Source organism: Eudoraea algarum, assembly GCF_050589645.1.
Classification (GTDB): domain Bacteria; phylum Bacteroidota; class Bacteroidia; order Flavobacteriales; family Flavobacteriaceae; genus JBNGOQ01.
Map to the genome: position 1 here is coordinate 55,903 of NZ_JBNGOQ010000002.1, position 115,343 is coordinate 171,245.

General features: G+C 45.7%; 107 protein-coding genes and 1 other RNA gene (2 of these 108 only partly in view). 53 read left to right on the top strand and 55 right to left on the bottom strand.

Annotated elements, in window-relative coordinates; all coding sequences use genetic code 11:
* A protein-coding gene (gene smpB / locus ACRD67_RS06525; RefSeq protein ID WP_430966251.1) for an SsrA-binding protein SmpB crosses the window boundary here: on the bottom strand, window positions 1-446 show its 5' portion. It extends 16 nt beyond the left edge of the window; 446 of the gene's 462 nt are visible here — the first part of the coding sequence; its start codon is at window positions 444-446; its stop codon lies beyond the left edge, outside the window.
* A 93-nt stretch (window positions 447-539) separates the two neighbouring features.
* Between smpB and ACRD67_RS06530 the strand changes: the two genes are divergently transcribed.
* The gene (locus ACRD67_RS06530; RefSeq protein ID WP_430966252.1) at window positions 540-1,298 is read left to right on the top strand and encodes a DUF6503 family protein; all 759 of its coding nucleotides are present in this window, start codon (window positions 540-542) and stop codon (window positions 1,296-1,298) included.
* On the opposite strand, the gene ACRD67_RS06535 is transcribed toward ACRD67_RS06530, so the two are convergent.
* Window positions 1,288-1,833: a SixA phosphatase family protein gene (locus ACRD67_RS06535; protein ID WP_430966253.1), complete on the bottom strand. Its 546-nt coding sequence runs from the start codon at window positions 1,831-1,833 to the stop codon at window positions 1,288-1,290. The genes ACRD67_RS06530 and ACRD67_RS06535 overlap by 11 nt on opposite strands.
* A 118-nt stretch (window positions 1,834-1,951) precedes the next feature.
* On the opposite strand from ACRD67_RS06535, the gene ACRD67_RS06540 reads away from it, so the two are divergent.
* Complete coding sequence (locus ACRD67_RS06540; RefSeq protein WP_430966254.1) at window positions 1,952-3,436, top strand: PorP/SprF family type IX secretion system membrane protein; 1,485 nt, start codon at window positions 1,952-1,954, stop codon at window positions 3,434-3,436.
* Between the two features lies 1 nt (window position 3,437).
* On the opposite strand, the gene ACRD67_RS06545 is transcribed toward ACRD67_RS06540, so the two are convergent.
* Together ACRD67_RS06545 and clpB are read right to left on the bottom strand one after the other, a co-directional pair.
* Window positions 3,438-4,034, bottom strand: a complete 597-nt coding sequence (locus ACRD67_RS06545; protein ID WP_430966255.1) for a TetR/AcrR family transcriptional regulator — start codon at window positions 4,032-4,034, stop codon at window positions 3,438-3,440.
* Window positions 4,035-4,156: 122 nt separating this feature from the next.
* Window positions 4,157-6,757: an ATP-dependent chaperone ClpB gene (clpB, locus tag ACRD67_RS06550; protein WP_430966256.1), complete on the bottom strand. Its 2,601-nt coding sequence runs from the start codon at window positions 6,755-6,757 to the stop codon at window positions 4,157-4,159.
* A gap of 165 nt (window positions 6,758-6,922) precedes the next feature.
* On the opposite strand from clpB, the gene ytxJ reads away from it, so the two are divergent.
* On the top strand, window positions 6,923-7,318 hold the full coding sequence (ytxJ, locus tag ACRD67_RS06555) for a bacillithiol system redox-active protein YtxJ (protein WP_430966257.1): 396 nt from the start codon (window positions 6,923-6,925) through the stop codon (window positions 7,316-7,318).
* A 31-nt stretch (window positions 7,319-7,349) separates the two neighbouring features.
* Here ytxJ and ACRD67_RS06560 read toward each other — a convergent pair whose 3' ends face one another.
* Both ACRD67_RS06560 and fahA read right to left on the bottom strand, forming a co-directional pair.
* A complete protein-coding gene (locus tag ACRD67_RS06560) occupies window positions 7,350-8,537 on the bottom strand; it encodes a hypothetical protein (protein ID WP_430966258.1) in 1,188 nt (395 codons plus the stop codon).
* Between the two features lie 122 nt (window positions 8,538-8,659).
* On the bottom strand, window positions 8,660-9,949 hold the full coding sequence (gene fahA, locus ACRD67_RS06565) for a fumarylacetoacetase (RefSeq protein ID WP_430966259.1): 1,290 nt from the start codon (window positions 9,947-9,949) through the stop codon (window positions 8,660-8,662).
* Window positions 9,950-10,064: 115 nt separating this feature from the next.
* Here fahA and glyA point away from each other — a divergent pair, with 115 nt between their 5' ends.
* Window positions 10,065-11,339 carry a serine hydroxymethyltransferase gene (glyA, locus tag ACRD67_RS06570; protein WP_430966260.1) on the top strand — a complete coding sequence of 425 codons (1,275 nt, stop codon included), beginning with the start codon at window positions 10,065-10,067 and terminating at the stop codon, window positions 11,337-11,339.
* A gap of 59 nt (window positions 11,340-11,398) precedes the next feature.
* On the opposite strand, the gene ACRD67_RS06575 is transcribed toward glyA, so the two are convergent.
* The 8 genes from ACRD67_RS06575 to ACRD67_RS06610 all read right to left on the bottom strand — a co-directional run bounded on the left by ACRD67_RS06575 (window position 11,399) and on the right by ACRD67_RS06610 (window position 19,313).
* Window positions 11,399-12,070, bottom strand: coding sequence for a hypothetical protein (locus tag ACRD67_RS06575; protein ID WP_430966261.1), 672 nt, complete (start codon window positions 12,068-12,070; stop codon window positions 11,399-11,401).
* A gap of 173 nt (window positions 12,071-12,243) precedes the next feature.
* Entirely contained in the window at window positions 12,244-12,912 is a 669-nt protein-coding gene (locus ACRD67_RS06580; protein ID WP_430966262.1) for a response regulator, read from the bottom strand.
* Window positions 12,913-12,930: 18 nt separating this feature from the next.
* A complete protein-coding gene (locus tag ACRD67_RS06585; protein ID WP_430966263.1) occupies window positions 12,931-14,982 on the bottom strand; it encodes a tetratricopeptide repeat-containing sensor histidine kinase in 2,052 nt (683 codons plus the stop codon).
* Window positions 14,983-15,127: 145 nt separating this feature from the next.
* Window positions 15,128-15,286, bottom strand: a complete 159-nt coding sequence (locus ACRD67_RS06590; protein ID WP_430966264.1) for a hypothetical protein — start codon at window positions 15,284-15,286, stop codon at window positions 15,128-15,130.
* A gap of 144 nt (window positions 15,287-15,430) precedes the next feature.
* Window positions 15,431-16,162 (bottom strand): LytR/AlgR family response regulator transcription factor, encoded by a 732-nt coding sequence (locus ACRD67_RS06595; protein ID WP_430966265.1) that lies wholly within the window; start codon window positions 16,160-16,162, stop codon window positions 15,431-15,433.
* 160 nt (window positions 16,163-16,322) lie between these two features.
* Window positions 16,323-17,843, bottom strand: coding sequence for a hypothetical protein (locus tag ACRD67_RS06600; protein ID WP_430966266.1), 1,521 nt, complete (start codon window positions 17,841-17,843; stop codon window positions 16,323-16,325).
* A gap of 16 nt (window positions 17,844-17,859) precedes the next feature.
* Window positions 17,860-18,270, bottom strand: a complete 411-nt coding sequence (locus ACRD67_RS06605; protein WP_430966267.1) for an acyl-CoA thioesterase — start codon at window positions 18,268-18,270, stop codon at window positions 17,860-17,862.
* The gene (locus ACRD67_RS06610) at window positions 18,270-19,313 is read right to left on the bottom strand and encodes a glutaminyl-peptide cyclotransferase (RefSeq protein ID WP_430966268.1); all 1,044 of its coding nucleotides are present in this window, start codon (window positions 19,311-19,313) and stop codon (window positions 18,270-18,272) included. Before ACRD67_RS06610 ends, ACRD67_RS06605 begins: the two co-directional genes overlap by 1 nt.
* Window positions 19,314-19,510: 197 nt before the next feature.
* Between ACRD67_RS06610 and ffs the strand changes: the two genes are divergently transcribed.
* The 3 genes from ffs to fsa all read left to right on the top strand — a co-directional run bounded on the left by ffs (window position 19,511) and on the right by fsa (window position 21,261).
* Window positions 19,511-19,609: signal recognition particle sRNA small type (gene ffs / locus ACRD67_RS06615), an RNA gene on the top strand.
* 114 nt (window positions 19,610-19,723) lie between these two features.
* Window positions 19,724-20,533 (top strand): SDR family oxidoreductase, encoded by an 810-nt coding sequence (locus ACRD67_RS06620; protein ID WP_430966269.1) that lies wholly within the window; start codon window positions 19,724-19,726, stop codon window positions 20,531-20,533.
* 74 nt (window positions 20,534-20,607) lie between these two features.
* Complete coding sequence (fsa, locus tag ACRD67_RS06625) at window positions 20,608-21,261, top strand: fructose-6-phosphate aldolase (RefSeq protein WP_430966270.1); 654 nt, start codon at window positions 20,608-20,610, stop codon at window positions 21,259-21,261.
* A gap of 69 nt (window positions 21,262-21,330) precedes the next feature.
* On the opposite strand, the gene ACRD67_RS06630 is transcribed toward fsa, so the two are convergent.
* Complete coding sequence (locus ACRD67_RS06630) at window positions 21,331-22,734, bottom strand: TlpA family protein disulfide reductase (protein WP_430966271.1); 1,404 nt, start codon at window positions 22,732-22,734, stop codon at window positions 21,331-21,333.
* Window positions 22,735-22,912: 178 nt separating this feature from the next.
* On the opposite strand from ACRD67_RS06630, the gene ACRD67_RS06635 reads away from it, so the two are divergent.
* Window positions 22,913-24,541: an ABC-F family ATP-binding cassette domain-containing protein gene (locus ACRD67_RS06635; RefSeq protein ID WP_430966272.1), complete on the top strand. Its 1,629-nt coding sequence runs from the start codon at window positions 22,913-22,915 to the stop codon at window positions 24,539-24,541.
* 27 nt (window positions 24,542-24,568) lie between these two features.
* Window positions 24,569-25,708 (top strand): hypothetical protein, encoded by a 1,140-nt coding sequence (locus ACRD67_RS06640; RefSeq protein WP_430966273.1) that lies wholly within the window; start codon window positions 24,569-24,571, stop codon window positions 25,706-25,708.
* 69 nt (window positions 25,709-25,777) lie between these two features.
* On the opposite strand, the gene ACRD67_RS06645 is transcribed toward ACRD67_RS06640, so the two are convergent.
* Entirely contained in the window at window positions 25,778-26,497 is a 720-nt protein-coding gene (locus ACRD67_RS06645) for a hypothetical protein (RefSeq protein ID WP_430966274.1), read from the bottom strand.
* Window positions 26,498-26,704: 207 nt separating this feature from the next.
* On the opposite strand from ACRD67_RS06645, the gene ACRD67_RS06650 reads away from it, so the two are divergent.
* Window positions 26,705-27,256: a fasciclin domain-containing protein gene (locus ACRD67_RS06650; RefSeq protein ID WP_430966275.1), complete on the top strand. Its 552-nt coding sequence runs from the start codon at window positions 26,705-26,707 to the stop codon at window positions 27,254-27,256.
* Between the two features lie 3 nt (window positions 27,257-27,259).
* Here ACRD67_RS06650 and pheT read toward each other — a convergent pair whose 3' ends face one another.
* Window positions 27,260-29,686: a phenylalanine--tRNA ligase subunit beta gene (gene pheT, locus ACRD67_RS06655; protein WP_430966276.1), complete on the bottom strand. Its 2,427-nt coding sequence runs from the start codon at window positions 29,684-29,686 to the stop codon at window positions 27,260-27,262.
* Window positions 29,687-29,816: 130 nt separating this feature from the next.
* Between pheT and ACRD67_RS06660 the strand changes: the two genes are divergently transcribed.
* Window positions 29,817-31,040: a peroxiredoxin family protein gene (locus ACRD67_RS06660; RefSeq protein WP_430967152.1), complete on the top strand. Its 1,224-nt coding sequence runs from the start codon at window positions 29,817-29,819 to the stop codon at window positions 31,038-31,040.
* Window positions 31,041-31,050: 10 nt separating this feature from the next.
* Here the strand turns inward: ACRD67_RS06660 and leuB are convergent, their stop codons facing one another.
* Window positions 31,051-32,169: a 3-isopropylmalate dehydrogenase gene (leuB, locus tag ACRD67_RS06665; RefSeq protein ID WP_430966277.1), complete on the bottom strand. Its 1,119-nt coding sequence runs from the start codon at window positions 32,167-32,169 to the stop codon at window positions 31,051-31,053.
* On the bottom strand, window positions 32,169-33,341 hold the full coding sequence (locus ACRD67_RS06670; protein ID WP_430966278.1) for a 2-isopropylmalate synthase: 1,173 nt from the start codon (window positions 33,339-33,341) through the stop codon (window positions 32,169-32,171). Before ACRD67_RS06670 ends, leuB begins: the two co-directional genes overlap by 1 nt.
* A gap of 146 nt (window positions 33,342-33,487) precedes the next feature.
* Between ACRD67_RS06670 and ACRD67_RS06675 the strand changes: the two genes are divergently transcribed.
* Entirely contained in the window at window positions 33,488-35,032 is a 1,545-nt protein-coding gene (locus tag ACRD67_RS06675) for a hypothetical protein (protein WP_430966279.1), read from the top strand.
* A gap of 12 nt (window positions 35,033-35,044) precedes the next feature.
* On the opposite strand, the gene ACRD67_RS06680 is transcribed toward ACRD67_RS06675, so the two are convergent.
* Genes ACRD67_RS06680 through panB form a run of 3 tightly spaced genes read right to left on the bottom strand, consistent with a single transcriptional unit; the run spans window position 35,045 to window position 37,066 of the window.
* Entirely contained in the window at window positions 35,045-35,746 is a 702-nt protein-coding gene (locus ACRD67_RS06680; RefSeq protein ID WP_430966280.1) for an RluA family pseudouridine synthase, read from the bottom strand.
* Window positions 35,746-36,228, bottom strand: coding sequence for a signal peptidase II (gene lspA / locus ACRD67_RS06685; protein WP_430966281.1), 483 nt, complete (start codon window positions 36,226-36,228; stop codon window positions 35,746-35,748). Before lspA ends, ACRD67_RS06680 begins: the two co-directional genes overlap by 1 nt.
* Before the next feature lie 19 nt (window positions 36,229-36,247).
* Window positions 36,248-37,066, bottom strand: coding sequence for a 3-methyl-2-oxobutanoate hydroxymethyltransferase (gene panB / locus ACRD67_RS06690; protein ID WP_430966282.1), 819 nt, complete (start codon window positions 37,064-37,066; stop codon window positions 36,248-36,250).
* A gap of 86 nt (window positions 37,067-37,152) precedes the next feature.
* Between panB and ACRD67_RS06695 the strand changes: the two genes are divergently transcribed.
* Window positions 37,153-37,608, top strand: coding sequence for a nuclear transport factor 2 family protein (locus ACRD67_RS06695; protein WP_430966283.1), 456 nt, complete (start codon window positions 37,153-37,155; stop codon window positions 37,606-37,608).
* Between the two features lie 7 nt (window positions 37,609-37,615).
* Here ACRD67_RS06695 and ACRD67_RS06700 read toward each other — a convergent pair whose 3' ends face one another.
* The gene (locus tag ACRD67_RS06700) at window positions 37,616-38,074 is read right to left on the bottom strand and encodes a hypothetical protein (RefSeq protein ID WP_430966284.1); all 459 of its coding nucleotides are present in this window, start codon (window positions 38,072-38,074) and stop codon (window positions 37,616-37,618) included.
* Between the two features lie 238 nt (window positions 38,075-38,312).
* Here ACRD67_RS06700 and dnaK point away from each other — a divergent pair, with 238 nt between their 5' ends.
* Entirely contained in the window at window positions 38,313-40,220 is a 1,908-nt protein-coding gene (dnaK, locus tag ACRD67_RS06705) for a molecular chaperone DnaK (RefSeq protein WP_430966285.1), read from the top strand.
* A 117-nt stretch (window positions 40,221-40,337) separates the two neighbouring features.
* Entirely contained in the window at window positions 40,338-41,285 is a 948-nt protein-coding gene (locus tag ACRD67_RS06710; protein ID WP_430966286.1) for a hypothetical protein, read from the top strand.
* A gap of 7 nt (window positions 41,286-41,292) precedes the next feature.
* Here ACRD67_RS06710 and ACRD67_RS06715 read toward each other — a convergent pair whose 3' ends face one another.
* The 6 genes from ACRD67_RS06715 to ACRD67_RS06740 are packed head-to-tail and all read right to left on the bottom strand — an operon-like array spanning window position 41,293 to window position 45,013.
* Window positions 41,293-41,685 (bottom strand): VOC family protein, encoded by a 393-nt coding sequence (locus ACRD67_RS06715; protein ID WP_430966287.1) that lies wholly within the window; start codon window positions 41,683-41,685, stop codon window positions 41,293-41,295.
* Between the two features lie 12 nt (window positions 41,686-41,697).
* A complete protein-coding gene (locus ACRD67_RS06720; RefSeq protein WP_430966288.1) occupies window positions 41,698-42,264 on the bottom strand; it encodes a GNAT family N-acetyltransferase in 567 nt (188 codons plus the stop codon).
* Complete coding sequence (locus ACRD67_RS06725; protein ID WP_430966289.1) at window positions 42,264-42,908, bottom strand: alpha/beta hydrolase; 645 nt, start codon at window positions 42,906-42,908, stop codon at window positions 42,264-42,266. The genes ACRD67_RS06720 and ACRD67_RS06725 overlap by 1 nt, the downstream gene beginning before the upstream one ends.
* Before the next feature lie 15 nt (window positions 42,909-42,923).
* A complete protein-coding gene (locus ACRD67_RS06730; RefSeq protein WP_430966290.1) occupies window positions 42,924-43,562 on the bottom strand; it encodes a transglutaminase-like domain-containing protein in 639 nt (212 codons plus the stop codon).
* A complete protein-coding gene (locus ACRD67_RS06735; protein ID WP_430966291.1) occupies window positions 43,559-44,422 on the bottom strand; it encodes an alpha/beta hydrolase family protein in 864 nt (287 codons plus the stop codon). The genes ACRD67_RS06730 and ACRD67_RS06735 overlap by 4 nt, the downstream gene beginning before the upstream one ends.
* 30 nt (window positions 44,423-44,452) lie before the next feature.
* Window positions 44,453-45,013 (bottom strand): TetR/AcrR family transcriptional regulator, encoded by a 561-nt coding sequence (locus tag ACRD67_RS06740; protein ID WP_430966292.1) that lies wholly within the window; start codon window positions 45,011-45,013, stop codon window positions 44,453-44,455.
* 83 nt (window positions 45,014-45,096) lie between these two features.
* Between ACRD67_RS06740 and ACRD67_RS06745 the strand changes: the two genes are divergently transcribed.
* The 9 genes from ACRD67_RS06745 (at window position 45,097) to ACRD67_RS06785 (ending at window position 54,964) form a co-directional block, all read left to right on the top strand.
* The gene (locus ACRD67_RS06745) at window positions 45,097-45,519 is read left to right on the top strand and encodes a PaaI family thioesterase (protein WP_430966293.1); all 423 of its coding nucleotides are present in this window, start codon (window positions 45,097-45,099) and stop codon (window positions 45,517-45,519) included.
* Window position 45,520: 1 nt separating this feature from the next.
* Entirely contained in the window at window positions 45,521-46,636 is a 1,116-nt protein-coding gene (locus ACRD67_RS06750) for a chorismate-binding protein (protein ID WP_430966294.1), read from the top strand.
* Between the two features lie 47 nt (window positions 46,637-46,683).
* Complete coding sequence (menD, locus tag ACRD67_RS06755) at window positions 46,684-48,441, top strand: 2-succinyl-5-enolpyruvyl-6-hydroxy-3-cyclohexene-1-carboxylic-acid synthase (protein ID WP_430966295.1); 1,758 nt, start codon at window positions 46,684-46,686, stop codon at window positions 48,439-48,441.
* A gap of 34 nt (window positions 48,442-48,475) precedes the next feature.
* On the top strand, window positions 48,476-48,820 hold the full coding sequence (locus ACRD67_RS06760) for a DUF2853 family protein (RefSeq protein WP_430966296.1): 345 nt from the start codon (window positions 48,476-48,478) through the stop codon (window positions 48,818-48,820).
* A 77-nt stretch (window positions 48,821-48,897) separates the two neighbouring features.
* Window positions 48,898-49,740 (top strand): CvfB family protein, encoded by an 843-nt coding sequence (locus tag ACRD67_RS06765; RefSeq protein WP_430966297.1) that lies wholly within the window; start codon window positions 48,898-48,900, stop codon window positions 49,738-49,740.
* Between the two features lie 178 nt (window positions 49,741-49,918).
* Complete coding sequence (locus ACRD67_RS06770; protein ID WP_430966298.1) at window positions 49,919-50,518, top strand: SPOR domain-containing protein; 600 nt, start codon at window positions 49,919-49,921, stop codon at window positions 50,516-50,518.
* On the top strand, window positions 50,518-51,426 hold the full coding sequence (menA, locus tag ACRD67_RS06775) for a 1,4-dihydroxy-2-naphthoate octaprenyltransferase (protein ID WP_430966299.1): 909 nt from the start codon (window positions 50,518-50,520) through the stop codon (window positions 51,424-51,426). Before ACRD67_RS06770 ends, menA begins: the two co-directional genes overlap by 1 nt.
* A gap of 34 nt (window positions 51,427-51,460) precedes the next feature.
* Window positions 51,461-52,216, top strand: a complete 756-nt coding sequence (locus tag ACRD67_RS06780) for a LytR/AlgR family response regulator transcription factor (RefSeq protein WP_430966300.1) — start codon at window positions 51,461-51,463, stop codon at window positions 52,214-52,216.
* Between the two features lie 753 nt (window positions 52,217-52,969).
* Complete coding sequence (locus tag ACRD67_RS06785; RefSeq protein WP_430966301.1) at window positions 52,970-54,964, top strand: sensor histidine kinase; 1,995 nt, start codon at window positions 52,970-52,972, stop codon at window positions 54,962-54,964.
* 10 nt (window positions 54,965-54,974) lie between these two features.
* Here the strand turns inward: ACRD67_RS06785 and ACRD67_RS06790 are convergent, their stop codons facing one another.
* A complete protein-coding gene (locus tag ACRD67_RS06790) occupies window positions 54,975-55,769 on the bottom strand; it encodes an SDR family oxidoreductase (RefSeq protein ID WP_430966302.1) in 795 nt (264 codons plus the stop codon).
* 48 nt (window positions 55,770-55,817) lie between these two features.
* Here ACRD67_RS06790 and ACRD67_RS06795 point away from each other — a divergent pair, with 48 nt between their 5' ends.
* The 3 genes from ACRD67_RS06795 to ACRD67_RS06805 are packed head-to-tail and all read left to right on the top strand — an operon-like array spanning window position 55,818 to window position 58,841.
* Window positions 55,818-56,870 (top strand): o-succinylbenzoate synthase, encoded by a 1,053-nt coding sequence (locus tag ACRD67_RS06795; protein WP_430966303.1) that lies wholly within the window; start codon window positions 55,818-55,820, stop codon window positions 56,868-56,870.
* Complete coding sequence (locus ACRD67_RS06800) at window positions 56,861-57,796, top strand: CPBP family intramembrane glutamic endopeptidase (RefSeq protein WP_430966304.1); 936 nt, start codon at window positions 56,861-56,863, stop codon at window positions 57,794-57,796. The genes ACRD67_RS06795 and ACRD67_RS06800 overlap by 10 nt, the downstream gene beginning before the upstream one ends.
* The gene (locus tag ACRD67_RS06805; protein WP_430966305.1) at window positions 57,780-58,841 is read left to right on the top strand and encodes an AMP-binding protein; all 1,062 of its coding nucleotides are present in this window, start codon (window positions 57,780-57,782) and stop codon (window positions 58,839-58,841) included. The genes ACRD67_RS06800 and ACRD67_RS06805 overlap by 17 nt, the downstream gene beginning before the upstream one ends.
* 44 nt (window positions 58,842-58,885) lie before the next feature.
* On the opposite strand, the gene ACRD67_RS06810 is transcribed toward ACRD67_RS06805, so the two are convergent.
* The 3 genes from ACRD67_RS06810 to ACRD67_RS06820 form a co-directional block, all read right to left on the bottom strand.
* Entirely contained in the window at window positions 58,886-59,224 is a 339-nt protein-coding gene (locus ACRD67_RS06810) for a cyclic-phosphate processing receiver domain-containing protein (RefSeq protein WP_430966306.1), read from the bottom strand.
* A gap of 119 nt (window positions 59,225-59,343) precedes the next feature.
* Window positions 59,344-60,078, bottom strand: coding sequence for a hypothetical protein (locus ACRD67_RS06815; protein ID WP_430966307.1), 735 nt, complete (start codon window positions 60,076-60,078; stop codon window positions 59,344-59,346).
* Window positions 60,079-60,106: 28 nt separating this feature from the next.
* The gene (locus tag ACRD67_RS06820; protein ID WP_430966308.1) at window positions 60,107-60,661 is read right to left on the bottom strand and encodes a dihydrofolate reductase family protein; all 555 of its coding nucleotides are present in this window, start codon (window positions 60,659-60,661) and stop codon (window positions 60,107-60,109) included.
* Window positions 60,662-60,897: 236 nt separating this feature from the next.
* On the opposite strand from ACRD67_RS06820, the gene ACRD67_RS06825 reads away from it, so the two are divergent.
* The 4 genes from ACRD67_RS06825 to ACRD67_RS06840 all read left to right on the top strand — a co-directional run bounded on the left by ACRD67_RS06825 (window position 60,898) and on the right by ACRD67_RS06840 (window position 66,653).
* The gene (locus tag ACRD67_RS06825; protein WP_430966309.1) at window positions 60,898-61,395 is read left to right on the top strand and encodes a TonB-dependent receptor; all 498 of its coding nucleotides are present in this window, start codon (window positions 60,898-60,900) and stop codon (window positions 61,393-61,395) included.
* A gap of 7 nt (window positions 61,396-61,402) precedes the next feature.
* Window positions 61,403-63,508 carry a vWA domain-containing protein gene (locus ACRD67_RS06830; protein WP_430966310.1) on the top strand — a complete coding sequence of 702 codons (2,106 nt, stop codon included), beginning with the start codon at window positions 61,403-61,405 and terminating at the stop codon, window positions 63,506-63,508.
* Window positions 63,509-63,631: 123 nt separating this feature from the next.
* Complete coding sequence (locus tag ACRD67_RS06835) at window positions 63,632-64,978, top strand: M24 family metallopeptidase (RefSeq protein ID WP_430966311.1); 1,347 nt, start codon at window positions 63,632-63,634, stop codon at window positions 64,976-64,978.
* Window positions 64,979-65,066: 88 nt separating this feature from the next.
* Window positions 65,067-66,653, top strand: coding sequence for a DUF2135 domain-containing protein (locus ACRD67_RS06840; RefSeq protein WP_430966312.1), 1,587 nt, complete (start codon window positions 65,067-65,069; stop codon window positions 66,651-66,653).
* Between the two features lie 202 nt (window positions 66,654-66,855).
* Here the strand turns inward: ACRD67_RS06840 and ACRD67_RS06845 are convergent, their stop codons facing one another.
* Entirely contained in the window at window positions 66,856-68,484 is a 1,629-nt protein-coding gene (locus ACRD67_RS06845; protein WP_430966313.1) for an acyl-CoA carboxylase subunit beta, read from the bottom strand.
* Window positions 68,485-68,559: 75 nt separating this feature from the next.
* Between ACRD67_RS06845 and ACRD67_RS06850 the strand changes: the two genes are divergently transcribed.
* From ACRD67_RS06850 to ettA, 3 genes are all read left to right on the top strand, one after another.
* Window positions 68,560-69,543 (top strand): Gfo/Idh/MocA family protein, encoded by a 984-nt coding sequence (locus ACRD67_RS06850; protein WP_430966314.1) that lies wholly within the window; start codon window positions 68,560-68,562, stop codon window positions 69,541-69,543.
* 75 nt (window positions 69,544-69,618) lie between these two features.
* A complete protein-coding gene (locus tag ACRD67_RS06855) occupies window positions 69,619-69,801 on the top strand; it encodes a CAL67264 family membrane protein (protein WP_430966315.1) in 183 nt (60 codons plus the stop codon).
* A gap of 37 nt (window positions 69,802-69,838) precedes the next feature.
* Window positions 69,839-71,530 (top strand): energy-dependent translational throttle protein EttA, encoded by a 1,692-nt coding sequence (gene ettA / locus ACRD67_RS06860; RefSeq protein WP_430966316.1) that lies wholly within the window; start codon window positions 69,839-69,841, stop codon window positions 71,528-71,530.
* A 5-nt stretch (window positions 71,531-71,535) separates the two neighbouring features.
* Here the strand turns inward: ettA and ACRD67_RS06865 are convergent, their stop codons facing one another.
* A complete protein-coding gene (locus tag ACRD67_RS06865) occupies window positions 71,536-72,324 on the bottom strand; it encodes an MBL fold metallo-hydrolase (RefSeq protein ID WP_430966317.1) in 789 nt (262 codons plus the stop codon).
* Between the two features lie 195 nt (window positions 72,325-72,519).
* Here ACRD67_RS06865 and ACRD67_RS06870 point away from each other — a divergent pair, with 195 nt between their 5' ends.
* On the top strand, window positions 72,520-73,407 hold the full coding sequence (locus ACRD67_RS06870) for a hypothetical protein (RefSeq protein ID WP_430966318.1): 888 nt from the start codon (window positions 72,520-72,522) through the stop codon (window positions 73,405-73,407).
* A 78-nt stretch (window positions 73,408-73,485) separates the two neighbouring features.
* Here the strand turns inward: ACRD67_RS06870 and fumC are convergent, their stop codons facing one another.
* The gene (gene fumC / locus ACRD67_RS06875; protein ID WP_430966319.1) at window positions 73,486-74,883 is read right to left on the bottom strand and encodes a class II fumarate hydratase; all 1,398 of its coding nucleotides are present in this window, start codon (window positions 74,881-74,883) and stop codon (window positions 73,486-73,488) included.
* A 122-nt stretch (window positions 74,884-75,005) separates the two neighbouring features.
* Here fumC and ACRD67_RS06880 point away from each other — a divergent pair, with 122 nt between their 5' ends.
* Window positions 75,006-75,179, top strand: coding sequence for a hypothetical protein (locus ACRD67_RS06880; RefSeq protein WP_430966320.1), 174 nt, complete (start codon window positions 75,006-75,008; stop codon window positions 75,177-75,179).
* Window positions 75,180-75,221: 42 nt separating this feature from the next.
* On the opposite strand, the gene ACRD67_RS06885 is transcribed toward ACRD67_RS06880, so the two are convergent.
* From ACRD67_RS06885 to prfB, 3 genes are all read right to left on the bottom strand, one after another.
* A complete protein-coding gene (locus ACRD67_RS06885; RefSeq protein WP_430966321.1) occupies window positions 75,222-75,671 on the bottom strand; it encodes a hypothetical protein in 450 nt (149 codons plus the stop codon).
* Window positions 75,672-75,712: 41 nt separating this feature from the next.
* Complete coding sequence (gene arsC / locus ACRD67_RS06890; protein ID WP_430966322.1) at window positions 75,713-76,057, bottom strand: arsenate reductase (glutaredoxin); 345 nt, start codon at window positions 76,055-76,057, stop codon at window positions 75,713-75,715.
* Window positions 76,058-76,144: 87 nt separating this feature from the next.
* Window positions 76,145-77,240, bottom strand: a protein-coding gene (gene prfB / locus ACRD67_RS06895; protein WP_430966323.1) for a peptide chain release factor 2 whose coding sequence is annotated in 2 segments (ribosomal slippage) — window positions 76,145-77,176 and window positions 77,178-77,240 — 1,095 coding nt in all. Because the reading frame shifts where the segments join, the coding sequence is not laid out codon by codon here.
* A gap of 154 nt (window positions 77,241-77,394) precedes the next feature.
* Between prfB and ACRD67_RS06900 the strand changes: the two genes are divergently transcribed.
* A complete protein-coding gene (locus ACRD67_RS06900; RefSeq protein WP_430966324.1) occupies window positions 77,395-79,794 on the top strand; it encodes a zinc-dependent metalloprotease in 2,400 nt (799 codons plus the stop codon).
* Window positions 79,795-79,826: 32 nt separating this feature from the next.
* Window positions 79,827-80,849, top strand: a complete 1,023-nt coding sequence (locus ACRD67_RS06905) for a threonine aldolase family protein (protein WP_430966325.1) — start codon at window positions 79,827-79,829, stop codon at window positions 80,847-80,849.
* Here the strand turns inward: ACRD67_RS06905 and ACRD67_RS06910 are convergent.
* The gene (locus ACRD67_RS06910) at window positions 80,844-81,167 is read right to left on the bottom strand and encodes a YegP family protein (RefSeq protein WP_430966326.1); all 324 of its coding nucleotides are present in this window, start codon (window positions 81,165-81,167) and stop codon (window positions 80,844-80,846) included. The two genes, ACRD67_RS06905 and ACRD67_RS06910, sit on opposite strands and share 6 nt — an antisense overlap.
* Before the next feature lie 314 nt (window positions 81,168-81,481).
* The gene (locus tag ACRD67_RS06915; RefSeq protein WP_430966327.1) at window positions 81,482-81,808 is read right to left on the bottom strand and encodes a YbaB/EbfC family nucleoid-associated protein; all 327 of its coding nucleotides are present in this window, start codon (window positions 81,806-81,808) and stop codon (window positions 81,482-81,484) included.
* Window positions 81,809-81,880: 72 nt separating this feature from the next.
* Here ACRD67_RS06915 and ACRD67_RS06920 point away from each other — a divergent pair, with 72 nt between their 5' ends.
* The 3 genes from ACRD67_RS06920 to capB all read left to right on the top strand — a co-directional run bounded on the left by ACRD67_RS06920 (window position 81,881) and on the right by capB (window position 86,510).
* Window positions 81,881-84,007, top strand: coding sequence for a S9 family peptidase (locus tag ACRD67_RS06920; protein ID WP_430966328.1), 2,127 nt, complete (start codon window positions 81,881-81,883; stop codon window positions 84,005-84,007).
* An 80-nt stretch (window positions 84,008-84,087) separates the two neighbouring features.
* A complete protein-coding gene (gene capA / locus ACRD67_RS06925; RefSeq protein WP_430966329.1) occupies window positions 84,088-85,128 on the top strand; it encodes a cysteate synthase in 1,041 nt (346 codons plus the stop codon).
* A gap of 122 nt (window positions 85,129-85,250) precedes the next feature.
* Window positions 85,251-86,510, top strand: a complete 1,260-nt coding sequence (gene capB, locus ACRD67_RS06930) for a cysteate-C-fatty acyltransferase (RefSeq protein WP_430966330.1) — start codon at window positions 85,251-85,253, stop codon at window positions 86,508-86,510.
* Between the two features lie 801 nt (window positions 86,511-87,311).
* On the opposite strand, the gene ACRD67_RS06935 is transcribed toward capB, so the two are convergent.
* Together ACRD67_RS06935 and ACRD67_RS06940 are read right to left on the bottom strand one after the other, a co-directional pair.
* On the bottom strand, window positions 87,312-88,433 hold the full coding sequence (locus ACRD67_RS06935; RefSeq protein WP_430966331.1) for a GTP cyclohydrolase: 1,122 nt from the start codon (window positions 88,431-88,433) through the stop codon (window positions 87,312-87,314).
* Between the two features lie 87 nt (window positions 88,434-88,520).
* Window positions 88,521-89,597: a transporter gene (locus ACRD67_RS06940; protein ID WP_430966332.1), complete on the bottom strand. Its 1,077-nt coding sequence runs from the start codon at window positions 89,595-89,597 to the stop codon at window positions 88,521-88,523.
* Window positions 89,598-89,683: 86 nt separating this feature from the next.
* Here ACRD67_RS06940 and ACRD67_RS06945 point away from each other — a divergent pair, with 86 nt between their 5' ends.
* From ACRD67_RS06945 to ACRD67_RS06965, 5 genes are read left to right on the top strand one after another with little or no spacing between them, the layout of a single operon-like run.
* Window positions 89,684-89,947, top strand: coding sequence for a DUF4834 family protein (locus tag ACRD67_RS06945; protein WP_430966333.1), 264 nt, complete (start codon window positions 89,684-89,686; stop codon window positions 89,945-89,947).
* Between the two features lie 21 nt (window positions 89,948-89,968).
* Window positions 89,969-92,404, top strand: coding sequence for a hypothetical protein (locus ACRD67_RS06950; RefSeq protein ID WP_430966334.1), 2,436 nt, complete (start codon window positions 89,969-89,971; stop codon window positions 92,402-92,404).
* Window positions 92,404-93,684, top strand: coding sequence for a glycosyltransferase family protein (locus ACRD67_RS06955; protein WP_430966335.1), 1,281 nt, complete (start codon window positions 92,404-92,406; stop codon window positions 93,682-93,684). Before ACRD67_RS06950 ends, ACRD67_RS06955 begins: the two co-directional genes overlap by 1 nt.
* Window positions 93,675-95,129 (top strand): lipopolysaccharide biosynthesis protein, encoded by a 1,455-nt coding sequence (locus tag ACRD67_RS06960; RefSeq protein WP_430966336.1) that lies wholly within the window; start codon window positions 93,675-93,677, stop codon window positions 95,127-95,129. The genes ACRD67_RS06955 and ACRD67_RS06960 overlap by 10 nt, the downstream gene beginning before the upstream one ends.
* Window positions 95,130-95,150: 21 nt before the next feature.
* Complete coding sequence (locus ACRD67_RS06965; RefSeq protein WP_430966337.1) at window positions 95,151-96,077, top strand: AraC family transcriptional regulator; 927 nt, start codon at window positions 95,151-95,153, stop codon at window positions 96,075-96,077.
* An 84-nt stretch (window positions 96,078-96,161) separates the two neighbouring features.
* Here the strand turns inward: ACRD67_RS06965 and ACRD67_RS06970 are convergent, their stop codons facing one another.
* Together ACRD67_RS06970 and uvrA are read right to left on the bottom strand one after the other, a co-directional pair.
* Complete coding sequence (locus ACRD67_RS06970) at window positions 96,162-97,409, bottom strand: hypothetical protein (RefSeq protein WP_430966338.1); 1,248 nt, start codon at window positions 97,407-97,409, stop codon at window positions 96,162-96,164.
* Between the two features lie 163 nt (window positions 97,410-97,572).
* Window positions 97,573-100,350 carry an excinuclease ABC subunit UvrA gene (gene uvrA / locus ACRD67_RS06975; RefSeq protein WP_430966339.1) on the bottom strand — a complete coding sequence of 926 codons (2,778 nt, stop codon included), beginning with the start codon at window positions 100,348-100,350 and terminating at the stop codon, window positions 97,573-97,575.
* Between the two features lie 248 nt (window positions 100,351-100,598).
* Here uvrA and ACRD67_RS06980 point away from each other — a divergent pair, with 248 nt between their 5' ends.
* From ACRD67_RS06980 to ACRD67_RS06995, 4 genes are all read left to right on the top strand, one after another.
* Complete coding sequence (locus tag ACRD67_RS06980) at window positions 100,599-101,180, top strand: RNA polymerase sigma factor (RefSeq protein ID WP_430966340.1); 582 nt, start codon at window positions 100,599-100,601, stop codon at window positions 101,178-101,180.
* Window positions 101,181-101,250: 70 nt separating this feature from the next.
* Window positions 101,251-101,394, top strand: a complete 144-nt coding sequence (locus ACRD67_RS06985; RefSeq protein WP_430966341.1) for a hypothetical protein — start codon at window positions 101,251-101,253, stop codon at window positions 101,392-101,394.
* Window positions 101,395-101,767: 373 nt separating this feature from the next.
* Entirely contained in the window at window positions 101,768-102,349 is a 582-nt protein-coding gene (locus tag ACRD67_RS06990; protein WP_430966342.1) for an RNA polymerase sigma factor, read from the top strand.
* A gap of 70 nt (window positions 102,350-102,419) precedes the next feature.
* The gene (locus tag ACRD67_RS06995) at window positions 102,420-102,563 is read left to right on the top strand and encodes a hypothetical protein (protein ID WP_430966343.1); all 144 of its coding nucleotides are present in this window, start codon (window positions 102,420-102,422) and stop codon (window positions 102,561-102,563) included.
* A 17-nt stretch (window positions 102,564-102,580) separates the two neighbouring features.
* Here ACRD67_RS06995 and ACRD67_RS07000 read toward each other — a convergent pair whose 3' ends face one another.
* Window positions 102,581-103,243, bottom strand: coding sequence for an endonuclease III domain-containing protein (locus ACRD67_RS07000; RefSeq protein ID WP_430966344.1), 663 nt, complete (start codon window positions 103,241-103,243; stop codon window positions 102,581-102,583).
* A 55-nt stretch (window positions 103,244-103,298) separates the two neighbouring features.
* On the opposite strand from ACRD67_RS07000, the gene bcp reads away from it, so the two are divergent.
* On the top strand, window positions 103,299-103,751 hold the full coding sequence (bcp, locus tag ACRD67_RS07005; RefSeq protein ID WP_430966345.1) for a thioredoxin-dependent thiol peroxidase: 453 nt from the start codon (window positions 103,299-103,301) through the stop codon (window positions 103,749-103,751).
* A gap of 118 nt (window positions 103,752-103,869) precedes the next feature.
* Here bcp and ACRD67_RS07010 read toward each other — a convergent pair whose 3' ends face one another.
* Window positions 103,870-105,336 (bottom strand): TonB-dependent receptor, encoded by a 1,467-nt coding sequence (locus ACRD67_RS07010; protein ID WP_430966346.1) that lies wholly within the window; start codon window positions 105,334-105,336, stop codon window positions 103,870-103,872.
* Between the two features lie 88 nt (window positions 105,337-105,424).
* On the opposite strand from ACRD67_RS07010, the gene ACRD67_RS07015 reads away from it, so the two are divergent.
* Together ACRD67_RS07015 and ACRD67_RS07020 are read left to right on the top strand one after the other, a co-directional pair.
* Window positions 105,425-106,189: an MBL fold metallo-hydrolase gene (locus ACRD67_RS07015; protein WP_430966347.1), complete on the top strand. Its 765-nt coding sequence runs from the start codon at window positions 105,425-105,427 to the stop codon at window positions 106,187-106,189.
* A 14-nt stretch (window positions 106,190-106,203) separates the two neighbouring features.
* A complete protein-coding gene (locus tag ACRD67_RS07020; protein ID WP_430966348.1) occupies window positions 106,204-106,698 on the top strand; it encodes a hydrolase in 495 nt (164 codons plus the stop codon).
* Here the strand turns inward: ACRD67_RS07020 and ACRD67_RS07025 are convergent.
* The 8 genes from ACRD67_RS07025 to ACRD67_RS07060 all read right to left on the bottom strand — a co-directional run.
* A complete protein-coding gene (locus tag ACRD67_RS07025) occupies window positions 106,695-107,354 on the bottom strand; it encodes an alpha/beta hydrolase (protein WP_430966349.1) in 660 nt (219 codons plus the stop codon). The genes ACRD67_RS07020 and ACRD67_RS07025 overlap by 4 nt on opposite strands.
* 1 nt (window position 107,355) lies before the next feature.
* Window positions 107,356-107,682 (bottom strand): hypothetical protein, encoded by a 327-nt coding sequence (locus tag ACRD67_RS07030; RefSeq protein ID WP_430966350.1) that lies wholly within the window; start codon window positions 107,680-107,682, stop codon window positions 107,356-107,358.
* Window positions 107,683-107,685: 3 nt separating this feature from the next.
* Window positions 107,686-108,945, bottom strand: coding sequence for a dihydroorotase (locus tag ACRD67_RS07035; RefSeq protein ID WP_430966351.1), 1,260 nt, complete (start codon window positions 108,943-108,945; stop codon window positions 107,686-107,688).
* The gene (locus tag ACRD67_RS07040) at window positions 108,942-110,864 is read right to left on the bottom strand and encodes a BatA domain-containing protein (RefSeq protein ID WP_430966352.1); all 1,923 of its coding nucleotides are present in this window, start codon (window positions 110,862-110,864) and stop codon (window positions 108,942-108,944) included. Before ACRD67_RS07040 ends, ACRD67_RS07035 begins: the two co-directional genes overlap by 4 nt.
* Window positions 110,865-110,975: 111 nt before the next feature.
* Complete coding sequence (locus tag ACRD67_RS07045) at window positions 110,976-111,983, bottom strand: glycosyltransferase (RefSeq protein ID WP_430966353.1); 1,008 nt, start codon at window positions 111,981-111,983, stop codon at window positions 110,976-110,978.
* Window positions 111,984-112,101: 118 nt separating this feature from the next.
* Window positions 112,102-113,034: a phosphate/phosphite/phosphonate ABC transporter substrate-binding protein gene (locus ACRD67_RS07050; RefSeq protein ID WP_430966354.1), complete on the bottom strand. Its 933-nt coding sequence runs from the start codon at window positions 113,032-113,034 to the stop codon at window positions 112,102-112,104.
* 220 nt (window positions 113,035-113,254) lie between these two features.
* On the bottom strand, window positions 113,255-114,202 hold the full coding sequence (locus ACRD67_RS07055) for a hypothetical protein (protein ID WP_430966355.1): 948 nt from the start codon (window positions 114,200-114,202) through the stop codon (window positions 113,255-113,257).
* Window positions 114,203-114,333: 131 nt separating this feature from the next.
* Window positions 114,334-115,343, bottom strand: partial view of a hypothetical protein gene (locus tag ACRD67_RS07060; protein ID WP_430966356.1) — the 3' portion only. 91 nt of this gene lie beyond the right edge of the window; only the last 1,010 of its 1,101 coding nucleotides appear in the window; the start codon falls outside the window, past its right edge; it ends in the stop codon at window positions 114,334-114,336.

Here is a 115,343-nt window from a genome sequence, read left to right on the forward strand (position 1 = left end):
TTCTTGATACGGTCCAGGTTCCTTTTGTTATCTCGGTCCTTTATCGTTTCCCGCTTGTCGTATAGCTTTTTACCCCGGACCAAGGCAATTTTGACCTTCGCAAAACCTCGGTCATTTATAAAAAGGTTTAGTGGAACTATGGTAAGTCCGGCATTTCTGACTTCTTTTTCCAATTTTTTGAGTTCCACCTTGTTCAACAGTAATTTACGCTCGGCCTTGGGCTTATGATTATAATGCGTACCATGGCTGTACTCGTCAATTTGCATATTGATTACGAAAAGCTCACCGCGTTCATTGAATTCGCAAAAACTTTCGGATATGGAGGCCTTACTGGATCGTACGGACTTTATTTCCGTCCCGGAAAGCACAATGCCTGCGACATAGGTATCCAGTAGCTCATACTCAAATTTGGCCTTTTTATTCTTTATGTTGACGTTTTGCTGCATAGGAGGGACAAAAATAGGAACAATTATGGGATAATCAATTGGTGAAAAATAGATTAATTATGGCCATCTTTGTGGGAAGAAACACAGATGAAGATGATGACAAAAAAATTGATAAACCCAGTATTTGTTTTTGCCCTGACACTTTGCACGCTCTCCTGCAAGGAGCAAACGGCTACGCTACCCTCTGCACAACAGATTGTGGACAAGGCCATAGCCGTGAGCGGGGGTGACCTGCACAGGACCAGCAATGTCTCTTTCACCTTTCGGGATAGGACGTATACCTATAGACTACAGGATGGCAAGAAGGTGTTGACCCGTGTTACCCTTACAGATTCTACACGTATCGAGGATATCAAGACCAATACTGGATTTCAGCGTTTCGTAAACGACGCGGAAGTGCAGGTCAGTGATTCCATGGCTGGCAGGTATTCCAATTCCGTGAATTCGGTACACTATTTTGCCAAGCTGCCCTACGGCCTAAACGATGTGGCCGTGAACAAGGAGTTTCTGGGTGAGGTTACGATCAACGAACAGGAGTACTATAAAATAAAGGTCACTTTTGATGAAGTAGGCGGAGGGGACGACTTTGATGATGTTTATGTATACTGGTTCAACAAGGCGACCTTTAAACCCGATTATTTGGCTTATGTGTTCCATGTGGATGGGGGTGGTCTGCGATTTAGAAGGGCCTATAACGAAAGGTACATCCAGGGCATACGCTTTGTGGATTACGAAAATTATAAAGCGGCGGACAAGAACAGTCCTATTTTATCCATGGACAGCCTCTATGTAAAAGGGGAATTGGAGCTATTATCTAAAATAGAACTGGACAGCATTTTGGTCAGTTCTTGACCCAATCTATTTTGAGCCGGATGTCCGTTGTGCTATTGCCAGTAATCTGCACAATGAACATACTGCTGTTATCGGTATCGTCCATCCCATCGTATTTTTCTTCTCCGATCATTTTATTTACAAAATCGGGCGTCGTATTGCTATGGCCTACCACCAAAACATTTTTGCCCAAATTGGCCGCCTTAAATGCTTCCAAATCAACATTACGGGGATCGTAATATTGTACCGTGATATCTTGTTTGACGGCAGCTGGGGCGGCTGTCATCGAAGTTCTTTCGTAGTCGGTGGTATAGATTGCGTCCAAGGCAACATGGTCTAGCACTTCTGCCCACTTCATGGCACGGCCCAGGCCATCCTGCGTCAGTTCCGGATCAATGTTTTCCGGGTCGCTCCGGTCTTTTTCGGCATGCCTAATAAAGTAGAAAGTGGAAGTAAGCGCGTCTACGGGTTCTGCTGGTAGTTTCTGCTCTTCCTTACAGGCCAGGAATAGGGTACAAAGTAAGAATAGCACGACAGGTTTGGCAACTTTCATCATGGGTTTGGATTGTTTTATGTCGATAATATTGTAATATCTAACTAATATAAGCAGAAAATAGTATCTAATAGTTTTGTTTTTTGTTATTTTAGGTATGCGTGGGGCGTACTGTTTTTTTTTGGGCTTGCTATGGATTTCCTTTATTTGGGGACAGGATACTGCGCTGCCCACAGACTTACGCCAGCATAACCTGACCCAATTCAATTCCAACTTGTTCCACCCGGCATTTTCCTTGGAGCAAAATGACCCTAGGTCATTGGCGCTTTGGACCCGATGGCAATGGCAGACCATTGACGCGGACCCCAGCACCTTGTTTCTAAGCTATACCGGGCGTTTGGATGCCCAATCGGTCTACGGCCTTGGATATTTGCAACATAATACGGGAACATTTCTCCACATAGGAGGGCTTTTTAACTATGCTTATACCTTTGCTTTGGGGCGTTCCACCCAACTAGCGGTAGGGACCAACATCTATGCGTTTAAGCGGGAATTGGCCAATGATGATCTCTTGCAAAATCCAAATCCGCAGGGACCATCACTCGAAACGGTAGATAATTTTATCGCACAAGCGGCACTAGGGGTCCGTGTTACCGTGGACAGGTTCAGTGCGGGCATCGCTTCCGAAAATTTGTTCGATTTTAATTTTTCCAACAAGCAGCGGGAAACCCAACCCTCGGACAAAATGTACCTAGGTTTTGTAAACTACGACTTTCCACTGGATCCCGGGACTCCCGACAGTGCTTTTTTACGGCCATTGATATATGTAAAGACCCCTTCTGAGGGGGATACCCAATACGGTCTCACTACCTTGTTCTCGGCCTCGAAGTTTTGGGTACAGGGAGGGTACAATAGTTACTATGGGGTTTCCGGGGGCCTTGGCGGCAAGTTCTTTAAAAAATGGTCTATCGGTGCATTGGTCGAATTTGGGGTGGATACCGAGCTCGAGGACCGGGATCCTACCCTGGAAATTGTCACCGCCTTTGATTTTGGACCCGGGGACCTTCGTAAGAATGTGGTTGGCTTCGAGGAGGAAGAGCAACTGGTATTGATTGAAGAAAAGGAGGAGCTGCCGCAGGAAAAGAACAAGGACTCCCTGGCCGCTGTTGAAAAAGCAAAGGCCCGGGCCCTGGCACAACGTCTGGCCGAACAGCGGAAATTGGATTCCATTAAACAGCGAAGGGCAGCGGAAGCGGCGAGGGAATTACTGGAACAGAAAAGATTGGATTCCTTAAATACGCTTAAATTGGCTGAAGCCGCTGCGGCAAGAAAAAAAGCCGTACAGGACAGTTTGGCCCAACTTCAGAAGGCAGCACCACCGAAAACAAAGGAGCGTTATGAGGAGGTGAAGTCCGAAGACGGATTGGAAGCTGGCTATTATGTGATCGCCAATGTCTTTGGTACCAAAAAATACTTCGATGCCTTTATGGAGACGCTTAGGAAGCGGGGCATGCGCCCTCAGTCCTTTTACCGAAGTCTAAACGGTTACAATTACGTGTATCTGGGAAGGTATAACACGCGCGAGGAAGCACAACAGGCCAGGGATTCCAATTTTGACGGGAACTATTCGGATGAGACCTGGATCTTCAGGGTGCTGGGGGACTAGTTTATTTGGTTATTTCTTTTTTGATGAGTTGGTCCAGGTAGGCCACCGTATTCAGTAGGTATTTCCGATCTCTGGTCAAGGAAGCCATGGAGACCGCACCCTGTAGCATGGTATACAATTGTTTTGCGAATTGCAGAGGGGTAACCGGAAACTTCAGTTCTCCATTGTTCACCCCGTTCTCCAGTACCAAAGCTATCTTACCTTCTATAGTCTTGGCCGTTTCCTTGGCGGCAGCGGCCAGCAAACTATTGTTATGCTGGGCATCCAAACCTACGTTGAGCACTGGACAGCCGCCCATTTCATAGGTAAACTCATCGTAATGGCGATAAAAATCGGTAAGGGAGAAAAGTTTGTCCAAGGCCGTTCCAGGGATATCGAGCTTTTGGTCGATTTCGTTGAGCAACAATTTGCGGTTATGTTCAAAAGCCTTTAACGCCAGGGCCTCCTTGTTTTCAAAATTCCCGTAAAGGGCCCCTTTGGTCAGTCCGGTAGCCTCGGTCAAATCACTCATGCTGGTGCCCACATATCCGTGTTTATTAAAAATAGGAGCTACTGTTTCAATGATGTAGGCTGTGGTGCGTTCGGCTTTGGTAGACATACTCCCGGTTTTTAGTACGAATATAAAAAAACTATATACTGTATGGTATATATTTTTAAATAAAAAAGACAGCCCGGTGAAATACCATTCCCCGAGATGTCTTTTTTGGTTTTTGCAGCCGCTTATTGGACCATTTCGTTCTGGTTTCTGAAGACCAGTTCATCGTCAAAAGAATCGAGCAGGATAATGCTGTCCGCCTTTATGGTTCCGCTGAGCAGCGTCTTTGATAGACTGTTCAACACTTCTTTTTGCATGACCCTTTTAATGGGTCGCGCTCCGTATTGCGGATCATACCCCTTCTTGGCCAGATAGGCAATGGCTTCTTCGGTAGCATCCAATGTAATGTGCTGCTTGGATACCATTTTTTTCAATTGATCCAATTGCAGCGCTACGATTTTGGTGATGTCTTCCATGCTCAAAGGGGTGAACATAATAATATCATCAATTCTGTTCAGAAATTCGGGGCGCATGCTTTTTCGCAAAAGCCCCAGTACCTCGATTTTTGCCATTTCGGCGGCGCTGTCGATATCGCGTGCAGCTTCAAATTTCTCCTGTATGATATGGCTGCCCATATTACTGGTCATAATAATGATGGTGTTTTTGAAATCCGCTATCCTACCCTTGTTATCAGTAAGCCTTCCTTCGTCCAGAACCTGTAGGAGTACATTGAAGGTGTCCGGATGCGCCTTTTCAATTTCATCTAACAGGACCACGGAATAAGGCCTTCTACGCACGGCCTCCGTAAGCTGTCCGCCCTCATCATATCCTACATACCCAGGAGGTGCGCCTACCAGCCTGCTTACGGCATGTCTTTCCTGGTATTCGCTCATATCGATTCTTGTTATGGCATTTTCATCATCGAACAAATAAGCTGCCAAGGTCTTTGCAAGTTCTGTTTTACCCACTCCGGTCGTCCCTAAAAAAAGGAAGGATCCAATGGGACGCTTGGTGTCCTGAAGACCCGCCCTACTTCTTCGTATGGCATCTGATACCGCATTGATGGCTTCTTCCTGGCCAACTACCCTTTTGTGCAATACCTGCTCCAGGCCCAGTAATTTTTCCCGTTCACTTTGCAACATTTTGGTTACCGGGATTCCCGTCCATTTGGCAACCACCTCTGCAATATCCTCGTTGGTGACCTCTTCCTTGATCAAGGTTTCGGATTCTTGTTGGGCCTGCAGTTCCTCCTGCAATTCCTCGAGCTTTTCTTGGGACTCCTTAATCTTGCCATAGCGGATTTCTGCGACCTTTCCGTAATCCCCATTGCGTTCTGCCCGTTCGGCTTCAAGCTTATAGTTCTCAATATCCTGCTTTGTCCTTTGTATCTCGTCTACCACTGTTTTTTCGCTCTCCCATTTTGCAAAAATTTCATTGCGTTCCTCTTTTAAATTGGCAAGATCAACGTTCAAGACCTTTAGCTTGGTAGTGTCGTTCTCTCGTTTGATTGCCTCGATCTCAATTTCCAACTGCATTATTTTTCGGTCAAGAACATCCAGTTCCTCGGGTTTGGAATTGATTTCCATACGGAGTTTTGAGGCGGCCTCGTCCATAAGGTCAATGGCCTTATCCGGCAAAAATCTATTGGTAATATACCGTTGTGACAATTCCACAGCGGCAATGACAGCCTCATCCTTGATGCGGACCTTGTGATGGGCCTCGTATTTTTCCTTAATACCGCGCAATATGGAGATGGCACTGTCCGTATCGGGCTCGGCCACCATTACTTTTTGAAACCGGCGCTCCAACGCCTTGTCCTTTTCAAAGTATTTTTGGTACTCGTCAAGGGTGGTGGCACCAATGGCACGTAATTCGCCCCTTGCCAGAGCGGGTTTAAGTATGTTGGCCGCATCCATGGCCCCTTGTCCGCCCCCTGCGCCCACCAGAGTGTGTATTTCATCAATAAAAAGCACAATATTGCCATCAGAAGTGGTAACCTCCTTAATGACCGCTTTTAGGCGCTCTTCAAACTCACCTTTGTATTTGGCACCAGCGATCAAGGCACCCATGTCCAATGAATAAAGTGTTTTGTCCTTTAGATTTTCGGGGATATCCCCCTGTACGATTCTATGGGCCAAACCTTCCGCTATGGCCGTTTTGCCCACCCCGGGCTCACCAACCAACATAGGGTTGTTCTTGGTTCTTCGCGATAAGATCTGGAGTACACGGCGAATCTCTTCATCACGACCGATGACGGGATCCAAATTGCCGCTATCGGCCAGTTCATTCAGGTTCCTGGCATATTTGCTCAAGGCGTTATAGGTGTCCTCGGCACTTTGGGAATGCACCTTACCGCCCTTGCGAAGCTCTCCAATGGCTGCTTGTAGGTCTTTTTCCGTGGCACCCTGATCCTTAAGAATCTGGGCAATTTTGCTCTTCGATTTAAAAATAGCCAATAGCAGATGCTCAATGGAAACATATTCGTCCTGCATCTTTTTTGCTATGTTGCTGGCTTCGGTCAGGGTTTTGCCCGATTCCCTGGAGAGCAAAAGCTCTCCACCATCTACCTTGGGATAGCTCTCCAATTCCTTCTCCAATACCTGATGAAGCAACGGAATATTAACGTTCAACTTTTTGAGTATGAACGGCAGTACGTTTTCATCCACCTCGGAAATGGCCTTGAAAATATGCTCATTTTCGATTTGTTGATGCCCCAAACCCTGCGCAATTTGCTGCGCCTGTTGTATGGCCTCCTGAGATTTTATAGTAAAATTATTAAGGTTCATATGTCTGTTTTTTTCTAGTGCAATGCTTACTTTTGATAGGGTAGGAGCAACAACCCTACCAACACGATTTAACCGACAAAATGTCGGATAAACTCAATAAAAATAGGACATTTAGGCAGTATGTAAGCATATATATTTTATGCGACTTACTTGTAAAGCAAACGTATGGGATTATTTAAAACCTTATTGGGAAAGGGAAACGACAAACCGAAAAAAGAGGAAAAAGTACTTCCCTGGATTCCTTTGACCTCCCTGGAACAATTGGATGAAATTGAAAAAAGGTCGGCCGTCAAGACCCAGTTTATTTTTAAGCATTCGACAAGCTGTGGGATAAGCAGCATGGTGATAAAGATGTTCTCCGATAGGTATTCCTTTTCGCAGGAGGAGGCAGACCTGTACTATTTGGACCTGCATAAGTATAGGGAAGTGTCCAATGAAACGGGGTACAAGTTTCAGGTAATGCACCAATCGCCCCAATTACTGATTATCCGCAACGGAAGTACGGTGGCCCATGAATCGCATGGGGCCATTATGGAGGTAGATTTGGGAAAACATATATAAAAAAGCCCCGACAGTTGCGTCGGGGCTTTTTTTAGTTGAATTTGTGTCTGGTGATGATTCCCTTGAGGCGGTTTTTTAAATCCTCGCCTGCGTCATAGACCATTTGTTCGTTGGTAGGGAAGGGTACGGCACCTAATTTCAGCAGGGCCACCAAATCATTGTCCAAGGCCCGCTTGTCCCCATTATAATTGGCGTATATGTGTTCAAAAACAAACTCACTCGCCAAGGGATAGGAATTTAGTTGCTGCTTGCTGTGCAAGTCCGTAAAGCTTACATTACCCACCACCTGAGCAGATTTAAACTGGGTGAACTGATAAAAATCACAACGCACCGTTTTAAACTTGTCTATCTTGATTTTGTTTCCCAGGCTGTCCTTTACCACATTGCCATTGGAATCCAATGCATATCTGTAACCATCCTTGATCTGCTTCTCCTTAACAATCTGTTTTTCGTTCACCTGTTCTGGTGAGATAAGGATATCCCTAAAGGCCACCTGCATTTCATAATCGTATTTAACGGTGCTCAGGGGCGTGGTATGGTACTCTGTCCAGAGGTCGTTAAGATCATAGGCGTTGAAGTTCAATAATTCCTCCTCCAGTCTGCTGGGGACAATCTGTTCGGTGTCATTGATCATCTTTACCTTCACATAATCCAGACCTTTTGCATAAGCTTCTTCCATTCTTTTTTTGGTATCCTCAAAACCTGGGTTGATTTCGTTTAGATAACCAAAATCGGCATAGGCCTTTCTAAAGTCCTGTTTGCTGGATGCGTTTTTCACGAGATCCGAAGCATTGTCATACAGATATTCGGAAAGCTGGTCCTTGGCGTCCAGGAGGTCGTCCTCATAGTTGTTGAAGGAAAATTGGGCATCCCTGTTTTCCTCGTACACCCTTAGGGGCAAAAGGGGCTTTATCCTTTCTTGTATGCTTCTGAGTTGTACAAAACTTCTGTAAATGGCCTCATAATGCGCCGGATTTTCATCCTTTTCCAAAAAGCTGATCTGCTGCAGTTCACGTTCGGTGTGCTTGGCAAAGGCCTCTTCGAGCAAGAGGATATAGGGCTGATTGTTTTTTCGGGTCTTGTTGTCCGACAAGTTTTTCATGGCCTTGTTCATCGCGGCAACGTAATTGCCGGTATTTAAGGCCTCTTGGGTTTTCTTTACCCCGCCACAGGAGATAAAAATCACCAATGCTGTACAAAGAAGTAATGCTTTTTTCATGATGTTTTACTTAAGGGTTTTGAGGCACAGGTTTCAATAGCTATGCCAAATTTGCCTTTTTACATAACGCAAAACGGTAAAATATCGTATAAAATCGGTGAAACCCGCTTTTTTTGGGGATGTTACTTTTTCTTGGATTGGAATACAGGAAGCAATTTGGTGCGTACCTCGCCAAAGCCAATGCGTACGTTTTCACTTTGGCAATATCCTCGCAGGGTCACGGTATCATTATCCTGGATAGACGTACGGGTGCTTCCGTCATTAAGGGGTACAGGCTTGGTGCCCTGCCAGGCCAGTTCCAACATAGAACCATAGGAATCTGCTGTGGGGCCGGAGATGGTACCGCTACCCATCATATCCCCGCTATTTACCTTACAACCGTTCACCGTATGGTGGGCCAGTTGCTGGGCCATGGTCCAGTACATATACTTAAAATTGGACCGGGTAACCGTTGTGGGTGGCTGGCCTTCCGGCGTAATATCCACTTCGAGATGGATATCAAAACTCTTGTTCCCCTTCTGCCGCAAGTAGGGCAAAGGTTCGGGATTTTGTTTTGGGCTAGACACCCGAAAAGGTTCAAGTGCATCCATGGTGACAATCCACGGTGAAATGGACGACGCAAAATTTTTGGCCAAAAAGGGTCCTAAGGGAACATACTCCCATTTTTGAATGTCCCGCGCACTCCAATCATTGAACAGCACCATGCCAAAAATATAATCCTCTGCCTCCTCTATGGGAATGGGCTCGCCCAATACGTTCGCATCCGTGGTGATAAATGCGGTCTCCAGTTCAAAATCCACCACTTTGGACGGTCCGTAAACTGGGGTATCCGATCCCTTGGGAAGGGTTTGCCCCATTGGGCGGTGTACTGCGGTACCAGAGGGCACAATAGAGGAACTCCTACCGTGATAGCCCACTGGAATATGTAACCAGTTGGGCATTAGGGCATTTTTGGGATCACGGAACATGGTGCCAATATTGGTGGCGTGCTCTTTGCTGGAGTAGAAGTCGGTATAATCCCCGATCTGCACCGGCAACTGCATCTCAATTTCGTCAAGGGTAAACAGCACGATTTTTTTGTGTTCCTCATTTGTTTTGAGCTCCGGATTGTTGCTATCAAAGATTTCGCTGATCCTATTGCGCACCAACCTCCAGGTCTTTTTTCCGTCGGAGATAAAATCATTTAAGGTATCCTGTAAGAAAATATCGTCCGTAAGGGGGATATCCTTAAAATAGCCCAGTTGGTGCAGGGCCCCCAGGTCAATGGCGTGGTCCCCTATCCGGGTGCCGATGGTAATGATATCGTCCCGTGTCAGAAAGACCCCAAAAGGGATGTTTTGTATGGGAAAGTCAGAATTTTCAGGTACCGAAAGCCATGTTTTTTTGGTCGGATCATTCGTTTTAAAAGGCATGTGGTAGTTGTTAACTTGTGTTTAATAAATTCCATATCAAATATATTCTTTTCTGCTAATTAACGATTGGCAATTTGTATTTTTACGCCTCATTTAACACGATTACTATTTTACTATGCAACGCGACAATCAAATTTTTGAACTTATTGCAGATGAACGGGAACGCCAGACCCTTGGAATAGAGCTTATCGCTTCCGAAAATTTTACAAGCCCCCAAGTGATGGAGGCAGCAGGGTCTGTGCTAACCAACAAATATGCCGAGGGCTATCCCGGGAAACGCTATTACGGGGGATGCGAGATTGTTGACCAAGTAGAACAAATTGCCATTGACAGGGCCAAGGAATTATTTGGAGCGGCCTATGCCAACGTACAGCCACACTCCGGTTCCCAGGCCAATGCGGCCGTATATCATGCCTGTCTGAGTCCTGGCGATACCATATTGGGGTTTGATTTGGCCCATGGAGGACATCTCACCCACGGCTCTCCGGTAAATTTTTCAGGCCGCCTGTATAAGCCTGTTTTTTATGGGGTGGATGAGAAAACCGGCGTATTGAATTACGACAAGATTCAGGAAATAGCCCTGCGTGAAAAGCCAAAGCTGATTATTGCCGGGGCATCTGCCTATTCCAGGGATATGGATTTTAAACGGTTCCGGGAAATTGCCGATAGTGTTGGCGCGCTGTTGCTGGCAGATATTGCACATCCTGCCGGATTAATAGCCAAAGGAATTCTTAACGACCCTATACCGCATTGCCATATCGTGACCACCACCACGCACAAAACCTTGCGGGGACCCAGGGGCGGACTCATATTGATGGGGGCCGATTTTGACAACCCCTTTGGAATACGTTTAAAGAACGGAAAGCTGCGAAAAATGTCGGCCCTTTTAGATCTGGCCGTTTTCCCGGGCAATCAGGGAGGTCCTTTGGAACATATCATTGCGGCCAAGGCCATAGCCTTTGGGGAAGCTTTGACCGATGACTTCCTGCACTATATGCTGCAGGTCAAAAAGAACGCAGCCGCTATGGCCGAAGCCTTTGTGGCCAAGGATTATAAGATCATTTCGAAAGGAACGGACAATCATATGATGCTGATCGACTTGCGTTCCAAGAACATTACGGGAAAGGACGCGGAAAAGGCACTAGTACGTGCCGATATAACCGCCAATAAAAATATGGTGCCTTTTGATGATAAATCCCCCTTTGTTACCTCTGGAATACGTTTTGGCACTTCCGCTATAACCACTAGAGGGCTTAAGGAAAAAGATATGTCACTCATCGTCGATTTTATCGATGAGGTACTGACGCATCCGGAAGATGAAGCGGTTTTGGCAAAAGTGAGGGAGCAGGTAAATGAACTGATGAAAGACAAACCGCTTTTTAGTTCGTAACGAAATAGCGCCGCAAAATGGGAAACCGATAGCCCTATTATTGGCTTCCCATTCTAGTATTAATGATTTAACATATATAGGTCTCCATATACAATGGACCTATTGGCCAAATCATAAATTACGGCATCATCTTCAGAATCAAAATATAATCCCCAAAAGCTAAAATAATCCTTAGCGGTGTTGTTTCCGGTCCGGATGTTAGCTAGGGTAGCATCGTTTTCCAAGAGACTTTCTTCAAACACCGGAATATACATTTCATAAGGTATTTCCGTGAGTTCCTTGGTAAAATAGACGTAATGTTCCGCTATGCTGGTCATGATATTTTCCAACTGATCCGGAATACTTTGTTCGTATACTTTGTTGACAATAATTGCAGTATCCTTTAGGAAAAGGGAGAACTCCTCAATATCTATATGCAACTGGTTCAGCTCCCGAAGTTCGTGGAGCGTTCTTAAAAAAGGAGAGGTGCCATGTTCAACGGCATCTTTTTTGATCATATTCCCCCAAGTCTCATTCTTTAGGTGGTATAGGATTTCGTGTAAGCCAAAATTGCCTTCCAACTCAATGATCAAACCACTTTCAGTATCATTGGTAGCACGATGGCGTATGTTTACCTCGGAAAAAAAGTCTCTCTCCAGGCTTCTTTTGAAGGCATTGAGTCCCTTTAGTTTAAGGTCGCTTTCGAACTTAAAACTAAGGTTACCCTTAAAGTTATCCTGATGTATAGGCATTGGGAGTACGGTTTATACAACAATTGTAGAACAAACATAAAAGGATTGCATAGAATTGAAGTACAGAAAAACCTTAGAATAATTAAGGTTTTTGTGCAAACCGTAAAAAAAGTGGTAAAAAACGGTTGTTGGTCGATGTTTTGGCCCAAAAAAACGGGCGCCCTAGTAAAAAATTAAATAAAGCCCCTGTTCCGGGCCTCTGTGATCAAGGCCTGATCGTTTTGTTTGTCGATTCCAAAAATGGTCTTCAACTGTCTTTTTCTGTTCTCGATTCCTGCCAGGGAAAGGGAAATATGGTGAACCATATCCTTGGTCTTTGTCCCAATGGATAAATGGTACAATATCTTTTTGTCGTTATCATCCAGGGAAATGTCGTTCGACATTTTTTTTCGTATCGCCGCCAACGCCTTTTGGGTATAATAGGGTGGATTGGTGGTGACGGTGTTGACCATGGCTTCGAGCGACAATTGGTCTATTTCGGACTTTACCATATACCCTTCCGGGTCAACAGTCTTTAAAATGCTGTTGATTCTGTAATTGTCGCTAAAGGAGGACATGAACACAATCTTGGATTCGGGTACCATTTTTCTGGCCAGGATGCCCAGGTCCTCGCCCGTATACGGTTGCCCGCTATCTACGGGTGCCAACTGGATGTCCAACAAAATAATATCGTACTTAAAGGAGTGTGCCGATTCCTCGATTTTTTGTTTACCGCTTTCGAAGGTCTTGGCGGTATCTACCCGGACCTTGAAATCTTCAAAACTGGCATCTTCCAAGATATACTTATAACCAATGGTGGTCATCTCGTGGTCATCTATCGCCAAAATACGCAAGGTCTTCATGAATAGCTGTTCATGGTTTTATGCTTTTTCCAAAGCGGGTTGTTGTTCTTCTGGGGCCTCGGGTACAATCTGTTGCCTTTCAAAAGGTACCAATACGGTTACCGTGGTTCCTGCTCCAATTTTGCTTTTTATGTCCCAGGTACCTTGTAATTTGTGCACTCTCGATGTTATATTTTTTAAACCAATGCCACGTTTTCCCTTCCGCATATCAAAGCCGGCACCGTCATCTATAATTTCTACCTTGAGCAGCTTTTCCTCTGCCCCGAACCGTAGGCTCAGGGTTTTGGCCATGGCATGTTTTACACAGTTCTGCAAACTTTCCTGAACGATCCTATAGATGTTGATCTTAAGATCCCCGTTCAGCTCATCCCAATCCAACTCCTCGTCATAATCAAATTCATAGGCCATCTGGGCCGCATCACCGATGGATTTGATCAAATCTTGGATAGAATTGATAAAGTTATGAATTTTTTGATAAGATGCGTAGTTCAATTCGTGCGAAATGCTGCGTACTTCTTCCTGTACGTCCTGCAATTTTCCAATAACCTCCAGGCGCTGGCTTACGGCGGCATCGTCCGTTTTCTTGTTAAGGCCCAGAAGCATCATGCGAATACCGTTCATCTGGCCCAGGATACCATCGTGCAACTCCTCGGAGATCCGTTTCTGTTCCTGTTGTTTGCCCTCTTCCACCTTTTTCTTTTGGCTAAGCATGAGGTCAAAGATTTCCTGGTTGCTCTCCTGCTGTTGTTGATCAAACTTAAGGCGCTGGTTTTTGATGCGCTGGTAGATGATAATAAATATGGAGCCGGCCAGCAGCACCAGGCCCATTGCAATGCCGATCCACAATTGCCGCTGCCGGGCCAACAATTGGTTTTGGGCAATGAATTCGTCTGTCTCAAAACGTATACGGGCAAATTTGTTGCGGGTCTTGCGTTCCTCCATTTGCAGGCTGTCGTTCAGGGCAATATATTCCTGGGTATAAGTGGCCGCATTTTTGGGATCCAAGCTGGGGTATAGTTTTAGCACTTCCAGCAGGCGCTTGTTGTTGTTGATTACCTTGGAAGTTTCCTTCGCCTTTTTCGCATAAGAGAGAGCGGTAAGAGTATCCCCGTAATAGAGATAATAATCTGCTAGGTTGTAATTACTTACCGAGAGCCCTTTGATATCCCCAATACTATCCCGAATGTTTAAAGCGGATTTAAATTGATTCTCAATAACTTTACGGTCGAAAGCACCGTGTTTGAATTTATTGTAGGCCAAATTAGCTAGGGACCTAGCATACAAATCAGGACGTTTTTGCAGTAAACTGTCAGCAGAAAGTACCTCCTCGAAATAAGGGATCGCTTTTTTATGTTCACCCTTTTCCTGATTGACCACACCTAAGTTGTTCAAAGCATTCAACCTTAAGTTGCCGCTCTGAGGTAGTCTGACTAGATACCCCAAAGCGATTTCATAGAATTCAATGGCCTTTTCATACTCTTTTAATTCTTTGGTAATAGAGCCTAAATTGTTATAGCAATTATAGAGTTCTCTGAACTTATCCAAAGGTTTTAATAATTCAATGGCCCTAATGGTGGTTATTTCACTACCCGTATAGTCTTTTACGTCTGCCTGTACGACAGCCATATTGTATAACAAACGGGCCGAAAGGAAATCATCGTTGTTTTTTGAATAAATTTTTTGAGCCTCTTGGTAGTGATAGTATGCGCTATCCTGAATGGAATTTCCGCGAAAAAAGATACCAAGATCCCAATGGGTCTCGGCATGCCCAATGGAATCGCCTATTTTTTTAGCCAGTTCCATAGCCATATCGTTTGTCTTTCTGAAGGCCGCCGAATCTTCCAGTTTAAGATAGGAGAGGGAAATTCTGGAAAAATAACGACTCTTTAAGGAGTCATTCTTGGAGATAAGCGCTGCATCATATGCCTTAGTGAGCCATTTTTCTCTTTCTTCTTTGGAAATTGATGTATTCCTGCTTGTTTTAGCCCATGCCAAGATGCTATCGGTTTCGCTTTCTTTCGTGCTTAGGGATTGATCTTCTTCCCTTGCTCCACAAGCTAATATCAACATTGTGAGTAATATGCCGATGAACCCTTTGTGAGACTTTAGTATGTAGGTGGTATTTTTCATATGAATCTTGTAATAACAAGATAGAAAAAAAGCCTTAAATACGGTTACTTATTTAAGGCTTAAACATTATGAGGGTTTAGAGCTATTATTCCCTTCCGTCATCATCTACTTGGTCGTTGTCCGTTGCATCGGTGTCCAAATTTTCGTAAAGGGATTGCGTTTCTTCCAGGTTGTTGTCTGCCTCACAAGAAAATAAGCCAATACTCATTACCAATACCGCCAAAATACTTACCGTCTTTTTCATCTTTTGTGTGTGTTTGATTTGTTAAATGTGATTTGTTTATGGGACTAAGCTAGGAAAGAGGGGGGGCAGAGGGGGGTTAACAATAAAAACCTTAGTAGATGTACGGATTTTGTGAGTATCTGTACGGTTTTTGTTAGAATTTTGTTAATTCAGTGTAGAAATGGTGTTTTTGGCCAGTACTTTTTTAAGGCTATCGATGTTTTGCCTGTAGGATTTGGAGAACGGTAATTGCAGATCCCCATTCTTTAAGGCACAGATAGACTTGCCGTAATTGATGCGGCTTACAAACTTGGTATTGATGATGTAACTCTGGTGCACCCGGATAAAATGCTTGGGCAAACGGTCCTCAAAACTTTTGAGCGTCTTAAAGGCACTGACCGTGCTCCCGTCTGTCATCATAAAATCGGTTGCATTGTTATCGGCCTTTAAATAGAGGATTTCATCCGTATCCAAATAGTGAAAATCCTTGTACGATTTAAGACATAAGGTATGCGATTGGGTCTCCTTGGGCATTAACTTAACCAGGCGCAAGACCGACTTGCGGATATCGAACTCGTTGTACGGCTGTAACCAATAGTCGAAGAAATTGTTTTTAATGGCCTCATACGCATAGTTCTTGCTTTTGGAAATCCCAATGAAAATTGGAAGGGTGGTCATGTATTGGTGCAGTTCCATAACCATTTGAAAGTACTCCAACGCCTTTTCGTTCAGATTTACAAAAACAATATCGGGTAATTGTTTTAATATGGTATTGAGGCCATCAACGCTACTCTTGGCAAGTCCGGAACACACAAATTCCCCATACGCCTCCAAATGATGCTGCAATTGCAGATTGGAGGTGGCATCGGAGTCTATTATGGTGTAGGTGTATTCCATCGGCCAAGTTCTTATTAGCGAAATTAGGGAGAGAAATTTAGAACCTACTAAAGAAAAACCATAGAAAAACTACGGTTTTTCTACGTAATGCATTGAAAATGAGCTTAATTGAAGGAAACGCCCTTCATTTATGTTAAAATTTTGGGTAAAAAAGAAAGAATCAATTTTCGGGAATCCGTTCATATGCACCAATATCCGGTAAAACGGTACGGTCTACTCCCAAAATATCCAAAGGAACCTGCAGTGCCGTGGCCGGTTCTGCATTGTCCAGGGCCGAAGAACTTTCGGCCAACCTAAAATCATTGCTCCTCGGTTCCCTAAAATCGGTATCCCCGTTGAGGAAAAGATCGGTATACAGGGCATTGTTCCCAAAATCATATAGGGGGTCGTTCGCAAATTGGCCTCCACTGTCCTGAAATTTAAGCAGGCAACGGGTAAAATTAAACACAAAGCTGCCACCCACGTCCTGGGCCAGTAGGATTTCCCTGGATGTATTGCCATCAATTATGCAACTGGTAAAAGTGGCGCCCACAAGATCGGTTCCCATCGTATTATCCAACTGCAGGGCCGGGCCGTTCCTAAAACTGTTCACCCAATAGTTGCCTATAGTAGTATGCGCAAAATGATATCTTCCCCCTTCGTTACCGTAGAGTGATATATTGCCAGCACTTCCCAGAACCAGATTTTCCCCATTGATCCAGGCGGTGCGGCCCCATAGGTTTACGCTGGCGCTGTTGTAGATCTGTGTGTTTCTGATCGATAGGGTGGGGGCGCTGAGCACGCCATCGCCCTCGGCTAAAATACCGACCGTGGCATTTTTGATGGTGAGGTGCACCACTTCATGGTCTAGACTGCCCGGACGCAACCAAACGGTGCCCCATTGCCCAGGGACATCGGAAAAGGAGGGTTCCAAACGATCCCCCTCAAAGATGACCTCATTCTCCAACAATTCCGGATCGGTGCTGAGCGCGCCATTCACTTTTAAGGAAGCTCCGGAACGTACCAAAATCCCGGAATCTTGGTGAAAATGAACCCTGGTGCCAGCCGCCATACTCAAAGTCTTTCCGTCGGCCACCGCCGCATAGCCGTAAATGACATACGGCTTTTCATTGGTGAAACCCAGTTGGGCATCGTTCAGTACAAAGCCCTCTACCCGTATTTCATTGCCCGCTTCATCCAAGCCCAAGAACAGGGTTTCGGTCATCCCGTTTGCCCCTTCTCCCGGGAATAAAAAAATCGCGTCCCTGATCAAGGTCACCAGCGGGACTTCCTGCTGGTTGGCACCCGAATCGAACTGTATGACATCGGTATACAAAAATTCATTGGCATTGGTGGGCGCAATATCAAAGGTGGTCTCAATAAAGATAAAAAGACTGTCCTTGGCCAATAAGGGAATATCCTCAAAGGATTTCCCGGCCACGCCATCTACATTTAAGCGGTAATTGCTAGCATCACCCTGGCCCAGGCGTATACTCGGAATGCTGAGATCGTCCCTACTTCTGTTGTACACCTTTAAGGTATACGTGCTGCTACCGATGTTCGTAAAAACGGTATCCAGGAACACCGTATCCCGGGAGAATTGCAAAGTCCCCGTACTGGGAGCAAAGTCGAAGTCCTTTCTACAGGAGCTCCAAAAGATCAGCAGAGCGGTAAGGAACAAAAGATACAGATACCGATTCATCTTGGGTTTTGAGGTTTTATGGGGACAATGGGGTGCTCTGGGAAAAGAGTTCTTTGATAGTATCCGAAATACGCATAGGTCTCAAACTTTTGCCATTGAGCAGGCACCATTCCGTTTCTGAATGTAACAACAATTGATCATTTTTATTGTTGAACATCTCTACAATCCGGGTGGATTTTACCCCATCGGTACTGGATACATAGGTTCTGATCCTTATGTGGTCGTGCAGCACGGCCTGGCTCTTGTAATGCAGATGATGGCGCAGCAATACCCATACTACCTGCCCCAAAATTTCCTTGGGTGCAAGGGCCTGCCAATGGGCCTGTGCCACGTCCTGTACCCATTGCACATAACGTACGTTGTTCACATGTTGTAGTTGGTCCAGGTCATCGGGACCTACCTGTATCACTTTTTCAAAGGCCGCCATTACTTTTTTTTGATTTTGACTTCAAAAAGGGTGTCCCAGTTTTTTCCGGTCACGAAGAAGGTCTTTCGCACCGGATGATAGGCTACCCCATTGAGCACATCCAGATTTTCGTGCTGGCGTACCTTGCCCTTTAAGCCTCCAAAATTAATGACGCCCTCAATGGCACCACTATGGGCGTCAATGATCATCATGCTTTCCTTTTGCCAGACGTTGGCATAGATCTTCCCGTCCACATATTCCAACTCGTTCGCCCGGTTAAAGATCGACTTATCGGTCACAATTTCTATATACCCTTCCTCCAACAAGGTGTCCGGATTTAAGAACCATATTTTTTCCGTTCCATCACTCTTGTACAGTTTTTCCCCATCATTGCACAAACCCCAACCTTCCTTACTTTTGTTATAGGTAAAACGGTCCAATTGTTTAAAATCGTTCAGGTTGTATACGAACCCGGTGCCACTTTGCCAGGTAAGTTGGTAGACCTTATCCTTGAGCACTGTAATACCCTCACCAAAATAGCTGTTGTTCAAATCAATTTGCTTCAGGATGTTTCCGGTCTTAAAATCGATTTTGCGGAGTGAAGACCTTCCTTTCTTGCCCGTACCCTCGTATAAGGTGTCATTGTGAAATTCCAAGCCCTGGGTATAGGCATCCTCACTATGGGGAAATTCATTGATGATCTCATAGGTATACAATTCCGGAGCCTTGGGCGCGAGCACTTTTATTTTTTTTGATACTTCGGCAGAGGTGCCTTCAAAGGAAACCGTTGCCTTTAACAATTTGTTCCCCAGCTTAGGGATATTAAGGCTCAGCTTGTTGTCATGCAAAGGAAGCTCCTTGCCGTCAATGGAATAGCTTACCCTTTCAATGGTCTTGCCCTTTTTGTTCTTTAGGGCCACACCAACGACCTGATTTTGCCGAAATTGCTTTTGGTCGCCTTCCAATTGGATATCAAAAAGTTGTGAAGCGGCTGTATTACCGCCGCCGCAGGCCAGGAACAAAGTTGCTAAGACACTGAAGATTAAAAACTTAAGGGGGCTCATAGAATGCGTATACTTTCTCGGCAAATTAAGCATGTAAAATGAGAATTGCTAAAAATTGATGGCATTTTAGCATTTGCGGCTGTTGTTTTTGGATCTGGGATGCAAGGAAAAGATCAATTTTTGTCGCCCCTCCCAAAAAAGTAAATTTTGGAGGTGTAAAATATGGCGGCAAGTTTAAAAGGTCGTATATTTGCAGTTGGCAAGTCCTACACGACCAGCTCCTGCAGAATCCCCCAGGGTGGGAACGCAGCAAGGGTAAGCGGTTGTAGCGGTGCGATGTAGGTAGCTTGCCTTTTTTTGTGCCCTGAAATGAAATTCCCATGGGCCTTCTTCCGTTTATTGTTCTGTCCGTTTCCTTTTTTTCTTCCCAGGTTTTTTATTTGTTTATTTGTAACCTTAATTCCGCTAATATGGAGCAAAGAGTGGTATTGATCACCGGAGGGTCTTCCGGCATCGGAAAAGCGATAGGAGTGCATTTGAAATCCAAGGGTTTTACCGTGTACGGTACCACTAGGACCTTGGCCAGGCACACAAATTTTTCCCATTTTGAGCTGTTGGAATTGGACGTTAGGGATGCGCATAGCGTTCAGGGTGCCGTAGCAGCGGTAATCGAAAAGGAGGGCCGACTCGATATTTTGGTCAACAACGCTGGTGTTGGCATTACAGGCCCAATAGAGGAAACGCCATATGAGGAAATACGCAAGGCCTTTGAGACCAACTTCCATGGCCCACTACATATGGCCAAGGCAGTTTTGCCCCAAATGCGCAAGCAAAAATCGGGTTTGATCATTAACATCACCTCAATAGCCGGTTATATGGGCTTGCCCTACCGCGGGATTTATTCCGCCACTAAGGGCGCACTGGAACTGCTTACCGAGACCCTGCGCATGGAGACCAAGGATTTTGGAATACAACTTACCAATCTGGCCCCAGGCGATTTTGCAACGAACATCGCAGCGGGAAGATACCATGTGCCTCCTTTGGAGGGCTCTCCCTACTTTAAAAAATACAGCGATACCCTTGCGATGATCAACGACGATGTGGACAGTGCTTCTAGCCCGGACTTGGTCGCAAAAAAGGTGTTTCGGATCACTGAGGCAAAGCGCCCAAAAGTGCATTATACCGTAGGGGCATTTATGCAAAAATTTTCACTTTTCCTGAAGAAAATTTTACCCGATAAAGTATATGAGAAGCTGTTGTTAAATCATTATAAGTTGTAGCTTTGCAGCGACTTGTAGGGATTTGATCTGGAATCATTTCGAAACGTTTAACTAAACTTAAATCGCAACTACCCATGAAATTTTTTATTGACACGGCCAATTTGGACCAAATTAAGGAAGCAGAAGCCCTCGGCGTACTGGACGGTGTAACGACCAATCCTTCCCTGATGGCCAAAGAAGGCATCACTGGAAGAAACAACATCCTAAAACACTATGTGGATATCTGCAATGTGGTAGAGGGCGATGTTTCGGCCGAGGTTATTGCCACTACATTTGATGAAATGGTAAAGGAAGGGGAAGAATTGGCGGAACTACACGAGCAGATCGTGGTAAAGGTCCCTATGATAAAAGACGGGGTAAAGGCCCTAAAGTATTTTTCGGATAAGGGTATAAGAACCAATTGCACCCTGGTATTTTCTCCAGGACAGGCGTTGCTGGCCGCCAAAGCAGGGGCTACCTATGTTTCCCCCTTTATTGGGAGATTGGATGATATTTCCACGGATGGACTGAACCTTATTTCCGAGATACGCCATATATATGATAATTATGGGTATGAAACCCAAATATTGGCCGCCTCGGTAAGGCATACCATGCATGTGATAGACTGTGCCAAATTGGGAGCCGATGTGATGACAGGCCCGCTATCGGCGATAGAGGGACTTTTAAAGCATCCATTGACCGATATTGGTCTTGCCAAGTTCCTGGCAGATTACGAAAAGGGCAATTAGAGCTGATCTATTTAGCTAAGGGAAAGCCTGGAAATCCAAGTTGATTTTCGGGCTTTTTTATTTCCGCTATTATTGTGGGCTATCTTTTTGCTGGAAAGTGGTATACATGTTCGCAAAGGCGTTGGCAATGCGACCGTCCTTGGTAATGACCCCTTTGTTCAGGTGGTCCACGATCAGCGCCCTTCGGAGTTCGGAAGTGTTGTCCGATCTAAATTGTTTGCTTTTATCCAGATTGCTGGTCTCCAGGATGGAAATCCATCGCAAGGGATCGGTATCCAAATTAATGCCCACAAAGGTTTTGTCCGGATGTTTGATACTCAGCTTGGCCACTTGTTTGGTCATATTCCTAAAATGCCCCTTTTGGGTGCCCCACCAGAAATAAAATACCACGTCCTTATCCTTGGCGATATCCCTTATGGAAATATGGTTACCGGCCGAATCAAGTACCTTTACATCGGGGAGTTCACGATCGGGTTGCATACTTCGGATACCGGCATAAAGGTCCGTAATCTCATCAATGTGCTTATTGTTGCCCGAAAGCTCGTGAAAATGATCAATGAACGCCTTATTGTTCTCTTCCGTATCATTGACCTTTAAAAGGTAGTCCATGGCCACATTTCTAAAAAGGTTGTCCCTAAGCTCTTTTTGGGTGACCATACTATCGATCAACGCCATGGTATGCTTGGTAAAATGCAAATGATTTTTAATGGAATGCAGGTCAATGCCACAATTCTCCGCGCAGGACATATAGGACATATTGCCAAAATGGTACTTCATGAAGTTGTAGTACGGCCTAAAGTACGTTAGGTTCCTATTGTCAAAATCCAAACTCTTCCTATAGGCATAAAAATCGCAGGGAAATTCATCCATACCCATCTCACCCGTTCTTTTCTTGTGATAAAAGGGATACTTTTCCTTGTAGATGTAGTAGCTGAAATCTATGCTTGCCCGAGCCATATCGACTTGTGCCTCGGTAAGGGTAACCTCCTCCATCAAACTCTCCAGGAGGGTAATCTTTTGATTCCGCAGGGAATCCAGTTTTTCACTAAATTCCAAGGGATCTAGCCAATAGTATGAAGCAATGGATTCTTCCTCCAGTTCATTGGAAAGGAATATCTCCAAAAGGAAGTTGTTGATTTCCTCTCCGGTGCCTGAAAAAATCAGGGACTCATCAAAATCAATGGTATTTAAACGTATTTGAAGACTATCACCACGCTCCAGAAAGATATATTGTACTTCCGGCTCGTGGTAAAAATGGTATAATCCCTCGTCAACAGAGTCGAGCAGAAAGGAGAATCTACTGTTTTCGTCCAATTTTGCCGAATCTATAACCATGTCGTCTTTGTAAAGAACAACATGACTGCTTGTGGGATTTACGATTTCCCCGGCAAAATATACTGTTGGGCACTCATTCTTCCCTTCACCACAACTTGCCAACAGGAAAAGAACTAGATAGAATAGAATTTTATTCATACACAATTAACTGCCGTATTGTGACAAATCTACTAAAAGCACTAGGTACCGCCTGTTAATAGGGCGTTAAAAAAACCTAGGAAAGGGTTAAAGCCAATGGGGGATGGGCAAGGGTTCAAGATTATTGGCAGGGCGGCTTTATTTTGCTTATTTTTGCACAAATTTTAAAGCCTGTACTATGCTATCCGTATCAAATTTGTCGGTACAATTTGGAAAACGAGTGTTGTTCGATGAAGTCAATGTAACCTTTGCGCACGGCAACATTTATGGGGTCATTGGTGCCAATGGTGCCGGGAAGTCTACTTTTTTGAAGATACTTTCGGGCCAAGTGGATGCTACCTCGGGACACGTACACCTAGAGCCGGGAAAACGCATGTCCATTTTGGAACAGAATCACAATGCCTATGATGAATTCCCGGTACTGGAAACTGTGGTCATGGGCAATAAACCGCTTTTTGCGATTAAAAAGGAAATCGATGCCCTTTATGCCGATTACAGCGACGAAAATGCCGATAAGATAGGGGAGTTGCAGGTGCAATTTGAAGAAATGGATGGATGGAACGCCGATAGCGATGCCGCCGCACTTTTGTCTAACCTGGGTATTACCGAGGAGTTGCATTATACCGCTATGGCCGATATGGATTCCAAATTAAAGGTGAGGGTGCTGCTCGCCCAATCGCTGTTTGGAAATCCGGACGTATTGATTATGGATGAACCTACCAACGATTTGGACTACGATACCATTGGCTGGTTAGAGCATTTTCTTGCCGATTACGAGAATACGGTAATTGTGGTATCCCATGACCGTCACTTTTTGGATGCGGTTTGTACCCATATTGCGGATATCGATTTCGGAAAGATCAACCTGTATTCGGGCAATTACAACTTTTGGTACCAGAGCAGTCAATTGGCTGCCAGGCAAAGGGCCCAACAAAACAAGAAAGCGGAAGAAAAAGCCAAGGAACTACAAGAGTTCATTCAGCGTTTTAGTGCCAATGTGGCAAAAAGTAAACAGGCCACTTCACGAAAAAAAATGTTGTCCAAACTGAAGGTCGATGACATTAAACCGTCTAGTAGAAGATACCCGGCCATTATTTTTGAGCGGGAACGCGAGGCGGGGGACCAGATATTGAATATTGAAAAACTGGCCGCCAATTCCGATGAGGGGGAACCCTTGTTTGCAAATATCAACATTAATCTGGCGAAAGGGGACAAGGTGGCGATAATCTCCAGGGACTCCAGGGCCACTACCGCTTTTTACGAGATTATTAACGGCAACAAAAAGGCCAGTGCCGGATCGTACCAATGGGGAATTACCACCACACAGTCTTATTTACCAGCAGACAATTCCAGCTTTTTCAACGTGGATAGCGACCTAGTGGACTGGTTGCGCCAATGGGCCAAAACCGAAGAAGAACGCGAAGAGGTCTATATCCGTGGATTCTTGGGAAAAATGCTGTTCAGCGGGGAAGAGGCGCTGAAGAAATGTGCTGTACTTTCCGGGGGTGAAAAGGTTCGGTGCATGTTAAGTAGAATGATGATGCTCCGCGCAAATGTGGTGCAATTGGACGAGCCCACAAACCATTTGGACCTGGAAAGTATTACGGCCTTCAACAATTCCTTGAAGAATTTTAAGGGGACCGTGCTTTTTACCACACACGATCACCAATTTGCTCAAACTGTGGCAAATAGGATCATAGAATTGACCCCAAAGGGTAATATTGATAGATATTTGACGTTTGATGAATATATGTCCGATAAGACGATTAAGGAGCAGCGCGAAAAATTGTACGCTGTGACTGTATAGACTTATCGATGCCCAAATCCCAACATTATGAAAACCTACCACATTTGGTATGCGCTTCTGGCATTGGTCTTGCTGGGGTGTAGTAGCTCGGAAGACGGATCAACTACTGGTACCGATGACGAGCTTGGTACGGGAGTACCGGCAGATTATGCACTGCTTACCTCAAATAACGGAAACCTTTCCAGCGTGCAGCTCAATGCCAATCGCCTTATGGTCACGCATAATCCCAATAACGGCCCTTTTGGGACCATACCGGAACCGTCCATTTTTTATCTTGAAGATACTAGGTTCAGCTATTTTAATAGGCATCCCGATTGTAGCGGGGAAATCGCCAGCTATAACTTCACCACAGATATCACGGAGCGAGTTACGGTCTTTGCCGACCTGCTGGATTGCCAACTTGTTGTGAAGGCCGTGGCCCGTTCGTCGGATTCCTTTTTCATTGCTTATGAGACCCCTGGACCGCTTCCAAGCGATAGGAATTTTTATATTAGGGCGATAGATATTGCTTCTTCTGCCCATGTGGATGTCCCTTTAACGGAGGAACCCCTACAACTCGATTTTTCCGGCAATCGCTTGTTCATCCTAACGCTAGACCCTGATATCAGTTCCAAAAAGAATGCTCTGGTGGCCATGGATTCGGAGACCAAGGAACTGTTGCACGAGGTTAACCTGGATCTGGAGGTACAAAAAATAAAGAAAGACCCCGACGGAAATATCGTGGTAAGCTACCCCAGCTTGCATCTGGTAATCAGTAGCACGACCATGGGAGTTCTTTCCACCGTGCGTTACACCGAAGGCACGGAACCCAAGTTCGGTTTTTCGGAACGCAATTTTTTTGACAGCTCTGGAAACCTGTATTATCAAAGGCCCGAAAGTACGGGCGAGTATCCCAGTATCCCTGCAGTGTACGAGTTCGGTAGCAATACTGCGATACTTTACTTCTACGAAAATTTCCTCAGCGAGCAGCAGCGTGAGTTCGAGTTTGAGCTTGGCGATACTTCCATGGTTTCCTACGATTCCGGGAACAATCTCATATTGATCGGTTACCGTAAGTCCGGAAGCGAGGGATTGGGCGGACTATTGCGCATTAAACCAGCTCCCGACGCCCAATTCGTGGACAATACGGATCTTGAGGGCATTCCCTTTGCCGTTTTTATCAGATAACAGTTGCAAGCTACCATAGCAAAGGACCTGGCCATGTGGCACAGGTTTTTTGTACTGCCCTTTTAGCGTCTAGGCGTTAAAATATTTGCTGTTCCAAATGGCGGGATTAAAGTTTTTTCCCAGCGCCACCCCATAGAAGATCACTATAGCTGCAATGGATTTGAACATAAAGAAATAAACGATCCAAAATTCCGAACTGGAATTGGTCTTGGAAAATAGGCCTTCGGGAATCATTAGGGTAACCAGATAACTTAGGAATAGCACCAATACTATCAGGTTCTTCAGGTCTCTAAAAGGCCACATAAGCCATTTTCGCAATGGATGCAGATCGTTGCCCCATTTATGGACCAAATAAAAGTAGCCATTGCCAATGGGCGCAAAGAGCAGTGGGTCATCCTTGTCCTCCAATTTAAAAAGTTTGGAAGGAGCCATAATCATGAAACCCTGTATCTCCAAATGGTGTAGTTTTTCCAACTGTTTTATCCTTGCGATGGCCGATGGCGGAAAGGGCCCTTTAAAATAGCGGGAATTTAGGAACCGAAGCCTGTAATCGATACAAATTTCCTTGATCTGCTCCAGGTGAAAGATGCGCTTGGTATCCAAGAGGTCAAAACGGAACGGATTCGTGGGAGCGTTTGCATTCACCGCCAGGCGTTTAGCTATGCCTGTTTCCCTTTCAGCGTCTTCCCTCAGAAGATTGTACACCTCCTTGAGGATGTTTTCGGCCTTGTTTTCCTTTGCCCTTAAACGGAAAAGCCTTTCTTCTATGTTCGTTTTTTTTAGCAACATTTTCTTTCTTCCATTACCGCATAGGCATAAAATTAAGGAATTACAAGAGGAATCGATTTCAATTAAAAATGCAAATTGTTAATATTTTGTTAAATTCTATAAACTACGCGGTCCCTATCCGGAATAGCTCCGTATAAATTGTATATTGTCGATCATTCTTTACCGTTTATCGGAATTTTGGTCGTTAACCCCACAATTGAAGAACCTATGAAATGCTTGGTATCCCCTGTAACCCTACTGCTCTTACTGACGACTTTTTTGTCCGTTGCACAGGAAAACCCACAGCGATCGCAAGATGGTGAATTCGGGAAATCGATCAGTGAACGTACGGAGGATTCCAAAAACCACAAAACCCTTCTGGCGGCGCTCAAGGCCATTGATTTGGAGGAGACACTTGACGAAGATGGCCCATTTACTGTTTTTGCGCCTTCGGATATCGCTTTCCAAAAATTGTCGGCAGACAAGGTAGCTTCACTCTTGCACCCGGAAAACAAGAAAGAACTTCATTCGGTCATTACCTACCACATCGTAGCGGGAGAACTTACGGCTTCCAAGATTTTAAAGGCCATGTGTCGGGGGAACGGAACAGCTACCTTTACTACGGTCCAGGGAAATAAGATTACGGCCACCCTGAGCGGCATTGATATCATATTAAAGGATAATTTTGGGAATGCTGCCAAGATTACCACGGCCGATTCCAATCAGTGCAATGGCATAGTCCACGAAATCGATAGTGTGATCCTGCCCAAAAAAATCTAAGCTTTAACGCAGTTCCGCACGCAATTCAGATTCGTAGCGCCGTTGTAGTTTACCCATGATTTTATCAATCCGTTTGTCCGTTAAGGTGTTTTTTTCATCCTGAAGCGTAAAGCTAACGGCATAGGATTTTTTTCCCTTCGGGAGGTTTTCACCCTGATAGACGTCAAATAGATTAACATCCCTTAGGAGGGTCTTCTCTGTCTGCATCGCTATATCGTGGATTTCCTTAAAGGTCACGCCTTCGTCCAACAAAAGGGCAAAATCTCTCCGTACTTCAGGGTATTTGGGAATATCGGTAAAGGACACCCTATTTTTGGCAGCAAGCTCCAACAGGACGTCCCATCTGAAATCCGCGAAAAGAACCTCTTGTTTAATGTCGAACTTTTTAAGCAGTTTATTTTTGATCAAACCCAAGCTTACCAATTCCTGCTTTCCGTGTTTTAGAACCAGTCCTTCCGAAAATATATCGTTCTTTATCGGGCCTGAATTGGTCTTCGAAATGCCCAAGCGCGACAGGACATTTTCTACGGTAGCCTTAAGGAAATAAAAACCGGTTTTTTGGGCGGGTGCCAACCAACTATCGGCATTTCTGTCGCCCGTGACCAGTAAACACAGGTGTTTGTTCTCTACCCGCTCGGCCTCAAATTGATGGTAGGTCTTTCCAAAGTCGAAAAACTTCAAATTCCTGTTTTTCCGGTTGATATTATACGAGATGGCTTCCAGACCGGAAAACAACATAGACTGCCTCAGCACCGAAAGGTCGGCGCTCAAGGGATTTAACATGGACACCGTGCGGGCATCCTGAATATCCCCAGAAAGCGCATTATAGTCGGGTGTGGTAAGACTGTTCGTCAGGATTTCAAAGAATCCCAGGGCAGCGAGTAAGTTGCCAATCTGGTTTTGCACCTTGTAATCCTCAAATTTTGATGTCGTAGCAATAGAGGCGCTTAGTTTTTTCTTAAAGCTGATATTGTTGTATCCATAGACCCTAAGGATTTCTTCAATAACGTCTACCTCTCGTTGCACATCTACCCGGTAGAAGGGGATGCTAAGGCCCAGGCCAGACTCCGTAATGTTCTTTACCTTAATGTCCAAAGAGGCCAAAATGGATTTAACGGTGTCCTCGGACAGCTCCTCGCCGATAAGTTTGTTCACCTTATCAAAGGTCAGGAAAACCTCATAATCATTTTTCCTATTGGGATATAGGTCCACCAGGTCCGAACTGATATCCCCACCTGCAATTTGCTTGATAAGCAAAGCCGCACGTCTAAGGCTGTATTCTACATTGTTGATATCGATACCACGTTCAAAACGGAAAGAAGCATCGGTATTGAGACCATGTCTTTTGGCTGTTTTTCGTATGGAAATGGGATCAAAATAGGCACTTTCCAAGAAAATGGAAGTGGTGTTTTCCGTAACGCCGGACTGTGTGCCGCCAAAAACGCCGGCAATGCACATGGGTTTTTCCGCATCACATATCATAAGGTCTTCCTCGTGCAGTTCCCTTTCTACCTCATCCAAGGTAGTAAAACGGGTCCCCTTGGGGAGGGTCTTTACGATAACTTTCCCCCCTTTTATTTTGGCCGCGTCAAAGGCATGCAGGGGTTGGCCCAGTTCGTGCAGCACGTAGTTTGTGGCGTCCACTACATTGTTCTTAGGAGCTATCCCAATGGCTCTTAATCTGTTTTTGAGCCAATCGGGTGAAGCTTGTACGATAAGGTTGTTGAGGGTCACCCCGCAGTATCTCGGGGCCAAAGTATTGTCCTCTACCAATACGTCTATTTTAAGTGAACGATTGTCCACATTGAAGGGGCTCACCGATGGCGTGATCAGTTCCTTGTTCAAATCCTGTTGTAGCAGCCCGGCCCTTAAATCCCTTGCTACCCCAAAATGGCTCATGGCATCCGCACGGTTGGGCGTTAGGCCTATTTCGAAGACGGTGTCCTTCTCTATCTCGAAGACGGTGGCACAAGGGGTTCCCGGCACCAGGTTTTCGGCCAGCACCATAATACCATCGTGACTGTTGCCCAAGCCCAGTTCGTCCTCTGCACAGATCATGCCATGGCTTTCCGCTCCGCGTATCTTACCTTTTTTGATGGTCCAAGGTGCTCCACTTTCATCGTAGAGTTTGGAGCCTATTGTGGCCACTGGCACCTTTTGTCCCTTTGCTACATTGGGGGCGCCGCAGACAATCTGTACGGGTTGGTCAAGACCGATGTCTACCGCGGTCAGTTTTAGCTTATCGGCGTTGGGATGCTTTTCACAGGACAATACATGGCCAACGACCACACCCTCCAAACCGCCCTTAACGGACTCAAAAGGGCTTATCCCTTCTACCTCCAATCCCAAATTGGTCAAAAGTTCTCCCGTTTTTACAGCGTCCCATTCAATTTGGAGGAACTGTTTTAACCAGTTGTAAGATATTTTCATCGGCCCGTTTTAAAGTGTCCAAAGATAAAACAATGCTGGAAGACATTCAACAGGTATTTTCGTGAATTGTTTTAATTTTTATCGTAAGTTTCCGTTGTCGATTTTCAAAGACACAAAGTGCCCCCTTATGATACGAAGACTCTCTTTATTAACCGTGTTTCTTTTACTGGTTCTTTCCTGCAAAAAACCAAATGACGCCCAACTTAATACAGGCATTTGGCGCGCAGAGCTCAAGGTAACCGACGATGAGGTGCTCCCATTCAATTTTAAGCTGTCCAATGACAAAACCAAAGGGTATCACATGGAGGTCTACAATGCCAGCGAGGTCATTGCCATAGACGATATTGTTACCCGCGCCGATTCCATTCTGATAAAAATGAAGGTGTTCGAAGGATATATTTCTGGAAAATTTACCGATAGTACCATTACGGGTAGCTTTGTCAAGGAAAGTTTGGATAGGGTAGTGCCCTTTACCGCTGTTTTTGGGGTGGAAAACCGATTTGATGACGAAACACCTGCCACGGCTAATGTTTCGGGGATTTGGGAGACCGAGTTTAGTCCGGACACCCCAGATAGTTATATGGCCAAGGGCTTGTTTTCACAGCAGGGAAATGTGGTCACGGGCACCTTCAGGACCACCACAGGTGATTATCGCTATTTGGAAGGGATCATGAACGGAGATTCCCTGAAATTATCCGCCTTTGATGGTGCACATGCCTTTCTGTTTACTGCCAAGGTCACCGATAGCAGCCTAGCGGGCACTTTTTATTCGGGCAATCACTTTGAGGAACCCTTTGTGGGTATTCGAAACAAGGATTTTGAACTCCCGGACGAGGACACCCTTACCTTTCTCAAAGAAGGCTATGATCAACTGGTTTTTTCCTTTCCCGATGCTGAAGGTACACTGGTTTCCTTGGAGGACGAAATGTTTAAGGACAAGGTGGTCATTGTACAGATTATGGGTACCTGGTGCCCCAATTGCCTGGATGAGACCAAATTTTTTGTCGATTACATAAAGAAGAACGGAAACGAGGACCTCCAGTTTGTGGCCTTGGCGTTTGAATATGCCAAAACCAAGGAAGCCGCCTTTACCGGAATCAAGAGGTTAAAAGAACGCATAGGTGTTCCTTATCCCATTTTATTGGCCCAGTACGGCACCTCCAACAAGGCCCGGGCCCAGGAGAAGTTGCCCATGCTCAACCACGTACTTTCCTATCCTACCTCCATATTTTTGGATAAAAAGGGAAAGGTTAGAAAAATCCATACGGGTTTCAACGGACCCGCTACAGGGGATGCCTTTGTAGCTTTTAAAAAGGAGTTCAATGCCTTCGTAAACACCTTGCTCGAAGAATGAAAGATGGCGTTTAGATAATAGTGGATTTTCCCAATCCTATGTTTTCATCGTTGATGTTCAAGTGATCCTCGGAATCCATAATATGGTCCGCGATGAAGTTCCCAACATGATTGGTACCATATTTGCTTTTTGCATCCAGATCAGGCGTCACAATATTCTTTTTCAATGACTTGTTCACGGCGCTCACCACGGCACGCGCCTCCTCGTCCAATCCAAAATGGTCCAACAACATGGCCGCGGACAGGATAGCAGCGATGGGATTCGCAATATCAAGGCCCTTGGCCTGCGGATAGGAACCATGTATGGGCTCAAACATGGCATTTTCTGTCCCTATGGAGGCCGAAGGCAATAGTCCTATGGACCCTCCGATAACGCTCCCTTCGTCCGAAAGGATATCGCCGAACATGTTTTCGGTAAGAATCACATCGAATTGCGCCGGATTCAATATGAGCTGCATTGCGGCGTTGTCCACAAAAAGGAAATCGAGGGCCACCTCCGGGTAACTCTCCCCGATTTTCGTAACCACTTTGCGCCATAAACGGGATGATTCAAGGACATTGGCCTTATCCACCAAAGTGAGCTTGTTCCTTCTGCTTTTAGCGGCCTTAAAGGCCATATGGGCAATACGGCTGATTTCCATTTCGGAATATTCACAGAGATCCGATGCCACAGTCCCCGCCTCGTTTAAGGTTTTCTCGCCAAAATAAATGCCACCGGTAAGCTCCCGGTAGATGGTAAAATCGGTTCCGGAAATAATTTCCTTGCGCAAAGGCGATTTTTCAATTAAGGTGGGAAAGACCTTCACGGGCCTAATATTGCTAAAAAGGCCCAACTCGCTACGCAATCGAAGCAAACCCTGCTCGGGCCTAACCTTGGCCGTAGGGTCATTGTCGTACTTGGGTGCGCCAATGGCACCAAATAATACGGCATCGGAATTCTTGCATAATTTCAGGGTATCCTCGGGAAGGGGGTCGCCCGTTTTGTCAATGGCTATGGCACCTACGACCGCCTCGGTGTAGTGAAAGCTATGGTTAAAGGCCTCTTCCACGGCTTGTAGGCACTTCTTGGCCTGGGTCAAAACCTCGGGTCCAATACCGTCTCCGGGCAAGAGGGCAATCTTTAGTTTCATTAGGCGACACTTTCTATGTTAATCTTACTGGCTATCACGATCTCATGAATGTCAGCGTCCAATATTTCCTTTTTTCGATCCGCAAACTTCAGAAACTCTTGGTAAACGGTGTCCAACTGCAATTTAGTAAGTTCGTACCCCACTTTTTTTGCCCTATAGGCCAAAGCGGCCCTGCCGCTCCGTGCGGTGAGCACGATCGAGGATTCGTTGACGCCAACATCTTCCGGATCTATAATTTCGTAGGTTTCCCTGTTTTTGATTACCCCATCCTGGTGGATTCCCGAGCTATGGGCAAAGGCATTGGAACCCACAATGGCCTTATTGGGCTGCACGACCATCCCCATTTTTTGGGATACCATTTGACTAGTATCGTACAACAATTTGCTATTGATACCGGTATCGAGGTTTAGATAGGGGTGTTGCTTTAAAATCATGACCACTTCCTCCAGTGAGGTATTGCCTGCACGTTCCCCAATTCCGTTTATCGTACATTCGATCTGCCGTGCGCCATGGATCACCCCTGAAATGGAATTGGCGGTCGCCAGCCCCAAATCATTATGGCAATGGCAGGAGAGCACCGCCTTTTCAATACCTTTTACATTTTCCTTTAGGTACTTCATTTTGGCTCCGTACTCTTCGGGCAAACAATAACCGGTAGTATCCGGAATGTTCAGTACCGTGGCCCCGGCCTTGATGACGGCCTCACAGACTTGGGCCAAAAATTCATTATCGGTCCTTCCCGCATCCTCCGCATAAAACTCAACATCCTCCACAAACGATTTTGCGTATTTCACAGCATCTACCGCACGTTCTATAATGGTTTCCCTGTTGGCCTTGAATTTGTGTTTTATGTGAGAGTCCGAGGTGCCTATACCGGTATGGATTCGAGGGCGTTTGGCATATTTCAGCGCTTCCGCGGCAACCTCGATATCTTTTTTTACGGCACGTGTAAGGCCACATACCGTGGCATTCTTGATCAATTTGGCAATTTCATTCACCGATTGGAAATCTCCCGGGCTCGAAATGGGAAATCCAGCTTCAATAATATCGACACCGAGTTGATCCAGGCGTTCCGCTATAATCAACTTCTGCTTTGTATCCAACTTACAACCCGGTACTTGCTCTCCGTCCCTAAGCGTGGTATCAAAAATTTGTACCTTATCTTTGCTCATTATATTTATGTAGTTTTAAGAACCTATACGAATATATGGCTAGCAAGACGAAAAGCTCAAAATAGGGAAAAACATTTACAATGTTAAAGTACTTTTAAGGCTTACTAATGCATTGATATACAATTATTTAAATTATATTTTTTACGATGACAAATGCCCATAAAGATGCTTTGTTTGTATTGGTAAAATCCCTGTCGAAATCGGAAAAGAGGCAATTTAAGCTCTATGTGGGGCGGTTAGGGGTGAATACGGATGCCAAATTCCTGGCTTTGTTCAATTTATTGGATAAAATGCGGGGCTATGACGAGACCGTCATTTTGGACAGTGGCATTGTAAAAAAGACACAGCTTTCCAACCTCAAGGCACATCTGTACAAACAGGTACTGGTGAGCCTGCGGTTAAATCCCGTAAACCAGAACATTCGGGTACAAATTAGGGAACAATTGGATTTTGCGACCATCCTCTATCAAAAAGGGTTGTACAAACAAAGTCTTAAAATTTTGGATAAGGTAAAATCCATCGCCATAGAGCATGAGGAAAAGAATATTGCTTATGAAATCGTGGAACTCGAAAAAATAATCGAGACCCAATACATTACCCGCAGTATTCCTGATCGGGCCGATGAGCTTTCCGTTCAGGCAAAGGAACTTTCCGAGCAGAACGTGATGACCAGTAAACTTTCCAACCTATCGCTGCAGTTGTACGGTATGATGCTAAAGGTTGGTTATGTGCGCAATGATGAGGATTATTGGAAGGTGCGCCGTTATTTTGAAAGTCACCTGCCTAAATACCAGCTCGAAGCATTGGGGTTTCGTGAAAAACTTTGGCTGTACAAAGCGCATTTGTGGTACAGTTTTTTGATTCAGGATTTTCTCTCCTGCTATAAATATGCGAGCAAATGGGTGGATCTTTTTTATGATCAGAAGGAGATGATCTACCTGAACCCGGTCTTTTTTCTCAAAGGAAATCACTATTTGCTGGAATCCTTGTTTTACGTGAAATACAGTTCCCAATTTAAAGAGACACTCGATAAATTGGAGCATATGGTGAACAGCAACAGTTTTCCCAAGAACGACAACATCTCCTCCTTGGCATTTTTATACATCAATTCCAACAAATTAAACCTACATTTCTTGGAGGGTACCTTTGAGAAGGGCTTGTATTTGGTAAAGGTCGTGGAATATGGAATTGCCAAGCACAAGGATCGCATAGATGAACACCATATCATGGTATTCTACTACAAAATAGCCTGTCTTTATTTTGGTGTTGGCAATAATAAGACGTGTATCGAATATCTAAAGAAAATCATCAATAACAAGAACTTGAAAATGCGGGAGGACCTTATGTGTTTTGCCCGGGTTCTTAGCTTGGTGGCCCACTACGAAGCGGGGATGGACTACCATTTGGAGGTACAATTGAAGAGCACCTACAAATTTCTGTTGAAGATGGACGACCTGCACGAAGTTCAAAAGGAAATGATCAAATTCTTGAGGAACTTGGGCGATATTTACCCTCACGAGTTGCGAAACGAATTCCAGAAACTCTATGACCAGCTTAAAAAGTACGAGGATCACCCTTACGAAAAACGGGCCTTCCTGTATCTGGACATCCTTTCCTGGCTGGAAAGCCATTTACAGAACAAACCTGTGGCCCAGATCATACGGGAAAAGGCTATGGCGGTCACTCGCTAAGACGGGTTGGTATCACTGGGTACAGGCCTCCCAAACAGCATCTTGGGGCAGTTCCGCGGTCAATTCGAGCACTTCTTTTTTTACCGGGTGCACCAGGGATAACCGCTTGGCGTGCAAATGGATACTTCCGTCCCTATTGCTGCGATCGGAGCCATACTTTAAATCGCCTTTAATGGGGCAACCAATCGCGGCAAGCTGTGCCCGTATTTGATGGTGGCGCCCCGTTTTTAAGTCAATTTCCAAGAGAAAATAGTTGTCCAGTTTCTTGAGTAGCCGATATTCCAGAATAGCTTTTTTGCTATCGGGCACCTCCTTGATATGCGCGTAGGACTTGTTTTGTTTGGGATTTCTTTTTAGCCAATGTACCAGCACCCCACTTTCTTTTTCCGGTCTATTTTTTACAATTGCCCAATACACTTTTTGCGCTTCCTTTTCGGCAAAGATCCGGTTTAATCGGGGGAGGGCCTTGGAGGTTTTTGCAAAGAGCACGAGTCCCGAAGTGGGCCGGTCCAGCCTGTGGGCTACCCCCAGATATACGTTTCCCGGTTTGCTGTATTTTGCCCGCAGGTACTGTTGGGTCACCACGCTCAGGGGAACATCGCCTGTTTTATCGCCCTGTACAATATCACCAGGCCTCTTGTTGATGGCAATGAGGTGGTTATCCTCATATACCACCTGAAGATTGCCAGGGTTGGAAACTATTTTCGTACCCACTATAAACTTATTTTTTTGGATCTTAAGGAGAAAAACAAAATGAGCAGGACACCAAGGGTAACGGAAACATCCGCCATATTGAATATGCCCGTTTTCAGTACCCCGACCCTAATATGCAGGAAGTCGGTCACCTTGCCATAAGCAATACGGTCCAGCAGATTCCCGATGCCTCCCCCGATAACGCAAGCAAAGGCAAAAGCCGACCACCTGTCCAAGGATTGTTTCCTTAAAATACCCAGGAGCAAGCCCACCAAAACGACCATTGGGATTAGTTGTAGGAGGACTATTTTGGCTACCGGGGGCAAATCTTGTCCCATACCCAACATGGCCCCCGTATTCTCCACGTTGGTCAGGATAAAATTATCCTCAATAATTTGAATGTAGTCGTTCGGCGCCACTTTTTCCCTCACGATGTCCTTGGAAATTTGATCACAGGCAAAATTCAAAAGGACCAGAAGAACAACGGGAATTTTTCTAAGCATTGCTGGTAGCTTTTAGGTGCTAGTACTGCTCCTCATCACTGGGGAAATCCCTGCTCTTTACATCTGCGACATATTGGGAAATGGCATTTCCCATCTCCTCGTACAGATTCATATACCTCCGTAAAAACCTGGGGTTAAACTCATGGGTCATACCCAATAGGTCATGGATGACCAACACTTGTCCGTCTGCGTGTTTGCCGCCTCCGATGCTAATGGTAGGAATGGAAATACTTTCGGACACTTTTTTGGTAAGGGATGCCGGAATTTTTTCGAGGACCACTGCAAAACAGCCCAATTTTTCCAGCATTTTGGCATCGGCCATCAATTTTTTGGCTTCATCTGCCTCCTTGGCGCGGACGGTATAGGTCCCAAATTTGTAGATGGACTGTGGAGTGAGACCCAAATGACCCATCACGGGAATACCTGCGTTCAAAATCCGTTTTACCGATTCCTTTATTTCAGCTCCGCCTTCAACCTTTACCGCATGGGCACCACTTTCCTTCATAATCCTTATGGCAGAACGTAGCGCCTCTTTAGGGTCGCTTTGATAACTTCCGAACGGGATATCCACTACCACCAGAGCTCTTTTAATGGCCCGTATCACGGAAGAAGCATGGTAGATCATCTGATCTAGGGTAATGGGCAATGTGGTTTCATGCCCGGCCATGACATTACTGGCCGAATCACCCACAAGGATAACATCTACCTGGGCAGCATCCACAATTTTTGCCATGGAATAGTCGTAGGCGGTGAGCATGGAAATCTTTTCACCGTTTTGTTTCATGTCCACAAGGGATTTTACGGTGACTCTTTTGTACTCTTTTTTGGCGACAGACATGGCGTTTTGGTTTAAGCGGGATAAATGTAAGGAGATTTGTTTAAAATATTTCCTTATTTTCGAAGCCTATTCCTAAAACATAGGCCATGCGAATGTTATTATGCTTGTTATTGTGCTTAAGTGGGCTATCCCTTGCGGCCCAGGGTTCGGAAAACGAAGCCGTTCAGAAGACGGTGGAAAGCTTTTTTGAAGCCTTTCACAAACAGGATTCCACAGCCATTAAACAAACAGTTTCAGAAGACGTGATCTTGCAGACCGTTGGGAGAAACAAGCAGGGTGAAAGTCGAATGCGCACGGAAAAGTTCGATGACCTTATACGCTCCATCACAAGCATCCCGGACAGTATTCAGTTCCAAGAAAAACTGTTGTCCTTCAATATCCAGGTAGATGGGGCCATGGCCAATGCGTGGACACCCTACGAATTCTGGTTAAACGGAAGCTTTCACCACTGTGGTGTCAATTCCTTTCAGTTGTTCAAGGAAGGGGATTCCTGGAAAATCATCTACTTGATCGATACCCGTAGGAGGGAGGGATGCCAATAAAACCCTTTTAGTCGTTATCGGTAACGGTTAAGGTAACGCTGGCGTTATTTCCTGCCTCCACACCATTGGGCAAGGAGGAAAACTCCACGTTTAGCGTCTCATCTCCTTCCGCGACATCATCGTCCAAAGTGGTAATGTCAAAGGTAGCCTCGGTAGCTCCGTTTAGAATGCTTATACTGGCGTTGACCATACTGACGACGTCCATCATGGGATCCACCGTTCCTCCAAACGAAAAATTGGCAGTTAAGACACCTCCCGTGTCATTGGGGCGGTCCAAACGCAAGGTCACGGTTGCGGTACCTCCTTCTTCAACAGAGGAAGGGCTTAAACCCAAACTTGCTGTAAACGGATTGCTACTGCCAACTTGGTCATCCGTAGTATCGTCACTGCTGTCACTGGAACAAGCGATAAGGAAGATTGCTGCACAAAAGCTTGCAGCGAGACTCATTTTTTTCAATTTTTTCATAGCTAGATGTATTTAATCGGTTGCATTTTTTTTGACAAACGCACTTACTTCGTCGTAGTTTATGGGAGACCTAACAGGCATGGGTGAGATAAGTGTCGTTGCATTTTATGGTGGATACCCCTATTTTCCAGTCTCCCGGGCACATCGTGACATCCTGTCAGTTTTTTGCCCTTGGCATATTGTTTGTCATTCCATGAACAGTTAAAAACACAAAGCACTAATATTTAAAATATATAGAATGAGCAAGATTATTGGAATAGATTTAGGAACTACGAACTCTTGTGTTTCCGTAATGGAAGGGAATGAACCGGTTGTAATCCCAAATGCAGAGGGCAAAAGAACGACTCCTTCCGTGATCGCCTTTGTGGAAGGTGGAGAGATCAAGGTAGGAGACCCTGCAAAAAGACAGGCGGTTACCAATCCGCACAAGACCATATATTCCATCAAACGGTTTATGGGCAACAAGTTTTCCGAATCTAAAAAGGAAGCTGACAGAGTACCTTATAAAGTAGTCAAAGGAGACAACAATACCCCAAGGGTAGATATTGACGGGCGTTTGTATACCCCACAGGAACTATCCGCGATGGTGCTTCAGAAAATGAAGAAGACTGCGGAAGACTACCTAGGGCAAAGTGTTAGTCGTGCCGTAATCACCGTACCTGCATATTTTAACGATGCACAGCGACAGGCGACCAAGGAAGCCGGGGAAATTGCCGGACTTACCGTAGAACGAATCATCAACGAACCTACCGCAGCCTCTCTGGCCTACGGTATGGACAAGAAGGATACCGATCAAAAAATCGTCGTTTTCGATTTTGGTGGAGGAACACATGACGTTTCCATTTTGGAACTGGGCGATGGTGTTTTTGAAGTATTGGCCACTGATGGGGACACCCATTTAGGGGGTGATGACGTAGATCAGAAAATTATTGATTGGTTGGCCGAGGAGTTCAAAAAAGACGAGAGCATTGACCTAAGGGACGATGCTATGGCCCTACAGCGTTTACGCGAAGCTGCCGAGAAAGCAAAGATCGAACTTTCTTCCTCTGCCCAGACCGAAATTAACCTGCCCTATGTAACGGCTACGGCTTCAGGGCCCAAGCACTTGGTTCGTACCCTTAGCAAGGCTAAATTTGAGCAGTTGATCGAGGATTTGGTGAAACGCACCATTGAACCTTGTAGTACAGCGCTCAAAGCGGCCGGACTATCCAAAAGCGATATCGATGAGATTATCCTTGTAGGTGGATCCACACGTATTCCTGCAGTACAGGAGGCCGTGGAAAAATTCTTTGGCAAAAAACCATCAAAGGGCGTAAATCCGGATGAGGTGGTAGCCGTTGGGGCTGCTATCCAAGGCGGGGTGCTCACTGGTGATGTGAAGGATGTGCTGTTGTTGGACGTAACACCACTGTCTTTGGGAATTGAAACCATGGGCAGCGTAATGACCAAATTGATCGATGCCAATACCACGATCCCAACAAAGAAATCACAGATATTCTCCACAGCGGCAGATAACCAGCCTTCGGTTGAAATCCATGTATTGCAGGGAGAACGACCTATGGCTGCGGATAACAAGACCATTGGACGTTTCCATTTGGACGGTATTCCACCCGCACCCAGGGGAACGCCTCAAATTGAAGTGACCTTTGATATCGATGCCAATGGTATCATCAAAGTATCCGCTACGGACAAGGCGACCAATAAAACACAGGACATCAGGATCGAGGCTTCCTCCGGTTTGACCGAGGAGGAAATCCAAAAAATGAAGGCCGAGGCCGAGGCCAATGCCGAGTCCGATAAAAAGGCCAAGGAAACTGCAGATAAGTTGAACGAAGCGGATAGCATGATTTTCCAAACGGAAAAACAACTGAACGAGTTTGGCGATAAGCTTTCCGAAGATAAGAAGAAACCTATCGAGGAAGCCTTGGAGGAACTTAAGAAGGCCTATGAAAGCAAAGATCTAGGCGTTATTGAACCCGCTTTGGAAAAAATCAACGAGGCCTGGAAGGTAGCTTCCGAGGAAATGTATAAAGCGCAGGCAGAAGCACAACAGGGCGGAGCCTCCGCAAATGGTGAAGAAGCCGCTTCCGATGGAGCCAAGGATGGGGACAATGTGGAAGATGTTGATTTTGAGGAAGTGAAATAAACGATACAGATATTATAGTATCATAACATGAGGAAGGGGCGGTATTTTATCGTCCCTTTTTATTTTTGGTACGTATTTTGTTTTTCCCTTGTGAGAATATAAAGTAATTTTGAATATATGATACAAAACTACCCTACGTACTTTTTTTTGGTTTTCATCGCATTTACGGTCGGTATACCGCCTAACACTTTGGTTTCGCAAGAGCTTAAAGTATTTACCCTCAACGATTTTGATCTTAGGGGAAAGGTAAAATCGTGCCTTGTGATAACGGATTATGGCAAGGAAGAGTTTGATTTTGATGAGAACGGGTTTCTTACCAAGCTCGTTACCCGTTACAATGATTCGGACCATGATATTACCTACTATATCTATGACAACGGTCATCTGATCGAAAAGCGCTTGGAGAATTATAGGGATGGTGTCTTCGAAAAAAGCACCTCCATTGCCAATTTTTATGAAATTGATACTACTGGGGGGAAGAAGGTCACCGAAAAGATATATTCCTATAACAAGGATTTTCTCGATCAGTACGAATATGAGTTTGATGCCGACGATCAACTAATTCGGGTAGGGCGTAGTAATAACGACGGCATAGATGAGACGCTCATCAGCTACACCACCTACAAAGGGGAGACCACCAAGACGTATTTTCTGAACGAGGTAATCCAAAAATCCATCCGTAGCTCCAACAAACCTATCAAAGGGGGCGGTACCCAACGCATTCTTTTGACGAAGGAATTTTTTGAAGGACTGCCCACCAAGGCGGTGGAACAGCGGTTTGATTCGGAGGACAAATTGATGCGGGAAGAACATTTTGAGTATGATACCAAGGAGAAGTCCTTTGTGCCAAAGTCCCTGGTCAATTATAGGTACGATCAACGGGGAATGCTGTCCAAAGTGACGACCAAGACGGGGCCCATGGAAACCGTAAAGGAATATATCTATCAGTTTGACAATGAGGAAGGGGGCAATTGGATCAAGCAGATAATTACACCAGAAAACGCCTATACTACCAGACGTATAGCGTATTACCCACCCGAAGAGGCCGAAAAGAAGGAAGAATAGATCTTTCCTAGGTCTTGAGTTCCAAAAGATCCCAGAGGTTTCCGTAAAGATCCTCAAACACGACCACGGTACCGTACACCTCTTCCCTGGGCTTTTCTTTAAAAAGCACGCCCTTTTCCCGCATTTTGGTGTAATCGCGCCAAAAGTCGTCGGTATGTAAAAAAAGAAATACGCGGCCCCCGGTCTGATTGCCCACAGCGGCTTTTTGTTCGGTATTGGCCGCTTTCGCCAGAAGCAAACTACATCCTTTGGAATGGGGCGGCGCCACTATTACCCAACGTTTGAATGCATCCAGCACCGTATCCTGCACCAGGGTAAACCCCAATTTTTCCGTGTAAAATTGGATGGCCTCGTCGTAGTCCCGTACCACCAAACTCATCAGTGCTATTTGTTGTCCCATACTGGTTTAAAACTAAAAAAACGTAATTCGGGCTTTGTCCCATTCCTCTTTTAAGATGCCATAACAACACGTGTTGCGTTTAAAACCGTCTAGCAAATAAACATTTTTCCGAAAGATTCCTTCCAGTACCCCGCCCAATTTTTCAACGGCCTTTCTGGAGCGAAGGTTTCGTTCATCGACCCTAAATTCCACCTTTTCAAAACCCATTTCATCAAAGGCGTGGTTCAGCATCAAAAATTTCATCTGTGCATTGAGTCCGCTTCCCTGAAACTCACGTCCGATCCAGGTGGCTCCTATTTCCAGGACCTTATTGTGCCAATCGATGTTCATGTAGCGCGTGCATCCTGCGTGCCGTCCCTTTCCCTTGTCGTATATGATAAAGGGAATGCTGGTTTTCATTTCACGCTGTTCCAAGGCCACGGTGACGTAGTTTTTTAAGGCTTCGGGGGTCTCAATGTCGGAGGGTGAGTACTGTACCAATTTTGGTTGTGAGGCAATGGGGTACAACTCGTGAAAGTTGTCCAGTTCCAATGGGGAGAGCCGTACAGCTTCGTTTTCAAGGGTAATGAACTCGGGCATTACATCAAGGTGTTAATAATGGTCTTTTTAATTTCGTGCTTGCCCTCAAAAATAAGGTGTTTTGCCCTTCCCTGAAATAGCCGCTCTATTTTTTTTGATTCCGATTTCCTTCGTTCCTCCGTCAGGTATTGATCCTTATCACCTACGATTATGCGAATATCGGTTCCGTGCTCCTTTAGGTAGTCAAAATCCTTTCCTTCAAGTTCCTCAGGAATCCCTCCGGAATGCAACAGCAAATGGTCGCAGGGCAACTTGCGCCTAGCTGCCCACCTAGTAGCTATGGATACCCCTTGGGAGTAGCCAAAAAGAATAAGCTTGCAATGCGGCGGCGGTGCTTCGGCCGTATAGACCTGGTCCAGGTAATGGATCACATTTTCGATTTCCCCAGGCGTTCGCTCCCGGGTAAGCCAGCTTGCACCTACATGGGTATACGCCCCGTTGAGGTAGTATTTGGAGGGGGCCTGCGGGGCCACAATAAAGTTTTCATTTGGGGGCAGTTCATCAAAATACTTAAGGAAATACCGACTAAGGTACCCGATACCGTGTAACACAAACCAGACGTTTTTGGTCTGTGGTGTAAGTTGGTTGAGGGTACTGTACGAGTTGGTGGTAGTGTAGGAAATCTGCTTTTCGACGGAATTCATGGAAGCTTGGTTTGTTTAGGCCAAATTAAGAATAAGGTCTTCGGGAAACTTAATATGCGGGTAACTTTCCTTGAAACTGGCCAGCATTTTTGCATAAGGCAAGTCGTTGAAACTGCCATGGTCCTGTAGGTATTCCATAAAGGTACTGCCGTCGGCACTGTATTGCTGAAAAACAGCATCGTTGGTACCGTCGAACTCCAGGACGGGCACGCCCAATTTTTCGCAAAGACTTTTGTTGAACGCAGGTGTGAGTTTGATCCAAGCACCCTCAAGAAACACTTCGGTACACCCGTGAAAGACCAGTACATCAGTTTTTAAGATCTGTACAATGCGGTCTACCGCAATGTGGTTCTTGACATCCCCAAAATTCAACCGGGCCGGAATGGACAGGGCCCGTAGCAGGGCACAGAGCAATACTGCCTTTTCCACACAGTAGGCCGAACTTCTCCCCAAGATATTACTGGCCACCAGCGTTTGCGGTCTAAGGTCCAAATGGTAAGGGTCATAGAGATAATTGTCCCTCACTGCGTTGAACAGGGCAATCGTTTTTTCCTTTTCCGTGTTGCAGCCTTCCGTGACCGATTGGGCAAAGGCATGGATTTCTGGATGTTCACTATTGAGAAAATAAGTGGGTCTCAGTTGTTCGGTTTTCATATGGCGTTCTTTTCTATCCCAAACCAATCGGTTACGATGGGCCAAAGGTGTTCCTCGTGCTTTTTTCTAAAAAAATCGTTGTGTCCTATCTGCTTTAAACCGTACTCCCTGGGTACAATATGCATTCTTTGCAGTGCTGCATTGATAAACACCTTTTGTCCCAAGACATCCACGGATTTCCTAGGTGCAAAATTATCATCATCAATACTTATGGCCAATATGGGTTGTGTTATTTTTTCGTAATGGTTCTCCCCGTTGTGGTCTGCCAGTGCCAGCAAGGATTCCCTATTGAGCAACACAATAGCCCAATCCAGGGCAATACGACTGGGCAAAGGTTCTCCCAGCCCGATCCAACGGGAAGGAAAATACCCCATGATCGAGGTGAGCACCGGAGCCATGAAACGAAACCCAAAATTGATCAACAATTGCATCCGAAAGGGAAAATATTTGTAGTATCCATATTGGGAGCCAACCATCAAAAACTTTTCGTAATGCCTGTATGCGGTGGCCATGCCCAGGCTATTGCCACCAAAACTATGGCCTACCAAAAGCAAGCGGTCATCGGGATGCTGCTTTTTTACATACTCGGTAAGGGCGGTAAAGTCCTTTGTGGTCCAATCGTGATACGAAGCCTTCATGCCCCGGAGGTTGGGGGGCCTAGAAAGGGCAATGCCCCTATAGTCGAACGTATAGGCAACGCCCCCCTGTTGCGCCAGCCATTTGGCAAAATTAAAGAAGAAACGTTGGGGCAGTCCTACGCCACCGGCAACTACAAAAACCAACCCCTTGGGATCGGTGGTGTCAAAACGATGCGCCGTGATTACGTAATCGTCGCTGGTACGAATGCTAATTTCCGTCATATTATCCAGGCTTTCATTAGGGGGCATAAACTAAACAAGGATAAGGTTATACATTCTCTTGATCGCATTTTGCAGGTACTTTTGGTCATTATAGACGCGCATCAATAAGATGCCGCCTTCAATATCCTGTACGATCTGTTCTGCGATTTCCTGGGCATTCTTTGGCCCGTATTCTTCCATTAGCAACTGCTTTATGCCGGCAATGAAGTTTTCGAAAAACAACTTGATCTCGTCAAAATACAGTGGGTTGGCATGGGCAGACTCCAAGGCGGCGTTGGCCATAACGCAGCCGCCGTCGTTTTTTAGGAAGAGCTTAAAAATAAGTCCGTCTACCTTGCTCAGTTTTTCCTTGGTGGACAGTGCTTCGTTGTCCAAGATCTTGTTCAGATTGTAGTTCATATAACTGTTCACGGTGGCCAATACATCTTTGATCAGGCGTTCCTTGCTCTCAAAGTAGTAGTAGAAGTGGGATTTTTGAATCCCGCAATCGTTCGCCAAATCACTCATACTACTGTTAGCAATTCCTTTTTTTCGGACGGTATTGATCACTTTTTGAAGGACCTCCTCCTTGGATGTTTTTATTCGTGGCATTTTATTGAACGTTCGTTAAAATAAAATCAAATATAATAGATCTTTTTGAAGATCGATTCCTTAATTTTACAAAAAATGATTTCATGAACGATTACAAAGAAAAAATCCTTAAGGTGTGCAACGATATTCGCAAGGATACTTTAATGGAAACGTTGGATATTGAATATGTAGACGTTGGGGAGAATTTTCTAACGGCCAAAATGCCCGTAACTTCCAAGGTATATCAACCCGATGGCGTATTGCACGGGGGTGCTACGGTAGCCTTGGCCGAAAGTGTGGGCAGTACGGCGTCCTATATTTTTATGGATGCCCAAAAACTTTTCGTACGCGGTATAGAAATTTCGGCCAACCATATTAAGGGTGTACGTGAGGGCGATGTCTTTGCCAAGGCCACGATACTTCATAAAGGGCGTACCACACAACTGTGGGAAATCAAAATAACAGACGCAGAAGGGAATCTCGTTTCCTTGTGCAAGCTCACGACCATAGCCTTACCCAAAAAGTAGGATGTTTTCACAATTCCTTGTCAAAATAGGAGATCACCTGGCCAAGGGCCTGCCACTGACGGCCTATAGGAAACCGGGGGAGGATCGGGTGACTGCAATTTTACAGGAAACGGACACGCTTCTTTACACAGAGGATTTCACGGAGACGGGTTTTGTTTTTGCCCCTTTCGATTCCGAACGCCCCACCATCTTGATCGTACCCGATGAGGTGCATTGGGCCAACTTTGACGTACAACGGGATACCGGGCAAACGGATCCGTCCGTCAGCGGTCCCACGGCAGGTGAAAAACAGCATTTGGACCTTATAAGGCGGGGAATAGCTGAAATTGATCGGGAAGTCATGGAAAAGGTAGTACTGTCCAGAAAAGTGGAGGTCCCTAGCGATAAAAGCCCTATGGCCCTGTTCGCAGACCTATTGCAACTACATCCCGAAGCCTTCTGTTACCTTTGGTATCATCCCAAAGTGGGTACCTGGCTGGGCGCGAGTCCCGAGGTACTGTTGCATGTAAGGCACAAACATTTACAAACCATGTCCTTGGCGGGAACCCTTCCTGTTGTACCTCGTAAAGATCCCGTTTGGGGGGCTAAGGAACGCGAGGAGCAGGCCATGGTTACCCGCTATATTTCCCATACCTTAAAGGACCATTTGTCAGCACTTAAGCTCTCGGAAACCGAGTCGGTCCGGGCGGGCAGCGTGTGGCATTTGAGGACAGGTATTTCGGGCAGCTTGGGAGCGGGTGGATTGGCAGCCGTGCTTAAGGCATTGCATCCCACACCGGCAGTCTGCGGCCTTCCCAAAAAGGAGGCAAAAGCTTTTATTTTAAAGCACGAGCCCTATGACCGGACCTACTATACCGGTTTTTTGGGCGAGTTGAACTTTGGCGGCAACCGGTATCGGAAAGCGAGGCGCCGTAATGTAGAAGAACGGGCCTACAGCATGGCCAAGGAAAGCACCACACTTTTTGTGAACCTTAGATGCATGCAATTACTACCTAACAAAGCGGAAATTTATGTTGGTGGGGGCATAACAAAGGACTCGGTACCTGTGAAGGAATGGCAGGAAACCCTAGCCAAGAGTACCACCATGTTACGTGTACTCCAAAACCCGAATAATTAGTCCCCAGAATTGGGTTAAGAAGTACCTGCGTCGTATTTTTGCCGGCAATGAGCTATTCCAGTATCCCTTCGGCACAGTCCGTCGTTTTGCATTGCAAGGCAAAAGGTGTCAAAAACATCGTGATTTCACCAGGTTCCCGAAACGCACCCTTGGCCATCGGTTTTTCAGAAAATCCATTTTTCAAGTGTTTTAGCATCGTGGACGAACGATGCGCCGCATTTTTTGCCCTGGGCATTGCGCAGCGTCAACGGGAGCCCGTGGCAGTGGTCTGTACTTCCGGCAGCGCCCTTTTGAACTATTATCCGGCGGTGGCCGAGGCTTTTTACAGTAGGATACCCTTGCTGGTGTTCTCGGCGGATAGGCCGGTGTATAAAATTGATATCGGTGACGGACAGACCATCCGGCAAGACCATGTGTTTGCCCGCCATATAGGCTATTCGGCCAATCTGAAACAAGATGTGTCGCACGCTACCGAAACCATAGAAGACCTTGCCCCTGAACTCATTGACGCTGCGGTTTCCCTTACCGTCAACCAAGCCGATATTCAGGTGTACAACGACTCGGAGCTAGACAAGGCACTTACCCTTGCCTGCAGGGAACATACCCCAGTGCATATCAACATCCCGTTTGAAGAACCTTTGTACGATAGAATTGAAAACACCATGGTAACGCCTTTTGTTCGGACCGAGGAAACCGCTATGGAAAAGCCGGTACCGGATATGCGTAGCTTCGTGGAACGATGGAACGCCTCCAAAAGGAAGATGGTCCTTATCGGGGTAAACTATCCGCATTCCGTAGAGCAACAATTTCTTGACGAACTGGCCGAAGACGGTTCCGTTATCGTTTTTACCGAAACCACTTCCAATCTACACCAGCCCAGGTTTTTTCCTAGCATTGATAGTATTATAGCACCCATTGAAAAATCGGATGACCGAGATCGGCTGTTCAAGGAATTGCAACCGGATGTCCTGCTCACCTTTGGGGGACTCATCGTCTCTAAAAAGATCAAGGCCTTTTTAAGGGCTTACCGCCCCAAAGAACATTGGCATGTGGATGACAAGAGGGCCTACAATACCTTCTTTAACCTGTCCCATCATTTTGAGATGAATGTAAACGGGTTTTTTGACGCTTTTCTGGGGAAGGTAGAAACGCAGACCAGCGACTATCGCAATCATTGGACATCGGTAAAGTTGGGATACGAGAAAAAAAGGGAAGCGTATATGGGAAGCATTCCCTTTTCCGATATGCTCGTGTTCCATCATCTGATCGCTGCCATTCCGAAAAACTATCAGTTGCATCTCGCCAATAGTTCTGCCGTTAGGTACGCACAGTTGTTCCATTTTGACCCATCAATCCAGGTATTCTGCAACAGGGGAACCAGTGGCATTGATGGAAGTACGTCCACGGCCGTGGGTGCGGCACTTTATTACAAAGAGCCAACGCTTCTGATTACAGGAGACCTGAGCTTCTTCTACGATAGCAACGGTCTGTGGAATGCGCACATACGTCCCGATTTTAGAATTGTACTGATCAATAATCAAGGTGGCGGTATTTTTAGGATTTTACCTGGCGCTGAAGACACGGCAAATTTTGAGGACTACTTTGAGACCATACACAAGTTTAGCGCCGCCCAGTTATGTGATATGTACGGGTTTGAACACCTTGCGGTCGGTGACGGGGAAAGCTTGGAAAGTGCCCTGCCCGCCTTTTATCAAAAGTCCGATGCCCCAAAATTGATGGAGATAAGGACCCCCAGATTATTGAATGATAAAATTTTGCGCGATTACTTCGATTTTATATCTTAGGTCACCATTAATTAACCGTAAAATACTGACCCTGATGAGTAAAAGAGATGAACTGATCACCAAGTACGCCACCGACATTGAGAATCGGTTTAACATCACTCCCGATATGGATTTTTTGACCAAAGTGACCGTAGGTCTGGGTCCGGCCATTTACAACTCGGATGCCTCCAAGGTCTCCGGTTCCTCCGAAAAGGAACTGGAAATCGTAAAGCAGAATTTTTTGCTTAAGAAATTGGGGATGGACGATGGTCCAGAGTTGATGGATGCCATCAAAAGTGTTGTGGAGCGCTACGGCTCTTCCGTAAACAACAAGTATAGGGCGGTCGTTTATTATATGTTGGCAAAACATTTTAATAAGGAGTCGGTTTACGACGCATAGCAACACATTTTACAACAAACGGCCGTTCCTTAGGGAGCGGCTTTTTTATCCCATTATTTAAAGCGTATTTTTGCCGCATGATCGAGCTAGGAAATTATAACACACTAAAGATTCTTAGGGATACCAGTGTAGGGCTTTTTGTCGGGGATGGAGATGGCAATGACGTTTTGCTTCCCAACAAGTACGTTCCCAAATCCTATAACATTGGTGACGATATAGAGATTTTTTGTTATCTGGATTATGAGGAAAGGCCGGTGGCCACGACCTTAAAACCGTATATTGTTCGAAATACTTTTGAATTGCTCAGGGTGGTCGAGGTAAACGCTTATGGCGCCTTTATGGATTGGGGCCTCGAAAAACACCTGCTGGTGCCTTTCAGCGAACAAAGGCACAAAATGCTGGAAGGACAATGGTACGTGGTCTTTTGCTACCTCGATGAAGTATCCTTTAGACTGGTGGCCTCCAACAAACTGGACAAGTTTGTGGACAACGAGGAACTGACTGTAAAACCCTTGGACGAGGTAGCCATTATTGTAACCCGGCTAACGGACCTGGGTTGGGAAGTCATCATCAACAATAAACATAAGGGGTTGGTATACACCAATGAGGTTTTTAAGGAGATGGCCGTTGGGGATCGGAGCAAGGCCTATGTCAAAAACATCAGGCCAGATAACAAAATTGATATTTCCCTGCAGCCAATAGGCCTTAAAAGTCTAGAGCCAGCGGCCCAAAAAATATATGAGGAACTTCTGGCCCAAGGAGGTTACCTAAAGCTGCACGATAAATCGGATCCGGAGGACATCAAGACCGAGCTCCAGATGAGCAAGAAAATGTTCAAGAAAGGAATTGGCACCTTGTACCGTGAGCGTAAAATTTCGATCAAGGAGGATGGAATTTATTTGGTTCAAAGCGAGGAATAGATAGGGAATTGTTCTTTTAAGCCTATGATTGTCAGGGTGATATAGTGATTTTTTTTTCGGATTTAATTTTTTTTACCGGTCTAAATAAGTACTTTCGCGCTACAGTGCCCCAAATTTTTGTCAAAACGTAGCTTTTTGTTTACATTTAACCAGAGAACCCCCAAAAACACAATTAAATATGCCTTTTATTGAAGAAAGTGATTTACTGGAATTACATAAGGATATAGATAAGGCCCAAATCATTAATGAGCGGCTATTAGATCAAATAAAATTTAAGAACAAGGAATTAAGGAAAAGTAAGCTACAGCGCAATGTCCTGGCAGGTATTACAGCACTCTTTCTCATCGGTGTGCTTGCCATCACTTCCTTTACCGCAGGCCTAAGCAGTTCCAACACTTATGAGAACACCAGTAACCTCTTGGTTTCCATTGATAGTTTGGATGCCATTAAGACCCGTATCGATAATCTTAAGCAGCAGAATGAAGAACTTAGTTTGGTAAAGGAGTTTTACCTGGCCAAAAAGTTCTTGGACAAGGAAAAGGTGTACTCCGTTCAGGTAAAGTCTTTTGTGGACAACAACATGACGCTGTCCTCCGAAGCCTTGAGCAACACCTTATTTGTTAAGACCAATCCTTTTTATTCGTATTCCCTTGGTAATTTTGAAACTCTTGAGGAGGCGCGGTCTTTTAGGTACCAATTGGTTAAAATGGGTTTTGAGGATGCGTTTGTGGCCTCTTATCAAGACGGAAAACGATTAAAAATAGAGGACCCTTATTAGTGCCAAAAGTTAAAGCCTGGCTCAAGGCTGCCAGATTAAGAACACTTCCACTTTCCGTTTCGGGAATCATCGTAGGTACTGCACTTGCCGGTTTATACGGAGCCAGTAGTACAGTCCTGTTTATTTTGGCCCTGTGTACCACTATAGGGTTTCAGATCACCTCCAATTTTGCAAACGATTACGGCGATGGGGTAAAAGGGACCGACAATGAAGAAAGGCTCGGGCCGCAACGTACGCTACAGGGCGGTCTCCTTTCTAGGACCGAACTGAAAAGGGGGATCCTTATTTCGAGTATCATCAATTTAATGCTCGTCCTCGCCGTGGTGTACTACGCCTTTGGCGCCCAACAACTTTGGTACCTGCTGCTTTTTCTCGTTTTGGGCGTGGTGAGCATTTGGGCTGCCATCAAATACACTGTGGGTACCTCTGCATATGGCTACAAGGGCTTTGGCGATATTTTCGTATTTCTTTTTTTTGGACTCCTAGGTGTGCTCGGCTCAATGTTCTTGTATACCAAATCTTTGACACTTTGGGCGGTAGCGCCGGCCATCACCGTAGGGTTGTTGAGTACTGCGGTATTGAACCTCAATAATTTACGGGATTGCGCATCGGATAAAAATGCGGGAAAGAACACGCTGATCGTGCGCTTGGGTTTCGTAAACGGAAAACGCTATCACTACTTGCTTTTGCTCCTAAGTTTTTTAAGCGCCCTTGCATTTACATGGGGCCATTTTGATGGGTGGCGAAGTGCCATTCACCTCCTGGCCTTTGTTCCTATTTTTATCCACTTCAAAAAAGTACGAACCACCGATGAGCCCGTAAAGCTAGATCCTGAGCTCAAGAAAGTGGCACTGAGCACCTTCTTATGGGCCCTGCTCTTTTATTTCGCATTTAATAATTTTTTGTAAATTTGAGATACAAAATCTCCTAAAACCACACCAATTGGAACAACCTATTAGAATTTTGATCGTTGAAGACAATGTCATCATTGCGGATGACATGCAATCTATGCTGGAAGAAATTGGCTATGAGATCGTGGATAATGTTATTGTCTATGAGCAGGCAGAGGAGGTATTAAAAACACAGCATGTAGATCTGGTGCTTATCGATATCATTCTTGCTTCCGATAAAACGGGTATTGACCTGGGAAAACATATCCGTGAAAACTACAATATCCCCTTTATCTTTGTTACCTCAAACTCGGATCGGGCCACCGTGGAAAATGCCAAAACGGTAAAACCTAACGGGTATCTGGTAAAACCTTTTGAACAACAGGACCTCTACACCTCCATAGAAATTGCACTTTCCAATTTTAACTACGCTGAAAAATCGGGTGGCGCTGCAAGCGCAGAGGAAGAGGATGGCAAAGTAATGTCGAACTCTGTGCTAAAGGATTCCATTTTTGTCAAGAAACAACACCTCTACTACCGAATCCAATTTGAGGACATTCAGTTTATAAAGGCAGACAATGTATACCTGGAGGTCAACACGGTAGATAAGAAATTCCTGGTGAGGTCCCCGTTGAAGGATTATTTGGAGAAATTACCGCAAAAGAAATTTTACAGGGCCCATAAGTCCTACATAGTCAATGTAGACCACATTGATGCCATTAATTCACGGGACATTATGATCAACAATACCCTAATTCCCATTTCCAAGGACTTTAAAGAGTTTATTATCTCTGCCATGAATTCCTAGCCAAAAGCCTTTGGTCTTCCGGGCATTTTTGTTTTTATCCAAGACTTCTTTCCCCAAAATCTGTTCCTGATATCATTTTGGAATGGGCTCACAACGTATTTCGCGGTCTACGCAACAATAATTTTGAGGGCTTGCAAGGATGAAATACTTTGGTCCTATAATTACTTACGATCCATAAACGTATTAGGCGTAAATAATTTTTTCATTTTCATATAGTGTTCTCGTAAAAGGGCTTTACCTACTTAGGTAAGGCTCTTTTTAGTTTGGGACATGCGCTTCCCGGGCCAAAGTGCGCACCACTCCAAAACCATCCATGAAATACCAAAATTATCGATGAAATACCATGTTTTGGAACACCGACCCGTTTCACAACAAAAATCGGCACTTATACAACAATATTCTAAAAGCTAGGGTTCTAAGTGATACATTTGAATTGCTGTAAGAAATCCCAAATCTTACCATTTTCAAATAGTGTTTACCAAAGAGGCTGTGCAATTCTGTAGGGCCTCTTTTGTAATATAATCTGTTCCCCCAACAGCAGGGTGGACGTCTTGGGCTTTGGAGGAATGCAGGAGTCTTGATAGGTGTGCTTTCAGACGGCCATGGTTATTTGAACACACCACGTATTCAATTCACTTGACAACAAAAATTAAAAAAAACGCTGTGATAGTGGTAAGTTTGACCCCTAGAACGACAAGGAGTTTATTAGGGCCGTAGTCCTAAATAAATTTTGGTATCGAGCGTTAAAAAGATATGGCAATTAAGGTAACCCCTTATTATGATATGGTAAAGTTGCGCGGTAAGATATGGTATGTTTACATGGCCTTGTTCTGGGTCATGGGCACTGCAATGGCACAGGATACAACCTCCATTGAGGAAAACCTTTTAAAAACATTTCGAGACACCCCCGGTGCCGTTGACAAGTTCGACTTCTTCTTCAACCGGATCAACCGCTACAATGAAAATTCTGCCTACGACTGGCTCGATACGGTAAACGTGTATCTGAACAGCGCGGAGAAGACCAAAGATTCGGCCGCTATTGAACGCTATAAAATAATGCAGTCCCAGATTTACAGTGATTTGGGAGATTATGACAAGAGTTTGGCCATTGCCAATGAGCTGTACGGGGAGAAGGAAAAGTTGGGCTTCAATTCAAAAAGGATTTTGTTGGACCTGATGGACGACAACTATGCGCAGCTCCAGTTCTACGATAAACAGCTAGAGGTAAGAACCGCTAAAAAAGAGTTGGGCATTATCGAAAATATTGCCTTTTACGACATCTATTCCAATTTGGGCCTGCACAGAAAGGCGATGAACGACTACATCATGGAGGTCAAAAAGAATATTGAGGACAGTGACCTGTACGGTTTAGCAGAGTACAACAACAATGTGGGCAATTACCTCCGCCTGGACAAGTCGGCCTCCGTGGCCCTGGCCAACCTTAAAAAGGCCAAAGGGTATATCGATGTTTTCCTGAACGATATTTCGGATGTGAAAACGGAAAAGGAAATCGTTGAGGGGAAATTGTTAAAGGGCATTATAGAGGGCAATATTGGCAAATGCCACGTGCAGTTAAAACAATATGAGGAAGCGGTTCCCTATCTGGAGAACGCCATCACCACCATTACGGAAAACAACGGGGGCAAATATTCCTTGGACATCATTGAAAATAGTCTAGACCTAGCGGATTGCCATCTCCAGTTGGAAAATTATCGTATGGCCAGGGAATACCTGAATACCGACCTAAACCTGAGTAAAACGGAACATGTCCTAAAAAGGAACAGGCTGTTTGCCGCCTACTATGACAGGGTTGAGGACTTTAGAAACTCTACCTTTTATTTAAAAAAGAACATTCGGATAAGGGATTCCATTGATACCAATGACACCTCCCTTAAAAAACAACAGCTACAGGTGGTGGCCGAATATGATCTGGCCAACTCCAGGAAGAAGATCGACGAACAGAAGTTGGAAATGGAACGGGCGCGCAGCGAAATGCAAGCGAAGGACGAACGTATCAATCTGGTCTTCATTTCCTTGATTTTTACACTCCTGGGCTTTGCAGGTCTGGTCTATGCCTATCTCAAAAGTATAAAGAACCAACGCCTGATCGCCGAGCAGAAGCACATCATTGAGAACTCGCTCGTGGAAAAGGATTCGCTGCTCAAGGAAATCCACCACCGGGTAAAGAACAACCTGCAAATGGTATCCAGTCTGCTTAGCCTACAGACCAAGAACACCCGGAGCAAGGCCGCTATAGAGGCCTTGGAAGAAGGCAAGAGCCGCGTAAAGGCCATGGCCCTGATCCATCAAAAATTATATCAGCACGACGACTTGTCCGTCATAGAAATGCAGGGCTATATAGAGAGTTTGGTCAACAGCGTACAGTCCGTATTCAAAAAAGGCGGACACAACATCAATATCACCATTGACGCCGAAGGGGTAGAACTGGACATTGATCGGGCCATTCCTTTTGGGCTGATCCTGAACGAGTTGGTCTCCAACTCCTTTAAGTATGCCTTTCCCGAAGATGATGAGAACGGAAAGATCTACATCCACCTTAGAAAAAACGGGGAACAGGGCTTCTTTGAATATACCGACAATGGGGTGGGACTTCCTGAGGATACTGATGAACGGACCAATTCTTCTATGGGAATTCGCCTGATGAACCGTTTGGTGAACCAACTGCAATCTATGTTGAACATAGATAAAACGGCCGAAGGTGTCCGTTTTTGGTTCAATTTCAATTAGCAGGATACGCTCATTTCACGATACTTTTTAGTACTACCTTATGAAGCATTTTCGGAAAAAAACGCTTTAAATAGATGCCCTTTACCTCGCCGCGCCCAATATAGGCCTCATATTTTTTGCGTTCCACGGCCTTGATCATTCTGTTTGCAAAGACAGCTACGGGCAAGCCTTGCTGTGTGGCGGTATCATCGCTTTGTTGAGGGCTGCCATCGGCGGTAAGCGCGTTCTTGGCCACATTGGTCTGCACAAATCCCGGGCAGACCAGCGTAATGGCAATGCCGTCCTTTTCGTGTTCCATGCGAAGCACATCAAAAAAACCGTGCAACGCGTGTTTGGCCCCGCAATAACCCGACCGGTAGGGCGAACCGAATTTCCCCATTAAGCTGGTCACCGTTACATAATGCCCTTTTTGCCGTTGTATAAAATAGGGGAGCAAGGCCTTGGAAAGTGCTACGGTGCCCAAATAATTGATGTCCATAAGTTTTTTATAGACCTCAAAATCTGTATCTAGAATTAAGGAACGCTGACTAACCCCTGCATTGTTGATCAGGACATCAACTCTGCCAAAAAAGCTTAGGGCCTGCGTTACCTTTTGGGGTAGGGCATCAAAATCCCCTAGGTCCAAGGGCAGCGTTTTTACATTTTCGGTAGGGCCACATTGTGTAGCTACTAGCTGCAGCTGTTCCTCCTTCCTGGAGGAGAGAATCAGCTTGCACCCTTTTTTGCCCAACTCACGGGCCAAGCCTTCCCCAATTCCGGAGGAAGCCCCGGTTACCCATACTACTTTCCCATCAATCCTTTCCATTTCTTTGATTTTATCCGCTAAAATATAGTTAAATTTGGATTCATCGGTATGCAGGCATCCTACAAAAAATATGTTCTCGATTTTAAACGTCCGGCCGGAACCTCCCGTGGGCGTATGACCCAAAAGGAAACCTGGTTTTTGCTGTTGGAAACGGATGGCAAATGGGGCATAGGCGAATGCGGGATCTTTAGGGGACTCAGTAGCGATGATGTACCTCGTTACGAGGAAAAGCTGCGATGGACCTGCCAGAATATTCATTTGGGAAAGGATGCCCTCTGGACGGCGCTGACCGAATTTCCGAGCATCCAGTTCGGGTTGGAGCAGGCCTTTATATCGCTAGCTTCCGAAGACCCTTTTGAACTTTTTCCGTCCCATTTTACCCAAAAGGAAAGCCCTATCCCCATTAACGGACTTATATGGATGGGCGATATCGGTTTTATGCAGGAACAGATCCAACAAAAATTGGAAGCCGGTTTTGACTGTATCAAAATGAAGATCGGTGCGCTCGATTTTGATCAGGAACTCGAAGTGCTTGCGTCCATAAGAAAGCAGTATTCCAAAGAGAAGGTAACGCTTCGGGTAGATGCAAATGGTGCCTTTGCGCCCCAAGAGGCTCCGGACAAGCTCCAAGCACTTTCCGAATACGAGCTGCATTCCATTGAACAGCCCATACGCCAGGGAAATCATAGGGAGATGGCGCAGTTGTGTGCAAACACACCCATACCGATTGCTTTGGACGAGGAATTAATCGGGGTCATAGATGTAACGAAAAAGGTAGAATTGCTACAAACCATACGGCCGCAATATATTATAGTAAAGCCCAGCCTAATTGGTGGGTTTAGGGGCAGTGAGGAATGGATCCGTTTATGTGAGCAATATGGTATCGGTTGGTGGATCACCAGTGCGTTGGAAAGCAATATAGGATTGAATGCCATAGCACAGTGGACCCATACCCTGCAGAATGCCTTGCCTCAGGGCCTGGGGACCGGCGACCTGTTCACCAATAATTTTGACAGCCCTTTGGCGGTGGAGAACGGGAAACTGTTTTATAAAAAAACGAACGAGTGGAAAATCAATTTAATACAAAACTTATGTACGTAGAACAAGGGTATAGGGGCACCATAGGCCTCTGGAAATATCTCATACTCCCGCTGGGGTTTATTGCATTTATGGTGTTCAATTATGTGTCCATGCTCTATTCCCCTGTCGGGGTAGATGAAATGATGCAGGGACTCATAGAGCAATTGGGATCCAATACTGTGCTGGTCATCCTGTTGGCACCATTGGCCGTAGGGCTGGTCGTGGTCTTGGGCTGGGTAAAACTGATCCATGCGCAATCCATAACCTCGCTCACCACCTCGCGGAAAAAAATCGACTGGAAACGCATCCTATATGCCTTTTCGCTCTGGAGCCTTGTTACCATTGCCTTGATTATGGTAGATATTTTCCTTTCACCGGACGACTATGTGCTGAATTTTAAATTAGGGCCTTTCCTAAGCCTGGCCCTTATAGGTATTCTGTTGATCCCATTGCAGACCAGCTTTGAGGAATATATGTTCCGCGGTTATATGATGCAGGGTATTGGCCTGATGGCCAAGAACCGATGGGTGCCCTTGGTAATCACTTCGGTCCTGTTTGGCCTAATGCATCTGGGCAATCCGGAAGTGGAAAAATTGGGCTATGGCATTATGGTCTACTATATTGGTACGGGTTTCTTTTTGGGCATTATTACCCTTATGGACGAGGGCCTGGAACTGGCCCTGGGCTTTCATGCGGCCAACAATCTTACCGCGGCCCTGTTATTGACGGCAGACTGGACGGCGTTCCAGACCAATTCGATCTACAAGGATGTATCCACACCCACCTTGGGATGGGATATTTTTGTTCCCGTACTGATCATTTATCCGCTGCTTCTCTTTATCTTTTCCAAAAAATACGGTTGGAAACAATGGCGCGAGCGCTTGACCGGAAAAGTACAGTCCAAGGATGTTTTTTTAGCCCAGGAAGCCGATGCAAGTAGCCTATAATAAAATCCACAACCGCTTTAAGCTCAACGGGATTTCCTTTAGCCGGGAAGAGCTCAAGGAGGTGGCCTATAGCCTGATCAAGGAAGGAGCACCTTGGGAGTTGAGTATGGGCGACTTTCTTTTGGACTGGTTATCCGATGTGCCAACCCTCGAAGTAATGACCTCCGGATCTACCGGCAAACCCAAACGACTGACACTGCAAAAACAGGCCATGGTGAACTCTGCCCTGGCCACCGGGGACTTTTTTGGATTGGAGGTGGGCGATACCGCCCTGCTCTGTCTGCCCACAGATTATATTGCGGGAAAAATGATGTTGGTCAGGGCCATGATCTTGGGCCTGGAACTATACTATGTGGAACCCACTGCCCAACCGCTACAAGCAGCCCGTGGCAGGTACCACTTCGTGGCCATGGTCCCCCTGCAATTGGTAGCCTCCCTGGATGAACTATCCAGGATAAAAAAGCTCATCGTGGGCGGAGCACCCATACCCCATGCGCTTAAGGAAAAGGTAGGGGATATGCCAACGGCTATTTATGAAACCTATGGGATGACGGAGACCATCACCCATATAGCCGCAAAAAAGATTACTGGCCCGGACCGCCCTTTTACCATCTTGCCCGGCGTGGCTATTTCTAAAGATGAACGCGATTGCCTGGTAATCAATGCACCACATTTATTAAAGGAAACCATACCGACCAATGATGTAGTAGATTTGGTCTCCGAGACCGAGTTCCAATGGTTGGGCCGATACGATAATATCATCAATTCCGGGGGTGTCAAATTGCTGCCCGAAACCATCGAGGCCAAACTGTCGCCCTTCGTGGAAGGTAGGTTCTTTGTGGCCGGGCTCCCGGATTCCAAGCTCGGGGAAAAATTGGTTTTGGTCGTGGAGGGTACCCCCGAGGAAGATTTACTCGCCAAGCTCAAAGCGTCCAAGAAATTGGAGGCCTTTGAGGTACCCAAAGAAGTGGTGGTGGTGGAAAAATTTGAGGAGACCAAAAACGGGAAGATTCGGAGAGCGGCAAGCTTGGCGTTGCTGGCCTAATAAGTTCCGTCGTCTTTTTCAGTTGGCAGTTGCAGTTTGCAGCTTTATTCCGTCCGTTTTAAATGGGTAATGTAATTATTTAAAAGCCCCCTTATTTGTTCCGCTGCAACAGGATTCGCTGAATGTACCTTGAATTTTAGGTTCCGAAGGTCCAGTCCGGATTCGTATACAAGCCATTTGGCAGCGGCCAATCCATCTGGAGCCACTTTTCCATCCTCCCCGAGTCCAAGGTCGTTATCAAAGCTTATATAATTGGGCAGTCCATTGGTTTTGATGTAGTGAACAAATTCCTGGTAGGTTCGAACGATATCAAATTCCACCTCCATAGATTTGTCATAGACCATTTCTATGGTTCTCACATCATCCAAAAAGAGTTTTTTCATTTGTTGTTACTTTCTAAAAGCAGCACAAAATAGTACCCTTGGTGAAGACGGGGAGGTGGACCATCTTAAAGATGCAAATTTTATACTAGTGCAAGAGCTGCGATACACAATAGCTGTGATTAAGTGCTTACTTTTTCCAATTTTTCTTTCATACCATAAATCAACTCTCTGAAATCTTCAAATCCGCCAAGACTCAACTTTTCAGGCTCTTTTTTCATTCCAATTTGATACAGCGCTATGCCTATTGCAATTGGCAAAATCAAAAGCCAATGAAAAAACCATATCGCCCAAAATACATATGCAAAAAATGCGGAAAGCAAGATTACCGTTTGTCCCGTCAATACCAATTTATTTGCGCGGTATTCAAACTCAGACAGTGTCCCTGGTGCAATTCTGTTCACTTCCTCGAATAAAACCCCATCAGATTTAAGAAAAAAATCGTTAACCTTACTACTAGGTTTTAATTCCGTTGCATAAGCTACTTGTTTTGACAAGTTTTGTTTTAACCTCCTAAATATTGATGCGGTTTCACATTTTTGCCGCAAAAGTGTAATCGACACTATTTTCTGCCGTTCTGCATGTTCTGATATATATTCGCAAAAATCAGATATGGTGTTTTTCTCAAAATTCTTCAATAGGCACTCTAATTCAGCTAGTGGTCTATTGAGTTGAAAATATTTGTGAAAATACTTTGCCAATTTGGTTGGCATCAACAAATCGCAAATGTCCATCCATTCCAAAATAGTAGTTTCGTAATTCAGTGACATTCCACTTTTAACACCTGAATCAAATTCAGCTTGAAATTTATAAGATGAGATTAACATCTCTAATATTTCATCTTTTCGATATTTCATTTAAGTTTAGATGTTATATTATACTCTTTCATTCCTTCTTCACTTCATACCACAATTCTACCATCCCGTCCTTGTAGGCGGTTACATCTTTGAGATGCAGGGCTTGTTCCCGACCAATATGGTCAAAAAACAGTAGGCCTTCACCTAGGAGAACGGGCATAATGGAGATGATGATATCATCTACCAACTGTGCCCGGATAGCAGCCTTGGCGAGCACGGCCCCGCCCACCAGCCAGATACTCCGGTGGTTCGGTTTTAGTTGATCGTTTACCAGAGTGCCCAGATCGCCGGAGTAAAATGTCACGTTTTCCCTATCACTTGTCAGATCTCTATGGGTCAATACAGAGACTGGCTTATCCCCATAGGGCCATCCGAGTTCCACGGCGTGTTCATAGGTGGCAGACCCCATCACATAGCAGTCTATGGTTTGGAGATAGGCCACTATGTCTTCTTCAGTTAGCGTAACACCCTGTTCGTAACGGTCGGTAGATTGCATCCATGTAACATTTCCATCCCTTTTGGCAATAAAGCCGTCCAGGCTGGCCACCATGTGCAGGGTTACTTTAGAACGGTCTGTTGTCATAGTTGTATTGCTGCTATCTATAGTCCCATTACACCCCTAAGATAGTAAATCTGGCAGTACCTAAGCCATCTGCGGAAGGCAGTATTAACTACTGACCTCTGACCTCTGACCTCTGATTTCTGACCTCTGGCCTTCGATTTCTGATTTCCCTCAAGAGAAACACCACTTCCCTCATTTCCCTTTGTGGCCCTGGCGGTTCATGTTTAGGTTTATACCAAACTTTAAAAACCTAAAAGATGAAAAATGTGATGATTTTAATGCTGTTCGGTCTTTTTTCAACGCTGTCAGAGGCCCAAGAACAAAAAGTAGCCCTGGTCCCCGGACTGGTACAAGGGATAAAGCCCATGGCTGACATCGTACTAAAGACGCAACCCTTGCCCAGGGAATTTGCTTTGCTGCCATCCAAAGTGACACCAAGGGATGTTCCCGGTAATCCAGCAGAAGCTGTTTTCCGCCTGTACAAACTCCATGCATCGGAAGAAAACTGGTATACCCAACAGGATATTTATAACAGCATGCAGGCCAAGGTCCCCGGACTAAGGATTGCCAATACGCAATTTAACCAACAGCCCTCTATCGCCATGCGGGGCCATGACCGGCCCGTGATTATCGTGGATGGCATCCAGTACCAGGACACCTCTGTCCTAAACGCCCTTAATCCGCAGGATATTGAACAGATAACCATCGCTAACAGTGTGGCGGCCACGAACTATTTGTTGAACAATAGAAACTAGACATATCATGAAAAAAAGTATACTCATTGTAATCGTGTTATTTATAGGGTCAATATCTAGGGCCCAAGAAAAGACCATTACCGGAACAATCTCCGATGCCACCGGTCCGTTGCCGGGCGTTTCCGTGGTAGTTAAGTCAACTAAGAAAGGGACACAAACGGATTTCTATGGAAATTATAGCATTCTGGCAAGCAAGGCTGATACACTGGTGTTTTCCTATATCGGGTTTAAGACCCGTGAAGTTTTGGTAGGCGACGCTAAGGTGATCAACCTCCTACTGGAACAAGATAGCAGCCAATTGGACGAGGTTATTGTGGTAGGACATGGCATAAGCACCAAGCGTTCCATAACAGCTTCAGTTACTCAGGTTTCAGAGAAAAAAAGTAAAAGACAAGCCTATCACGATAAGTTAAGCAGACAATTACAGGGAAAAGCAGCCGGCGTGCAGATTACAGCAGCCAGTGGGTTGGTCGGAAACGGAACTACAGTTAAAATAAGGGGAATTGCTTCCGTAAAGCAGGGAAAGGAACCACTTTATATTGTTGACGGTGTACCCATAGAAAAATATAAGAATGCCGTCATTGCTAAAATAAGCCCAGATAAGATTGAGAAGGTCAACGTATATAAAAGCGCCCGTGCCAGGAAACTGTTTGGGAACATAGCGAAAGATGGCTGTGTTGTAATCACCACGAAAAGTGGAAAATATCGAGTGGAGGAAGATGAAAACTATGCTGCAATCACTGAAAACCAATTTCAAAAAGTGCAGTTGCAACCACTTTCCACCTTTTCCATAGATGTTGACAAGGCTTCTTATAGCAACATCAGGCGAATGATAAACAAGGGACAAAAAATAGATGTGGACGCCGTAAAAATAGAGGAGATGGTCAATTATTTTGGGTACGACTATCCGCAGCCCAAACACCATCCCTTTTCCATCAACGCTGAAGTGTCGCAAACTCCTTGGAACAAAAATACCCGTTTGGTACGTATAGGTTTACAAGGAAAGACATATGAAAACCATACATTGCCCGCTTCCAACCTTACCTTTTTGATCGATGTATCGGGGTCCATGGATTCGCCCAATAAATTACCATTATTAAAATCGGCCTTTAAACTGTTGGTCAATCAGCTTAGGGAAAAAGATCGGGTCTCTATTGTGGTCTACGCTGGTGCGGCAGGTGTAGTTCTGGAACCTACCAGCGGAATGGACAAGGAAAAAATACTAGATGCGCTCGACAGACTTAGCGCAGGAGGCTCTACGGCTGGAGGAGCCGGAATTAAACTTGCGTATAAATTGGCGCAAGACCATTTTATCAAAGGAGGTAACAATCGGGTCATTTTAGCGACCGATGGGGATTTCAATGTTGGAGCCTCGAGCGACAAGGCGATGCAGAAACTCATTGAGGAAAAGAGAAAATCGGGCGTGTTTCTATCTGTGTTGGGCTTTGGGATGGGGAATTACAAAGATTCAAAACTAGAGACCTTGGCGGATAAGGGAAACGGGAACCATGCCTATATAGATACCATGCAGGAAGCCCAAAAAGTATTTGGGAAGGAATTTGGCGGTACGCTCTATACGATAGCAAAGGATGTTAAAATACAGTTGGAATTTAATCCTGCCAAAGTCCAGGCCTATCGGTTGATCGGGTATGAGAACCGATTGCTTGCCGATGAGGACTTTATAGATGACACTAAAGACGCAGGAGAATTGGGAAGCGGGCATACGGTGACTGCACTCTATGAAATCATCGCCCCAGGTGTCAACTCCGACTATGTAAAGAAAACGGCGGACTTAAAATATACCACTTTGGAGAACAATACAGGATTTTCAGACGAACTGTTCACGGTAAAGTTTCGATATAAAAAACCGGATGGCGATAAAAGTATAGAATTGGTACAGGTTGTCACGGATCGGACAACCGAGATGTCGCCCGATTTTAAGTTTGCCTCCGCGGTGGCGTTGTTCGGTATGCAATTGCGCAAATCACAGTTTACCAACAATAGCGCCCAAGACGATGTCATTACCCTGGCGGAAGCGGGTAGAGGTAGGGATAAGCTTGGTTATAGAGCAGAGTTTATTCGGTTGGTAAAAACGTCAAAGGGTAGCTTATAGGTGTTCAAACCGCTCTTTGCAATAGTCAAAGGGCGGTTCTCTTTTAACGCCGAAAGCCCAAAAATTTGGAACACTTCGCGGAATGGTCAAAAAAGCGTATTTTCATAAGGCAAAAAATACCGTATGAGACAGCAGCTTGCCCTTTTGATGTTCCTTTTTTCATTTACACTAATGGGACAACAGATCCTTCCCGAAAAGGACCGGGCCCGAGTGGTTGATGAAATTCTGGAGGAAAGGTTCAATACCCTACTGCCCAGGCTAATGGACGAAACAGGAATAGACCTATGGATCCTGATATCGCGTGAGTATAACGAAGACCCTGTGCTCAGGACCATGCTGCCAGCCACTTGGCTCAACGCACGCCGACGTACCATACTGTTGTTCTATAGGGACAAGGCCAAGAATGCCATTGAAAAATTGGCGGTGGCCCGTTATGACGTAGGGGAGAACATCAGCTCGGCCTGGGACAAGGAGAAGCAGCCCGACCAATGGAAGCGGCTCATGGAATTGATAGAAGAGCGAAAACCGAAGAAAATAGGCCTAAATTATTCGGACGACTTCAACATCGCTGATGGCCTGGACAAGACCGATTATGAGGCCTTTATGCGGTATCTTCCCAAGCCCTATCACGCCAAAGTGACCACGGCCGAACAACTGGCCGTACGCTGGATCGAGACCCGAACGCCACGCGAAATGGTCATCTACAATAAATTGGTCAGCCTTACCCACAGTATTATCGCCGAGGCATTTTCGGAAAAGGTGATCAGTCCGGGCATCACCACGACCACAGAGGTAGAGTGGTGGATGCGACAAAAAGTAACGGATCTGGGTCTGGAAACCTGGTTTCACCCTACGGTGGACGTGCAACGCAGCAGTGAGGAATTGGTGGGGCACCTGTATTCCTTCTCCGGGAGGCCAGAGGACATGGTAATCCGCCCGGGAGACCTGTTGCACTGCGATTTTGGCATCACCTATTTGCGCCTGAACACGGATTGCCAAGAACTGGCCTATGTACTAAGGCCAAACGAGGAAAGGGCTCCGGAATTTTTGGTATCGGCGCTAAAAGAGGGCAATCGGGTGCAGGACTTTCTAACGGAGAACATGATCAGTGGTCGCACGGGCAACGAGATATTGGCCAAGGCGCTACAAGCGGGCAGGGAGGCCGGGTTGCGTCCTGCTATCTATACGCATCCCCTAGGTTCGTACGGGCATTCTGCCGGGACCACCATAGGCATGTGGGATGCCCAGACCGGGGTAATGAAAGACGATGGGGAGGCCTATCCCTTGCGCCCCAATACGGTTTATGCAATAGAACTGAATACGACGGTAACACTGCCCCAATGGAAACGGGATATCCGGATTATGTTGGAAGAGGCAGGTTTTTATGGGGAAGAGGGTTTCCGCTATGTCAATGGCAGGCAGACCCAACTTCTCTTGATTCCCAGACCTATGACGCATCAGGGCAGATAATGGCTCTTGGGTGCCCTACGGATTTGGGTATAATTTTTGATGCATTTGTTTGATACATGACAGTTACGAATCCAAAAAAATTACAGCTATGACACCTTTGAAAACTTCTTTGACCCTCCTGATTTTATCCATCGCCCTTTCGGGCTATTCCCAAAAAGGGCAACCTATGGCAAAGGTGGCCCTAGAAACTTTGACGGAACAGGGGCCGCGGGTGCCCAATCTATATCGGCTGGCCGAGACCGAACGCAAAGAGGCCGTGAAGCGATCCAGGACGCAGGAAGCCCTAAAAAAGCAATATCCCACCAATAAAAATCTCATTAAAACGGCATTTGGTATCATTGACAAGGCCCGCACGGGTTACGCCATGCGTATGTATGAGGGCAGGGATTTTAACCTGGCCAGCGTGGATTTCGTGACCGCCCTTCGGTCGAAACTGCCTTTTGTTCGGGTGGTCCAATCGCCCAGGGATCCCTTTCCCAGGGTCTTTATCCGCAGCGGCAACCGCCGGTCGGCCATCTTTGATGTGGACGGTGCCGTTTACGTAAACGCGCCCAATTTTATCCAGGTCACGGAGGTAGAACGTATAGCTCTTATTCCTTCGCTGGTGGCCACGGCCAAATACGGCTCCTTTGCCTCCGGTGGGGTGATTGTGGTGAACACCTCCATGGGAACTTTGCGCACCGAACCTGGGACCAACGAGCCCTATGATCGCGTAAAGCTCAGGGATAATTATTTCAAGGGCGATGTGCTGCAGGAAACCGGGATCGCCAAAAACGCGCCCAATTATTTGAGGGCACTCCATTCCGCACAGAACGAGGCGGAGGCCATTGCCATATACAAACGGAAAAACGTGGCCTATGCCAGCTCTTATTTTTTTACCATAGATACCTATGATTATTTTTTAAATCGATGGAACAACAGGCGTATGGCCCAAAAGGTGCTGGACGACCACTGGAGCTATTTTGAAGGAAACCCCGTGGCGCTCAAGGCCTTGGCCTATATGTACCAAAAGAACAATGACCATAAGCAGGCCAATGCCCTGTACAAACAAATTTTTAACCTGCGCCCGGACCATGCGCAGTCTTACCTGGATATGGCCTGTAGCTACCGCGATATTGGGGAGTTTCCCAAGGCCGCGGCCATGCACTATCGCTATAACCACTTGTTGCGTACAGGCATGCTCAAGGAAGGGGAATTCACTGCGCTCATGAAACGGGAAATGAACAACCTGGTGCGCTTGCACGGTAAGGAATTTTTACCCTCCAGGGCTTATGGGCTGTACACTTGGAAGGACGATTTTGAAGGCACCCGCTTGGTCTTTGAATGGAACGATAGTGAGGCCGAATTTGCACTTCAATTCGTAAATCCGGAAGGGCAGTACTATACTTGGGAGCGCTCCCAAATGGCCAATGCCGACCGCATTGAGGAAGAGCGACAGCTGGGATATTCCAGCGAGGAGTACCTGATCGATGGTGCCCTAAAGGGCGATTGGCAGGTGAACGTAAAGTACAAGGGCAATAAAAGACTTACCCCTGCCTACATCAAGGCCACGGTCTACTATCATTACGGGACCCCGGCACAGCGCCAGGAGACCAAAGTATTTAAAATGGGGATCCGCGAGGTGAATCAGGAACTGTTCTCGGTGTCCAACACCCCGACGGTGGTGGCCAGATAATTGTAGGGAATCCTGGGCCCTTGTTCAGGCCTCTTTTTAAAATCGGCACGATGTTTATTTTAAAACTGCGCGTATTTTGTTTTAAAACAGCAGGTGTTTTGTTTTGAAACAGCACGTATTTTATTTTAAAACCGCACGTGTTTTATTTTGAAACTGCAGGTGTTTTATTTTAAAACTGCGCGTGTTTTTTTGCGAAAGGTGCCTACACCTGAATGACCCCAAGATTAAAGGGCTTTTCAATAGGGGCGTGATTGGCCGCTTCTATGCCCATGGAGATCCAGGTACGTGTATCCAACGGGTCTATGATGGCATCGGTCCACAAACGGGCGGCGGCGTAGTACGGGGACACCTGTGCATCATAGCGTTCCTTGATGGAGTTGAACAACTCCTTCTCCTTTTTCTCGGTTATGGTTTCCCCTTTTTTCTTCAGGGAGGCCTTTTCTATCTGAAGCAACACCTTGGCAGCGGAATTGCCGCCCATGACCGCCAGTTCGGCACTGGGCCAGGCAAAAATAAGTCTGGGGTCATAGGCCTTGCCGCACATGGCGTAATTCCCGGCCCCGTAGCTGTTCCCGATGACCACGGTAAACTTGGGAACCACGGAATTGCTCACGGCGTTCACCATTTTGGCACCATCCTTAATGATGCCCCCGTGTTCACTTTTGCTGCCCACCATAAAGCCGGTAACGTCTTGAAGGAACACCAACGGGATCTTTTTCTGGTTGCAGTTGGCAATAAAGCGTGTGGCCTTATCGGCGGAATCGGAATAGATGACGCCGCCAAACTGCATTTCTCCCTTTTTGGTCTTTACTACCTTTCTTTGGTTGGCCACGATGCCCACGGCCCAGCCATCGATCCGGGCATAGCCCGTTAATATGGTCTTGCCATAACCTTCCTTGTATTGTTCAAATTCGGAATTGTCTACCAAGCGCTTGATGATTTCCAGCATGTCGTACTGTCCCGTTCGGTTGTTGGGGAGTAGGCCATAGATGTCCTCGGGTTTTTCCAAGGGCTTTTTCGCCTTGACTCTGTTGAACCCGGCCTTGTCAAAATCCCCCATTTTGTCTATAAGGCCCTTAATGGTGTCCAACGCAGCCTTGTCGTCCTTCGCCTTGTAATCCGTCACCCCACTGATCTCACAGTGGGTGGTGGCGCCCCCTAGGGTCTCGTTGTCAATATCTTCCCCAATGGCGGCCTTTACGAGATAACTCCCCGCCAAAAAGATGCTCCCGGTCTTATCCACGATCAGGGCTTCATCGCTCATGATGGGCAAATAGGCCCCGCCGGCCACACAGCTTCCCATGACCGCCGCAATCTGCGGAATGCCCATACTGCTCATGACGGCATTGTTCCTAAAAATGCGTCCAAAGTGCTCCTTGTCCGGAAAAATCTCGTCCTGCATAGGCAGGTACACCCCGGCGCTGTCTACCAGATAGATGATGGGCAGACGATTTTCCATGGCGATTTCCTGGGCCCTAAGGTTTTTCTTTCCCGTAATGGGGAACCAGGCACCCGCTTTTACCGTGGCATCATTGGCAATGACAATGCACTGCTTGCCCTTTACGTAGCCCATTTTGACCACGACCCCACCGGAAGGACAGCCACCGTGCTCGGCGTACATCCCATCACCGGCAAACGACCCAATTTCGATGGATGTACTGTTGTCATCAAATAGATAGTCTACCCGTTCCCGGGCCGTCATCTTGCCCTGGGCGTGCTGTTTTTCTATACGGGCCTTACCACCGCCCAACTTGATTTGGGCAAGCTTTTTCTTAAAATCTGAGAGGAGTAGTTTATTGTGATCTTCGTTTTTATTGAAGTTGATGTCCATGGACTGAATTGTTTCTTTGATTTGGATAAATATAAGGAGTAATATTGATTAACTTTGACAAATTTCAAAAGTAAAATGGATCAAAAAATACGTTGGGGCATCATCGGTTTGGGCAATATAGCGCACCATTTTGCCAAGGACCTGGGTTTGGTAAAAGATGGCGAATTGGTAGCAGTGGCTTCCCGCAATAAGGACAAGGCTTCGGAGTTTGCCAAGGCGTATCAGGTGGGTAGCGCCTATGGCAGTTATGCAGAGCTAATGGAAGATAAGGAAGTGGATGTGATCTACATAGCCACGCCCCATACCTCCCATGCCGAATTGAGCATTCTTTGTATGGAGCATGGAAAGCACGTGCTCTGTGAAAAACCTATGGGGGTAAACAGGAAAGAGGTGGAGCAGATGATCGCTGTGGCCCAAAAGCAGGAGGTCTTTCTCATGGAAGCCCTATGGAGCCGGTTTAACCCTACGATATATAAGGTAAAGGAACTCGTAGATCAGGGTACCATAGGCGATATTGCGTATCTACATGCCAATTTTGCCTTTTACGCCCTGGATCGGGACGAAAAGAGCCGACTTCTAAATCCGGACCTGGCCGGGGGATCGCTTTTGGATATTGGGATATATCCCATTTTTTTGGCCTATCTGATATTGGGAAAACCGGACCGGGTACTGTCGGCCGCCAACTTCCATACCACCGGCATAGAGGCACAGACCTCTATGATTTTCAGCTATAAGAATGCCCAGGCCGTATTGTACAGTGGCCTAAAATCAAAATCTGAAATGCGGGCGGAGCTCTCCGGCAGCCAGGGGTCTATTTTCATTGAACCCCGCTGGCATGAGGCCAGCGCTTACTCAATAGAGAAGGAGGGGAGCGAGGAACGTTTTGAACTGCCGCCTACCGGAAAGGGGTATTTTCATGAGATCCTGGAGGTGCAGGCCTGTTTGCGGGCAAACAAGACCCAGAGCATGCTCTGGTCGCACCAGAACAGCCTGGACCTGATCGAGTTAATGGATCTGGTACGCGCGCAGAACAACATCACCTTCCCCTTTGAATCCTAAAGTTTTGTTTTTATTTGGAATTGTTCCTCTAAAATTTACGATATTTGGAAGTACCACCAACCAAACTAAAACAATATGGGAATGAATAAGAATACCGTGCTAGCATGGGCTACGTTTATTATGATTGTCGTAGGAATGTGTTTGATCGCACTGGGTGCCTTTCGATATGATGACGTTGCCGGATGGGGATTCGCCGCAGTAGGCGTCGGTTTTTTTGCCATAGCATGGGTCTTTAACGCCCTCAAGGGTAGGGTCTAACACTTTTCCTCTTTTTTTAATGTAATCCGTTTTATTTATGTCCGACGATAAGAAAGTCATTTTCTCGATGTCCGGGGTGACCAAAACCTACAAAACAGCAAATACCCCTGTTCTCAAAAATATTTATCTAAGCTTCTTTTACGGTGCCAAGATCGGTATTTTGGGGCTCAACGGCTCCGGTAAATCCACCTTGCTGAAAATCATAGCCGGGGTGGACAAAAACTATCAGGGCGATGTGGTCTTCTCCCCGGGTTATAAGGTGGGCTATTTGGAACAGGATCCACAGCTGGATCCGGAAAAAACAGTGCTGGAAATCGTAAAGGAAGGTGTTGCCGAAACGGTCGCCATCCTGGACGAGTACAATAAGATCAACGATATGTTCGGTTTGCCCGAGGTCTATGAGGATGCGGACAAGATGCAAAAGCTAATGGACAAACAGGCCGACCTGCAGGACAAGATCGATGCCTCCAACGCCTGGGAACTGGACACCAAACTGGAGATTGCCATGGACGCCCTCCGCACGCCTGATGGGGACAAACAAATTTCTGTACTATCCGGTGGTGAAAAAAGAAGGGTGGCCCTATGCCGATTGTTGCTGCAGGAACCAGAAATTCTATTGTTGGATGAGCCTACCAACCATTTGGACGCCGAGTCCGTGCATTGGTTGGAACATCATTTGGCACAATACAAGGGCACGGTCATTGCCGTTACCCACGATCGATACTTTCTAGACAATGTGGCGGGTTGGATCTTGGAATTGGATAGGGGCGAAGGTATTCCCTGGAAGGGCAACTATTCTAGCTGGCTAGATCAAAAATCGAAACGCTTGGCCCAAGAGAGCAAGCAGGCCTCCAAAAGACAAAAAACCCTGGAACGCGAGTTGGAATGGGTAAGACAAGGCGCAAAGGGCCGGCAGACCAAACAAAAGGCACGTTTAAAGAACTATGACAAACTGTTGAGCCAGGACCAAAAGCAACTGGACGAGAAACTGGAAATCTATATCCCTAACGGTCCCAGACTGGGCACCAATGTAATAGAGGCCAAAGGGGTGAGCAAGGCGTATGGCGATAAACTCCTTTACGAAGATTTGAATTTTAACTTGCCGCAGGCGGGCATTGTGGGCATCATAGGTCCCAATGGCGCCGGAAAGACTACCGTGTTCCGCATGATTATGGGCGAGGAAAACCCGGACAAGGGCGAGTTTAGTGTGGGCGATACGGCAAAAATTGCCTATGTAGATCAAAGTCACACCAATATTGATCCCGAAAAAACCATTTGGCAAAACTTTAGCGATGGGCAAGAGTTGATTATGATGGGCGGTAGACAGGTAAATTCCAGGGCCTATCTAAGCCGGTTTAATTTTTCTGGCAGCGAACAGAACAAAAAAGTAAGTATGCTCTCGGGAGGGGAACGCAACCGGTTACATCTGGCCATGACCTTAAAGGAAGAGGGCAATGTGCTCTTATTGGATGAGCCCACCAACGATTTGGATGTAAATACGCTAAGGGCCTTGGAAGAAGGTCTGGAAAACTTTGCAGGCTGTGCGGTGGTCATCTCCCACGACCGTTGGTTCCTGGATCGGATATGTACCCACATCCTGGCCTTTGAGGGCGATTCACAGGTCTATTTCTTTGAAGGGTCCTTTTCGGACTATGAGGAAAACAAACGAAAACGATTGGGTGGGGATATCTTGCCCAAGCGCATCAAATACAAAAAACTGATCCGTTAAGGTTTTTAATAGTCCTCATTGGGATACCAATCCAATTGTACCACCTCGATATTTGGGTCGCCAGCGTTGACAAGCGCCTTAAATTTAGTCACATCACTAACTTCGGGCCTTCCCCGGTAGTGGTAGGGGTATACTTGCACCGGTTTAAACTGAAGTACCGCATCTGCTGCGCTTTCAACCGTCATGGTATAGGGGAGGTTCATACAAACAAAAGCCCTGTCTATATTTTGCAGTGCCCTCATTTCGGGAATGTCCTCCGTATCGCCCGAAAAATATATGCGATGCCCGTTCTTGCTTAGCACGTACCCATTTCCGCGCCCTTTGGCGTGGAATGCCAGGGCCTCTTCCCTAAGATTGTACATAGGGATGGCGGTTACCGTAATACCATAGCGTTCCTTGGTGTCCCCATTGTGCAAAACATCTATTTGCGGGGTAAATTCTGTTGGAATTTTATCCGCAACGACCTGTGGCACTACAATTTTTGCCTTTTTGGTATCCAGTTCCTCCAGGGTTTCCACACTGAGGTGGTCGCCGTGGATGTCCGTTATCAAAATTAAGTCGGGCGGTTTTTGTCCTTCAAAGGCGGCCGCGCCTCCCACCGGGTCAATATAAATGGTGGTGTCGTTCCATTCCAGAACCGCTGTGGCGTGGGATATGGGAATAATCTTGATATCTTCCACAACATCGGGCTCCAGGGTTTCGGCCACCTCGTTTAGTGTGGGAGTTTTGGTTCTGTCCTTACAGCCCAAGAGCGCCATGGAACAACACAATAGGATATGCAATATTTTTTTCATCTTTGCAAAATTTTAATTTTCTTTCACCAGGGCGTCCCTGGCCCCTCTATAAAGTTAGTATATCAATTTCTTTTGGGAAGGACAATATTCACTTTTTTTCATCCAAAAAATCCATATGGAAGATTGCACCGTATATAGTCGTAGAAAACAAATAACTTTAATAGCGTAAACAAGAAGTTAATTAATCTTTACATTATGACTGAAACGAAGAGTAACAACGGATTAAAAGTGATAGCAGGTTTGCTCGGGGTAGTATTGTTAGGTACAATCATCTACACCGTTAGTCTTTATCAGGACAAGCAAAAGACTACAAATCAGCTTACCCAAGAGAAAGAATTGGTGGTTGAGGATCTAAATAGCCTAAAGTCTGAGTACGACAAAGCTATTTTGGAAAGCAATGCTACCAATGAGGAATTGGTATCTGCCAGGGATAATATTGCCAAGTACATTGACTCTGTGAAAACAATGAAAGCGGACATTTCTTCCCTTTCACGTTACAGAAGGCAAGTTAGCATCCTTAAAAAGGAAAGAGAGCAATTATTGAAGCAGGTAGATTCCTTGACGCAATCGAACACTTTGATCGCCATGCAAAGGGACAGTACTTTTGTAGAGTTGGAGAAACAAACTGTTTTCAACGATTCTTTGGTAGTACAGAACACCCAATTGGCCGATGCTGTTGAAAGAGGTTCTGCACTTAACCTTTCCAAATTCACCGTTGACGCCGTTAAAGAGCGTAGCAGTGGTAAATTGGTATCCACTTCCAGAGCTACCAGAACCGACAAGTTCAAAATCTGCTTTACCATTGCTGACAACGTAATCGCTGAAGCCGGAGATAGGGAATTCTTTGTAGAAGTTCTTGACCCCCAAGGTAACGTACTGGGTGAGAGTTATTCTAAATCTAACGATTCCGGTGCTTCGGTGACCTATAGCAAAGGAACAAACTTCTACTATGAGAACAGCTCATTGGATGTTTGTGACTACATCAACAAGCCTTCCGGTGATTTCCAAAAAGGAAACTACATGGTAAATGTATATGATGATAGGTTGAAATTATTGGGAACTTCTAAGTTCGCTTTAAAGTAATAAACACTCTCCATTAATATAAAAAAGGGGCGATCGCAAGATCTGACCCCTTTTTTTATTCCATAATCCCCCAAGTACTTATTTAAGGGAGCCCACCATATCTTCTGGTCGTACCCATTGATCGTATTCCTCCGCGGTAACATACCCCAGCCGTATGGCCTCTTCCTTTAGGGTAGTCCCATTTTTATGGGCCGTATTGGCAATTTCCGCAGCCTTATAATAGCCTATTTTGGTATTCAGTGCGGTAACCAGCATAAGGGAATTGTTCAATAGCTGTTCAATAACCGCCATATTGGGCGCTATTCCGCTGGCACAGTGGGTATCAAAACTCACACAGGCATCCCCGATCAATTGGGCCGACTGTAAAATGTTGTAAGCCATAACGGGCTTAAAGACATTGAGTTCATAATGTCCCTGGGTGCCTCCCACACTTATGGCCACATCGTTGCCCATGACCTGTGCACAAACCATGGTGAGCGCTTCACACTGCGTCGGATTCACTTTCCCCGGCATAATGGAGCTACCGGGTTCATTGGCGGGGATGGTGATCTCACCGATGCCCGAACGTGGCCCTGAGGCCATCATACGTATATCATTGGCAATCTTATTCAGGGAAACCGCAAGTTGTTTCAGCGCGCCATGACTCTCCACAATGGCGTCGTGGGCCGCCAAGGCCTCAAATTTGTTGTCGGCCGTCCTAAAGGGCATTCCGGTAAATTTGGCAATGTACTTGGCTACCAAAACATCATATCCTTTTGGCGTATTCAGCCCTGTCCCTACAGCGGTACCCCCTAAGGCCATTTCGCTTAAATGGTCCAAGGTATTGTTCAGGGCCTTTAGTCCGTGGTCCAATTGGGAGACATAGCCCGAGAATTCCTGTCCTAGTGTTAGTGGAGTAGCATCCATTAGGTGGGTACGCCCTATTTTGACCACTTTGGCGAACTCCTTCGCCTTTTTGTCCAGCGTGTTCCGCAACCGGGTCACACCCGGAAGGGTGTGGGTCACAATTTTTGTATAGGCGGCAATGTGCATCCCTGTTGGGAAGGTATCGTTGGACGATTGTGATTTGTTGACGTCGTCATTGGGCTGAATGGTCTTTTCGCCTTCCCCGATTTTCTTTCCGGCCAGTTCGTGCGCCCGATTGGCGATTACTTCGTTGACGTTCATATTGCTCTGCGTGCCCGAACCGGTCTGCCAGATGACCAAGGGAAACTGATCGTCGTGTTTACCGGCCAGAATCTCGTCGCAGACCTGCGAGATCAAGTCTCGCTTTTCCTGGGCCAGCACTCCAAGTTCGTGGTTGGCGTGGGCGGCGGCTTTCTTTAAATGGGCAAACCCATAGATTACGTCCAAGGGCATGGAGGCCGCGGGACCGATCTTAAAATTGTTCCGGGAACGTTCCGTTTGTGCGCCCCAATATTTATCGGCCGGGACTTTGACTTCGCCCATGGTGTCCTTTTCTATTCTATAACCCATTTTTTATCTGATTTTTGTTCTAACAAAGGTAGGGGTTTGGGGAATTATTTCCATTTTTTTTGAATTTGATTTGTTGGTTTCCCCCTTTTCAAAGTATCTTTGTCTCAGCAAAAGTTACGTACATGTTCGAATTTGACCAATATTTAGGATTTCTTGCCTTTTTGACCATTCTCACCATCGGATTTTGGTTAATGATATTTTTGTTGACCTTTGTAATTCCCTATTGGTTGGGTGGTAATCTTATCGAATTCTTTAAAGAACGACGCGAGGCCAAAAGGGCCAAGCGAAACGAATAAAAAAAGAAGCCATTTGGCTTCTTTTTCATTTTTATGGAATCCTTATTCTTTGGATTTTTTCTTCTTTTTCTTCTTCTTCTTTTTCTTCTTCACGGCTTTGAAGCCCGATGCTTCCAACTCTTTGAATGCCTTGTATTTTTCTTCGGGCAATCCGGCCTTTAGCTCCTCGTTTTGCCGTTCTATCATGTTTTCGTAGGATTCACGCGTCTTATCCGGGTCCAATTTCAACAATTGCAATTGAATGCGCTCCCTCACGTATTTTACCAGGATACTGCTTACCACAGCTTGTTCAAAATCACTGAGTTCCAGCGCCTCTGTAATTTTGGGCATTTCCTGTTCCACTATTTGCTCAGCAGTAAGGGGCTCTTGTTTTTCCGGGGGTGTCTGCGCCCTGGGGACCGAACTTTGGGGCCGACCATACCTGTTGCCATATCCATACTGGGCCTGTAACAGCGAAGTGCTCAGGAGCAAGGTAAAAATGGCGAGTGCCATGTGCTTTTTAGTGAACATAATTCGACGCAAAATACACAATTCTATGCTAAAATCTCATTAATTTTTTCCTTAGGCCTTCCTATGACGGCCTTGTTGCCCTTGATGATAACAGGGCGTTCAATCAGGATAGGGTATTTCACCATGGCTTCCACAACCTCGTCATCGGTCATCAGGCGCCCTCTGTAGTGTTCTTTCCAGATGGCTTCGTTTTTCCTGACCAAATTCTCTGGCTTCAGGCCCAAATAGCCCAATACCTGTTGCAATTCTTCCTTGGTAGGTACGTCTTCCAAGTATTTGATTGTTTCAAAGGGCTGTCCGCAATTCTCTAGCAGCTCCAGTCCCTCCCTGGATTTTCTACAGCGTGGATTGTGATATATTTTAATCATGCTAATCGTTTTATTTCTATTATCAACCTTAAACCTTAAACCTTAAACCTTAAACCTTAAACCTTGAACCTTGAACCTTGAACCAAATCAAGCTTCCTTTTGTCCCATCATCATGAGATAGGCCTTTAGGAAGGGGTTTAGCTCCCCGTCCATAACAGCGTCCACATTACCGGTTTCCTCGGCCGTGCGCACATCCTTTACCAGTTTATAGGGGTGCATGACGTAGTTCCGTATCTGAGAGCCCCATTCGATTTTCATCTTGGAGGATTCAATTTCGGCACGGGCCTCCTGCTTCTTGCGCAGTTCTATTTCGTACAATTGCGATTTCAACATTTTCAGGGCGGTGGCCCTGTTATCGTGCTGAGATCGGGAGTCCGAGCAGGAAATCTGTATCCCCGTGGGCAGGTGTACCAATTGCACCTTGGTTTCCACCTTGTTCACATTTTGGCCCCCGGCACCACTGGATCTGGCCGTGGTTATCTCAATATCTGAAGGATTGATGTCAATTTCGATGCTGTCGTCTACCAAGGGGTACACATAGACCGATGCGAAGGAGGTATGGCGCTTGGCGTTACTGTCAAAAGGAGAAATCCTTACCAATCGGTGCACACCATTTTCACCCTTGAGCCAACCAAAGGCAAAATCCCCATCAATTTCCAGGGTAACCGTCTTTATTCCGGCCACATCGCCTTCCTGATAGTTGAGTTCCTTTACCTTGTAGCCGTTTTTTTCGCTCCACATCATATACATCCGCATCAGCATGGCCGCCCAGTCGCAACTTTCCGTACCTCCCGCACCTGCGGTAATCTGAAGTACGGCGGTAAGGTCATCGCCTTCTTCCGAAAGCATGTTTTGGAACTCGAGCTGTTCAATGGATGTGACCGTTTTATCGAAATGTGTTTCCACTTCACTCTCGTTCACCTCGCCCTCCTTTTGGAACTCTAACAAGACCTCAAGGTCTCCGACCAGCGTTTTGGCCGCGTTAAAATCGTCTACCCATTTCTTTTTGGATTGGATAAACCGCATTTGTTCCTGGGCTTGCTGCGGATTGTCCCAAAAATCGGGCGCCAAGGTCTTCTCCTCCTCGTTTTCTATCTCAATAAGCTTGGCATCAATGTCAAAGATACCTCCTTAACGCACCAAGGCGCTCAATAAGATCTTTATGCTGATCCGTTGTAATCATGAACTCAAATTTTGACCAAAAATACTACTCTTTTTAAGATTACCCTCAACCCGAACTCCTTTTTATGACCTCCCTTAAAGCTTCCTTTAGGCTTTTACCAACTTAAGGGTTTTTAATTGTTTTTTTATCTAAATTTAACGCCTAATCCGAACACATGCGAAAAACAATATACTTGCTCAGCTTTCTTATTGGTGCACAGACACTTTGCGGTCAATTTTCAAAAAACAAGGAGAATTTTCAGAAGTACGAAGGACTGTACGACTTCTATTACGACCAGAAAACAGACAAGGTTTATCTAGAGGTAGACCAGCTGGAACAGGATTTTTTATACGTGTATGCACTCAGTAGTGGAATAGGAAGTAATGATATAGGTTTGGATAGGGGACAACTTGGAAATGAGCAAGTTGTATTTTTTAGGAGAGCGGGAAATAAGTTGTTGTTGGTGCAGCCGAACCTCAAGTTTAGGGCCTTGACAGAAAATGCCTTGGAGCGAAAATCGGTGGAACAGGCTTTCGCGAAATCCGTTCTTTTTGGCTTTAAGATCGAGGAGGAAACCGACGGAACCTTTATTATAGATATTACCGACTTTCTTAAGCAGGACACTCATGGCGTATCGGCCAGATTGAAAGATGCGGACCAGGGCAACTATAGCCTGGATAGTTCCAAGAGCGCTATGGCCCTGGAACGCACCAAGGCCTTTCCAAAGAATGTAGAGTTCGATGTGACCCTGACCTTTAAGGGCGAACCCAAAGGGGCTTATATACGTTCCGTAACACCCAACCCCGGTTTGGTGACCGTGGCCCAACACCATTCCTTTATAGAATTACCGGATGGGGGATATAAAAAGAGAAAGTTCGATTCGCGTTGTGGTTCCTATCCCTTTTCTTATTACGACTACGCCACCCCGGTACAGGAATCCATTCTAAAACGTTTTGTGACCCGGCATCGACTAGAGAAGAAAAACCCGGAGGCAACTGTAAGCGAGGCGGTGGAGCCTATCATTTATTATTTGGACAACGGTACGCCCGAGCCTGTGCGCTCTGCACTCTTGGAAGGTGGCGCATGGTGGAACCAGGCCTTTGAAGCCATTGGCTATACAAACGCCTTTCAATTAAAGATACTCCCAGATGACGCCGATCCCTTGGATGTCCGTTATAATGTGATACAGTGGGTGCACCGGTCTACAAGGGGATGGAGTTACGGCAGCAGCATTACCGATCCACGCACGGGGGAGATCATTAAAGGTCACGTAAGTCTCGGGAGTTTGCGTATACGGCAGGATTTTTTGATCGCCCAGGCTCTGACCAACAAACCCTTTGCCGAACGGGATGACAATCACAAAGCACTTTTGGACCTTGCCCTTGCACGGATTCGCCAGCTTTCTGCCCATGAAATTGGACATACCCTAGGTTTTGCACACAATTTTGCCGCCAGTACCAATGGTAGGGCATCCGTTATGGACTACCCGCACCCACAGTTCTCCCTAAACAATGGGGAGATCGATTTTTCCAGGGCGTACGATAACAAGATCGGGGCTTGGGACAAGGTCACCGTGGCTTATTCCTATACCGATTTCCCGGAAGGCACCGATGTAGAAAAGGGGCTGAACGCTATCTTGGCCAAGGCCCAATCCGATGGCCTTAGGTACATTTCGGACCAGGATGCCCGGCCCCAGGGAGGCGCGCATGCCCTGGCCCATTTATGGGACAACGGAAAAAGTGCAAGTCAGGAACTTCAAAAGGTTTTACAGGTGCGTGAGCAGGCCATAGCCAATTTTTCCATGGACAACATTCGCAGTTATGAGCCCAACTCGGTCCTGGAAGATGTTTTTGCACCACTATACTTCTTTCACCGATACCAAACGGAAGCGGTGGCCAAGGTCGTAGGGGGGTTGGATTACAACTACGCGGTAAAAGGGGACGGCCAACTTACGGTGCGTACCGTTGCCAAGGACGTGCAGCAGGATGCCCTAAGCAGCATCATACAGACCCTGAACGCCGAACCTCTGGCCATTCCCAAGGAAAAATTAGCACTGTTCCCACCACGGGCCATAGGGTATGGTAGAACACGGGAATCCTTCAAAGGCAAGACAGGCGTTTCCTTCGATGCGCTTTCGGCGCCTGAGACGGCTGCGGATATGACCCTGACCCTGTTGCTGCATCCAGAAAGGGCCTCGCGACTCATTCAACAAAAAGCCCTGGACCCTGATCAGTTGGGACTGGCAGAGGTTATGGACCAGCTTGTCAATGGCACGATCAAAAAATCCCATAAGGACGCCTATCTTAAAACGGTACAGACAAGCATCAATTTTGTAGTTCTGGACCATCTGATGCACTTGGCGGCCCATAAAGGGGTGCACCCCCAAGTGAACGCCGTGGCCTTCCAAAAATTGGGGGAACTGAAGAAAGCGCTCACGGGAAGCGCATCGACCTTAGACCAAAAAGAAATGCTGAGACGTATCAATGCCTTTGAAAAAAAACCGGATGCGTTTACACCGAGTCCATCGCCCAAAATTCCCGATGGCTCCCCTATAGGAATGGACTGCTTGCATTAAAAAATTGACAAACAAATAATACCAGGAACAAATTGGAAATAAATTTAATAAGCGATACGGTCACCAGGCCCACCCCCCAAATGCTGAAGGCCATGATGGAAGCAGAAGTTGGAGACGATGTTTTTAAAGCGGACCCTACGGTAAATGCCTTGGAGGCAAGGGCCGCAGCGATGTTCGGGAGGGAGGCCGCCCTGTTTTTCCCCAGTGGCTCCATGGCCAACCAAACGGCTATAAAACTGCATACCCAACAGGGCGAACAGCTTATTTGCGACAAATATGCCCACGTTTACAACTATGAGGGCGGTGGGGTAAGTTTCAATAGTGGGGTTTCCTGTAAGCTGGTGGACGGCGATAGGGGCATGATGACCGCTGCCCAGGTAGAGGAGGCCATTAATCCGCCCGATTTTTACCACAGCCCGTTGACCTCCTTGGTGTGTGTAGAAAATACCACGAACAAGGGCGGAGGGGCCTGTTGGGATTTTGAGGAATTGAAAAGGATAAGGCAGGTCTGTGATGTACATGGCCTCAAATATCATTTGGACGGCGCGCGCCTGTGGAACGCCCTGGTGGCCAAAAACGAGTCGGCCCTACAGTACGGCGAACTGTTCGATACCATTAGTGTTTGCCTCAGCAAAGGGCTGGGTTGCCCTGTTGGTTCCCTGCTGATAGGAGATCATGACCATATCCAAAAGGCCATACGGGTGCGCAAGGTACTGGGAGGCGGCATGCGACAGGCAGGGTTCCTGGCAGCCGCCGGATTGTACGCCTTGGAAAACAACATACAACGTCTGGAGGAAGATCACCAACGGGCCAGGGAAATAGGGGAGGTGTTGCAAAAGCTGTCCTTCATCAGCAAGGTAGAGCCCATAGAGACCAATATCATCATCTTCGAAATTGATGAAAACCATATGAGTGGAGACACTTTTGTGGAAAAGCTCAAGGAAAAGGGGATACTCATTATCGGAATGGGACAGGGCAAGTTACGGATCGTAACACATCTTGACTACACGAAGGCCATGCATACTGCACTGCTGACGGTCCTGAAAGAACTATAGGGCATTGGTATCGGCCAGGGCGGCGATTCGGATTTTGAGGTTCTTGATCCCATTCTCCATGCCCGCTTCGGAACCGTAGGTCTGACTGCTGCCAATGACTTTTCCGCTGCGATCCTTCAGGTTGAAGAGAAACTTGCCGCTATGGTCCGTTTTTCGTTCAAAGACGGACGCACTTTCCATCATGGGACTCAGGCCTACCACCGTTTTCTGTATCGTTTCCTTATCTGGAAAATGGACGCTTTTCAACAATATTTTTCCGCCAGTGGTCCTCAGGTTGAACCTATAGGTATTATCTTTTTCTTTTTTTATTTCGATCATAGCAAAGGGCCCTTGTCTTAAATGTACGATATTTTTACCGAAGCCTGTCCCCGGGATTTTATGAAAAATTGTGCATTTCATCGATAATTTATAGCTTTTATCGATGATTTCCTTACATTTAGGACGGTTGATGACCAAAATTCAGTTCAAGGCTGCAGTAATTTATCCCGTACTGCCAGAAAAAAGACAACGAGAACACTAACCAACCTGAAAAAGGACTTCATTCCGATTAAATCGGGGTTTGAGGTCCTTTTGTCTTGGGCACTACCAGAAGCCAGGCCCTGGCCTGGAAAGGGATTGAAACGCGTACCTCTTTATTTAAAAAGGCCGTCCATCCCGGGAATATTGGGCATGCCTTCTTTGGCCACTGCGGCCAATTCCGCTTCCTGCACTGCCGTGGCCTTTTCGATGGCCTTGTTAAGGGTAAGGATCAAATAGTCTTCCAATTGTTCTTTATCTTTCAATAGACTATCGTCCATTTCAATTTTCTTTATGGTCCTATTCGCCGTAAGGGTCACCTTTACCAAGTCGTCCGAGGAGCGCTCTTCCAGTGTTACCGTATGTAAACGTTCCTTGGTCTGCTTCACCTTTTCCTTGGTTTCCTTTAGCTTCCCCATCATACCCATTAAATCTCCAAACATATCTATGCGTTTTAGAATTGCTATAGGCAAAATTAGTAAATTGCCCGCAAAATCCATTTAACGATTCCTACTATGAAATACCCTACTGTTCTTTTATTAAGTGTTATTTTAGCGGCCTCTTGCCAAAATCAAAAAAAGGATATGCCTGCATTGGAAACCCCGACCGCCAAGAAAATACCCAAGGAACTTAGCTTGCACGGAGATGTAAGGGTAGACGATTACTATTGGATGAATCAAAGGGAAGACCCGGAGGTTATAGCGTACCTGGAAAGCGAAAATGCCTATTACAATACGCTTACGGCCCATACCAAGGATTTTCAGGAGGAACTCTTCCAGGAAATGAAATCGCGCATCAAGGAAGATGATTCCTCGGTGCCCTACAAACAAAATGGCTATTGGTACATTACGCGATACGAGACCGGGAAGGAATACCCCATTTATTCCCGAAAAAAGGAAAGCTTGGAGGCCAAGGAGGAAATCATATTCAACTGCAACGAGTTGGCCAAGGGACACGAGTTCTTTAATCTGAGGGGCGTAACGGTAAGTCCGGACAATACCATGGCCGCCTTTGGCACGGATACGGTTTCTCGCAGACAGTACCATATTCAGATCAAAAACCTGGTCACCGGGGAAGTCTATCCGGACAAGATCGAAAATACCACAGGGAGTGCGGTATGGGCCAGTGATAACAAAACCTTGTTCTACACCAAGAAAGATCCCGTAACCTTGAGGTCTGACAAAATATACAAACACAAACTGGGAACATCGGCAGACGAGGACGTGCTGGTCTTCCATGAGGCGGACGAAACTTTTGGCACCTATGTGTATAAATCCAAGTCCAAGAAGTATATTATTATTGGGTCCTACAGTACGCTTACTTCCGATTTTAGGATACTCAAGGCCGATGAGCCCGATGGGGAATTTCGTTCCTTTTCACCTAGGGAACGGGGTTTGGAATATTCCATCTACCATTATGGGAGCGACTTTTACGTACTGACCAATAAGGATGGGGCCACTAATTTTAAGTTGATGCGCGTAGGAGAGGACAATACCGCTGCCGAGTTCTGGGAAGAGTTTATTCCCCATCGGGAAGATGTGCTCCTTGAAGATATTGATATTTTCAAGGACTACTATGTGCTTTCCGAGCGCGACAATGGCCTGAACAAATTGAAGATTACCCGTTGGGACAACAAAGACAGCTACTATTTGCCCTTTGACAATGAGACCTATATCGCCTACGCCTATACCAATCCGGACTTTGATACCGAATATTTGCGCTATGTCTACAATGCCATGACCTCGCCCTACTCGATCATAGACCTCAACATGCGCACTAAGGAAAAGGAGGTTAAAAAAGAGCAGGAAGTATTGGGCGGCAAGTACAAAAAGGAGAACTATACCTCCGAACGTGTTTGGGCCACCGCCAGGGATGGTGTTAAGGTGCCTATATCCCTCGTCTATCACAAGAACACCGAACTCAACGAGGATACCCCGCTTTTTCAATACGCCTACGGTTCCTATGGCAGTACTTCGGACCCTTACTTTTCAACGGTTAGGTTAAGCCTGTTGGATAGGGGGTACGTCTACGCCATTGCCCATGTAAGGGGTGGCCAGTACCTGGGTAGACCTTGGTACGAGGACGGGAAACTGTTAAAGAAGAAAAATACGTTTACCGACTTTATAGATTGTTCCAAGTTTCTTATTGAAAACAAGTATACAAGTCCGTCGCACCACTACGCCTACGGGGGATCTGCAGGCGGGTTGCTCATGGGCGCCGTGGTGAACATGGCCCCGGAATTGTACAATGGGGTCATTGCAGCGGTACCCTTTGTGGATGTGGTCACTACCATGTTGGATGATTCCATTCCCTTGACCACGGGGGAATATGATGAATGGGGCAACCCCAATGACAAGGAATATTACGATTATATGAAATCCTATTCGCCCTATGACAACGTAAAGGCCATGGACTACCCCAACCTCTATGTTTCTACGGGCCTGCACGATTCGCAAGTGCAGTATTGGGAACCCGCCAAATGGGTGGCCAAGCTCAGGGAATATAAAACAGACAACAACCTGTTGTTTTTGGATACCAATATGGATGCGGGCCATGGCGGCGCTTCGGGAAGGTTCGAGGCGCTCAAGGAAACCGCCAAGGAATATGCTTTTTTACTCGATTTGGAAGGTAAAACCCCCTAATTCAAAAAAAGTATTAATTTTGTCACCGAAATATGTTCGTTCCCTTGGGCAACATCTTTCCTTAACCTATACAGCCAGCAATGGAAGATAAGATAGATGCTTACACCAATATCCTAGAACTCATAGGAAACACCCCCTTAATCAAGTTGAACAGAATAGCCGAAAACCTTAGCGGTAATTTTTATGCCAAGGTAGAGGCTTTCAACCCCGGACACTCCTCAAAGGACCGTATTGCCGCCTATATCATCGAAGAGGCGGAACGCAAGGGGATTTTGACCGAAGGGAGTACCATTATAGAGACCACCTCCGGGAATACGGGCTTTAGCATAGCCATGGTAAGCATTATTAAGGGCTATGACTGCATTTTAGCGGTCAGTTCCAAATCGTCACAGGATAAGATTGACATGTTGCGCTCTATGGGCGCCAAAGTATATATCTGTCCCGCCCATGTTAGCGCAGACGATCCCCGTTCCTATTACCAGGTGGCCAAAAGGCTGCACGAGGAGACCAAGGGATCCATTTATATCAACCAGTATTTCAATGATTTGAACATAGAGGCGCATTACAAGACCACAGGTCCTGAAATTTGGAAACAGACCCGCGGAAAAATTACCCACCTCATAGCCTGTAGCGGTACCGGGGGCACTATTTCGGGTACCTCACGTTATCTAAAGGAACAAAACCCGGATATTCAGGTCATTGGGGTAGATGCGTATGGTTCCGTGCTTAAAAAATACCACGAGACCCAGGAATTGGATACCAATGAGATCTATCCCTACCGCATTGAAGGATTGGGCAAAAATCTAATACCAACGGCCACTGATTTTAACTGTATAGACGAGTTTATCAAGGTTACCGATGAGGAAAGCGCACATACCGCAAGGGAAATAGCACGATCCGAAGGGATGTTCGTAGGCTATACCAGTGGAGCTGTAATGCAGGCGGTAAAGCAGTTGGACGAAGAGGGTACATTTAATGAGGACAGCAATGTGGTTGTTATCTTCCCTGACCACGGTTCCAGATATATGAGCAAGGTTTATAGCGACCAGTGGATGAACGATCAAGGTTTCTTTGACAGTAAGAGCGAAGAGGCGGTGCAGCGTGTAGAGTTCATCAAATAATCGCTTTCGAAAACGATATGGGAAGCAGCGCTCCGCACGGTCGCTGCTTTTTTTGCGCCTAAAATAATTTATGAATGCTTGGCAAAAATATATACTTTTGCAGTTAAACCAATCTAGGCTTAATGAGAGACTTATTTGATAGGATTACCGAGAATAAGGGGCCACTGGGGAAGTGGGCTTCACAGGCGGAAGGATATTTTGTTTTCCCAAAATTGGAAGGTCCCATTTCCAATCGGATGAAATTCCAGGGAAAAGAGGTGATTACGTGGAGTATCAATGATTACCTAGGGCTTGCCAACCTGCCCGAGGTCAAAAAGGTTGATGGTGCTGCGGCTTTGGAGCACGGTTCTGCCTACCCGATGGGCGCTCGTATGATGAGTGGCCACACGGACTACCACGAGCAATTGGAGCAAGAACTGGCCGCTTTTGTCAATAAAGAGTCCTCTTACCTATTAAATTTCGGATATCAAGGTATATTATCAGCTATTGACGCATTGGTGTCCAAGGATGATATTATCGTATACGATGTGGATTCCCATGCCTGTATCATTGATGGGGTGCGATTGCATGTGGGCAAGCGTTTTACGTTTAAGCACAATGATATTGAGAGCCTGGAAAAGAACCTGGAACGTGCCACCAAACTGGCCGAACAGACCGGAGGTGGCATTCTTGTTATTTCCGAAGGTGTTTTCGGCATGCGCGGGGAACAGGGCAAGCTCAAGGAAATCGTTGCCTTAAAGCAAAAATACAGATTTAGACTTCTTGTGGATGATGCCCATGGTTTTGGAACTTTGGGAAAAACAGGGGCCGGAGCCGGTGAAGAACAGGGCGTCCAGGACGATATTGACGTTTATTTTGCCACTTTTGCCAAATCCATGGCCGGTATAGGAGCTTTTTTGGCCGCCGATAAAGAAATCATAGACTACCTAAAATACAATCTTCGTTCACAGATGTTTGCCAAGTCGCTGCCCATGATCTATGTAAAGGGCGCGTTGAAACGTTTGGACATGCTCCGTACCATGCCCGAACTTAAGGCAAAACTCTGGGAAAATGTAAATGCCCTTCAAAATGGCCTTAAGGAAAGAGGTTTTGATATAGGGACCACTTCCAGTTGCGTCACCCCGGTGTACCTGAACGGAAGTATCCCGGAAGCCATGGCCCTGGTAAAGGACCTGCGCGAGAACTACGGCATATTCTGTTCCATAGTGGTATATCCTGTAATTCCCAAGGGACTTATTTTGTTACGGATGATTCCTACGGCTACCCATACCATGGAGGACATTGCGGAGACCCTGGAGGCCTTCTCGGCCATTCGGGACCGCCTTAAGAACGGTACTTACAAAAGACTTTCAGCGGCCGTCGCAGCGGCAATGGGGGAGTAATAGTTCAAGGTTCAAAGTTTAAGGTTCAAGGTGGAGACGCCTAGCTTCACTGCGTTAAGCGCTAAGAGACAATATGCGTTGGTTTGTCATTCCGAGACCACGAGGAATCTCTAGCGGATTTAAAATAAATCCCCGGCAGATGCAAAGCACATATTTGACAGATGCAAAGCACATCTCTGACAGATGCAAAGCACATCTCTAACAGATGCAGACCAAATCTCTGGCAGATTCAAACCAAATCTCTGGCAGATTCAAACCAAATCTCTGGCAGATTCATAAAATATCTTTAGCAGATTTAGAATAAATCTTTGGCGGATTTTAAAAAAGAGCCCTAATCCATCGATTCAAATACCGAATTCAGAAGTAAGAGGCCAGAATTGGGACAGGTATTAAAGCTCCCCTCCTTGTTCAAGGAGGGAGAGGAGGTACATCTGCAAAAGGATGGCAATAAAAATCCCTTCTCCCCAGGGAGAAGGTCTGCCGATAGGCAGGGATGAGGGGATATAGTCAACTGCATACTATCAAACGCCCACATTTAATTGAAATGGATTCCGCATTAAATGCGGAATGACAATATACATTGGTTTGTCATTCCGCGCCTGCGAGGAATCTCTACCCACTGCCTACAGTTTCTGGCTTAAGGTTCAAGGTAGCTATCGAGAACACATCACCTTTAACCACTATCCGAACCCATAACTCAACAACTCATAACCGAGGACTGCCTACTGCCAACTGTTAATTGCTAATTGTTCATTGATTACCATCAACCATCAACCGTCAACTGTTCACCATCAACCAACCTTAACCCAAGTTCTTCCGATAGGTCCGGCGGCGTTTGTGCACTATAGGGTTAAAATGCTTCCAGATTTGCCGTATGGCCGTATTTTCCTCCAGTTCGGGCGTACGAATACAGTTTTTGATTCCGTTTTTGGTAAAGGTCTTGTAGTACTCGTTAAAGACAATAGCGGTTACCCCCTTGTTCTGATATTCCGGGTGTACCCCGATCAGATAGAAGATAACGTCCGTATTGTGCTTTTTGGCCCGTAATAGGTGAAAGACCCCAAAAGGGAACAGCTTTCCCTTGGCTTTTTGCAAGGCCCTGGAAAAAGAGGGCATCACTATGGCGAAGCTAACGAGCTTGTCCTCCTTGTCCACAATAAACTTGATGTATTCCGGATTGATGAGGCTTATGTATTTTTTCTTAAAATAGGCCTTTTGGATATCCGTGATGGGCACAAAGGAGGCCAGGGCGGAATAAGTCTCGTTGAAAAGATCGAACATTTGATCGGTCCAGGGCAACACCTCGCTGGTCTTTGTGCAGTTTATTTCCCGCAGGCCATATCTTTTTTTTATGAGTGCCTGTACCCTAGTAAAGAGGGCTGGATCGGCATTGCCAAAGGGGAATTTATTTTCCAGATATTCCTTTTCCTTCACAAAGCCCAAACGTTCCAGGTGACCTGCGTAATAAGGATGGTTGTACCAGGTGATCATGGTGCCTATATGGTCAAAGCCCTCGGTAAGGACGCCCACCTTATCCAGATTTGAAAAGCCTACTGGTCCTTCCATATAATCCAGTTGATGATCCTTGCCTATTTCGGCTACCTTTTCCAACAGGCGTTCGGACACTTCGGGATCATCGATGAAATCGAACCAACCGAACCGCATTTTTCGGAGTTGCTGCCGATTTACTTCTATGTTGTTGATGATGGCCACGACCCTTCCTACTAGAACATCGTTCTTATAGGCCAGAAAGAACCAGGCATCCGCATCCTTAAAGACAGGATTTTTGTCCCGATCAAAGGTTTCCAGTTCATCCTTGATAATAGGGGGTACCCAATAGGGTGAATCCCTGTAAAGGGAAAAGGGAAATTTTACGAATTTTTTTAGATCCGACTTTGAGGTAGCTTCTTTGATGGTGACCATGCAGTTGCTTTTAAGCCATCAATATTAGGAATATTAATCAACAAGATAAAACGGCAGCGCTTTATTTTTTACGCAAAAGTGAGCAGATCAGAAGTCGATCGCCCCGTTGTCCTTTTTCTTCTTGCGAAGCTGTTTTTTGGTAGGGCCAAGATCAATATCCTCAGCGCCTTTACCCTTGTTTTTTCTTTTTTTCTTCTTCTTTTTCTTTCCCTTTTTCATGGCGTTCTTTTTGATGGGGCCGCCATTTTCCCCGGCCTTTTGGTCCTCTATGGGAACCAGCTCGTCCTTGTGCATGTCCAATCGATAGGAGAAACCGGCCGTGGCAAAGAGTCGGGAGGGCGTATTTTTAAAATTGGCGCCCAGGTTAAGATCCACCTGAAAGGCATCGTTGATCAAATGCGCCACACCACCGCGCAGGAGTATATCCGAATAACGGTCGCTGTTGACCCCCTGGTTCTCCAGGAAGACACTCCACTTCGGGTTTTTTAAGGCGTGCGACAGTGAAATAAGATAACCCCATTCCGGAAAATCGGAGCCTATCCGGTCGTAGGAAATGTTGCTGATCAATACAAAGCGGGGTGTAAGCGTGCTCTGCGTGGCCACCATAACACGCGGAGAAACCGTAGGATCGCCCACAAAAAAAGGGTTCTCGCCAAGAACAAAGGTAGCCCCGGCATAAACGGATACCGCTGGAATCAAATTCCGGAGTTGAAAGACGTTGTTGGCACGCCAGCTGTACAAATTGGGTTTAGTGCGTTCCTCGCTCTTGTAGGGGTCGTATAGCAGGTATTTGAGTCCTATACGGTTCCGTCCAAAATCGGTACGGGAATCGCTTGTGCCCAGACCGGTAAACGTAATGTCCTGGTTTTGGAAGGTGCCTTCCCAATTCAGTTCCAGTTCTTCGAACAAAAGACCATAACGGATGGAAAAATCGGCCCCCAAAATAGTAGATTCCGTATCCAATGTATTGTGATCCTGCTGTTCGTAGAAGGCCCCGAACTCCACTTGCAAAACGTTTTTGCCTACCGCATAGGCACTTACGGACAAACCGGGTCTGTTAGAATTGATGACATCCGTATATTGGGAGAAACCCAAAAAAGGTAGGACAAGCAGTAACCGAAAAAGGAGGAATTTTATGTTTTTCATTCTAATAGGATGCCCCATAAAGGCTGTTTTATTATTATTTTATGACTTTTGCACTCTTAATACAACGCTAGAATCGTACTTTTGATATAAATTTTTGCAAGAATATGGGTTTATTAAAAACGGTCCTGGTCATCGTATTAGTATACTATCTGCTGAAAATACTTGGCAGGTGGTTTGCACCCAAACTGTTCAGCTATGCTGCAAGAAAAACGGAGGCGCACTTCAGGGAACGATATGGACAATTTCATGAGCAGGCGCCTCAAGAAGAAGAACAGCTAGGGGATATCATCATTGATAAGAAACCGACCAAAAAGACCAATACTTCAAAAAAAGTTGGAGAATATATAGATTTTGAGGAAATTGAGTAAATATTACTACAATACCAATTCATGAAGACCAACGTTAAAGCGTTATTTGTCCATTTTTTTGTTTTTGTTTTCTTCCTCATTACCGCCCTTGCTTACTTTCACCCCGTACTTCAAGGAAAGGTCATTTCCCAATCGGATATCGTTCAATACACCGGCATGGCCAAGGAGCAGAACGATTTTCGAAAAAGAACAGGGGAGGAGCCCTATTGGACCAACGGCGCATTTGGGGGCATGCCCACCTATCAATTGGGGGCCAACTACCCCCACAACTATGTAAAGAAACTCGATAAGATCATCAGGTTCCTACCGCGCCCTGCGGACTATCTCTTCCTGTATTTTATTGGATTTTACATTTTGTTATGCTGTCTTAAGGTGGATTATAGGTTGGCCGTCCTAGGTGCTTTGGCGTTCGGTTTCTCTACCTATATGATCATCATCCTAGGGGTAGGGCACAACGCAAAGGCACATGCCCTGGGCTACCTGCCCATATTGTTGGGTGGTATTATACTGGTTTTTAGAAAACGATACCTCTGGGGGTTTTTGCTCACGGCAGTAGCGATGGCACTGGAGGTCAGTGCCAACCACTATCAGATGACCTATTATTTTATGTTGCTGGTCCTAATTTTGGGCGTGGCTTATTTTGTGGATGCGATCCTAAAGAGGAAGTTAAAGCATTTTTTTATTTCCGTCGGCATTTTAATCTTGGCGGTGGCCTTGGGTATTACTACGAACGCCACTGGGCTTATGGCCACCAAGGAATATGCGGACTGGAGCACGCGGGGCAAAACACAGTTGACCCTGGACCCTGACGGCTCTCCAAAAGAGAATACCGGCGGCCTTAGCAAGGACTATATTACGGCCTATAGTTATGGCAAGGCCGAATCGTTCAACCTGTTTGTTCCCCGCTTGTTCGGTGGATCCAACAATGAGGACCTGGGCGAAAATGCCAAGACCTATGATTACCTTACCGAACAAGGCCTACCGAGGACCCGTGCCTTGGAATTTACCAGTGGCCTTCCCCTGTACTGGGGCGATCAGCCCGGGGTGTCGGCACCGGCCTATATTGGCGCCATCATCTTCTTCCTTTTCGTATTGGGGCTTTTCCTGGTCAAGGGAAAGCTAAAATGGTGGTTGTTGGGCGGTACCCTTATGTCGTTGGTACTGTCCTGGGGAAAGAACTTTGGCCTGCTGACCGATTTTATGATCGATTATTTTCCCTTCTACGATAAATTCAGGGCAGTTTCCTCTATCCAGGTGATATTGGAGCTCTGCGTGCCCCTGCTCGCGGTGTTGGCCTTAAGGGAGGTCTTTAAGCCATCCATAGAGACCAAGAAAAAAATACACGCCCTGAAGTTCAGTTTTTTTATTGCGGGCGGATTGGCGATCGCCTTGCTATTGTTCAAGGGCACCTTTGATTTTACAGGCCTTAGCGATGGCACCTATACCCGCTATTTTGGGGAGGAGGTAATGACCATGATACAGTTGGATCGCGAAGCCGTGTACATCAACGATTCTCTGCGTTCCCTTGTATATGTGCTGTTAGCGGCCCTGGTCATTTGGCTGTTCCTAAAGGGGAGGATGAAACAAAATTTGACCATCGTGGCCCTAGGGCTGCTCGTGCTCTTTGATCTGGCGGGTGTAGCGACCCGCTATGTGAACGAGGACGATTTTGTGCGGAAGCGCACCATGCTGGAACCTTTTCAGGAGACGGCGTTGGATAAACAGATTTTGGAGGACGAGACGGTTTACCGGGTCTATGACCCGTCCGAAGGTTTAAATGGCGCACGCACCTCGTACTTTCACCAGTCCGTAGGCGGTTACCATGCAGCAAAACCGGCTGGCCTTATGGAACTGTTCGACTATCAGGTGTACAAAAACAATACCCGGGTGTTGGATATGCTCAATGTGAAATACATTGTACAACAGGATCAGGAGGGCAAGCGCTATCCGGCCCTGAACCCCAATGCCAATGGCAATGCCTGGTTTGTGGAACAGCTCCAAAAAGTACAAACGGCCGATGAAGAAATAAGGGCCCTGGACAGTCTAGACGTCAAAACGATGGCCGTAGTGAATACCCGGGCCTTTCCTAATATCAGTCGCTTTGCCTTTCGGAAAGATTCAACAGCATTGATCGCTTTAAAGGAATATCTGCCCAACCATCTTACATACGTATCCTCCAACGCGCATGACGGGCTGGCCGTATTTTCGGAAATGTACTACCCTCAGGGCTGGAACGCCTATGTTGATGGAAAATTGACCCCCCACTTTAAGGTAAATTACGTCTTAAGGGCGCTTCAGGTACCAGCGGGAGACCATACCTTGGAATTTAAATTTGAACCGGAAGTGGTGGAACGGGGCAGTAAGATCGCCCTGGGAAGCTCCATCGCCCTAGGCGCTTTGATACTGTTCGGATTGGTATTTTCATTTTGGCGCGGTAGGAGAAAGGAGGATGCCTAATGCAAAAAGTACTCATCATCACATACTATTGGCCTCCTGCCGGAGGTCCGGGGGTTCAGCGGTGGCTGAAGTTTGTAAAATACCTTAGGGACTTCAATGTAGAACCTATAGTTTACGTGCCGGAAAATCCAAATTACCCCATCACCGACCCCTCTTTCCTAGAGGACATACCAGCAGACCTAAAGGTGTATAAGCAACCCATCGTTGAGCCCTATCGATGGGCGGGCAGTCTTTTTGGGAAAAAGACCAAGCGTATCAGTTCAGGAATAATCAGATCGGAAAACCAGTCCCTCACAGAAGGTTTGCTTTTGTGGATACGGGGTAATTTCTTTATTCCCGATGCCCGTAAATTTTGGGTGAAGCCTTCCGTACGTTTTCTGGCGGAGCTGCTCCAGAAAGAAAATATCAAGACTATGGTTACTACAGGTCCTCCTCATAGTGTGCATTTGATCGGGTTGGGGCTTTGCCAGCAATTGGATCTGCGTTGGGTGGCCGATTTTAGAGATCCCTGGACTTCCATAGGCTACCACAAAAAGTTGAAGCTCACCAAAGCTTCCCAACGAAGGCATAAGCAGTTGGAACATACCGTTTTGAACGATGCAGATGCTATTGTGGTCACCAGCGGCACCACCAAAAAAGAATTCGAGGCTTTGACCAAGGTACCCATCACGGTGATTACCAATGGGTATGATGGGGACATTTCGCAAGAAACCGCACGGGATACCAAGTTTACCATTTCCCATATTGGCTCGCTGCTGAGCGGTAGGAACCCCAAGAACCTCTGGAAGGTCCTGGCAGAATTGGCTGCGGAGCACCCAGAGTTTAAGAGTGCACTGCAACTTCAGCTGATCGGGGTAGTCAGTGCCGATGTTTTGGAGAGTATCCGGGATGCGGGCCTGGAAGGTTGTACTTCCGTCATCGGTTATGTGAGCCATCAGGAAGCGCTGGCATACCAGCAAGGGTCCCAAGTGTTGCTGCTGGTGGAAATAGATACCGGGGAGACCAAGGGCATCATCCCTGGAAAGCTGTTCGAGTATATGGCCGCCAAGCGACCCATTTTGGGCTTGGGACCAAAGGATTGGGAAGTCGGTGATATTATCGGTCAGACCAACGCAGGAGCCACCTTTGGCTATAGCGCGGATTCCGATCTGAAAAGTTTACTTTTGAAATGGTTTCAACGGTACCGCCAGAATGGGTTGGAAGTATCCTCCAAAGGAATCGAGGCGTACAGTAGAAGGGAACTTACCAAAAAATTAGCGACGGAGCTTCTATGGGCATAGTTTTAAAACAATCCTTAAACAATACCCTCACCACCTACCTGGGGTTTGGCATAGGGGCGGTAAATACGCTTTTTCTCTATACCCGTTTCCTGACCGATGAATATTACGGCCTAGTGGGTGTTATCTTATCTACCTCGGCCATCCTAATGCCCTTACTGGCCTTTGGGGTGCCCAATACCCTGGTAAAATACTACAGTAGTTTTAAAACCAACAAGGACACGGAGGGCTTTCTAACGTTGATGCTCTTGCTGCCCCTGGCCCTGCTGATTCCGATAGCGGTGATCAGCTATTTGGCACACGACCTGATCGCCGGTTTTTTGGCCCATAGAAATCCCATTGTGGAAGACTATGTGTGGTACATCTTCCTCATAGGGATGGCGATGGCCTATTTTGAAGTTTTCTACGCTTGGGCCAAGGTTCAGATGAAATCTGTTTTCGGCAATTTTTTGAAGGAAATCTTTGTTCGCCTGGGGGTCATGGTCCTGTTAGTACTGGTCTATTTTGAGGTTATCTCGGTCGGTGTTTTTTTAAAAGCCCTGGTAGGCCTTTACTTGCTGCGTACCCTTTTGATGAAATGGTATGCCCACAGACTTCAACCGATACGATTGCAATTTGCTTTTCCCAAGACTATAAGACCCATATTGAATTACAGCACCTTGATCATTCTGGGCGGGTCTACCGCGGTGGTCTTGTTGGAAGTAGACCGGTTTATGATCAATCAATTTATCCGCATCGAAAATGTGGCCTATTACAGTGTGGCCATTTATATCGCTACCGTAATCGCCGTACCATCAAGGGCCATGCACCAAATCACATACCCAATAACAGCGCAACTCCTTAACGAAGGGAAGGACACGGCCTTAAAACAATTGTATCAAAAAAGTTCACTTACCCTGTTTATCATTTCTGGATTGTTGTTTCTGTTGATCCTGGTGAACCTGCACGACCTGTACAGCTTTGTTCCCGAAGCGTACCGCGGTGGATTTTTGGTAGTATTGCTGATTGGGCTGGCCAAAGTGTTCGATGCGCTGTTGGGCAATAACAACTCCATTCTCTTTAATTCTGACCATTATCGCGCGGTCTTGGTCATGGGCATTTTTTTGGCCGCGCTTACCATCCTGCTCAATTTGTGGCTTATTCCCCTCTACGGTATGGAAGGGGCTGCCATGGCGACCTTTATGGCCATTGCTACCTATAACCTCATAAAATTGGTGTACGTAAAAATGAAATTCAATATACAGCCCTTTACCTGGGCCACCCTTAAGGTGCTGGCCCTATTGCTGCTGGTAGGTCTTCCGTTTTATTGGCTTCCACTTTCGCTGCATCCCTTGCTCAATATCGCGGTAAAGTGTTTGCTCATGGGACTCATTTACGTGGCGTTGTTATATCGATTTAGGATATCGGAGGATGTAGACGGGGTAGTTTCTAAATTTCTGGGGAAATAATGTTGGTATTGACGCGATAGGATGGGGGATTCAAAAAACAAATTGGAGGAAAATTATTTTGGCCGTATCACCAGGGCACTCGCATTTATCGATGCACATCTCGATTCGGACCTATCGCTCGAAAGGGTTGCCAAAATTGCGTACTATTCGCCCTTCCATTTTCACCGGATATTCAAGGCGGTAATTGGCGAACCTTTAAATGCCTACATTATACGGAGGCGAATCGAAAAAGTCGCTACGGTGCTGATTACACAAAAGGGGGTAAGCCTTGCTACGCTCTCCATGCAATATGGCTTTAACAGTCCCTCTTCCTTTAGCAGGGCCTTTAAAAAATTCTATGGCCTTAGTCCGACGGAATTTAGAAAACTAAGCCCTGGAAAGTTTAGCAAGATTTGTATAGCGGATAGCAAGAACGGTCAAGAAAAAGTAGCTTTTGAAAAATACCTTTGCAATATTGATAATCATAAAAAATGGATTAAAATGAATGCAAAGATTAAGATTGTGGAACGCCCGCTACAGCATTTGGCCTGTATTACCCATATCGGGGAGCAAGGCTTGGAAAATACTTTTGAACGACTTGTCAAGTGGGCAAAGCCCAAGGGATTGTTACAAAATCCGGAAGCTAAACTGGCCCGTGTATTTCATGATAGTTTCAAGGTCACCGCAGCCGAGAAAGTGCGGATGAGCGCCTGCATCCTATTGGATGAACCCATGGGTGCCGAGGGGGAAATTGGACCGGCCCAAATTGAAAAGGGAAAGTTTATCGTGGGTCGTTTTGAAATACTTCCACATTCCTTTGAGCAGGCCTGGAGCAGTCTTTTTGTTTGGATGAACGAAGAGGGGTACAGGAAGGCGGCACAAAACCCATTTGAAATTTACCATAACGACTATAGGGAACACCCCGAAAACAAATTTATAGTAGACCTGTATATTCCTATAGAACCCTAAGTAGGCTTCCGTCCGGATAAAAAAAGCCCCGCAGGAACGAATTCGCTACGGGGCTAAACAACTAACCAACCTAAAAACTATTTCTTATTGCCTTCTTGAGCTACTGCTCCTTGTGCTTCTACTGTTTGAGCTTCTGCTACTTCTAGAAGACGCTTTATTTATCTTTCTATCGGAGTTGCTTCTTTGGGCCACTTTGGATCCCTTGTTGCTTCTCCCATTGGAACGCGTCGCCACTGTTCTTTGCGTTCTTGTAGTACTACTTTTAACAGACCTATTGGAGCTAGACCTTTTTTGGGGCTTCCTATAGGTAGTGGTACTTCTCGTCACCGTTTTGCTCCTTGGGGTGGTCTTTACCTCGCGCCTGGTCACCGTTCTGTTGGCATTGGACCTGGTGGTAGGCCTGGCATCTCCCCTTCGGATAGTTCTGTCGTTCCGCTTTACCGTACTGTTTCTTCGAACGGTAGTGCCACGGTCCGACGATCGCTTAACGGTTCCCCGATCAAAGGTTCTGTTACCACGATCAACACTTCGGTTACTGCGAACGCTTTCGGACCTTCTGGAAATGTTCCTGTCGTTCCTTCCCACATCACCTCGTCTTCCTACGGTCCTGGAGCTTCTATACCCATTGTCACGTACGGCTACCCGTCGGTCGTTTCTATAGATCTTGGACCTTCTATGGTAGTTTTTACCATAGTCATATCGGTGTCCCACCCTAGCGTAAGCCCTTCGGGTATTATATCTATAGGGCCTGTAGTAGGTATAGCGTACAGGGCTATAGTACCTTCTGTAGGGCCTGTTGTAGACCAAACAGAAATTTAAGGCAGGTCGGGCAAAATACCTGTAATAAGGCCTGTATACATAATGCCTGTTGTAGATATTGATAAAACCTGCATGGTGACTGTAATATCCCCTGTTGTTGTAGTACACATGCAATCCACCTACCCTTCGTACCCGGCCATTTCTATACCAAACATCCACGTTGCCTATTTGGGTAACACGTCCGTAATGGTCATAATAGATCGGTACGTTCTCTACCTGAATCACCGCACCGTAATCGTCGTACTGTACGTAGGCGTCATAATTGTAGCCAGAGTTAAAGGTGATATTGGCACGTCTAAAATTAAGGCTTGCGCCAAAATTTACGCGGTTGTCAATGTAAAAATCAAACTCGCCATCCGGATATACTGAAAACGTAATGCCATTTTCAACAAAGATGAAAGAGTTGTTGTAATCATAAGCATTGCGTGGTGCAACCTTATTTTCGGCGGTAACAGCCATGGTACCGGTGGTACCTAAGATCAAAGCTGTAAAAAGGAGTACTAAATTTCTCATACCATAAGGTTTTAAGTTTCCGAATGCAACTATTTACATTCGCTTAGTACATACCAAACAGCGTGCCACAAATTTTAGTAAACCATTAAATAACTGATTAACAGATTGTTAAAGCTGAATTATTTTTTTAAAAGTGAAGAAGCACAAATGGGGACAGGGAGGCTTACAGCTTTTCCCTTAAGTAATGGGCCGTATGGGAAGCCGTATCCTTTGCAATTTGCTCGGGCGTCCCCTGGATCATTAATTGCCCTCCGTTTTCGCCCCCTTCAGGGCCCAGGTCAATAATGTAGTCGGCGCATTTGATCAGGTCTATATTGTGTTCTATGACCACGATTGAATGCCCGCGATCAATGAGGGCATCAAAGGATTTCAGTAGCTTTTTTATATCATGGAAGTGTAGCCCCGTTGTGGGTTCATCAAAAATGAACAGTGCTTTTTCCTTGCTGTTGCCCTTGACCAAAAAGGAGGCCAATTTAATCCGTTGGGCCTCTCCGCCAGAGAGGGTAGAGGAGGACTGCCCCAATGTTACATACCCTAGGCCTACGTCTTGTAAAGGCTTTAATTTGGTGACAATTCTGGTCTGTTGGTGCTTTTGAAAAAAGTCAATAGCGTCATCGATGGTCATATTCAGGACATCATCAATACTGGCGCCCTCAAATTTAACTTCGAGTACTTCTTTTTTGAAGCGTTTGCCCTGGCAAACGTCGCACTCCAAGTGCACATCGGCCATAAACTGCATCTCCACGGTAATTTCGCCCTCTCCCTTGCATTTTTCACATCGGCCCCCATCCACGTTAAAGGAGAAGTGCTTGGCCTGGTAACCCCTTAGTTTGCTTAGTTTTTGTGAGGAGAACAAGGCCCGAATGTCATCATAGGCCTTGATATAGGTTACCGGATTGGAGCGGGAGGATCGGCCAATGGGGTTTTGGTCCACAAACTCCACATGTTTAATGGATTGATATTTTCCTTCTACCTGGGTGAACTGGCCGGCCTTTTCACCATATCCGCCTACTTTCTTGAGCAAGACTGGATACAACAATTTTTTTACCAAGGTACTTTTTCCGCTTCCCGAAACCCCCGTTATTACTGTTAATACGTTCAGTGGAAAGGTTACATCTATATTTTTGAGATTGTTCTCCCGGGCCCCGACAATTTTAATATGGTTTTTAAAGGCACGGCGTTGCTGGGGCACGTTTATGGCCTTGGAGCCGTTGAGATAACCGGCGGTGAGCGATGTGGACTTAAGTATTTCGCTCATGGGTCCACAAGCCACTACTTCCCCGCCATGGGTGCCCGCCTCGGGGCCAATATCGATGACCTCGTCGGCGGCTTTCATGATGTCCTCGTCGTGTTCCACCACGATAACGGTGTTGCCGAGGTCGCGGAGCGACTTCAGGACGCCGATCAGGTTTTCGGTGTCCTTGGGGTGCAGTCCTATGCTGGGCTCATCCAAAATGTACATGGAGCCCACTAAACTACTGCCCAGCGAGGTGGCCAGATTAATACGCTGGCTTTCCCCGCCGGAGAGCGTGTTCGATTTTCGGTTCAAGGTGAGGTAGCTTAGGCCTACCTTGCTTAAAAAGCCCAAGCGGCTGTTAATTTCCTTCAACAATCGCTTGGCAATTTCGGAATCGTGCTTTCCAAGAGTAATTTCACCAAAGAAAGCCTCCAATTTGGCAATGGGCAGTTCAACGAGGTCGGAAATGGATTTTCCCCCTACCTTCACATAGTCGGTTTCCTGTCGCAATCGTTTACCCTTGCACAGATTGCATTTTGTTTTTCCCCGATAGCGAGAAAGCATCACACGGTTTTGGATTTTATAACTCTTTTCTTCCAAAGTTTGGAAAAAGGCCGTTATTCCGGTGAAATATTCGTTGCCCTCCCAAGCCAGCTGTTTTTGTTCCTCACTAAGTTCAAACCAGGGTTTGTGTATGGGAAAATCAAATTTATAGGCGGCATTTACCAATTGGTCACGGTACCAGCCCATGCTTTCGCCCCTCCATGGAAATATGGCATTGTCATATACAGATAAGGAAGTATTGGGTATAACAAGATCTTCATCTATTCCAATGACATCACCGTATCCCTCGCACTTGGGGCAGGCGCCATAGGGGTTGTTAAAGCTGAACAGGTGCACGTTGGGCTCCAGGAACTTCATACCATCCAACTCGAATTTGTTGCTGAAGCCTTTTTGTTTCCCGGTGGCAAGCTCTTCAATGATACACTCGCCCTTTCCTTCAAAAAAAGCTGTGTCTATGGCGTTGGCCAACCTATTCCGGAAATCTTCATCCTCTTTGGTGATGATCCGATCCAGTACGAGGTCAAATTTTCGTTCAATCGTTTTAATACTATCCGTAATCCGAAGCACTTCCCCTTTATATTTTATTCTGGCATAGCCCTGCTTGGCAAACATTTCGAGTGTCTTAAGGGGGTCACGGTCTTCCTTTATGGTAATGGGTGCGAGCAGCAAGAGCTTGGTGCCGGGTTCAAATGTATCGATATGACCCATGACATCGGTGACGGTATGTTTTTTCACCTCCTTGCCGGATACTGGGGAAATAGTCTTCCCGATGCGGGCATACAACAGTTTTAAATAGTCATAGATCTCGGTTGTGGTCCCTACGGTAGATCTGGGGTTGGTAGAATTCACTTTTTGTTCTATGGCTATGGCCGGTGCAATGCCCTTAATATAATCTACCTTGGGCTTGTGGAGCTTTCCCAGGAATTGCCTGGCATAGGAAGAGAGGCTTTCCACATAACGCCTTTGTCCTTCCGCATACAAGGTGTCAAAAGCCAAACTGGATTTGCCAGAACCGGATAATCCGGTGATCACCACCAATTTATTTCGGGGAATTACAACATCTATATTCTTAAGATTGTGTAATTTGGCCCCCTTGATGATAATATTTTCTTTGGGATTTACGTCCTTGATCAGGGTCATGCTCGTATATAAAAAGTGCAAAGATACAATAAGCGCATTTCAATAGCCAGCATCCCTTTGTCCAAAGCCCAAAAAAAGTATGATACCATAAATTTTTGTTGGGAATATTATATTTTTTCTATATTTGAGTCATAACAAAACGTTAATACGCCTATACGCGAACAATTACTTTTATAAAATTAGATTCTGACCCTAATGCCCTTTCTGTTTGGAAAGGCCCCTAATTTTAACCAGAAAAAGTAATTGGTATGGAACTACAAATTGACGATTCATTTTTGATTAGTGCTTACATGAACGGAGACGAAAGAGCTCTGGAAACCCTTATTAACAAACACAACCAACGTATCACCAGCTTTATATATTCCAAGGTAATGGACCGTGATGTTACGGAGGATATCTTCCAGGATACCTTCATAAAGGTGATACGTACCCTTAAGAAAGGATCCTACATTGATGAAGGAAAGTTTTTGCCCTGGGTTATGCGAATTGCTCACAATCTTATTATAGACCACTACAGAAAGAACAAACGCCTACCCAAATTTGAAGCTGGAGATGATTTTAACATTTTCTCCATCATAGGCGATGAAAAGTTAAATGCGGAAAAACAACTTATTAAGGACCAAATAGACACAGACCTAAGAGAACTTATTGAGGAACTTCCCGGAGATCAGAAAGAAGTGCTCTTTATGCGTATCTATAAAGACATGAGTTTTAAGGAAATCTCAGAAAACACCGGGGTTAGCATAAATACCGCTTTGGGCCGTATGCGCTATGCCCTTATCAATCTTAGAAAGCTAATCGAAAAGAACAATATTGTTTTAACGAATTAATACGACTTAGGTCGAGTAGAATCACTATTTCCATCTTGCTTGCGTTATTTTATCATAACAACTGAAGCATATGGAAAAAATTTACCCTGAAAACGTAGCGACTTGCGAACTTATCAAGGCCCAGCCCGAAACCGTACGGTTCTTGTTGGACTTTTCCCGATCACTGTCCATTGTGGAGCACAAAGGCATGAAGTTCGAAGGGAATATTAATTAAGTGCGTGTTTTTTTGATTTTTGATACCCACTAAGATATCCGAGCCCCGGCCCTTAAAACAGGCCGGGGTTCTTTTTTTATCACCTAGGACCAATAAACATTCCCTATAGACCATCCCTTGATGTATTGCGAACTGCCTTTGCAACTTTTTTTTGTCGCATTTATTGTATACAGAAATACAAATTGGTGGTTTGACATCGGAAAAAGGGCGTTTTACAACAATGTTTTTTTGAATCCTGTGCTTTTATCTAGTTTTAGGTCATAAATAAAAAGGAACAGGCGTATAGACACCAACTACTTTTTAATTACTTAAAAACTTAAAAGTCCCCATCCCCTGGGATGGCCCCTAATCTTAACCAAAAAAAGTAATTTGTATGGAACTACAGATTGATGACTCGGTACTAGTAAAAGACTACATCAGTGGTGACGAAAAAGCACTGGAAATCTTAATCAACAGGCACAACCAACGTATTAGCAGTTTTATCTACTCCAAGGTAATGGACCGGGACATTACTGAAGATATCTTCCAGGATACCTTTATAAAGGTTATCCGTACGCTCAAAAAAGGTTCCTATAGCGAGGAGGGCAAGTTCTTACCATGGGTAATGCGCATTGCACACAATCTTATCATAGACCATTTTAGAAAGAACAAGCGTATGCCCAAGTTTGAGGGAAACGACGATTTCAATATTTTCTCCGTAATCGGAGACGAAAAATTAAACGCTGAAAAGCAGATTATCAAGAACCAGATCGATTCTGACCTGCGGTTTCTTGTCGAGGAACTTCCGGACGACCAAAAGGAAGTGCTCCTAATGCGTATCTACAAGGACATGAGTTTTAAGGAAATCTCTGAAAACACTGGAGTAAGCATAAACACGGCCCTGGGTCGTATGCGGTACGCGCTTATCAACCTAAGAAAGATAATAGACCGTCATAATATTGTACTAACAAATTAAAAGGTCCTATTAGCGGTAAAACAATATTTCCATTTTGGCTGCGTTATACGTATATAACAATACTATTTATATGGAAAAAATTTACGCTAAAGAACGGAACACTTGTAAACTTTCTGTTGCCTCCCCGGAAACTATCCGGTTTTTGCTGGACTTCTCAAAATCCCTGCAAATTGTGGACTATCAAGGGATGCAGTTTGAAAGTAATCTGAACTAAGACATTTCGGCCCGCTTTTAGCGGGCTTTTTTGTTTTTATGGTAAGCCGAAATCACTTCCTTGCGGCCAATAGTCTTGGTTATAATATCTTTTTCCAGATCCCACCCGCGGGCCGGGGAATAATCGCGTCCGTACCATATGATCTGCAGATGCAGGTCGTTCCATAGGGTTTTGGGAAAGAGACGTTTGGCATCCTTTTCTGTCTGCACTACATTTTTTCCATTGGAAAACCCCCAGCGGTACATCAACCGGTGAATGTGGGTATCTACCGGAAAAGCCGGGATACCGAAAGCCTGCGAAACCACTACACTTGCCGTTTTGTGGCCTACTCCTGGGAATTCTTCCAGCAATTCGATATCTGAAGGCACTTTCCCATTGTATTTTTCCACCAAAATCTTGGATAACCCATGTATTCCCTTAGATTTCATGGGCGATAGTCCCACAGGCCTGATAATCTCCCTGATCTCTTCCACCGAAAGGGTAATCATATCATAGGGATTATCGGCTCTGGCAAATAGGAGGGGGGTAATTTTATTTACCCGTACATCCGTACTTTGAGCGGACAAAAGTACGGCGATCAGCAAGGTATACGGGTCTTTATGTTCCAAGGGAACGGGTATGGTGGGGTAGAGTTCCTGAAGGGTTTTTATGGCGAAATCGACCTTTTCGGGTTTTGTCATTTTTGCGTAGTTTTATCGGCGCTAACAGAACAGCGAATTTAATTAAAAATAGACTATGAATACATTAAAAGAGGGCGATAAAGTACCCCCGTTTTCCACCACGGACCAAGACGGAAATACCGTAAATCTGTCTGATTACCTGGGAAAAAAATTGATTGTTTTTTTCTACCCGGCGGCCAATACTCCAGGATGTACGGCGGAGGCTTGCAATCTAAGGGACAACTATGTCGAATTACAGGCACAGGGTTATGAACTTCTTGGGGTAAGTGCCGACTCTGAAAGAAAGCAATCCAATTTTAGGAAGAAGTTCGGTTTCCCCTTTCCCTTGTTGGCCGACAGGGACCATACCGTAATCAACGCCTTTGGCGTCTGGGGCCCCAAAAAGTTTATGGGCCGGGTATTCGATGGTATTCACAGAAAGACCTTTATGATCAATGAGGAAGGTGTGGTGACACGTGTAATCGATAAGGTGAAGACCAAAGACCACGCTGCCCAGTTGTTGGTCTAAAAGCTGTTGAAACTAAAACTTGTCACATCGGGTGCCTGCCTTGGGCACGGCGCCCCAACAGCCAGATATTTTTAAGATAGCTTCGGGCAGTGCACTGTTCTCTAAAAATTAGGTTGCGTTAGATCTTACCCACTTTTTCCTTTTCCTTGGCCGCTTTTCCAAGAAACAGTTTGCGTTCTTTGATGATTTCCGCTATCCCTTCGGGCAACATCTCTTCCCAGCCTTCTTCTCCCGTGGTAATCTTCTTTAGTACGTCCCTGGAGAAAATATGCATGATTTCGGTATCATAGTCAAAGATATCCATCACTTTACCATTGTATTTGAAGAACTTGTACAATTCTTTCATTCTCGGATGTACCTTAACATTGTTGCTGGTCATGATCTGCCCGGTCTCTGCATTTTTCATGGGGTAGAGGTAGACAATAAGATCTTTAAAGAACAGCTTGCCGAAGGCTTCCAGGATGCCACCGCTGAGGTGTCGATAATATTTTTCATCAAATACGTCCACCAAATTGTTAACACCCATGGTCAGTGCTATTCTGGCCTTGGTGTAATTGTTGAAATACTCTACCAACTTGTAGTACTCCTGAAATTTTGATATCATCACCGTATGCCCAAGAGAGCACAGTAGTTCTGCCCGGTCCATAAAATCCCGTTCATCGATTTCTCCTGAAGCCTTTAGGTTGGATAGGGTAATCTCAAAAATAACAATGCTTTTTTCCTCTTCTACCGTTTGGTCCCGAATGAAGATGTCATAGGATTTTTGAAACATGTCCATGTTCACCTTGGTAACTGGCCTAAAACTTCCCCTGAGCGCCAATATATTCTTCTTGTACAGCACTGTAGCGGGCAACAAGTTGTTACCATCAGGGCCGAACATGACCGCATCGGTCATGTCGTTTCGGATGAGTTGTAGGCTCATGAGTCTATTGTCCACATCCTTGAAATTTGGTCCGGAGAAATTCACCATATCTATTTCAACGGTATCCTTATCTATGTGGTCGTAGAGGTATTTTAACAGCTTTCTGGGCTTGTGGTACTTGTAAAAAGCACCATAAATAAGGTTAACCCCAAGAATTCCCAAGGTTTCCTGCTGCAATCTTGCCTCATTTTGTTTAAAGCGTACGTGAAGGATAATTTCGTCGAGCTCCTTTTGCCCTGGATCTAATTGATACCTTATGCCCAACCAGCCATGACCCTTATAACGTTTGGAAAAATCTATGGTTGCCACGGTGTTTGCATAGGAAAAAAACAAACGATCGGGGTGACTTTTACGGCTAATACGTTCCTCCATGAGACGCATCTCATGGGTAAGCATGGTCTTTAGCCTGCCCTGCGAAACGTAACGCCCATCGTCCTCAATACCGTATATGGCATCACTAAAGTCCTTATCGTAAGCACTCATGGCCTTGGCAATCGTTCCGGAAGCACCTCCAGATCTAAAAAAATGCCGAGCAGTTTCCTGACCGGCACCTATCTCTGCAAATGTTCCGTAAATATCTGGATTTAAATTGATCCTTAGCGTCTTAGCCTTTATGGATGGGATATTTTCAAAAGCGGTATCCCTTTTTAAAACTGAAGCCATGCTCTGGGTTTTAGGTACAACAAAGTTAAGAAGATTGGGTAATCTATTAAATAAATAAGTTATAATTTTGAAATAAATAGACGATAGGTTGAAAATCACTTTTTTGGGCACTGGAACATCACAAGGAATCCCTGTAATTGGTAGTACGCATCCGGTATGTCTAAGTGAAAATCCCAAGGATAGGAGACTTCGCGTCTCCGTGTTGATTTCATGGGAAAAATACAATTATGTCATTGATTGCGGCCCTGATTTTAGGCAGCAGATGCTGACCCATAAAGTGAATAGATTGGACGGTATCCTCTTTACGCATGAGCACGCGGACCATACCGCGGGAATAGATGATATTAGGCCCTTTTTCTTCAGACAGGGAGATATACCCATTTATGCCCATAAGCGCGTAGCAAATTCCCTAAAAACCAGATTCGATTACATCTTTGCGGATGAAAACAGATATCCGGGCGCACCGGCGGTTGACGTACGTTTGATAGAAAAAGACTGTCCCTTTAAAATAGGCGATCTGGAAGCTCTACCTATTGAAGCCTTGCACAATAGGCTGCCGGTGTTCGGTTTTAGGATCAAGGACTTCGTTTATCTCACAGATATCAAGACCATCTCTGAGGAGGAAAGCGAAAAGGTGAAAGGAGCAAAAGCTCTAGTGGTCAACGCCCTGCGAAAAGAACCCCATCATTCGCATTTTAATCTGGAAGAAGCACTTGAATTTGTGCATAGGATGAAACCAGAAAAGGCCTATTTTACACATATAAGCCATCTTTTGGGTTTTCACGATGAGGTAGAAAAAGAATTGCCAAAAGATGTACATTTGGCCTACGATAACTTAGTCATAAACCTTTAAGTATTCTACGTGCAATGAAGAAAAACATATTTCTCTATCTTTTTGTGTTTGCCGCACTCATCATATTGTACCTGTTCGTAAGCAACGCCAACATGGTGGAAGCGAAGGATGATACTGCCAATAAATTACGGGGAGAGGTCTCCGAATTGCAGGATTCTGTGCAGCAATTGCAACTGAAGGTGTTGGACATGCAATATTTTTCGTTGGAGAACAATGATGATGCGTTGGCCTATTATGACCATCTGGAAATTAGGGATCCATCACGTTACATTGCAGATAAATTGTTGGAAACCAATGAAAAAAAGGGCGATAACCCCTTAGTACCTTACGAGGGCATGGAAAGCGACTTTAAAATCAACAAAATTAAAATACTGAACCACAAATGGATCGTAGCGGATTTTTCAGACGGCAAATTTTGGGGAGAACTCTTGTTGCGTTATGAGCTGAAGGATAACCATGGGGTAGATTTTACCCTGGTGGATCATCTGTTATACACCAGGAGCAATTAAATTTTGTCCTTTAGCCATTCCTTGAAGGCGTAAAAGTTCTGAGGGGAGACCCCATGGCCCACGGGAAACTCCTCATAGCTATGCTCCACGTTAAGGCTGTTGAGCAAATCCGGCGTCTTTTGGGCCCATTCTACCGGAATTACGGGATCTACAGAACCATGTGATGCATAAATTTTAAGCCCCCCATGGTCAAGTTCCCGATACCCTTCCGTAAGCGTGTTTTCGTTGATATAACCACTTAACGCTATTATATTCTTGAATTTGTCCGGATAGGACAGGGCTACCGCATAGCTGAGGATGGTACCCTGGCTAAATCCCAATAGATTGATATGGTTTGTATCCAAATGATAGGCATCACAGGCCTCATCAATAAAGTGCACGATTTTATCGCGGGAAATTTTGGCCTGCTCCTCATCGCTCCATTTGCCGTACTCTGCATCGAAATTAATGGCATACCAAGCATAACCAAAAGGGTCAAGTGCAAAAGGAGCTCGTACGGAAATGACGCATAATTCTTCCGGAAGTTCCGGTGCAAAGGAAAACAGATCTTCCTCATTGCTTCCGTACCCATGGAACATAAAGAGGACCGGGGGCTTCTCATCGCTTAAGGAAGAAGGACGAATCAGATGTTCAAGGGATAGGGGCGCTGTGGTCATACTATTGGATAAAGGTAAACCATTTTTGAAAATAAGGACCCAGCACAGGTACCGATTGTTTTTTATTGTTCAAGGCACCGATAAATCCATAAAACCAAAGGACAATATAAAAAACATATAATCCTACCCAAGCATATTCGTTGAACCATTGGCTTAAGAATAGGGCAGAACCCAGGAAAATAAGGTGTAGTCCAAAAGCTTGTCTGGTGTGAAAACGCGCAAAGGCATTCTTGGGCTCTAGATTCATGGTAATGGCTATCAAAGCACCGATCATGGTGAGATAGGCAATTATGGCCGTGGTTTTCCCTTCCTTTACTTTGTTTTCCATTTTCTATGCGCTTAGCACCAATTGATTTTTTGCAAAAACCCCGTACACCTTGCCTCGTAGAGGAGTATCCAGAAACATACTGTTTTTTGAGGTAGACAGGATATGCCCCATTCCAAATGTATACTCAAGGTCGGGGTCAAATAAAGTAAGGCAGGCATTTTCACCTTCCCGTATGCTGGGTGTCTCCATGCCGTAGCGTTCCCTGCCTTTGGTCAATAGCCCAATGGTGGTTTCAAGATCAAAGATTTGGTTTAAGAGTCCAAAAGCGTTTTCCAGCCCAAGTGAGCCATATTCGGCATGGTCAAATACCACTCTTTTTTCCTCAATATCAATAGGGGTGTGGTCCGAAGATACAAAATCGATTGTTCCGTTCTTGAGGCCTTTTAAGAGTGCCTTTATATCCGTTTTGTTCCGCAAGGGTGGCATCACCTTGTAGTTGGTATCAAACGTTTCCAAAACCTCATCGGTGTACCAAAGGTTATGAATGGCCACGCTACAGCTTACATCCAACCCCTTTTTCTTGGCCTCAGCAATTAAACTCACAGATTTGGCCGTGGATATGGTGGGAATATGCAATCTGCCCCCGGCATATTCCAAAATGAATAGGTCCCTGGCAATTTGAATTTCTTCTGCAAGCGAAGGAATTCCCTTAAGTCCCAATTTTGTGGAAATCGCCCCTTCGTTCATCGTACCCTTGCCACTGATATGCGTATCTAGCGGAAAAGAATAGACCAAGCCGCCGAAATTTTGGGCATACTGTAGCGCAATCTTTAGAAGATTTGCATTTTTCATGGCCTTTTTGTGATCATAGAACCCTACTGCCCCTGCATTTTGCATGTCGAAGAGTTCGGCCAGATCGTTTCCTTCACTTCCCATGGTTAATGCTCCCAGAGGGTGAAGTGCCGTAGCGAAGGGTTGGGCGGTATTTTTTAGGAAGACGATGTCCGAGCTGCTGTCCGGAATAGGATGGGTGTTTGGGTTGAGCACAATATGGGTGTAACCGCTCTTCGCCGCGGTGGTAAGTCCATTCGCGATGGTTTCCCGTTCTTCATAGCCAGGTTCCCCCATACTTACACTGCTGTCGAACCACCCTGCGGATACACAGAGGTTTTTTCTGGAGATTACCTTGGCCTTGCCCGTGGCCTCTATTTTTGAGGCTATTCTTTCTATACCGCCATTCTTGATCAAAATATCGCGCTTTTTTAAATGCAGCGCCCTATTTCCGGGATCAACGATTTTGGCCGATTTTAAAAGTATACTCATTTAAGGTATTTTTGAATAAGGATCTCCGTCAGTATAAAAAGCAATGCTAAAATAACAAACCATTTCCAAAGCTCGGTTACCTTGGTGGCCTTTTCCATAGTTTCAAGAAGGTCTGTTGTAGACCGGTGTTTCGTTTCAGCTCCAAAGTTGTCCATGTTGAGATATACCAGGGCACTTTCATCCCTGGGATAATTGAAGCTTACACTTTTTAGGGTTGTTTCCCCTTCCATGATACCATAGATACCATCTAGTGCCGGACTTTCATCAAACGTAAGGCTAACCTTGTCGCCAAAGGAACGTTGCAAGGGTATAAATTGATACCCTGGCTGGGCCACCCGTAGAATGTTGTCCTTGGAAAGGGCTACCGGAATATCAATGGAGACCCGCTTACCAATGATGTTGTACAATTGGGGCAAGCGTAGACTGTTCAATCCTATATTGTAAAATGTGGGTACGATCAAGGGAGAATTTTTGAAATTGGAATTTTCCTTTGAAATCGGAGCGGTGAATATATAAACACCGTCCGTACCCACCAGAAATGCGTCCTTATCTTCAAAGGAAAGTGCTTTGGGCGCGCGCGACCTTAGCCGAAAATATTCGGAAACCTTCGGATACTGAAAATTGGTCACCCTTTTTTCGAAGACGTTTTGATATAAGGGATGGGAAAATGCAATATCGGTGATGTTTCGTGTTGCGCTTACGGCTTGGGTCAGGGTGGTATTGTGGAAATTGGCCAAAAGCTGGTTGTACGAGGCCATGTCGCCTTCAACAGCTGGAATGAACACGATGCTTTTTCCCCTATCGGCCAAAGATATTAACACCGTTTGCAAGGCGTTGGGAATTGCTTTTAACTCGTTCAATACAATCAAATTTTGAGCTTCCAGCATGCTGTAATTTAAACTCCTCGGACTAAAGGCCGCGTATTGGAACTCGTCTTTGGTAAAAATACGTGCCAGATAATCGCTCTCCGTATCGCTAACGGCAAGTATTTTTATCCTTTCCTTCCTATTAATATTAAAGAAGAGTTGATTGTCATAGGCCAGTCCAACATCGGAAACTTCAATTTTTCCGTTAATTACCTCGTTGGCTGCCAGCGAAAAGGAAACTTCGGCCTTTTTATTTGGGCCAAAAGCCGCCGCTGTCTTCGCGATCAACTTATCATCATTAAAAAGCGAAACCGGGATGTTCTCTGTCTCCGTGCTGCTGGAAAGGACGGCCCTGAGCTCTATATTTTCTGGGGAACGACTGCTTATGAAGGCCGTGTCAATAGCGATATTTTCCAATCGCTCGGGAACCAGTTGCACTAGGCGTGGTCGCAGCCCATCTATGGTGTCCGATGGGTTTGTGGCCATCCACTGCTGAAAATCTGAAATAAGTATTAGATCCTTGATGGTGTGTTGCGAATCTGTAAACAGCGTGCTGGCCTTTAATCCTATTTCACCTAGCTTTAGCTGTTTGGAAGTATGACTCAAGGTAAGCAGTTCATTTTGGATATCCTTTACCGTAACCTTTTTAAAGACTTTTTCATTCGTAAATAGACTGAAGGTACGTTCTTTGGGTAGTGTCTTTATCAAATCCTGTACGGCCGTACTCAGCAAGGTGGCGTTTTCGGTCTTGGCCTGCATGCTAAAGGAATCGTCCAAATAAATAACGGTTTCCCTGGCGGTCAAGGCCGATTTTCCCGCGAAAAAGGGTTGAGCAAAGCCAATGACCAATGCGGACAGCAGCAGTAGTCTGGTGCAGAGCAAAAGCCATTTTTTTAAGCTGTTGCTCCGACGCGATTCGGAAACCACCCTATACAACAGCTGTACATTGGTAAAAGGGGTTTTTTTAAATCTACGGAGTTGAAAGAGATGAATAATAATGGGAATCAGTAGTAGAAATAGGGCCCAAAGGAGTTCTGGATATTTAAACTGCATTCCTGAATTTGATTTGGCAAATATAATGAATTCAATGTTCAATGATGAAGCTTTTCCCCGGATACCTCCATGTTTTTGAAAAAATTAACGTTAGGCCAACCCCTTGTTTTATCAACAAAAGAAAAAGTAATCTTCCATGGGTCGGTGTCCCAAATGTAAAAAGTGATCTTTTATCATGGCTTGGGCAACTTCATTGGCCACGGTAACAATACTTTGTGGATGGTTTAATCCTGCAAGTTCCTCATAGTGCAATAGGGTAGATCCGTAAATCTTTTTCCCAATTTTGTTAGGATTGTCACATAACCAATAAAAGGGGACACCTTTCTCTGTCAGGGCTTTGGCAATGGTCTTTCCTTTGTTGCCCGCACCCCAAACTGCCAAGGGCCGCCCAGGGTCAAAATTGAGTTGTAAAAAATAATGGAGCTTAATATCCAAAAAGTAATTTTGGGCGTAGTGTTCACTGGTACGCGAGGTACGGGTATCATAATCACGCCAAAGGTGTACCACCTCCTGGCACGGAATACATTGAAGCCTTTTGGCATAAAAACGGAAACTAAGATCGTAGTCTTCGGGATAGCGATCGTGAAAAAAGGCCCCGCAGGCTTCCAGATCCTCCCTATAGGACATCCAGCAAGGGGAGGGGATAACACATTCCTTGTAGATTTCGGAATAGTTGGTACCCAGGCGGGTAAGCCCGTTTAACCAGGCCTCATAACGCGCGTACCCATTGCTTATGCCTTGATCTGAAAAATAACGTACCTGGCCAACCGCCAAATGGCCTTTGCCGTTTGCTATCAAAGATTTGGCTAGGAGTTCCAATTTATGGGGCTCCATAATATCGTCGGAATCCATTCGGGTGATCAACTCTCCCGTACTATAGCTATAGGCGGTACGAAGTGCAGCTATGATTCCCTTTCCCGTATTGGTATAGACTTTGATCCTAGGGTCTTTTTGGGCAAAGGCCGCTACGATGGACCGACTTTCATCAGTGGACCGATCGTCCACGGCAAGGACTTCCCAATGTTTGTAGGTCTGGGTCACTATAGAATTGAGGCACTCCGTTAAAAAAGGTGCCGTATTTTTGAACGGAATCAATATGCTGATCAGCGCGTGCTCCATTGGGCCAATTTATGGAATAATGACGAACCCTTTTTTTAATCCCCGAATAAATTACGTCCCAAACCAGTAGTCCCCTTCCTTATGGCCTGTTACCGTTTTGCCCTCGAATGGCTACATTTTAGGGATTCTTTTTTCCGGCATCTACGGGATTAAAAAACTTGAGAATGTTGGTGAGATCTGTTGGATTTCCGTTAAAATTTCGAAAATTGTCATAGTGGCTCTCGGCAAAGGGAACAAATCTCTCGCTTCCCTGAGCCTCGGACCACCCCCTTTTTATGGAATCGAGTATGTTGGGATCACTTTGGTGCAAGTTGAGCAGTACCTGGGTTATTTTTTCCTTTTCCGACTCGGAGAGGCTTTCTTTTACCAGGGCCGGTCCTAGCGGTATTTCCGAAGATATCCATAACATATGTGTGCGGTCTGGAATAGTTGCATCATTTTGTACCTGCTTAAAATACTCATTGCTGCCCAGGGCACATAGATCCGTTTCGCCCCGCAGTAGTTTTTCAAAAGTGGCCGTGTGGTTACCCCCATAGCGCACCGATTTAAACTGGGACTCCGGTGTTCTGAGGTCCAGGGCACTGAGAAAAAGGCGAGGCACCAGATTTCCGGAGGTGGAACCTTGGTTCACCAGCATCAACCGAAGTGCATGTGCATTTTTCTTCAAAGTGTCCAAGGTCTTGATTCCCGAAGCTCCTGAAGCCAAAAGCACGGTCTTGTAGTTGTCCTTTACGTCCTTGCCCACGTTGAGCGCGGCCACCGGACGCATGCCATGGTTTTCCGGTTCCAGTAACAGATACCCAAAGGAGCTTATAAATGCGATATCTACCTCACCTTTTTTAATACCGTCCATCAAGGACATCACATCGGGGTAGCTGACTGTTTCTACCGACCTTCCCAAAATAGCGCTATAATTATCGGATAGCGGCTGTAGATTGGCCACCCTGGTATTGTCCGCATAGGTGTAGGTTGCCAGGACCAAGGGTTTTTGTGTTTGACACGAACTGAGGAGTCCGGCCATGATCGAAAATAGGAAAACCTTAAATCGCATTTGTCTGTTTTTTATAAATATGTATTTGGACGTCATTGCCAAAAAATAAAAATGGCCCATATCCGATTATCTATTACAAATATAAAGGAAGCCCTAAAATGATTCGATTATCCGGGGTTTATTAAGAAAACTTTAGGTGGACCATAGGTATAAAAAAAGGGAAATGCCCGCAAGTTTGAATCCTTCCATCGGAAAATTATCCAGTTATCGGTAATGACCGCTATTGTTTGGAAAGGAGGGTTTTTAATGAAACCATATAGATTCTGCTTGTTCCGTTCTCATACCCATTCACTGCTTCTTCGAACGCCTTTATCGATTTGGGCCGCTCAGCGTCCAACGCGCTCCTGCGGCTGGTGAAATAAAGCTGCTTGGAAGCCATGTCCATAAAAGGACAATAGTCCATATACTTGGAGTTAATACCGTCCCCTAAATTTTTGGCGGTGCTCCAGCTATTGTCCGTCCGCCGAAAGCTTATGTACATATCCCCGCTTCCTAGACCGTCCTTTCGGTTGTACCCACTAAAAAGTAAAAAGGATTCGTCCGGGGCCACGTAGGCGTTAAACTCGTACCCTTGGGTGTTGATGGAATCGCTCATGGACACAGGAGGGCCGTAGTGCCCATTTTTCCATTCGCTAAAAAAGATATCGTCCTTTCCCTTGGCATTTGGGGCATCACTGGTGAAATAAAGATTCCCGTTTGTCGCAAGGGCGGGATAAAATTCGTTATGCTCGGTATTAATGGGTGCGCCAATGTTTATTGGGGCCGACCATGCCGCTTTCCTGTCGGCACGTTCCACGAACCAAATATTGAAATCCTTGGCCTCTTTTATGGAATCGTTCACCGGACGGTTGGAGGCAAAATAGAGACGTAACCCGTCATGGGAAAGAAAGGGCTCCAGGTCCTTATGGTCGCCTGAAAAGCTTACCACCGCAGGGGCCGACCAATCGTCGTTTTCCTTATGAAGTCTTGCAATAACGGAAAGCTCCTCCAACGGACTCTGTAGGGTTATATAGGCTTCGTCCTGGGAAATGGACATGGTAAAGTCCCTCACCTTGGGATACTTTAGCAATGTTTCCAATGCCGGAACCACCGATTCCTGTGCGTTCATTATTGAGAGGGTAAAGAGGGCCACCAAAAAGAGCGGCCTTAAAGAATAACAGGGATTCATCTCCTAATGTTTTGTACGGTTCGCTGCCAGCAAGTTAGAACATTTTGGCAAATAGCAAGGCATTAGGAGAATCTTCCCTGTCAAACACTGGTTTTTTATTAAGTGCCCAAACCCTGGTGGAGGGTATTGCCTTATTTTATGGAAATGCCCGCCTCGGATTCAAATTTTCCGGTAACGCCCCAGCCCCCAAAATTTTCGGAAACTGCCAGGAGCAGGGTATTCCTACCCTTTTTCAAATCCAAATAAACGGCATCGAACAACCCAACCGTGCCCAAGTACCGGTAATCCCGGGTGCGAAATTGATTGGTTCCCTTGTAAATGGCTTTTTGGTTGAGAATGGCGACCACCCTATCGCTATACCCAAAATGAAATAGCTTGGTCTGGTTGGTTTCTGAATGGACCACTATTCTGGCAAAAACAGTATTTTCCCCATTCTGGCCGGGTGTAGCGGCCCAAGAGATATTGGAGACGTTGTTTTCCTCTACCTGTATGCGCTTGCCCCACTTCCTACCTTTTATTACAGCGCTGAGTTCTGTGGGATCGTTCAGGAGCGCTTCATCAAACACATCGGAGATTTCCCACTCCTGAACGATATTCGGGACTTTCTCCCGGTTTACCACATTAAAATCCTTTATCTCCGGTGTATCCGTACTAATTTTGAAGTTGGCATAGTGCATAGCACCGGCACTGCCACCAATGGTCACCTTTCCTGCCTTTGGCTCATGTTTTAGGTTCCAGGACAGCAGTGGTTTTTCCGAATGGTCCAGAAAGATTTGGGCTTTTCTTCCATTGACAAGCACTTTTACATGGGTCCATTCATTCAATCTATAGTCGTAAGGTGAAGAGTAAGACGGGCCAAAATAGAGTTGCCAGGCCGAAAGCCTGTTGACCACTGGCGTGGCCTGATTGGCATCGGGCATGCCCGATAAATGCGGCCGAAAATAGAAAGATTCCATATTTCCGTCCTCAAAGGCCCTAAAACGGAGGCCTGGAAAGCTTCGTCGCTCCGTAAGGTAAATGTCAAATTCTATAGTACCATTTAGGAATTTTGTATCTTTAAGAGCGGCACTGCCCTGTTGAATGTAAATGGCATCCTGGCCTTGATAATTCTCGAATACATGGGCTTGCGCATTAATTTCCC

Bases quoted from the DNA above. Each gene is read 5' to 3' on its own strand.
- ACRD67_RS06530 (WP_430966252.1), top strand. From the start codon at position 540: ATGATGACAAAAAAATTGATAAACCCAGTATTTGTTTTTGCCCTGACA.
- ACRD67_RS06535 (WP_430966253.1), bottom strand. From the start codon at position 1,833: ATGATGAAAGTTGCCAAACCTGTCGTGCTATTCTTACTTTGTACCCTA.
- ACRD67_RS06545 (WP_430966255.1), bottom strand. From the start codon at position 4,034: ATGTCTACCAAAGCCGAACGCACCACAGCCTACATCATTGAAACAGTA.
- clpB (WP_430966256.1), bottom strand. From the start codon at position 6,757: ATGAACCTTAATAATTTTACTATAAAATCTCAGGAGGCCATACAACAG.
- ytxJ (WP_430966257.1), top strand. From the start codon at position 6,923: ATGGGATTATTTAAAACCTTATTGGGAAAGGGAAACGACAAACCGAAA.
- ACRD67_RS06560 (WP_430966258.1), bottom strand. From the start codon at position 8,537: ATGAAAAAAGCATTACTTCTTTGTACAGCATTGGTGATTTTTATCTCC.
- fahA (WP_430966259.1), bottom strand. From the start codon at position 9,949: ATGCCTTTTAAAACGAATGATCCGACCAAAAAAACATGGCTTTCGGTA.
- glyA (WP_430966260.1), top strand. From the start codon at position 10,065: ATGCAACGCGACAATCAAATTTTTGAACTTATTGCAGATGAACGGGAA.
- ACRD67_RS06575 (WP_430966261.1), bottom strand. From the start codon at position 12,070: ATGCCTATACATCAGGATAACTTTAAGGGTAACCTTAGTTTTAAGTTC.
- ACRD67_RS06580 (WP_430966262.1), bottom strand. From the start codon at position 12,912: ATGAAGACCTTGCGTATTTTGGCGATAGATGACCACGAGATGACCACC.
- ACRD67_RS06585 (WP_430966263.1), bottom strand. From the start codon at position 14,982: ATGTTGATATTAGCTTGTGGAGCAAGGGAAGAAGATCAATCCCTAAGC.
- ACRD67_RS06590 (WP_430966264.1), bottom strand. From the start codon at position 15,286: ATGAAAAAGACGGTAAGTATTTTGGCGGTATTGGTAATGAGTATTGGC.
- ACRD67_RS06595 (WP_430966265.1), bottom strand. From the start codon at position 16,162: ATGGAATACACCTACACCATAATAGACTCCGATGCCACCTCCAATCTG.
- ACRD67_RS06600 (WP_430966266.1), bottom strand. From the start codon at position 17,843: ATGAATCGGTATCTGTATCTTTTGTTCCTTACCGCTCTGCTGATCTTT.
- ACRD67_RS06605 (WP_430966267.1), bottom strand. From the start codon at position 18,270: ATGGCGGCCTTTGAAAAAGTGATACAGGTAGGTCCCGATGACCTGGAC.
- ACRD67_RS06610 (WP_430966268.1), bottom strand. From the start codon at position 19,313: ATGAGCCCCCTTAAGTTTTTAATCTTCAGTGTCTTAGCAACTTTGTTC.
- ACRD67_RS06620 (WP_430966269.1), top strand. From the start codon at position 19,724: ATGGAGCAAAGAGTGGTATTGATCACCGGAGGGTCTTCCGGCATCGGA.
- fsa (WP_430966270.1), top strand. From the start codon at position 20,608: ATGAAATTTTTTATTGACACGGCCAATTTGGACCAAATTAAGGAAGCA.
- ACRD67_RS06630 (WP_430966271.1), bottom strand. From the start codon at position 22,734: ATGAATAAAATTCTATTCTATCTAGTTCTTTTCCTGTTGGCAAGTTGT.
- ACRD67_RS06635 (WP_430966272.1), top strand. From the start codon at position 22,913: ATGCTATCCGTATCAAATTTGTCGGTACAATTTGGAAAACGAGTGTTG.
- ACRD67_RS06640 (WP_430966273.1), top strand. From the start codon at position 24,569: ATGAAAACCTACCACATTTGGTATGCGCTTCTGGCATTGGTCTTGCTG.
- ACRD67_RS06645 (WP_430966274.1), bottom strand. From the start codon at position 26,497: ATGTTGCTAAAAAAAACGAACATAGAAGAAAGGCTTTTCCGTTTAAGG.
- ACRD67_RS06650 (WP_430966275.1), top strand. From the start codon at position 26,705: ATGAAATGCTTGGTATCCCCTGTAACCCTACTGCTCTTACTGACGACT.
- pheT (WP_430966276.1), bottom strand. From the start codon at position 29,686: ATGAAAATATCTTACAACTGGTTAAAACAGTTCCTCCAAATTGAATGG.
- leuB (WP_430966277.1), bottom strand. From the start codon at position 32,169: ATGAAACTAAAGATTGCCCTCTTGCCCGGAGACGGTATTGGACCCGAG.
- ACRD67_RS06670 (WP_430966278.1), bottom strand. From the start codon at position 33,341: ATGAGCAAAGATAAGGTACAAATTTTTGATACCACGCTTAGGGACGGA.
- ACRD67_RS06675 (WP_430966279.1), top strand. From the start codon at position 33,488: ATGACAAATGCCCATAAAGATGCTTTGTTTGTATTGGTAAAATCCCTG.
- lspA (WP_430966281.1), bottom strand. From the start codon at position 36,228: ATGCTTAGAAAAATTCCCGTTGTTCTTCTGGTCCTTTTGAATTTTGCC.
- panB (WP_430966282.1), bottom strand. From the start codon at position 37,066: ATGTCTGTCGCCAAAAAAGAGTACAAAAGAGTCACCGTAAAATCCCTT.
- ACRD67_RS06695 (WP_430966283.1), top strand. From the start codon at position 37,153: ATGCGAATGTTATTATGCTTGTTATTGTGCTTAAGTGGGCTATCCCTT.
- ACRD67_RS06700 (WP_430966284.1), bottom strand. From the start codon at position 38,074: ATGAAAAAATTGAAAAAAATGAGTCTCGCTGCAAGCTTTTGTGCAGCA.
- dnaK (WP_430966285.1), top strand. From the start codon at position 38,313: ATGAGCAAGATTATTGGAATAGATTTAGGAACTACGAACTCTTGTGTT.
- ACRD67_RS06710 (WP_430966286.1), top strand. From the start codon at position 40,338: ATGATACAAAACTACCCTACGTACTTTTTTTTGGTTTTCATCGCATTT.
- ACRD67_RS06715 (WP_430966287.1), bottom strand. From the start codon at position 41,685: ATGGGACAACAAATAGCACTGATGAGTTTGGTGGTACGGGACTACGAC.
- ACRD67_RS06720 (WP_430966288.1), bottom strand. From the start codon at position 42,264: ATGCCCGAGTTCATTACCCTTGAAAACGAAGCTGTACGGCTCTCCCCA.
- ACRD67_RS06725 (WP_430966289.1), bottom strand. From the start codon at position 42,908: ATGAATTCCGTCGAAAAGCAGATTTCCTACACTACCACCAACTCGTAC.
- ACRD67_RS06730 (WP_430966290.1), bottom strand. From the start codon at position 43,562: ATGAAAACCGAACAACTGAGACCCACTTATTTTCTCAATAGTGAACAT.
- ACRD67_RS06735 (WP_430966291.1), bottom strand. From the start codon at position 44,422: ATGACGGAAATTAGCATTCGTACCAGCGACGATTACGTAATCACGGCG.
- ACRD67_RS06740 (WP_430966292.1), bottom strand. From the start codon at position 45,013: ATGCCACGAATAAAAACATCCAAGGAGGAGGTCCTTCAAAAAGTGATC.
- ACRD67_RS06745 (WP_430966293.1), top strand. From the start codon at position 45,097: ATGAACGATTACAAAGAAAAAATCCTTAAGGTGTGCAACGATATTCGC.
- ACRD67_RS06750 (WP_430966294.1), top strand. From the start codon at position 45,521: ATGTTTTCACAATTCCTTGTCAAAATAGGAGATCACCTGGCCAAGGGC.
- menD (WP_430966295.1), top strand. From the start codon at position 46,684: ATGAGCTATTCCAGTATCCCTTCGGCACAGTCCGTCGTTTTGCATTGC.
- ACRD67_RS06760 (WP_430966296.1), top strand. From the start codon at position 48,476: ATGAGTAAAAGAGATGAACTGATCACCAAGTACGCCACCGACATTGAG.
- ACRD67_RS06765 (WP_430966297.1), top strand. From the start codon at position 48,898: ATGATCGAGCTAGGAAATTATAACACACTAAAGATTCTTAGGGATACC.
- ACRD67_RS06770 (WP_430966298.1), top strand. From the start codon at position 49,919: ATGCCTTTTATTGAAGAAAGTGATTTACTGGAATTACATAAGGATATA.
- ACRD67_RS06785 (WP_430966301.1), top strand. From the start codon at position 52,970: ATGGCAATTAAGGTAACCCCTTATTATGATATGGTAAAGTTGCGCGGT.
- ACRD67_RS06790 (WP_430966302.1), bottom strand. From the start codon at position 55,769: ATGGAAAGGATTGATGGGAAAGTAGTATGGGTAACCGGGGCTTCCTCC.
- ACRD67_RS06795 (WP_430966303.1), top strand. From the start codon at position 55,818: ATGCAGGCATCCTACAAAAAATATGTTCTCGATTTTAAACGTCCGGCC.
- ACRD67_RS06800 (WP_430966304.1), top strand. From the start codon at position 56,861: ATGTACGTAGAACAAGGGTATAGGGGCACCATAGGCCTCTGGAAATAT.
- ACRD67_RS06805 (WP_430966305.1), top strand. From the start codon at position 57,780: ATGCAAGTAGCCTATAATAAAATCCACAACCGCTTTAAGCTCAACGGG.
- ACRD67_RS06810 (WP_430966306.1), bottom strand. From the start codon at position 59,224: ATGAAAAAACTCTTTTTGGATGATGTGAGAACCATAGAAATGGTCTAT.
- ACRD67_RS06815 (WP_430966307.1), bottom strand. From the start codon at position 60,078: ATGAAATATCGAAAAGATGAAATATTAGAGATGTTAATCTCATCTTAT.
- ACRD67_RS06820 (WP_430966308.1), bottom strand. From the start codon at position 60,661: ATGACAACAGACCGTTCTAAAGTAACCCTGCACATGGTGGCCAGCCTG.
- ACRD67_RS06825 (WP_430966309.1), top strand. From the start codon at position 60,898: ATGAAAAATGTGATGATTTTAATGCTGTTCGGTCTTTTTTCAACGCTG.
- ACRD67_RS06830 (WP_430966310.1), top strand. From the start codon at position 61,403: ATGAAAAAAAGTATACTCATTGTAATCGTGTTATTTATAGGGTCAATA.
- ACRD67_RS06835 (WP_430966311.1), top strand. From the start codon at position 63,632: ATGAGACAGCAGCTTGCCCTTTTGATGTTCCTTTTTTCATTTACACTA.
- ACRD67_RS06840 (WP_430966312.1), top strand. From the start codon at position 65,067: ATGACACCTTTGAAAACTTCTTTGACCCTCCTGATTTTATCCATCGCC.
- ACRD67_RS06845 (WP_430966313.1), bottom strand. From the start codon at position 68,484: ATGGACATCAACTTCAATAAAAACGAAGATCACAATAAACTACTCCTC.
- ACRD67_RS06850 (WP_430966314.1), top strand. From the start codon at position 68,560: ATGGATCAAAAAATACGTTGGGGCATCATCGGTTTGGGCAATATAGCG.
- ACRD67_RS06855 (WP_430966315.1), top strand. From the start codon at position 69,619: ATGGGAATGAATAAGAATACCGTGCTAGCATGGGCTACGTTTATTATG.
- ettA (WP_430966316.1), top strand. From the start codon at position 69,839: ATGTCCGACGATAAGAAAGTCATTTTCTCGATGTCCGGGGTGACCAAA.
- ACRD67_RS06865 (WP_430966317.1), bottom strand. From the start codon at position 72,324: ATGAAAAAAATATTGCATATCCTATTGTGTTGTTCCATGGCGCTCTTG.
- ACRD67_RS06870 (WP_430966318.1), top strand. From the start codon at position 72,520: ATGACTGAAACGAAGAGTAACAACGGATTAAAAGTGATAGCAGGTTTG.
- fumC (WP_430966319.1), bottom strand. From the start codon at position 74,883: ATGGGTTATAGAATAGAAAAGGACACCATGGGCGAAGTCAAAGTCCCG.
- ACRD67_RS06880 (WP_430966320.1), top strand. From the start codon at position 75,006: ATGTTCGAATTTGACCAATATTTAGGATTTCTTGCCTTTTTGACCATT.
- ACRD67_RS06885 (WP_430966321.1), bottom strand. From the start codon at position 75,671: ATGGCACTCGCCATTTTTACCTTGCTCCTGAGCACTTCGCTGTTACAG.
- arsC (WP_430966322.1), bottom strand. From the start codon at position 76,057: ATGATTAAAATATATCACAATCCACGCTGTAGAAAATCCAGGGAGGGA.
- ACRD67_RS06900 (WP_430966324.1), top strand. From the start codon at position 77,395: ATGCGAAAAACAATATACTTGCTCAGCTTTCTTATTGGTGCACAGACA.
- ACRD67_RS06910 (WP_430966326.1), bottom strand. From the start codon at position 81,167: ATGATCGAAATAAAAAAAGAAAAAGATAATACCTATAGGTTCAACCTG.
- ACRD67_RS06915 (WP_430966327.1), bottom strand. From the start codon at position 81,808: ATGTTTGGAGATTTAATGGGTATGATGGGGAAGCTAAAGGAAACCAAG.
- ACRD67_RS06920 (WP_430966328.1), top strand. From the start codon at position 81,881: ATGAAATACCCTACTGTTCTTTTATTAAGTGTTATTTTAGCGGCCTCT.
- capA (WP_430966329.1), top strand. From the start codon at position 84,088: ATGGAAGATAAGATAGATGCTTACACCAATATCCTAGAACTCATAGGA.
- capB (WP_430966330.1), top strand. From the start codon at position 85,251: ATGAGAGACTTATTTGATAGGATTACCGAGAATAAGGGGCCACTGGGG.
- ACRD67_RS06935 (WP_430966331.1), bottom strand. From the start codon at position 88,433: ATGGTCACCATCAAAGAAGCTACCTCAAAGTCGGATCTAAAAAAATTC.
- ACRD67_RS06940 (WP_430966332.1), bottom strand. From the start codon at position 89,597: ATGGGGCATCCTATTAGAATGAAAAACATAAAATTCCTCCTTTTTCGG.
- ACRD67_RS06945 (WP_430966333.1), top strand. From the start codon at position 89,684: ATGGGTTTATTAAAAACGGTCCTGGTCATCGTATTAGTATACTATCTG.
- ACRD67_RS06950 (WP_430966334.1), top strand. From the start codon at position 89,969: ATGAAGACCAACGTTAAAGCGTTATTTGTCCATTTTTTTGTTTTTGTT.
- ACRD67_RS06955 (WP_430966335.1), top strand. From the start codon at position 92,404: ATGCAAAAAGTACTCATCATCACATACTATTGGCCTCCTGCCGGAGGT.
- ACRD67_RS06960 (WP_430966336.1), top strand. From the start codon at position 93,675: ATGGGCATAGTTTTAAAACAATCCTTAAACAATACCCTCACCACCTAC.
- ACRD67_RS06965 (WP_430966337.1), top strand. From the start codon at position 95,151: ATGGGGGATTCAAAAAACAAATTGGAGGAAAATTATTTTGGCCGTATC.
- ACRD67_RS06970 (WP_430966338.1), bottom strand. From the start codon at position 97,409: ATGAGAAATTTAGTACTCCTTTTTACAGCTTTGATCTTAGGTACCACC.
- uvrA (WP_430966339.1), bottom strand. From the start codon at position 100,350: ATGACCCTGATCAAGGACGTAAATCCCAAAGAAAATATTATCATCAAG.
- ACRD67_RS06980 (WP_430966340.1), top strand. From the start codon at position 100,599: ATGGAACTACAAATTGACGATTCATTTTTGATTAGTGCTTACATGAAC.
- ACRD67_RS06985 (WP_430966341.1), top strand. From the start codon at position 101,251: ATGGAAAAAATTTACCCTGAAAACGTAGCGACTTGCGAACTTATCAAG.
- ACRD67_RS06990 (WP_430966342.1), top strand. From the start codon at position 101,768: ATGGAACTACAGATTGATGACTCGGTACTAGTAAAAGACTACATCAGT.
- ACRD67_RS06995 (WP_430966343.1), top strand. From the start codon at position 102,420: ATGGAAAAAATTTACGCTAAAGAACGGAACACTTGTAAACTTTCTGTT.
- ACRD67_RS07000 (WP_430966344.1), bottom strand. From the start codon at position 103,243: ATGACAAAACCCGAAAAGGTCGATTTCGCCATAAAAACCCTTCAGGAA.
- bcp (WP_430966345.1), top strand. From the start codon at position 103,299: ATGAATACATTAAAAGAGGGCGATAAAGTACCCCCGTTTTCCACCACG.
- ACRD67_RS07010 (WP_430966346.1), bottom strand. From the start codon at position 105,336: ATGGCTTCAGTTTTAAAAAGGGATACCGCTTTTGAAAATATCCCATCC.
- ACRD67_RS07020 (WP_430966348.1), top strand. From the start codon at position 106,204: ATGAAGAAAAACATATTTCTCTATCTTTTTGTGTTTGCCGCACTCATC.
- ACRD67_RS07025 (WP_430966349.1), bottom strand. From the start codon at position 107,354: ATGACCACAGCGCCCCTATCCCTTGAACATCTGATTCGTCCTTCTTCC.
- ACRD67_RS07030 (WP_430966350.1), bottom strand. From the start codon at position 107,682: ATGGAAAACAAAGTAAAGGAAGGGAAAACCACGGCCATAATTGCCTAT.
- ACRD67_RS07035 (WP_430966351.1), bottom strand. From the start codon at position 108,945: ATGAGTATACTTTTAAAATCGGCCAAAATCGTTGATCCCGGAAATAGG.
- ACRD67_RS07040 (WP_430966352.1), bottom strand. From the start codon at position 110,864: ATGCAGTTTAAATATCCAGAACTCCTTTGGGCCCTATTTCTACTACTG.
- ACRD67_RS07045 (WP_430966353.1), bottom strand. From the start codon at position 111,983: ATGGAGCACGCGCTGATCAGCATATTGATTCCGTTCAAAAATACGGCA.
- ACRD67_RS07050 (WP_430966354.1), bottom strand. From the start codon at position 113,034: ATGCGATTTAAGGTTTTCCTATTTTCGATCATGGCCGGACTCCTCAGT.
- ACRD67_RS07055 (WP_430966355.1), bottom strand. From the start codon at position 114,202: ATGAATCCCTGTTATTCTTTAAGGCCGCTCTTTTTGGTGGCCCTCTTT.